Raw genomic sequence first — 101,857 nt, 5'->3', positions numbered from 1 at the left:
TCGGAATGGACACCGAGCTGATCCAGGTGCACATGCCACGGGCGAAGAACATGCCGGCGAGCGTGACTATGAAGGGCTGGATTTCGAAGTAATGAATGATGCAGCCCATCAGGAAACCCAGCGACGGGCCGATGAGCAGCGCGATGATCATGACCAGCGCGGGCGGCAGACCGCCGTGCAGCAGCCACGCCGACAGCATGGCGGTCATCGCCACCACCGACCCGACCGACAGGTCGATCCCGCCGGTGAGGATGACGAAGGTCATCCCGACCGCGACCACGAGAAGAAACCCGTTGTCGATGAAGACGTTGAAGACGACCTGCACGTTGGAGAACGCCCTGTACTGGGAGACCCCAATCGCATAGAGCACGAGCAGCAGCGCCAGCGTGGCGAGCACGGGCATGTGCTGGCGCGGCACCCGCCACTTGCGCAGACCATCGAGAATGCTCACATCCGCCGTGCTCATGCCGGCACCTCCACTTTCTGGTCCTGCCCGGAGGCGGTGGCCTGCGGCGGCGGCAGGGGAGCCGCGGGACGCCGGCGGGTGAACTTGGCCCGGAACGCCGGCGCCTGGATGAGGCAAACCGCGATCACCACGAGGGCCTTGAAAAGCAACGACGTTTGCGGCGTAATGTTCATCGCGTACACGGTCGTGGTCAGCGTCTGGATGATGAGCGCGCCCAGCACCGTGCCACTGAGGGAGAACCGGCCGCCCGAAAGCGCTGTGCCGCCGATGACCACGGCCAGGATCGCGTCGAGCTCGACCCAGAGGCCGACCGCGTTGCCGTTGGCGCTGGAGACGTCGGCGGTCAGCATGAAGCCCGCCAGACCCGCGCACACGCCGCAGATCACGTAGACGAGCAGGATGATGCGCCGCGACCTGATTCCGGCCAGCCGGCTGGCTTCGGCGTTGCCGCCGACCGCCTCGATGATGACACCCAGCGCTGTCCGGCGCGTCACCACCGACACGAGCGCCACCACCGCGATGGCGATGAAGATGGAAACGGGGAGGGTCAGCCAGTACCCGACGCCTATTGTCCGATATGGACTGCTGTTGATGGTGATGATCTGCCCTGAGGTGATCAGCTGGGCCAGGCCACGGCCGGCCACCATCAGAATCAGGGTGGCGATGATGGGCTGAATGCCGATGCCCGCCACCAGCATGCCGTTCCACGTCCCGGCCACCAGAGACAACCCGATGCCCAGCGCCAGCGCGACCAGCACCACGGAGAGCGCATTCTGGTCCGGCTGCTGGCTGATGTGCAGACACGCGATGGCCCCGCTGATGGACGCCACCGAGCCGACGGACAGGTCGATGCCACCCGTCGCGATCACCAGGGTCATCCCGACCGCGACCAGGATCAGAGGTGCGCTGAGCCGCACGATGTCGATGAGGCTGCCGTAGAGGTGCCCGTCCTTCATCTCCACGCCGAGGAAGCTCGGCCGGTAGAGGGCATTGACCGCCAGCAGACCGACCAGCACCACGACGGGCCAGAACAGCTGGTGCTTACTCGCCTGGCTCAGGCGGGAGGTAAGGGTATTCACGACGATGCTCCACTTGCTATGGCGGCCATGACGTGCTCGGCGTCCACGGAGTCGTCGTTGGCCAGCTCGGCGACGAGGTGCCTGTCCCGCATCACGGCGATCTTGTGGCTGAGCCGGAGCACCTCCTCCAGCTCGGCGGAGATGAACAGCACCGCCATCCCGCCGTCGGAGAGCTGCATGACCAGCCGCTGGATCTCCGTCTTCGCCCCGATGTCGATGCCGCGGGTGGGCTCATCGAGGATCAGCAGCCGCGGCTCGGTGATGAGCCATCGTGCCAGCAACACCTTCTGCTGATTACCGCCGCTGAGATTGCGTACCGGCATCTCCGGATCGCCGGGACGGATGTCCAGCGCGCTGATGTACTTGGCCACCAGCTCGTCCTGCCGGCGGCGGGGCACCGGTTTGGTCCAGCCGCGGGTGGCCTGCAACGCGAGGATGATGTTCTCCCTTACCGAAAGCTCTCCCACCAAGCCTTCGGTGCGCCTGTTCTCCGAGCAGAAGGCGATGCCCCGGTCGATGGCGTCCACCGGGTTGTGGATGGGCGCCGGATTGCCCTGCATCGTGAGCTGGCCCGAATCGGCCCGGTCGGCGCCGAACAGCAGCCGGGCCACCTCGGTGCGGCCCGAGCCGAGCAGCCCGGCCAGGCCGACCACCTCCCCCTGGTGAATGGTGAGGCTGAAGGGCGCCACCGAGCCTTTGCGCCCGATGCTGCTGGCCTCGATGACCGCCGTGCTGGCTTCGATCGCCGCCAGCGCGCGCTTGGGTTGGTCCTCCAGGCTTTCCAGCGCCTCGAGCTCCTTGCCGATCATCTTTTCCACCAGCGCCAGCTGCGGCAGCTCACTGGTCATGTACTCACCGACGAGCCGCCCGTTGCGCAAAACGGTGACCCGATCGGCGATCGCGTACACCTGGTCCAGGAAGTGGGTGACGAAGAGGATCGCGATCCCTTCTCCGCGCAGCTGGCGCATGATCCGGAACAGCTGTTCCACCTCGGTGGTGTCCAAACTGGACGTCGGCTCGTCGAGCACGAGCACCTGAGCCTTGATGTCGATGGCCCGCGCGATCGCGATCATCTGCTGTACCGCCAGCGAGCACGACCCCAGCGGGGCGGTGACGTCGACATCGAGCTCGAGGCGTTCCACCAGGTGCCGCGCAGCGCGGCGCATCCGGCGCCAGTCGATGAGACTGGCTATCCGCGGCTCACGGCCGATGAAGATGTTCTCCGCCACCGAAAGATTCGGCACCAGGTTCACCTCCTGGTAAACCGTGCTGATTCCGGCGGCGATGGCCTGCATCGGGGCGCCGAAGCGCACGGTCTGGCCGGCCAACCCGATCGTTCCGCTGTCGTGGGAGTACACCCCAGTAAGCACTTTGATCAAGGTCGACTTTCCGGCACCGTTCTCCCCCATCAAACCGTGCACCTCACCTGGAAACAGGCGAAGCCCAACATCGTTGAGCGCCTGCACCCCGGGGAACGACTTGCTGATCGCGGTCATTGTCAGGACCGGCTGGCTTTCCACCATCCCACTGGACCTTCCTGGATCGTCAAACACGGGGGCCGCCGCGGCGTCGAAACTCCCTCGAACGCCCAGCGGCCCCACTGTGTTTCAGTACTTGCGGGTGGGCAGCGCGGCCTTGGCCTGCTCCTGAGTGAACGTGCCCTCCTGGGTCTCGATGCGGGTGGGGATGGTCTCCCCCGCCTTGACCTTCTTGACCAGATCCATCAGCTGAGGCCCAAGCAGCGGACTGCATTCGGCGATGAAGTTGAACTTGCCATCGGCCAGGGCCTGCATGCCGTCCTTGACCGCGTCGATAGTGATGATAGTGATGTCCTTGCCGGGAACCTTGCCCGCGGCCGTGATCGCCTCGAGCGCACCCAGGCCCATGTCGTCATTGTGGGCGAAAAGGACGTCGATCTTCGGGTTGGCCTTGAGGAACTGCTCCATCACGGCCTTGCCGCCGGCGCGGGTGAAGTCACCGGTCTGCGACGCGATGACCTTCAGGTTCGGGTTGGCAGCGATCGCCGCGGCGAAGCCCTTCTTGCGGTCGTTGGCCGGAGCAGAGCCGGTCGTGCCCTGCAACTCCACGATGTTCACCGGTCCGGTCGCCGACTTGGTCTTCTCGACGAGCCACTCCCCCGAAAGCTTGCCTTCCTTGACGAAGTCAGAGCCGATGAAGGTCTTGTAAAGCGTCTTGTCGGCCGAGTCGACCGACCGGTCGGTGAGGATCACCGGAATCTTGGCGTCCTTGGCCTCCTTGAGCACGGTGTCCCAGCCCGACTCCACCACCGGCGAGAAGGCGATGACGTCGACCTTCTGCTGGATGAAGTTACGGATCGCCTTGATCTGGTTTTCCTGCTTCTGCTGCGCGTCATCGAACTTGAGCTCGAAGCCCGCCGCCGCAGCGGCTTCCTTGATGGAGTTGGTGTTCGCCGTGCGCCAGCCGCTCTCGGCCCCCACCTGGGAGAAGCCGAGGACTATCTTGCCGCTGCCGGTGCCGCCTTTGTCGCCCGTGTCGCTGTTGCCGCAGGCGGCCAGCCCGGTCGCAAGCAGGCTGGCGGACAGTACGGCGAAAATTCGCCGCCGTGTCATTGCTGTGCCCGTGGTGTGCATGCGATCTCCTTGTGAGGGTGTAAGCACTTACCGAAAAGCCTTGCGCCGCTTGGGCATTTCTGGCGACGCCGGGCTCATTGTGATGGTGCGGTTGGGGTGATCTGCGGTGAGAGGCTTGCTAACGCCCGCGGTCAGCTGCCGCCGGGCGGGATAGGGGTTTGGCCGTAAACGTTCTGGTACCGGTCGTAGAGCGCGTCGATGTCGGCCTGGTCCATCGGCGCCGGGTCGCCCAGCACGCGCGCCAGATGCGCGGTGCGGGCCACGTCTTCACACATCACGGCCGCCTTCACCGCGGCCCGCGCATCGCGGCCGATGGTGAAAACTCCATGGTTGCGCATCAGCACGGCCGGCGACCGATGCCCGGAAAGCGTTGCCACAATGCCCTTTCCGATGTCGTCGCCGCCGATGAGCGCGAACGGCCCCACCGGGATCTCGCCGCCGAACTCGTCGGCCTGTGCGGTGAGATGGCAGGCGATCGGCTCGCCGCGGGCCGCCCAGGCCGTCGCGTAGGTGCTGTGGGTGTGCACGACGCCGCCGACCTCAGGCATGGCCCGATAGACGTAGGCGTGTGCCGCGGTGTCGCTGGAGGGGGAAAACTCGCCGTCGACCACGATGCCGTGCAGATCGCACACGATCATGTTGTCGGCGTTGAGGTCGTCATAGCTCACGCCGCTCGGCTTGATCACCATCAGCGGCTGGCCGGGCACGCGCGCCGAGACGTTGCCGGACGTCCATGCCACCAGACCGTAGCGGGTGAGCTCGCCGTGCAGCGAGGCCACGGTCTGCCGAATCTGGGCGATGACGTCGCTCATGCCATGGCCGCCTCGAGCTGGGTGGCGTTGCGGATGGCCCGCAACCGCAGCAGCACCTCGTTGCCGCCTCGGCCGAAGTAGTCGTGCAACTGCTGGTATTCGGCGTAAAGCGCGTTATAGGCGGCAGCTCGCGTCGCATCGGGCAGGTAGACGCCGCGCTCGACTCTTCCCATCGCGGACGAGGCGGCGTGGATGTCCGGGTAGGCCCCGGCCGCGACGGCGGCATGGATCGCCGAGCCGAGAGCGGGTCCCTGCGCCGAGCCGATGAGGCTAAGCGGGCGGCCGGTCACGTCGGCATAGATCTGCATCAGCAGTTTGTTGCCGGTGAGCCCGCCCGCGACCACCAATTCCGTCACCGCGATGCCCGCGTTTTCAAAAGCTTCAACAATCATGCGGGTACCAAAAGCGGTCGACTCGAGCAATGCCCGGTAGATGTCCGCGGGCCTGGTGGCCAGGGTCATCCCGACGATGACGCCGCTGAGCTCGTGATTGACCAGCAGCGACCGGTTGCCGTTCCACCAGTCGAGCGCGACAAGCCCATGCCCGCCAACGGGTTGTTCGGCTGCTTGGCGCGAGAGTTCCTCGTGCGAACCCGCGCCGGGGGCGGCGTGGTCGACGAACCAGCCGAAGATGTCGCCGACGCCGCTCTGGCCGGCCTCATAGCCCCAGGCGCCGGGGCTCACGCCGCCGTCGACGACCCCGCACATGCCCGGCACCTCGGCGAGCTTGTCGCCGTTGAGGATGTGACAGGTGCTGGTGCCCATGATGAGGACCAGGCGGCCGGGCTCAAGCGCTTGCGCCGCGGCGGAGGTGACGTGGGCGTCGACGTTGGCCGCCGCCACCGCGATGCCCTCGGGCAACCCGGTCCACGACGCGGCCTGTGCGGTGAGCCTTCCGGCACACGCGCCCAGGTCGATCAGCGGACCATCTACTTTGGACACAAAGTCGGCGAAGGCGGGGTCGAGGGCGGCCAGATAGTCCGCCGAAGGATAACGGCCGTCCTGCCGGATCGCCTTGTAGCCCGCGGTGCACACGTTGCGCGTCTCGCTGCCGCACAGCTGCCACACAATCCAGTCGGCGGCTTCGATCCACCGCTGCGCGCGGTGGTAGATCTCGGGGTCTTCCTCCAGCAGCTGCCACGCCTTGGCGAAGGACCATTCGGAGGAAATCTTTCCGCCGTATCGCCCGATCCAGGGCTCGCCCCGCTCGTGGGCCGCCGCGTTGATGCGGTCGGCATGCCGTTGCGCGGCATGGTGTTTCCAGAGTTTGACATAGGCGTGGGGGCGCTGGGCGAAATCGGGCAGCTCGCACAGCGGCGTGCCGTCGGCCAGCGTGGGCAGCACGGTGCAGGCGGTGAAGTCGATGGCGATTCCGATGACCTGCTCCGGGCTGATCCCGGCGCTGCGCACCGCCGCCGGCACCGCCTCGCGCAGCACATCGCGATAGTCCTCCGGGTCCTGCAGCGCCCAGTCGGGTGGCAACGCGCGCCCGCTCGCGGCCAGCACGGAGTCCATGACGCCGTGCTTGTACTCGTGCACCGCGGTGCCCACCTCGGCGCCGTCGCCGACTCGAACCACGAGGGCTCGCCCCGACAGGGTGCCGTAGTCGACCCCCACGACGAACCTGTCCTGCGGTCCGGCCGATGCGCTCATCTCCACCTCCTACTGCTTGCGAGCACTAGTGTTAGCGCTCACATCCGGTGCCGTCAAGACACGCTACGGCAACATCTGCGTAACGCACCGGCCCGCAGACAGCTCCGAACGCGCTACACGCGTTGCAGGACAGCACCCATCCGGCTCCAGGTAACCAATCCGAAACAGGGGTTGACAAGCGCGATGTGTGCGCTAACACTTACGGCTACCTATCCGGACGGCGGGGCGCCTTAGCCCGGCGGGGGCCAGCCGCGGGCGGGGGTGTTCTTTCATGCGGTGAGAGCGGAACCCCCGCCCGCCCGGCCAGCCCGGACGATGTGAACGTTCACATGTCACCGGCGGCCTCGCCCGGTGCGGCCCGGCCGGGCGCGAGCCAGTAGCAGCACCGCAATCAGGGCGGCGCAGCCAAGTACCAGCGCGATGAGAATGGGCCAAAGCGCCCGCGTTTGCGGCGGCGGCAAGGCGATGGCCGTGGTGGGCGGCGGAGCGCAATCGACCGCCTGAGCCGGCGCCTTGGCAGCGACCATCAGCACCGTCTGGCAATAGCCGACACCGGGAGTGGCGATGTCGACGGTGACCTGCCAGCGCCCCGCTTGCAGGGTGACCGGCAGGGTCAGGGTCGCCAGATCGTGTGGCAGCGATCGCATGGCCGTCGGGCCGAGCACCTCACCGGTGTCGCTTCGGCCGGAGAACATGGCCAGCCCCGGCTCGGCGACCGGATGGCCGTCCTCCCACGCCAACCGCAGCCACACCGAACCCGCGCCATCGTGGTGCACGGTCGGCCTCACCTGCCGATGGGCTTGCGCGGCAGTGGCCGGAAACAACACGAACACCAACGCGGCGAGCGCGGCAACGTAACTACGCATCAACACCTCAGACCGGAGGGCAGGGCCGGGGGCCGCGAGCGGAAACCCGCGGCCCCCGGCGGAAGGTCAGCTGGTGACCTTGACTTCGAGCAGTCCGACCGAACCGGCGCCGCTGTTGAGCACGACGCGCAGGCGGGTGGTGGACAGACTGGTGAAGGTGACCCGGTTGTAGACGTTCAGCGCCACCGGGAAGCCGCTCGCACCGGGCACTGCCACGAAGGCGGTGCCGTTCCAGTACTGCAACGACCACGACGCGGGCAGCCGGACGCCGCCGTTGTCGTCGAAGAAGTACACGTCGGCGACCCTCACCTGCTGCGCGGTCGCCCAGGTGAGCTGCGCCCACTGCTGGCCGGTGTTGGGCCAGGTACCCCAGCGCCGGTTGACCGTGTCATTTGACGAAGGCGGATCGATGCCGTCGTTGATGGCCAGAACCGATTCCCAGGGCGAGGTGTAGGACGCGCTCGGCGTCGCCGTGAGGGCCAGGTTGTTCGACGGCGGCGGCGGAGTGGTGCCACCACCCCTGATGAGGAACAGGTTGTCTGCCACGTTGTAGTTCTGCGACAGGTAGCTGCCCGCGGGCGGGTTGGTGTGGTAGTAGTCGTCGTGGTTGCAGTCCAGCCTGTTGTCAAAAGACCTGTCCGGGCAGGAGAAGCGCAGCACCACGTTCGGGCCGTCCTTGTAACACATGACGTCGTACTCGTCGACGCAGTGCGCAGCGCCGGAAGCGTTGGGCGCGTTGTTGTTCACCGCACCCAGGGTGTGGCCGAGCTCGTGCGCCGCCACCCCCGCTGTCCAGCAGCCGTTGTCGGCACGGGCGTATTCCGGCCCGGTGTTGGAGCGGTTGGCGTCGGTCTTGCGGGTGTCGCCGGCGAAGCCGCCGATGCCGCAGAACACGTTGGCGTCCACGAACTCCATGTACTTGCGGTCGGTGCGCGTGTAGCCCGCGGCCTTGACCGCGTTGACCAGCGGCGCCCAGTCGTTGGCGTTGAGCGCCGAGTCGGCGATCTGGACGTCGCGTACGACCGGCCGGCAGGCCCCGTTCACGGTTTCGGTGACGTACCGGACGTGCCGTTCGCCGCCGGTGGCCCGAGCGCTTTCGTTGTAGATGACGTCGACCTGCTCGGCCAGCTGCCGGAATGTCTCCAGGAACTGGCTGTACCGGCTGGTGCTGCCGTGAATGTAGAGCACCTCGACGCGGCGGCCGGAGGTGCCGTCGCCTTCACAGACCGCCAGCGCGGAGATGCCAACGCCGGCAGCCAGTGGGGCGACGGGACTCTTGACGGACAGCCCGGCCGGAGCCGGATCCGGGCCGTGCGTGCACATCGCCGGGGTGGTCCCGGCGACTCGGAACAGGCCCGCACAGGGACCGGACCGGTCGGCGACCAGGCCGGTCCAGATCATGCCCGAGGCGGCGTCGTTGACCCGCCCCGAGGTGTCGTCGCTGGTACGGGCGGAGGCGGGAGCGGAGGCGGCGATGGTCAGCACGGCAACCGCGACGACCGGCCAGCGCCGTATTAGAGGGATGGACATATTCCTACCTTTCTGCGGAGCGCGCCCGGGTAGCGCGCACCGCGAGGGGGCTTTAGCGGGGCTACTGGCCGGTCGAGAAGAGGTTGGACACCTCGGCCGCGGTCAGCACCCGGCTGTAGAGGCGCAGCGAGTCCACCGCGCCGTCGAGATAGGGGTCGCCGCTGTACTGGGAGCGGCCCACCCAGTTCTGGTTGGTGGCACCGAGCGACCCGGGAGTGAGGGTCATCGCGGTGTTGCGGGCGGCCTCCGCGCCGTTGAGGTAAAGGATGCCGGTATTGGCGCCGATGGTCACGGCGACGTGGATCCAAGCGCCGGCCGTCAGCGCCGGGGCGTCGATCCGCTGCTCGCCACCCGCACCTGAACTGGTGATGGCGAAACGCGCCGTATTCGAGCCGGACCGCGGGACGAAGAACATGTTCGCGGTCGTCCCCGACCCGAAGTCGAACAGCCGAGCCCAGTTGGCCACGGTGTCCAGGCGCACCCAGACCGCGACCGAGCAGGCGCCCGCACCGGACAGGATCCCCGACGGAAGCGTCACGTACTGCGACGAGCCGCTCAGGTTGATGGCGTTGCCGCTACGGCCGGCCACCCACGACGCGGGCGAGGTGACGGTGGCCGTCTTGCCGTTGCCGGAGGCGTCGGAGACGGTGGTGCCCGACGTCTCGTTGAATTGGTAATGGGCCACCAGCGGCGGGAGTGAGGCCGCGATGTTCCAGTACACGCTGTAGCGCTGGCCGTGCATCTTGTAGAACGGCAGCAGGGTGACCTGACCGGTGGAGGCGGTCCCGGTGAACTGCAGCGGGGTCGACGTCGCCTGCAACGTGGCCGGGTTGAGCGTCGGCAGCCCGCTGAGGTTGTTGGTGCCGTAGGCGCCCGCCAGCAGGATGGGGCCGTATTTCACCGCCTGGGTGCTGGCACTGTCCGGAGTGGACTCCCGGGTCAGCGCCATCGGCAGCGAGATGTCGACCACATCGCCATTGGCCCAGGTGCGGTTGATAGCGGCGTAGCTGCCCGGCACGACACCGGACTGGGCCACGTTGTTCACCCGGATGGTCGCCCCCGACGCCCAGGAGGGAACCCGCACCCGCATGGTGAAGGTGGCCGTGCCGGTGATGGTCAGGCGGCTGGAGGAGGTCTCCGGGAAAGTGGTGTCCTGGCGGACGGTGACGCTCTTGTCCGCCCAGTTCAGCTGGGACGCGGCGAACAGGTTCACATAGAGGGTGTCGGTGCCGTAGAAGTAGATGCTGTCGTTCAGCTTGGTGTGGGTTTCCATGCCGGTGCCGTGGCAGCAGGTGAAGTTGTTGTAATCGTTGCTGTAGGTCTTGATGCCGCCGGAGCGCAGCGGGGTGTAGTAACTGTGGAACCCGTGCGACGAATTCGGGTCCTGCGCGCCGAGCAGGTGGTTGTAGAGGGCCTTCTCATAGAACTCCATGTAGGCGGCGCGGGTGGGGTCGGTGAAGAAGAGCTGCCGGCTCAGCTTGAGCATGTTGTAGGTGTTGCAGGATTCGGTGGTCGTGTCGGAGAGCTCGCTCGCGATGCGGTCGGGCGCATGGAAGTATTCGCCGTTGGAGTTGCCGCCGTTGGCGTAGATGTGGTGGCCCACCACGATGTCCCAGAAGTTGCGCGCGATGTCGCGATAGCGGGTGGTGCCGGTGGCGTGATATTCGCGAATCGCGCCGACGGCCTTCGGAATCTGGGTGTTGGCGTGGTAGTTGTTCAGCGCGTCGGTGTTGTTCGCGAGCGGGTCGAAGATCTCCGCGTGATCGAAGTATTGCGCCGTGGTCAGATGCGCCGCGTTTCCGGTCAGCTGGTAGAGATTTGTCAGCACCTCATTCATCCCACCGAATTCGGTGTCGAGCATGTTCTGCCGCTGGGTCTGGGTGAGGCGGTCGTTGCGGAACTTGACCCACCCGGCCATGGCTGTCAACACGGTCAGCGCTTGGGCATTGCCGGCCAGCAGATGCATGTCCAGCAACCCGGCCATGATCTTGTGCAGCGTGTAGTAGGGCGCCCACACGGATTGGCGTGCTTCAACACGGTCGATGAAGCTTTCCGGATATGCCGACAGATAACCGGTGTTGTACCCGGCGGTGGCCGCCCGCCCCTGACAGATAGCCAGTTGCGCCACCAAATAGTCACCCTTGGTTTTGAAGGCGGCGGTGCCCGTGCTCGCATAGGCCTGAGCCAACCCGGAAAGCACATGGCCCATCGAGTGACCGCGCAGCTCGGTGGTGGGCGATTCCCAGCCACCGCAGGCTGCCGCGCTTGAGGAGAGCCCGACGTTCAGGCGGAACGTGTGCAGAAGCCGGTCGGCATCGATGAAACTCAGATAACTTTGAATGCGACCCGCGTTGGCACTGAACGGCCCGGGTAGCAGGGTCACCGCCCCGAGCGGAAAAGCAAATACCGACACCCCGATGTCGGCTCGCGCGGCAAGCGCGGGCGCGGCCTCGATCAGGCTGCCGGTGACTGCGGCGGTGGCGCCGACGGCGCCTGCGCGCAGCAGGCTGCGGCGGGAAAGTGCGGACATCTCTTCGCCTTCCTCGTTCTAGCTAGGGCGGTGAGAGCGGCGTGTCCGGCTATTTCAATTTCACGATGTCTTACGAAAACCCTTTCGGCAAGGGTTGATTTGGCACAGCTGTGGGCCCGCCGAAAAGCGGGCCCACAGTCATCGAGGTCAGGAGGTAAAGGCCTTGACCTCAAGAAGGCCGACCGAACTCGTGCCGTTGCCGGTCATCAGCACCCGCAACCGGGTGCTACTGACCGAGGTGAAGGTAATGGTGTTGTAGGCGTTCTTTGTCAACGTGTAGGCACTCGCGCCGGGCACATCGACGTAGGCGCTTCCATTCCAGTACTGCAGCTTCCACGACGCGGGCATGTCGATTCCCTGGTCGTCGTCGAAGAAGTACACCTGAGCCCGGCTCAGCGATTGCGCCGAGGACCAGGTCAGGTCCACCCATTGCTGCCCGGTATTCGGCCAGCAGCCCCAGCGAGGGTTGACCGTGTCGTTGCTCGACGGTGGATCGATGCCGTCGTTGATGGCGGCCACGCTCTCCCATGCCGAGGTGAAGGACGCCGTGGGCACGGCGCTCAACGCGAGGTTGTCGGACGGCGGTGGCGGTGGTGGCTGCACCCCGCCCCGGTTGAACATCTTGATTTCGGTCAGGCCGGTCTTCGCGCCGGAGGCGTTGGTGGCCAGCACCCGCACCCGCTGCGCGCTGATCGCCGGGAAGGTGACCAGGTTGTAGTTGGCCCGTGGTGCGGCCGGGGTTTTGGCTTGGCTGGGCACGTTGGTCCACGTGCTGCCGTTGAGGTACTGAATGTTGTAGGACGACGGGGCCCGATAGGTACCACTCTGGGGTCTGCTGTCCTTGAAATACAACCGGACTTCGTTGACTGTCCGGGCCGTCCCGAAGTTGACCTCGTACCAGTCCTGGGCGTTGGGCGAACCACCCGCGCCCCAGAACGGTTCGTTGGTCGGGAAGCCGTCGGCCGCCCCGGCCACGCCGGCACCCGAGCCGCTGAACGAAGCCGACATCGTGGAGCCGGTGACGAGGTTGGTCAGCGATGCGGTCAGGTCGACGCCGGCCTTGGCCAGCATGTCCACCATGCGCGCACTTGACTGCACGACCTGCGTCGGGGCCTGCATGCTCGGCGCCGAGGTGCTGAAGGCCACCGTGCCGCTGGTGGTCACCGAGCCGGTGGCCGGATCCCACGTGAACGGCACCAGCGAGTTGACCGTCGCGACCCGGTTGCCGTTGATGAAAATCGAATATCCCTGAGGCACGCCCGGGTACCGGACGACGCCGTCGGCCGGGTCGTCCCAGATGATGCTCAGATCGGCGTTGCGGTAGCGAAGGTTGTTGACGGCGAAGTTGGGCCACGCGATGTTGATCGGCGAGAGTTCCACCTTGGCGTCGTTGCGCGGCCGCAGCCCCGCCACGTCCTCGATGACCGTCCAATTGCTACTGCCGAGGATGTTGTGGTGGATCCACGACCGGTAGGTGATCGAGGAGCCGTTCCAGTCGGCCCAGAACTCGTTGGCGTCAGGGTATTGCGTGTTGCCGTTGGGGTACTGCGCCCACGCGTTCCAGTAGAGCAGCTTCTTGTAGTCGGTGGCGTTCATCCACGCGTTGGGATAGTTGCGCAACACCGAGGAGTAGAGCCGGAACTGCACGGTGGAGTTGATGGTGGAGAAGTTGTTGGAGCCGGGGTTGCCGGCCGCGGCGGCTGCCGCCTTGTCCACCTGGTTCGCCGTGTAGAACGGGAAGATGGGATACTGCGCCGGAGCGTCGTAGAGCCGCAGCGCCTCCCGATATTGGGCCGTGTTGGGGATGGCCCCGACCGAGAACGGGTAGTAATTGTTGATTTCCTTCCAGGGCACCCATTCGTTGGTGGACTTGAGCCGGTGCTCGAAGAGCTGACGGTTCGGGTTCCACAGCACGCTGGTGATGGCGTTCTGGATCTGCGTGGCCAGGGTGCGCATCTCGTTGGCCTTGGCGGTGTTGCCGATGGCCTCGTAGGCCTGTGCCGCGGCCAGCGCCCCGGAGTACTGGTAGGCCGATTCGGCGCGGTCCATCCGGCCCGCCTTCCAGTGGAACGACACCGCGTCGGCGTCGTTACCGGTCAGCGCGCCCCAGTCGTACTCGATGAGCTTGTTGTTGTCGGTGTCGTAGAAGGCCAGCTGGCCCTTCACGTCCTGCTCGGCGTAGCGGGCCAGGTTGGCCGCGATGGCCGGCTGGCCGCCATGGATCTGGTAGCTCTTCCAAGCCGCCTCGGCGATGTACTGGGTGTAGCTGTTGGACCAGTTGTCCGGGTCACCGGGGTTGTCGAGGAACCGGCCGTTCTTGGACACCTGACCGACGCTCAGCCAGTTTCCATAGGCGTACATGGGATTGCGAAGATACTTTAGATCATCGATGTGCATCGGCTGGGTCAGCACGATGGCGTTGTTGTAGCCCAGTACCCCTTCGGTCGACTGCGGGAACTGGAACGTCTGTCCCGGGATGTCGCCGTCGAAGTTGTTGAAGCGCATCAACCACCAGCGGTAGTAGATGTTCTTCTTGATGGCCGGCTCGGGCACGTCGATGTAGGGCAGGTTCTGCGCCCACCAAAGGTTGTAGGCGCGCACGTGGGTGGCGAACGCGGTCGCGTTGCTGAACCCCTTGTACGCGTCGTACTCGGTCTGCGAGGCCGGGATCTCGTTGGTGATGAAGCCCATCACCACTTTGGCGGTCACCGTGGCCCCGGCGGCAACGGTCACCGACCGGTTGAGGCCGCCGCTGGTGGCGGTGAACCCATCGCCGCTCAGGCGCGGGAACAGGGTGGTCAGGTTGTTGAACGAGTTGACCTGCCCGGTGAGCTCATTGCCCGAACCCGAAGTGGCGTAGGGAGAGGTGGCCCGCAGCTGCAGGGTGGTGGACGCGCTGCCGTTGTTGGTGATGGACAGGTTCGCGACCGCCACGTTGTTGTCGGTGATGAACTTCGTTTGGTTGATGGTGATCGACCCGCTGGTGTGCACGCTGCGCCAGTGGCTGGGCGCCTGCCAGCGGGAGCCGACCTGCTCGGTGAAGGTGCCGGGGGTCACCGCGATGCTGAAAGCGTTGGCGTTGCTGATGCTTTCGAAGTAGGCGACCTGGCCGGCGAAGCCGAGCGTGCCGGGGGTGTGTGTCTTCATGAACACCGCCCGGCCCCGGGTCATCAGCCAGGTGCCGGCCGGATCGTTGCCGGGACGGGCGAGCAGCCGGTCCATCCAGAAATCGGTGCCGCCGCTTTCCGCGTCGTAGATGGATTGCATCATGTTGCCGGTGGTGAAGCCGACCGGCGCGGCAGGAATGGCGGGGCCACTGAAAGTGGGGAACCCGATGGTTTGCGCTGCCTGCGCCGACGAGCTCGCCACCACGGCGGGCAACGTGGCACATAGCAGCACACTGAGGCCAAAAGCTAGTCTTCTGCGCCAGAAGCGCGCAGGTGTGGGCATGAAAGCCACCTCCACATAGGACGGTTGTGGGCGCGGTGAGAGGTATGGGGTCCGGCCGCGCCGAGCGACGGGCGGCGCACGGCGCGACCGGAGTTTGGGTGTCAGGCCTGAATGGCCCTGCGGATGGTCTCTGGCATCCTTATGCACCTTTCCTCGGGGACTGTCGGTGTGGTGCGTGCGGTGAGAGAGTCTTGGGGGTGCTCAGCCCTTCAGCGCGCCGGAGGTGAAGCCGCGCACATAGCTGCGCTGCATGAAGGCGAACAGAATCAGGCAGGGCACGGCCATGAAGACCACGCCGGCCTCGAGGGCGGCGTAGTCGATCGAGCCGTGGCTGGCCGTGCGCATGTTGACCACGGCCAGCGTGGTGGTGAACGTGTCGGTGGAGTTGAGCAGGATCAGCGGCGCGAAGAATTCGCTCCACGAAGTCAGGAAGGCGAACAGGCCGACGGTCACCAGGCCGGGGCGCACCGCGGGCAGCATGATGCGGGTCAGCGTGGCGAAGCTGTTGCAGCCGTCCACCTGCGCCGATTCTTCGAGCTCGCGGGGCACGGCCTCGAAGGAGTTGCGCATCATGAAGATGGAGAACGGAAGCTGGAACATGATCAGCACTAGGCTCAGCCCGATCAGGCTGTCCTGCAGGCCCATCCAGCCGAGCAACACGTAGAGCGCGATGAGGATGGTGGCGTAGGGAACCATGAGGATGGCCAGCGTCACCAGGAACAGCAGGTCCCGTCCGGGGAAACGGAACCGGCCGAAGGCGTAGCCGCCGAGGGTGGCCACCAACAGCGTCCCGCCCACGGTGAGGGCGCTGACGGTGATGCTGTTGAACACGTGGTGCGGGCGGATGCCGTTGTCGGAGGTGAACAGGCGCCCATAGTTTTCCAGCCCGAAGCCGGTGCCGGTGCGCAGCGACGCCCAGCCGCTCCACAACAGGGGCGACAGGAACAGGATCGCCAGTGCGGTGCCGGTGATGCCATGGGTCCACCGGCTTGCCGCGGTTGCCCTGATCATGTGGATGCCCTTCCTAGGAACGCCGGCGCAGCACGCCAAGCTGGACGACGTTGAAAATCACGAGGATCGCGAGCAGCACCACCGAAATCGCCGCCGCGGAACCAAGGTCGAGGCGGATGAACGCCTCCCGGTAGATCACCATCACCAGCGAGGTGGTGCCGTTGTCCGGGCCACCGCGGGTGAGGATCCAGAACTGGTCGAAGGCCAACAGCGAGCCGGTGATCATCATGGTCAGCACCAACGCGATAGTCGGGCGCATCAGGGGCACGGTGATCCGGCGGAACGTCTGCCAGCGGGTGGCGCCGTCGATGCGCGCCGCCTCGTAGACCTCAAGCGGAATCGCCTGCAGGCCGGTAAGCAGGATCAGCATGGTGAATCCGGCGAAGCGCCACAGCACCAGCACCACCGCAGAGCCGAGCGCGGATTCCGGGCTACCGCTGGTCCACGACACGTACCCGTCGATGATTCCCAACGACCGCAACAGATCGCTGACCGGGCCGATCTCGTCGCTGAGCAGACCGAGGAACAGCAGTGACGCGCTGGCGAAGCCGACCGCCATCGGCATCAGGAAAGCCGTGCGCATGAACCCGACGGCAGGCCGTCGTTGTTGCACCAGCAGCGCCAGCCCGAACGCCACTACGAAAAGCAGGACCGTCATCAGCACCGTGTACTTGGCGGTGAACCACGCCGCCGAGCGGACGAGCTCGTTGTCGCTGATGCGGCTGTAGTTGTCCGGTGCGTTCAGGGTCGGCGGCCCGAGCAGCGGCCAGCGGTGCAACGACATCCAGCCCACCAGCACCAGCGGCGCGAGGAAGAACACGCCGACCATCACCGCGGTGGGGGCGGCGTAGGCTGCGCCGAGCATCGCGCGCCTGCGAGCTGCGCCGCGCCGGGCGGGCGGGCGCTCGCGCCTGCTCGCCGCCAGCGCCCGCGTGGTCACCGGCCTGGGATCGAGCGGGGTGAGCGTGGACATCAAGTCTCCGTTGGGTTTTGGTCCGGTGCGGCCGCCTTGGTCCAAGGCGGCCGCCCTGGGGAGGGTCAGCTTTGCTGGAGGGACTTGGTGATTGCGGTGTTGCCGTCGGCCAGCGCCTTGGCGGCGTCGCCGAACAGTGCCCCGCGAACGGTCTGCAGCCACGGGCTCTGCGGGTCGTTGAACGAAGCGTTGAAGTTCTTGGCGTAAGGCGTCTTGCCCTTGGCCACCAAGCTGTTGATGGTGACGATGCGCGGATCGGCCGACGAGTACTTGTTGGAAGCCAGGTCGGTGCGAATCGGCACGCCCTTGTTCTTGGCGATGACCTCGACCTGCGCCTCGTCGGACATGGTCCACTTGAGGAAGTCCCAGGCCTGCGCGGCCTTGGTGCTGGTGGCGCCGATACCGATGGAGTCGCCGCCGATGAAGGTGGAAGCGCCACCGCTCAAGCCGGTGATCGGTGCCACGCCCATCTTGACGCCCTTCTCCTCGATCAGGCCCAGCCAGACCGAAGGCCCGGGAGCGATGCCGATCTTGCCACTCTGCAGCGCGCCGAGCCAGGTCGGCCCGGCCTCGTCCTTCGAGGCGGGAGCGGCTACGCCCTCGTCATAGAGCGCACGGTAGAGGGCGAAGACGTCGGACATCTCCTTGGAGTTGATCTTTGCGTTCTGCCCCTTGGCGTCCAGCACGTCGCCACCCGCGGCCCACACCGACGGCCAGAAGGTGAACTCCACACAGCCGCCGCAGTTGCCGCCGAAGTAGGTGCCGTTGACGTCCCCGCCCAGCTTGTCGATGGCGCGGGCGTGGTCGGCGAACTCCTTCATCGTGGTCGGCGGCTTCTCCGGGTCCAGCCCGGCCTGCTTGTAGAGGTCTTTGTTGTAGAGCATGACCGACATGTCGACGGTGTGCGGGACGGCGTAGTTCTTGCCTTCCCAGGTGCCCGCGGTGACGTGGCCGGGCGAGACCTTGTCCTTCAGGCCGCTGGCCGTGAAGCGCTCGGTCAGGTCCGCCCACAGCCCTTGCGACGCGTACTGCGCCGCGAAGACCACGTCGGAGCCGAACAGATCGGGCAGCGCCTTCGCGCCGGCCGCGGAGGCCAGCTTCGCCGGGTACTCCTCGTTCGGGTAGGAGGTGACCGTCACCTTGTTTTTGTGCGAAGCGTTGTAAGCCTCCGCATAGGCTTTGGAGACCGATTCGGTCGCCGCGCGGGTCCACAGCGTGAGCGCCGCGCCGTCGTCAACACCGGCGGTGCCGGAGCCGGCCGGACCCGGGTCGTCGTTGCCGCAGGCCGCCACCGAGGCAGCCAGCAGCAGTGCGCTTACGCCGACCAGAGCCTTCAAACCTTTAGATATCAAAATTTCTCCTTCCATGGATGGTGCGTCAGACCCGGGTCATGCGGCGGGAAGCCAGACCCGCATCGTGGAGGGGCCGCCACGGGCCCAGCGGTGGTAAGGGATCAGCGGCACCGAAACGGGGTGACGCTGACCCGGAACCTTCTCTTTACTTGCGCCATAAGGCCATGACCGATCCGCCAGCTGTTCGGTATGCGCCGCAACAACGACGGTGTCGCTTTCGGTTGGCGCGATGGCGCTGTCGACACGCAGCCGGTCCAGATCGAGCGCGCCGCCTACTGACTCGGCGCACAGCACCAGCGGGCCGCGTTCGACGGCGACACAGCCGCGCACCGCGTCTATCCGCGGGTCGGGCTCGACAAAGCGCGGCGCCATCGGCAGCCGCACGGTAATCCGATCGCCGACGGCGAATTCGCGGCGCACCAGCACCTGATCGCGGCCGGCTTCCTGGGCGACGCCGTTGACTTCCACGCTTGCCCCGGCGGCCCAGCCCGGCACCCGCAACGCCAGGGTCCACACGCCACCCTCGGTCGCGGTCACTTCGACAGCGATATCACCATTTTCTGGGTACCCAGTCCGCGTGCGAACCCCTATCCGGCGGCCATCGGCCAGCGTCGTGTCGATTTCCGCATCGGCGAAATGGTGAATGCGCAGACCTTCCGCGTCCACCGAGGCGAAGTAGGTGGACAGGCTAGCCAGCAGCCGGGCGATGTTGGCCAGGCAGCAGGACACCTCGAACCACGGTGCGCGCGGGCCGCCGCCGAAGCCGAGCTGTTCCACATCGTCGGGCAGCACATCGGTGGTGGTGCGCTGGTGCAGCGTGTGCGCGTAGAAGAACGACTTGCCGTCATCGCCGATGGCCGTGGCCACCACGTTGTAGAGGATGCGCTCAATCAGATCGGCGTAGGACTCCCGCCCGGTGGCCAGCATCAGCCGCCACGCGACCATGATGGCGGCCACCCCGGCGCAGGTTTCCGAGTAGGCCCGGTCGGAGGGCAGGACGAAGTCGTCGCCGAAGGCCTCGTCCATATGGCGCGAACCCATGCCACCGGTGAGGTAGGTGCGCCGGGCGACGGTGCGGTCGAATTGCGCGGCCACGGTTTCCAGCAGGGCGTCGTCGCCGGTCTCCACCGCCACATCGATGGCGCCGGCCGCCAGATACAAAGCGCGCACCGCGTGCCCGCGCAGGACGTGAGCCTCGCGGACGGGGATGTCGTCGCTGAAGTACGACCAGCCGAAGGCGTGCGGTGGCAACGTTTTGCGGCCCCGGCGCGCGACGAACAACGCGGCCTGGTCCACGTAGCGCTGTTCTCCGGTCAGCCGTCCCAGCTCGACCAGAGCCGGCTCGATCTCGGGATGGCCGCACACCGCGTCACGCCCGTCGGCGCCGAACTCGCGGCACAGGTGGTCGGCCAGCCGCATCGCGATCGGCAACAGCTCGTCGCCACCGGTACGGCTGCGCGCCACCGCGGCCTGCAGGAAGTGCCCGGCGCAGTAGAGCTCGTGGCCCCACGCCAGGTCCTGGTAACGCGGACGCTGTCCAGGCCCCCCGAAGGCGGTGTGCAGGTAGCCGTCGGCCGACTGAGCACCAGCGATCATGGCGGCAAGCTCGGCAATCTCGTCGTCGCGGGCCCGGTCTGGGTGGCGGCCGGCTTCCCAGGACATCGCCTCGAGGAGTTTGTAAATCTCCGAATCGGAGAACTCCCGCCCCCGGCGATCGAGGCTGCCCTGGCCTGCTTCGGCGGTGAAGTTGCCAGTCCAGCCCAGCTTGTCCATCCACTCCCGGCCGTGCTCGAGGGTGGCCTCGCTGTTGACCTGCTGCCGCTGCGCCCAGAATCCCCCGGTGATCCGAGCCTCGTGCAGGCCCAGCGGTCGAAGGACCCCTCGCGACGGCACCACGGGCCGGCCTCCTGTGAGGTCGGCGGTTCGCGCCGTCACCGTCATGTCCGCCTCCAACAATTTCTCGTAACCGCGGCCATTTCCGCGTTGGAGTCACCCTGAATCCCGAAAACCTTTTCGGCAAGATGTGCGGCACATTAAATCTCGGAACGCACACGTGCTCTGGCTACTTCGTGCAGCCGGGCGTACGCTCCGTCACATTGTCGAAAACGTCGAAAGGCTTTCCGTGGGCAGGCAACGATCGACATCGGTGACTCTAACCGACGTGGCCCGGCTAGCCGGAGTGTCAGTGGCGACGGCCAGTAAAGCGCTCAACGCTCGTGGCGAGGTCGCACCGGACACCCGGCTGCGCGTGCTGCAGGCCGCAAACCAGCTTTCGTTCCAGCCCAACGTGCTGGCCCGTGGGCTCATCTCCGGCCGCACCCGCACCATCGGTCTGCTCACCGATGAGCTCGGTGGCCGGTTTGCCTTCCCGATCCTGCTCGGCGCGGAGAACGCGCTCGGCAACGAGCAGATGTCGGTGCTGCTGTGCGATGCCCGCGGCGATGCGATCCGCCGCCAGCACTACATCCGCACCCTGCTCGCCCGGCAGGTCGACGGGTTCATCATCGTGGGCGACAGCAACGACCTGCGGCCCTCCATCAGCCGGGACATCCCGGTTCCTGTTGTCTATGTCTATGGTCAGTCCACCGATCCCAACGATCTGTCGGTGCTCGCCGACGACGAGGGCGGGGCACGGCTGGCCACCGAGCATCTGGTCGGGCTGCGCCGCCGCCGCATCGCCCACATCACCGGCCCGCAAAGCTATCGCGCGGCCCGCGACCGCGTCACCGGGCTGCTCGCCGTGCTCGCCGAATCGGGCCTGAGCCTCGTCGGCGGAGAACCCCTTTACGGCGAGTGGTCGCAACGCTGGGGCCGGCACGCCGCACGGATGCTTGTCACCGCGCATCGCGACATCGACGCCATCTTCTGTGGCAACGACCAGATCGCGGCCGGGGCCGCCCAGGCCCTGCTGGAACACGGGCGGCGGGTACCCGACGACATCGCCATCGTCGGCTATGACAACTGGGAGGACATGGCCGCCGACTGCCGTCCTCCACTCACGACGGTCGACCTTGACCTGCAACGGCTCGGCAGCACAGCGGTCACCCATCTGTTCGCGGCCCTCGACGGCTCCCCCGCCAGTGGCGTCATCCGCCAGCCCTGCCGGCTCGTGGTCCGCGAGTCCACCGGCCTGCTGCCCGCGCACTAGGTCTGTTAGCGCTCACACCTCGGGCATTGACTTGAGCACGCCTGAGGTGTTACAAAAACTCACAGAAGTAAATGTGAACGTTAACATCGGGCTGCCTTGCCCGGTCCCAGACCCATGCCAGGTCTCAGGGATCACCGCCCGGGCTGTGATAGCACCTCAGTGTCCGGAGGAGCGATGCACGACCCAGCAAGCGCCGTTCTGCCCGCCATGAGCCTCGCCGCGCCCCCGGGCCACCAACGGCGAAGGCTCCGCTCACCGACGTCCGCATAGCTCCGCCGCTGAGCACCGTTTCGCCGGAAGCCTTGACCGCCGCGCAGTGGCGGTGCTTCACCGTGTGCTCGCCTCGATCCCACCCGCGCCGGCGCTGCGCCCGGCTGCCGTCGGCGCGGGTGCCAAAACCGCTTCCTGTCCGGAAAGGACGATGATGACCACCAGACGCGAATTGCTCGCCGGTCTGCTGTCGGCCGGCACCGCCGGCACCTTGGGTGGGCTCGCCCTCGGCGCCGCCGGGGGGCCCGCCGCCGCGGCCGGACCGTTCGGCGGCTACGTGATGGGCTACTTCACCGAATCGCCCAACCGCTTGGCCAACAACTACGGGCTGCACCTGGCCGTCAGCACCGATGCCCTCAACTGGGTCCCGCTCAACCAGAACAACCCTGTCGTCACCCCCACCGCGGGCACCGGCGGGCTGCGCGACCCGTTCATTCTGCGCAAGCAGAACGACCAGTTCGTGGTGGTGGCCACCGACCTCGCCGGGACCGACTTCACCCAGCCGAACCAATTCATCCACGTGTGGGATTCGGTGGACCTGCGCAGCTTCACCGGCTACCGGCGGGTGCGGATGCACACGATGAACACCCACACCTGGGCGCCCGAGGCGTTCTGGGACGCGGCCCGTGGCCAGTACGCCATCATCTACTCCGCGTTCAACGGCACCCGCGATGTGACGATGGTCAACTACACCACCGATTTCGTCACGGTCAGCGCCGCCCAGGTCTTCTTCGACCCGGGTTTCAACGTGCTGGACGCGACGATGCACCTGGGCGGCGGCACGAATTACCTCTACTACAAGAACCTCGTCAACGGCCGGCTCTACGGCGCGCGATCGAACACGCTCAACCCCGGCAGTTTCAACAGCGGCATCTACACCGCGGGTGTCGTCAACGGCGGCATCGAGGCGCCCATCGTCGTCAAAGCCTATGACCGCAACGAGTGGTGGCTGTGGGGCGACTCCTACGGCCCGGTCAACGGCGAGTTCTACACCTGGCGCAGCGGCAACCTCAACGCCGACTCGTGGAGCCTGCTGACCAAGGCCCAGTACACGCAGCCGCTGAACTCCAAGCACGCCACCATCGCCCCGATCACGGCCGCCGAACGCACCAACCTGCTCGCCCGCTGGGGCGTGCCCACCTGGAACCGGATCAAGTCCTTCAACCTCCCGGACCGTCTCATCCGCCATGCCAACAACGCCGGGCGCATCGACCCCTACCCGTTCGACCCCTACCCCGACTCGCAATGGCGGCTGCGCCCCGGGCTCGCCGCGGCTTCCGGGGTCTCGTTCGAGTCGGTCAACTTCCCCGGCCGGTACCTGCGCCACAGCAACTACGTGGTGGGCCTCGCCGTGAATGACGGCACCGCCCTGTTCGCCGCGGACGCCACCTTCTACGCGGTCCCCGGCCTGGCCGACGCCTCGCTGACCTCTTGGCGCTCACACAATTTCCCCGACCGGCATCTGCGTCACGCCAACTTCGTGCTGCGCATCGACCCCATCAACGCCGGCTCGCCCGCGGTGGACCGAGCCGACGCCACCTTCCAGATCAGCTACTGAACATCACCGCACCGCTGCGCGTCTCGATCTCACCAGGTGGGACTCATTATGGCTGCTAGGTGAGCTTGGTCATAATCTTGGACATCCGACTGGGTCAAGTGTCCAGGTCGGGACGAGAAGACGAGACGCGCAGATGGTGCGGATGGCGGCCGCGCAGCGGCGAGCGAGCCTGGTGCAGGCCGCGCTGCGCGTCATCGCCCGCGACGGCGTGGCCGCCGCCACCACGCGAGCCATCGTGGCCGAGGCGGACATGCCGCTGGCGAGCTTTCATTACGCGTTCCGCTCCCGCGATGAGCTGATCGCCGAGCTGATCCGATTCGTGGTGGAAAACGAGGCGCTCGCCGCCGCGGAGGCGCTGAGCATCGCGGGCGATCTGCGCACCACCATCCGCCATGGCCTCAAGGCTTTTCTCGACGTGGTCGCCAGCGATCCGCTGCGCGAGCAGGCGATGCTGGAACTGACCCAGTACGCGTTGCGCACCCCTGAGCTGAGCGGGTCGGCGCGGCTGCAATACGAGAGCTATTACCGCGCCGCGGCCGGCATCCTCGAGGCTGTCGCGCAACAGTTCGACCTCACCTGGAAAAAGCCCATCCCGCAGATGGCCCGGATCCTCATCACCCTCACCGACGGTCTCACCCTCGGCTGGCTCGTGGACCGCGACATGGCCGCCGCGGAAGGCGTCATCGACTTCGCCGCGGAAGCGCTGGCTTCATTGGCTCAGGAAGGGCCGTTATGACGGATATTGCACAAGTCCCGGCCGAAAAAGGCTTCGCCGATCCGACCCGGCGGGTCACCGGCGGATGGATAGCGCTCTTCGCGACCGCCTGGCTGGGCATCTGGATGGCCCAGCTGACCCCTGTTCAGCTGTTGCTGCCGATGCAGGTCGAGGCGCGCCTCGACGCGACCGCGTGGCAGGACAAGGTGATCGCCTTCGGCATCATCTCCGGCATCGCGGGCGTGTTCGCGCTCGTGGCCTACCCGCTCACCGGCGCCCTCTCCGACCGCACCACCGGCCGGTTCGGCCGAAGGCGGCCGTGGATCGCGGGCGGGACAGCGCTTTTCGCCGGCTCACTGGTCCTGCTGGGATACCAGCACGACATCGTGGGGATCGGGGTCTGGTGGACCGCCACGCTTGTCGGCTTCTGCGTGCTCACCGCGGCGCTGACCGCCACCATCTCCGACCAGGTTCCGGTCAACCAGCGCGGCTTCGTCTCCGGATGGATCTCGGCTCCCCAAGCGGTGGGCACGATTCTGGGCATCCTTCTGGTCACCGCTTTGGCTTTGGGGCAACTGGCCGGGTACCAGCTGATGGCTATTTTGTTGGTAGTGCTGGTGGTGCCGTTCGTCATCTGGATGCCCGACCAGCCGGTTTCGCAGGTGCACCCGCACACGGGATTCTGGATCAGCCCGCGGCAGTATCCCGACTTTGGCTGGACATTGCTCAGCCGGGTACTGGTCAACCTCGGCAACGCCTTCGGAACCACCCTGCTTTTCTACTTCCTCGAGGATCACCTCAAGGTGCGCGACGCCGAGGCGTCGATCCTTGAGCTGACGCTCATCTACATGTTCTTCGTCGTTCTCGCTTCGCTGTTTCTCGGCAAGCTCTCCGACCGCACCGGCCGGCGCAAGCCGTTCGTGTGGCTGGCCTCCGCGCTGCAGGGCATCGCCGCCCTGCTGCTCGCATTCTTTCCGCACTACCAGGTCGCGATGCTCGGCGCGGGCCTGCTCGGCCTGGGCTATGGCTGCTTCCTCTCGGTCGACCAGGCGCTCGCCACGCAGGTGCTGCCGGACCCGGCCACCCGCGGCAAGGACCTGGGTATCATGAATATCGCGACCGCGGTGCCGCAGGCGATCGCGCCGCTGCTGGGCGCGATGATCGTGGCCTACCTCGGCGGCTTCGGTTCGCTTTACGTGGTCGCGGGCGTCACCTCGCTCATCGGGGCGGCGGCCGTGCTGCCGATCAAACAGGTGAGATGAATGAAACTCCGGCACGACTCGCGCTACGACCCGATCGGCTATTGGTCCAGATTGGACTCGGCAACCTCACACCTGGACCCGGTCTTCGCCGTCCTGGACCTGGATGCCTTGTCCTACAACGCCTTCGACATGGTACGCCGGGCCGGTGGCAAACCGATCCGGATAGCCACCAAGTCGGTGCGGTGCCGGGCCGTGATCGAGGCGGCGCTGGCCGTGCCCGGATATCGCGGCGTGCTCGCCTATACCCTCGCTGAAGCCCTGTGGCTGGCCGAGACGCTCGACGATGTGGTGGTCGGCTATCCGAGCACCGACCGATCGGCGTATCGGAAGCTGGCCACCTCGGAACAGCTCGCGAAGCGGGTCACCGTGATGGTGGACTCCCCCGGGCAGCTCGACCTGATCGACGCCGCGGTCTCCCCGCACGAACGCGAACCGATCCGGGTCTGCATCGAGCTCGACTCGTCGTGGGCCTCGCGTCCGCTCGGCCACATCGGGGTGTGGCGCTCGCCCGTGCACACCCCTCAGCAGGCAAGGAATCTGGCTCGCACCATCGTGGGCAGGCCGGGCTTCCGGCTGGTCGGAGTCATGGGTTACGAGGCCCAGGTGGCCGGGCTCGGCAACGCGCCGGCCGGCAAACCGTTGCGCGGCATGCTGGTGCGCAGGATCCAGCAGGCGTCAATGGCCGAGCTGCGTGAGCGGCGGGCATTGGCGGTCAAGGCCGTCGCCGAGCTGGCCGAGCTGGAGTTCGTCAACGGCGGCGGCACCGGCAGCATCGAAGTCACGGCAGCCGACCGATCCGTGACCGAAATCGCCGCGGGCTCAGGGCTTTTCGGGCCGCATCTGTTCGACAACTACCGGCACTTCAAGCCCGCTCCGGCCGCGGCCTTCGCGCTGCCGGTCGTGCGCAGGCCCGCGCCGGACAGGGTGACGCTGCTCGGCGGCGGGTGGATCGCGTCGGGCCCGCCCGGGGCGGATCGGCTGCCACAGATCGTGTGGCCGCAGGGTTTGCGGATGGTTCCCCGGGAGATGGCGGGCGAGGTGCAGACCCCGGTGGTGGGCGCGGCCGCGCGGCAGCTGCGCATCGGCGACCGGGTCTGGGCCCGCCACACCAAGTCCGGGGAGCTGAGCGAGCACACCAACGAGCTGCACGTGGTGGACGGCGACGCGGTGGTTTCCTCGGTACCCACCTATCGGGGTGAAGGAAAGGCTTTTCTATGACACGGCAATGGCACAACTGGGCGCGCAGCGAGAATGTCACCCCGGTACGGGTGCAGCGGCCACGGTCTGCGGCCGAAGTCGCCGCCGTCCTGGCCGCCGCGCGACGCGACGGGCTGCGGGTCAAGGCGGTCGGCGCCGGGCACTCCTTCACCGGCATAGCGGTTGCCCCCGGCGTTCAGCTCGACCTGTCCGGCCTGTCCGGAGTGCTTGACGTGCAAGGAAATCAGGTCACGATCGGGGCCGGAACCCATCTGCACCAACTGCCCCGGCTGCTCGCCCCGCTCGGGCTGGCCATGGAGAACCTGGGCGACATCGACGCGCAGACCATCGCCGGCGCGACCTCCACCGGCACCCACGGCACGGGCGCGGCCTTCCGGGGTCTCGCCGCCCAGATCGCGGCCCTGACCCTGGTCACCGCGGACGGCTCGATCCTGCAGCTGACCGCCGATGACGAGCTTTTCCCGGCGGCACGGCTCGGGCTCGGCGCGCTCGGCGTGATAACCGACGTGACCCTGAGCTGTGTCCCCGCCTTCCGGCTGCACGCGGTGGAGCGGCCGGAGCCGTTCGAGGCGGTGCTCGAGTCCTATCTGGACAGATGCCTGACCACCGACCACTACGAGTTCTGGTGGTTCCCGCACACCAGGACCGCGTTGACCAAGACGAATACCCGGCTGCCCGCCCAGGCCCCGCGCCGGCCACTGGGAAAGGCGAAACGCTGGTTCGACGACTCGCTCATGGCCAACACGGTGTTCGCGGGCGTATGCAACGTCGGCAAGGCCATGCCGGCCGCGATCCCGTTTCTCAACCGCACCGCTTCCAAACTCACCGGCGATCGCGAGTTCACCGACGATTCCACCAAGGTGTTCACCACCCAGCGGCGGGTGCGCTTCCGCGAGATGGAATACGCGTTGCCGCGTGAGGCGGTCACCAGCGCGGTGCGTGACATCGAGCGGCTGATCGCCGCGAACGGATGGCGCATCTCCTTCCCGCTGGAGGTGCGGGCCGCCGCCCCGGACGACCTGTGGCTGTCCACGGCATATGGCCGCGAGACCGGGTACATCGCGGTGCACCGCTACTACAAGGAGAGCTACAACGAATACTTCCGCGGGGTGGAGGACATCTTCCGCGCCTACGAAGGCCGCCCGCATTGGGGCAAGATTCACCATTTGAACGCCGAACGCCTGCGCAAGCTTTACCCGCGCTTCGACGATTTCCTTGCGGTGCGCACCAAACTCGACCCGCAAGGCCTTTTCGGCAACGACTATCTCACTCGCGTGCTCGGCTGAGCCGGCCTCTCAGCGCAACAACAGCACGAGACCGGCCACCAGAGCCGCGCCCACGATCAGAGCGGCGATGGCGATCCTGCCCCCGCCGCGGTGGCGCATCGCCAGCGCCAGCGGCCCGATGGGCAGCATTTCGCGACCACCCAGTTCACGTCTGCGGGCGAGAAGCACCGCACGATAGGTACGGGCGCGGGCCAGCATGACGGTCGAGATGACGATGAGGGTCAGCCCGACCCCGGCGGCCACCAGCACATCAGCGGTGCTGCCACGGGCCAGCGCCACCGCGACCGTGCCGGCCGTGCTCAGCGTGCTGAAGCCGACCGCGAGCGCGGCGGCGACGAGCCGGTCGACGGCGAAAAGCGGTCGGCGGGCCAGCGCCCAGGCGGCGAACGCCGCCCAGGCCAGCCCGATCGCGATCAGAGCGGCGAAGGCGAGCCGGGTCCGGGCCGGCAGCGCGGCGGGCTCGGTCGCCCACAGCGCCGTCAGCATCGCCGCGCCGGCCAGCCCGGCCAGGCCTGCCACCGCGTACCCGGCCCGGCGCGGCAACGACAGCCCACGCAGGACCTGCTCCGGGGTGTGCCTGGGATGTTCGGTCATGACGGGTACCCCTTGTCGACGAGAATGTCGCGCAGCAACTGGCGAGCGCGAAACAGCCGGGACTTGACCGTGCCCGGCGGAACGTCAAGAACCCGGGCGCAATCTTCGAGCGTCAGGTCCTGAAGATAGAAAAGGATCAGCACCTCGCGTTCCCGGGCGGGCAGCCCGGCCAGGCCCTCGGCCAGCTGCGCGCGATCGAGCACGGCCGCCGCATGATCGCCAACGGCCGCCTCGGGTTCGGCTGCCTCCTCGGGGCGGTAACTTTCCTTGAGCCGGTCCAGCACCGATCGCCTCGCGATGGTGAACAGCCATGGCGCGAACCGGTCCGGCTGCTGCAGGCGGGGCAGCGCTTTCAGCGCGGCCGCCCACACCTCTTGGCTAACATCGTCGGCCAGGCTGGGAGAGCCCAGCATGCGCCGCACATAACGCCAGATGGGGTCGTGCCAGTGCCCCACCAGCTCGGCCAGCGACCGCCGGTCGCCGAGCTGTGCCTGGACCACCAGCAGCGCGTCGCGCCTGACCTGTTCCACATGTTGATAGTCCCCGCCGGGGCGCGGCAGGTTCACGGGCGGGCAAAGTTCAGTGCGCGAAGTCCCAGCGGCTCGCGCCGTGCGGCTCGGCCCCGGCCACGCCGACCGCGGTGTGCAGGGTGAGGCGGTAAAGGTGCCAGGGCGGGGGGCCCGCGCTGGGGGCGTTGTAGGCCGCCGTGAACGCGTCCCCTTCCACCGACGCCGGCCAGCCGCTGGTGCGGTAGACGGCTGCCACCCGCTCCAAAGTGGACGGATCGGTGACCCGGTGGGCGTCGCCCTCCAGCACCAGATCGAGGCCAGGCAGGCGTACCGCGACGCTGCAGGCGGGGTTGTGCGCCAGGTTGCGCGACTTGAGCGTGTCCGGCCCGCTGACGAAGTACAGCGCATCGTCCACCCACACCGCCCCCACGCCCGCGGAATGTGATCGTCCGTCGGGCCGCACGGTCGCGATGAAGTAGGTCAGGTCCTGCGCGGCGGTCTTCTCGTCGGCCAGGATGCCGTGCGGGCGGCTCCACGGCAGCTCCGCGTTTCCGTAACGGTCGAGGTTGTGGGTGGCGATCGGTTCAATCATGGTTCTCATCATGCCCGCATCGCATCACATCAAAACGCGTAAAACGCCTATCGATTCGCTATGTCCCCCATAGCATCTCATTAGGCTGGGCCGCCAGCCCGGAACGGAGACCGAGATGGCAAGCCGTTTTTTGGGGGTTGTCGCGCTGTCGATGTCGCTGGCGATCGCTTCGGCCTGTGCGGTGCCGCGAGCAACTGCGGTCGCGGCGGAAACTCCGCAGGCCGAAGAAATCGCCAAAATCGTCCGCGAGGCGATGAAGACCTACTCGCTGCGGGGCGTCATCGTCAAGGTGACCAAGGGCGCTGACGTGGTGACGAGCCAAGCCTTCGGTGAGTCGCTGGACGGCGTACCGGCCACGACCGAGATGCGATTCCGCAACGGCGCAGTCGTTTTCGCCTATCTGGGCACCTTGCTCATGCTCTTCGTCGAGGAGGGCAAGGCGAAGCTGGACGACACCATCGACCGCTGGCAGCCGGAGTTGCCGGAGGCCAAAGCGGTGACGTTGAAGATGCTGGCCAACCAGACCACCGGGTACCCCGACTTCGAGACCGATCCGAAGTGGGGTGACGCTTACGTACAGAATCCGTTCCAGTCATGGGGTTACGAAGAACGCCTCAAGTACGCTTTCTCACGCCCGCAACAGTTCCCGCCCGGGACCAACTGGAGCTATTCACACACCAACTTCATGATTCTCGGCCAGATCCTCTCCCAGATCGGCGGCCAGCCCCTGGACGTGCTGCTGCAGGAGAAGGTGCTCGGCCCGATGTTCCTGACCCACACCACCGCCTCGCAGACCGGCAGCATCGCCGATCCGGTGCTGCACGCTTTCGACTCGGAACGCCGGCAGGCGCTGGGCATCCCGCCCAGCACCCCGTTCTATGAGGAGTCGACGTTCTGGAACTCCGACTGGGGGACGCCGGTCGGCGCCAACCAGACCACCACCATCGACGACCTGGCCGCCACGGCCATCGCCGTGGGCACCGGCAAGCTCCTCACACCCGAGAGCTTCCACGCCATGACCGACCCGAACCTGCTGGGCTTTGGCCACAAGCAGGACAACTGCGCGCCCTCCTGCTTCACCCAGACCGAGATTTACAACTACGGTCTCGGTGTGGTCCGCACCGGCGACTGGATCTTGCAGAACCCGCTGCTCGGCGGCTATGCCGCGATCGAGGGTTACCTGCCCTCGGCGCAGGTCGGCATCTCGGTCGCGGTGACCTTCCTGCCGGGCGCCTTCGACTGCCAGGGCAACTACCCGAACGCAGGCGACCCTGTCTTCCGTGACATCGCCGCCTACATGACGCCCGACAGCGCTCCGCCGCAGGCGCCACCTTTCCAGAAGGCCACCTGCTGACGCTTTCCGCTAGACCCGCTGCGAGGCAAGGCGGCGCCGACCCTGCGCCAGCACCGCCCAAAGACCCAAAACCATTGCCACGATGAGGGTACCGAGACCAGCCAGGGTGATCGCATCCGGATGGATGACCGGCTGCCCGCGCAGCGCCTGCCACGTCGCGAGCAGAACCAAACCCGTGTAGCCGCAACCGAACACGGTCACCAGGGACACCCGCACACCCTCGTCGCGCAACGCGCCGTACCGGCGGGCGAGCAATCCCACGCCCATGGCGGCCAGCAACATCGCCTGCAAGCCATGCAGGCCAAGGAAATGCGGCGCGCGCAGGTCGCCGCCGATGGTGCTCCAATTGGTCAGCGGCATCCCCGGGCCTCCGTCGCGCACCGCCATGCTGTGCCCGCCCAGCAGCTCAATCTCGCGGCCGGTGGCGTCGACGGCCAGCTGGCCATCGGTGACGAACACCATCAGCACCCCGACCCCCATCCCGGCGAGCGCCAGGAACAGGCCCGCGTGAATGGCTCGGCTGACCGCGCGGTCGCGCAGGTGCTGAAAGCCGAGGATGGCCGCGATGGCGATGTTGGTCAGCATTATTCCTTGTACGCCAATGCCGAACATCACGGAGATGGTGTTGTCGAACGTTTCCGTCGACGAGTTGAAGTGGCTGAAGGTGCCGCGCGCGGCCTGCACGAACACGATGCTGACATCCATCAGGCCGCCCATGACGGCGAAGACCGTGCCGAGCCACCAGGTCCAGCGCTGACCCTTGTGCGGCAACGACAGCATCCACGCCAGCGTCACCGAATAGATCCCGAAGGACACCGCGAACTTGAACGGCTTCAGCCAGATCGGCACCCCGAGCAGGACGCGATCGTCGACGATGAGCCCGGTCACCGATACCACCGTGAGCACCGCCATGAATCCGGAAACCAGCATCAGCGGGCGATGCCAGCGCTGCAAAGCAATCATGAGTATCAACGATGGCCGATTGCCACGGCCGGCACATTGCCGCGCGCCCCCCAAGTCGGCGTAGGGCCAGCCCTACCAATCAGCCGTGCTTGGCGGTTCCGGAAGCACAACGTCCGCATTGGGTTCTATGGTGTTCGCATGACTGAAGTTCTACTGCTGCACCACGCCCAGGGCCTGACCGAGGGCATGGTTGCCTTCGCCGACCGGCTGCGCGAGGCCGGACACACCGTGCACACGCCGGACATGTACGACGGCAATACCTTCTCCACCCTCGACGATGGCATCGGCTACGCCCGCGAGGTCGGCTTCGGCGAGGTTCAGCAGCGGGGCGTGCGGGCCGCCGATTCCCTGCCCGCCGAGCTGGTCTACATCGGCGTCTCGCTGGGCGTGATGCCCGCGCAGCTGCTGGCCCAGACCCGGGCCGGGGCTCGGGGCGCGGTGCTGCTCGAGGCCTGCATACCGCCCTCCGAGTTCGGCGGGGCCTGGCCGGCCGGGGTGCCGGTCCAGGTACACGGCATGGACGCCGACCCGTTCTTCGCCAAGGAGGGTGACCTCGACGCCGCCCGCGCCCTGGTCAAGGAGACCGACAGCGCCGAGCTGTTCGTCTACCCCGGTGATCGGCACCTGTTCACCGACAGCTCACTGCCCAGCTACGACCCCGCCGCGGCCGCCCTCGTCACCGAACGCGTGCTCGACTTCTTGGCTCGCTGCTGACCAGCACCGGCATGGTGGCACAATCCGGCATATGGAATATGCCGAGGTGATCCGCCGTCGCCGGATGGTGCGCCACTACTCCGATCGTCCGGTTGCCCCCGAGGTCGTGGAAAGGGTGCTGGCCAGCGCGTTACGTGCGCCGTCGGCTGGATTTTCGCAGGGCTGGGCGTTTCTCGCGCTGACCGATCCCGCCGACCGGGCCAGGTTCTGGCCCTTTGTCCCGACCCGGGTGGCGCAGACCCCGACCATGCAGGACGCGCCGCTCGTGGTGGTTCCGCTGGCGCACAAGGCCACCTATCTGCAGCGGTACGCCGAGCCGGACAAGGGCTGGCAGGATCGGGCGGAGGCGCGCTGGCCGGTGCCTTACTGGTACATCGATACCGGCATGGCGGCGTTGATGATGCTGCTCACGGCCGTGGACGAGGGGCTCGGCGCGTGTTTCTTCGGCATCATGCCCAGGTCGGGCGAGGACTTCGACGCGCAGGTCGAGGTACCCGCGCACACGAACGCGTTCCGGGCCGAGTTCGGCATTCCGGATGAGTACGTGCCCATCGGTGGCATCACCGTCGGCTACCGCGCCGAAGACGTGGCGCCACAATCACCCTCGGTGGCCGACCGCCGCCGCGGTGTAGCCGACATTGTCCACAGAGGACAGTGGGGGGCAACACTGACGCCTCGGCGCCAATTACCGGTGAACTACCGGTGAGCGCCCTGGTTCCCATCGCAGGAGGTAAGGCACCGTAAGGCGGGTGGTGTCCGGCCGGCTGACGGGGGCGGTCGGCTGACTTTCGGCGAGCCTGGCCAGCGTTGGCCCAGGCTGGCTGGTTGCTGCGCGCTGCCGGGTTGACAGGCGGCTGTGCATTCACGACGCTGCATGGCGTGGCTGGGCGTGCTTTCGGTGAGCAGGTAAGGGGACACCGGCACCGGCTTGGCCTGACCCAGGAGGATTTGGCGGGCAAGGCCGGCATCGATCCCAAGACCGTCCGCAGCCTCGAAGCCGGGCGGGGTTCACCCCGGCCCGCCACGGTGCGCCGGCTGGCCGAAGCGCTCGGCTTGGAAGGGCAGGAACGGGAGCGGTTCTGCGCGTCAGCCGTCCGCCCGGCCGAGGCGGTCGCGCCCACTGTCCCAGCGCAATTGGCGCGCGACATAGCGGGCTTCGCCGGCCGTCGCCGCGAATTGGACCGGCTGGATCGCCTGCTCGACGGCGCTGAAAACCCGGCGGGAGGGGTCATCGTGTTGTCCGGGTCCGCCGGAGTCGGCAAGACAGCGTTGGCCCTGCATTGGGCGCATCGGGTGGCCGACCGGTTCCCGGATGGGCAGCTGTGCATCAACCTGCGCGGCTTCGATCCCAGCGCCCGGGCCATGACGCCCGACGAGGCCTTGCCGATCCTGCTGGACGGGCTCGGCGTGCCGGCCGAGAGCGCACCCGCCAGCCTCGACGCCCAGATCGGCCGCTACCGCAGTCAGCTGGCGGGAAGGCGGATGCTCATCGTGCTCGACGACGCCCGCGACGCCAAACAGGTGCGCCCGCTGCTGCCAGGAACCGCCAGCGTGCTGGTGGTGATCACCAGCCGCAATCAGCTTTCTGCGCTCGTGGCACGAGATGGCGCTCATCCGCTTGGCCTGCAGCTGCTTTCCCCGGCCGAGGCTGGGGAACTGGTGGCCCAGCGCCTAGGCGGCGACCGGGTCAGCGCCGAACCGGAAGCGGTGGAAGCGATTGTGGCCGCCTGTGCTCGGTTGCCGCTGGCACTGGTCATCGCCGCCGCCCGAGCCCAGCAGACCGGCTTCTCGCTGACCGCCATCGCCGAAGAACTGCGCGACAGCGGCCGCCGGCTCGACGCTCTGGACTCCGGGGACCGATCGGGCGGGATCCGGTCGGTCTTCTCGTGGTCGTACACCGCGTTGAGCCCGTCCGCGGCGCGGTTGTTCCGGCTGCTGGCCTTGCACCCGGGCGCGGACATCGCCACGCCCGCGGCGGCCAGCCTGGCCGGCCATCCCCCAACCCAGACCCGTCGGCTGCTGACCGAGCTGGCCGACGCCAACCTGGTCACCGAGCACGCCCCGGACCGGTACGCGATCCACGATCTGCTCCGCGACTACGCCACCGAGCTGGCCGGTCATCGGGATCCCGAGCCGGACCGCCGCGCGGCGACAGCACGGCTTCTGCTCCACTACCTGCACACCGCCCATCGCGCCGACCGCTTGCTCAATCCGCAGCGGGAGCCCAGCCGGCTTCCGCTGGACCCTCCTGCCCCCGACGTCATCGTCGAGCACCTTGCCGACGGGGAAAAGGCGATGCGCTGGTTCACCGCCGAGGAGCCGAATCTGGTTGCCGCCCAGCGGTATGCCGCCGACGCGGGCCTCGACAGCCACACCTGGCAGCTGGCCTGGTCCATCGACACCTATCTCATCCGGCGCGGCCATCGACACACGCTGGCCGGCACGTGGCAGGCGGCCCTGAGCGCCGCGCGCCGCCTGCGCGATCAGGCAGCCCAGGCGCAGGCCCACCGGGCCCTGGCCATCGCCCAGCTCGCCGTCAAGCAGTACCAGAAGGCCCGCCAGCACGCCGAAAAAGCTCTCGACCTCTTCGCCGCGATCGACGACCCCATCGGCGAGGCGCACGCTCGCCGCAACCTTGCCTATCTCCTTTGGCGCCAAGGCAACCCGGAAGAGGCGCTACGCCAGGCTCAGCGCGGCCTGGCCCTGTTCCGCGCCGCCGACCACCGGCCGGGGGTGGCCAATGAGCTGAACGGCGTCGGCTGGTACCACGCCGAACTCGGCCAATACGGCCAAGCCCTGCACTGCTGCCGGCAGGCCCTCCTCCTGCTCGAAGAGCTGGGTGACCGGGTTGGCATCGCCTACACGCTGGACAGCCTGGGCTACGTTCACCATCACCTCGGCCAGCACGCCCAGGCCATCGACTGCTATCAGCGAGCCATCGCGCTGCAGCGCCAGCTCGGAGACCGCCACGATCTGGCTGACACCCAGGCCCGCCTCGGCGACACCCACCACGCCATCGGCGACGACCAAGCCGCCCACGACGCATGGCAGGAGGCCTTGACCGTCTACGGCGAGCTGCAGCTGGCCGAGGCGCGCAGCGTGGAGGAGAAAATCCACGCGCTCAACCTGAAGCCAAGTCCTATTCCAGGCGCAGTTCGGTGACCTTCACGGTGGACCGGAGCACGATCAGGCTCAGCGAGGCGGCTGCGGCAATGCCGGCGATCGCGCCCACGCCGAGGGCTGTCTGTGCCCAGATCGGATCGCTCGGCGAGGGCAGCGTTTCCGCGGTGGCGATGGCTGTCTGCCCGACGAGGATCGCCAGGGCGACAGCCGGGACGGTCGGCAGGAGCGCCTGCCACAGCACGGCACGTGCCAGAACTGCGGTCGGTGCTCCGGCGGCGACCAGGCTTGCCAGCGCCCGGCGCCGGGTGAGCAGCCCTTCCACGATGGCAAACAGCAGCCCTGCCACTGCCACCAGCAGGGTCATAGCCAGCGCCAGTAAGCCGAACCGTTGCACGTCACCGTTGAGAGCCCGGCCGGTCATCCCGATCGACCGTCCATAGCTGATGCCTTCGATCGCCGTAGCCGCACCGCAGACGGCAACCAGCGCCACCGCCAGGCTTCGGCTGCCGTTCCACGGATCGGCGATGATCCAGCGCGCGGCCAGCTGCGGCGCGGCGGAACGCAAGTGGCGCAACGCTATCCGCGCGGCCAGCTGCCCGAGCGGGACCGCGCACAGGGAAACGCCCACGCCAAGCAGGATTACCGCGCTCCACGCGGAAAGCGGCAGCGTCACGTCTTTGTCACCGAAGTCGACGCGGCCGAGAATCCGGTGCAAGGCGAGCAGGCCGAAGCCGGCCGCGATGGCGGCAAGCGGCCACCAGCGCAGCCCGCGCACCCGTGGCAGGCGGGTCACGGCCAGCGGGGTGATGGTCAAGCGCCGCAACGCTATTGTCGTGAGCGCAGCCGCGAGGACCGGGATGCACACGGCCACCGCCGGAAAGACCCACACCGGTGGCAAAGCGTCGGAGGGCAGCGGCAACCGCAGCACAAGGCCGTTGCCCGGCCGCCAGCCGGGGAAGTCGTACGGGTCGGCATCCGGGTTGAACAGCACCGGCCCCGGTGCCAGCTGGCGGAGCGCGAAGTAGGCGCCGATGCCAACCAGCGCGCCAAGAACGCAGGCCACCGCGGTCTCCGCGACGGCGATCAGGCGCAGCTGACCCGGGGTGGCTCCGGCCAGCCGGATCGCCATCAGGCGGCGGTCGCGCGCCGGAGCACCCAGGCGGGCGCTCTGCGCCGCGAACACCAGCGCCGGCAGAGCCAGCACCAGGAGGAAGGCCGCGAACCAGGGCCGGGCAGCGGTGTCGTTGAGCAGCCCGCTGGTATAGCGGTGGTGCATCTCGATCGTGTAGCCACCGGGCAACGGGGTGATGATCTCAGTAGCCGGAAGCCAGTAAACCGTTGCGGCGGCGAGCATCGCGACCGTGCCCAGCGCGGCACCCAGCGCCGTGAACACGAGCCGGAACCGATCGGCGTGACGGCCTGCCCAGGCCAGTTTGACCAATGTGGACACGCTCATGCCGGCACCTCGGCCGCCAGCTGAGCGCCGTCGCGCAGCAGCACCTCACGGTCGGCGTAGGCGGCCACCTTCGCGTCGTGGGTCACCAGAACGACGGTCATATTCCGTTGCCGCGCATGGGAGGTCAGGACCTCCAGCACCTGCTCACCGGCCAGGCTGTCCAGCGCTCCGGTCGGCTCGTCGGCGAACAGCACCTCCGGCTCGGTCACCATCGCCCTGGCCAGGGCCACCCGCTGCGCCTGACCGCCGGACATCTCGGAAGGCAGCGCCGAGGCTACCTCGGCCACACCCAATCGCTGCAGCCATTCCAGGGATTTGGAATCAGCGATCCTTTTCTGGTACCCCCCAAGAAGCAATGGAAGACCGACGTTGTCCACCGCCGGGAGCTCGGCGACAAGCTGTCCGAATTGGAACAGCACGCCGAAAGAGGTGCGGCGCAACCGCGATCGTTGTTTCTCGCTCATCTCGCCGAGCGGCTGGCCGCGATAGCGCACCGCGCCGGAGTCGGGCACGATGATGCCGGCCAGGCAGTGCAGCAGCGTCGACTTGCCACAGCCGCTGGGGCCGCTCACCGCGACGATCTCCCCCGAGGCGATCGTCACCGATAGACCGCGCAGCGCCTGAGTCTTGCCGTAGGACCGCACCAGCCCCTCTGCCTGCAGCACAGGATCGTTCATCGCATTCCTCCCCCTTATGAACGCGCCACCTCGCGGTGCAGCGCATCGACACGGTCAAGCGTGGTCTGCATCCAGCGCACATCGGCGTCGAGATGCTGAATGGCATAGTCGGCGGCGGCCACGTCGGCGATGGACGCCTGTGGATCGCTGCGCTCCTTGGTCAGCTCACGCATCCGGTTCACGTGGGCACGGCGTTGCGCGGAAAGGTAGGCGCGCGCCGCCACGGCGTCGTCGGAGCCGAACAGGGCGACGATCACCTTGGTCAGCACGGTGCTCTGCACATGCGGCGCCGGCTCCTCGACCGCCGCCAGCCAGCCGGCCAGCTTCTCGCGCCCTTGCTCGGTGAGCACATAGGACATCCGCTCCGGACCCGCGCCCTTGTCCTGCCCGGCCTCATCGATCAGCCCGTCCCGGATCAGCCGGCCGATGGTGGCGTAGACCTGCCCGAACGCCAGCGGCCGGGCGCGCGGCAGCCGGTTATCGTGCTCCCGCTTCAGCTCGTAACCGTGGCGCGGCCCGCGGGCCAGCAGTCCGAGCAAGACGAAGGCGGTGGACACCGCCCAAGTATTCACTGAGCGAATAGCTTCGTCAACCTCTAACGATAGAGGTCGGTTTAGCACCCGCCGTCGGCGTACAGTGCCGACCCATGGGGAATCGCTATGTTTAAATATCGCTGGATCAGCCTGGCGACCGCGACCACCACGCTCGTGGCCGCCGGTTGGATCGCCACGGGCGCAACGGGTTACGCCGCCGCCGAGGAACCCCGCCACCAGAGCGGCATCGCCCTTGTCGGTCCGGCCGACCTGCATCCGGCCCGGCCCGCGGAGGCCGCGGCTGAGGCGTTCTCCGCGGCGTACCAGCTCGCGCTGGAGCACCCGCAGGAGTTCGGATACCCGTGGCTGGACCCGAAGACCGGCTCGGTCAGCGTGGCGGTTACCGGCTCGGCCGGATCGAGCATGGCCCGCCAGCTCGCGACCGCCGCGCCGGCAAAGGTGCGGCAGGTCAGCCGTTCCCTCGGTCAGCTGGAGCAGATCAAGGAGGAAGTCACCACCCTGCAAGATCTTAGGGTGCCAGACGCGGAGGCCATCTTCATGGCCGAGCCGGACGGGGAACACAACCGGATCACCATCACCGTCGACCGGCTCAGTGACAATCTGATGGCGGCGCTGGCGAAACGCTTTGGCACCGAAGCGATCGGGGTAAGAGTTCAGACCCAGCGGCCACGCGCCGGCACAGACTTCGGGCGCGACGCTGACGACTGGCCGTTCTGGGGCGGGGCACAGATCAGCACCCCCGTCGGCACCTGTACCTCCGGCTTCCCCTGGGTGTCGGGCTCGACCAGCTACATGATCACTGCTGGGCATTGCGTCAGGGACGGCGGCAACGTGCACACCCCGATCGCCTACGTCGGCACCGTGACCGCCACGACGCGGGAAAACTGGTCCGCGACAACGGGAACCACCCTGTTCCCCGGAGAGACCGGCTACCGCGGAGATGTGTCACTGGTGGAGGTCACCTCGGGCAAGACCAGCGGCTACAGCATCTATCGTGGCCCGGCCGGCTCGACGAGCAGCGGCACGGTCAAGGAGATGTGGAGCCGCTCGCCCGCATACGGAGACCAGTACTGCACCGGCGGGTACAGAACCGGTGAGCTGTGCGGCTGGTCGGTCAACGGCTACAACGCCAATATCAAGTACGACAAGGACGGCCCGAATGTCTGGGCGCGCAACATGATTGCAGGCGTCAAAGAGGGTCAATGCAATATCCCGGGCGACTCCGGCTCCCCGGTCTACACTGTCCGCGGCGACGGAGGCATCGCGGCCAAGGGAATCCACAGCGGCACCGCGGGCGGCGGTGGCGACAGCTGGGGCGGCGCCTTCGACCCTTGCTACGAATACTTCACCGACATCAGGGTGGCTTGGTTCTATTTCCCCGGAGGGCTGAGGCTTGGATGATGAGTAAACTGGCCGCCGCGCTGATGGTCTTGGCCATCAGCGCCGGCTGTTCGTCGGCGGCGGCCACGACGGTGCAAGTGGATAGCTATCGCCGCGGCGCGGACGACAAACACCTCACCGTGTCGGTGGTTATCGGCGAGCGCGACAGCATCGAGGGCACGACGACGACGGAGGACGCCAAGCAGGTCACCGTCGACGTGCGGGTGAAGCGAGCCGGCGGAACGGGAACAGATCTGGGTGTCGTCCATCAGCTGGAGGTCACCCTCACCGACCCGCTCGCGCAACGGCTCGTCGTCGACGGCACCGGACATACCGTGCCGCAGAAGCAATAACAGCCCATCCGGTCATCGCTGGAAATCCCAGCGCTGGCCGGGCGGCAGGCACACCACGTCAAGCCCGGGCGGCGCCATGGCGGCGGCGTCGGCAGCGGACCCGTGGCGCCGGAACACCAGCGACAGCACATCTGGCGTGGGCGTCGTGCACCGCCACCAGCGTCCGCGCGCCCAGGGCGACCGCGCCCGCCACCGCCTGCGCCGGTCCCATCACCAGGGGCGGCCCGATTATCGGCCGTAATCCGTTGGTGGGCAGGAAAGCCACGTCCACCGGTGCGCTTTCGGCCCTATACCGGTGCAGCAGGGTCACGTCCTCGATTTCGCCACCGAAGAAGACCCGGGTGTGCTCGCTGGTCAGCACGTAGGCGTTGTTGCGCCCGAGCAGGGTACGTCCCGCGGGAACCGCCTCCAGCGACAGCGTCGGGGTCAGCGCGCAGCGCTCGTGCCAGGCCAGGACGCGCACGTTTGAGTACCCGAGTCCTCGCGCCTGGCGGGCCATTCGCTGCCCGCTGACGTAGACCGGCGTGGCCCGATGCTGGATTTGGGCCAGCGCCCGCAGGTCCCAGTGGTTGGGTGCCGAGCTGGTCGCGATGATGGCGGTAAGCGGCGGCAGCTGATCGATCGGCAGGCCGAGCGGCTCGCCCCGGCGCAGGTACCAGCGTTGCGTGAACCACGGATCGGTCAGCACAGCCTGGCCGTGCAGCTCAAGCAGGACACAGGAGTTGGCGACCCGGGTCAGCGAAAAGTTGGGTTTGCTCATGGCACCCACCGTGCAGCTTAATGTGCACATGAAGTCAACCGGCGTCTCGACGATAGGCGAGCTGGCGCAGCAGTTCGGCCTGCCCACCCATGTGCTGCGGCATTGGGAGAGCATGGGCCTGCTGGAGCCGAGCCGCGACGGGATCGGCCAACGTCGCTACGGCGAAGCCGATGTCACCCGCGTTTGATCAATGTCCCCATGCCAAGGAGCAGATCGCCGCCCGGATACCACCACCGCGCAGCTAGCTTTCGCCTTTCAGCGACCAGTCGAGCACCTCCGGCATGTCCTGCAAGTGCTCCACCACATAGGCCGCGTGCCGATCCAGCTGGGCCTGGCACCACCGCTGGACTTCCGCGGCGCCACCGATGGTTCGGCGGGTGTTGTTGATGGCATCCATGACCAGGTGGTAACGCGACGCTCGGTTGCGCACCGTCATGTCGAACGGTGTCGTGGTCGTCCCCTCCTCGATGAAGCCCCGCACGTGGAAACGGTCGGCGTCGGGACGTCCGTGCACCAGCTGATGGATCGCCCCCGGGTACCCGTGGAAGGCGAAGACGACATCGACCGTGTCGGTGAACAGCTCCCGGAATTGTTCACTGGACATGCCATGCGGATGGTCCTTGGGCCGGGAAAGCGTCATCAGGTCCACGACGTTGACCACCCGCACCCGCAGACCGGGCAGCCGCTCGGCCAGAATCTGAGCCGCCGCAACGGTTTCCATGGTGACAATGTCACCGGCGCAGGCCAGCACGACGTCAGGGTCGCCGCCGCCCTCATCCGTTCCGGCCCAGCGCCAGATGCCAGCGCCACGCGCGCAATGCTCCACGGCCTGATCGATGGTGAGCCACTGCAGCTGCGGTTGTTTGTCGATGACAATCAGATTGAGGTACGACCGCGACCTGAAACAGTGGTCGGCCACCGAAAGCAAGCAGTTGGCGTCCGGCGGCAGGTAGATACGGGAGACACCGCCGCGCTGGGTGAGCACGGTCTGGATCAGCCCTGGGCCCTGATGCGAGAAACCGTTGTGGTCGTTGCGCCACGCCGTCGACGTCAGCAGGATGTTGAGGCTCGGCACGTCGGCACGCCAGGGCAGATGCCTTCCCTCGACCAGCCACTTGCCGTGCTGCACCGTCTGCGAGGCGCTCACCATGGCGAAAGCTTCGTAGGTGGCGAACATCCCGTGCCGGCCGGTGAGTGTGTATCCCTCCAGCCAGCCGTGGCAGCTGTGCTCGGAAAGCACCTCCATCACGCGTCCGTCTCGGGACAGCGCCACATCTTCTGGTACCACACGTTCCATAAAAGCCCGATCGGAAACCTCAAAAACCGCGCCGAGGCGATTGCTGTTCGTCTCGTCTGGGCAGAACAGCCGGAAGTTGTCCGGGTTGCGCGAATAGATGTCGCGCAACAGCTCGCCGAGACGGCGGGTGGACTCGGCCCGCGTCGATCCCGGTTGTGCCACCTGCACCGCGTAGCCGCGGAAGTCGGGCAGGTCGAGGTCCTTGGTGAGCAAGCCCCCGTTGGCATGTGGGCTCGCGCTCATGCGCAATTCGCCCCGCGGGTTGGCCTCGGTCACCAGCGCCGTAGGCGCCCCGGTGGAATCGAACAGCTCCTCGGGACGGTAAGAGCGCAGCCACTTCTCCAGCATCGCCAGATGGTCGGCGTTCTCGCGCACCCCGGACAGCGGCACCTGATGCGCCCGCCAGGTGCCCTCGACCGTTATCCCGTCGACGGTGTGCGGCCCGGTCCACCCCTTCGGCGTACGCAGGACAATCAATGGCCAACGCGGCCTTGCGCTGTCGCCTTTCCCGCTGCGGGCGGCCTGCTGAATGGCCCTAATTTCGGCCCAGGCCCGCGCCAGCGCGGCGGCGAAACGATAATGCATGCCGGGCAGGTCCGAGCCCTCGACCTCGACAACCTGGTAGCCGTGCCCCTCCAGCAGCTTGCGCACCTCGGCGGGATCCTTGCGCCCCAACACGGTCGGCCCGGCGATCTTCGCCCCGTTCAGATGCAGCACCGGCAACACTGCTCCGTCGCGGGCCGCATTGAGGAAGGAGATGCCCTTCCAGGAGCCCTCCAGCGCCCCGGTTTCGGCCTCGCCGTCGCCAACCACAGCCACCGCCAGCAGCTCCGGGTTGTCCATGACCGCACCAAACGCGTGCACCAGCACGTAACCCAGCTCGCCACCCTCATGGATAGACCCCGGAGTCGTCACCGAGGCGTGACTGGGAATGCCACCCGGGCTCGAAAACTGGCGGAACAACTTCAACAGCCCAGCTTCGGAGAGCGGCACCTGCGGATATAGCTCGCTGTAAGTACCCTCCAGGTAGCCCGCCGCAACCAGCGCGGGACCGCCGTGTCCCGGCCCCGCCAGGTAGATTGCCTGCTGGCCGGTATGCTGAATCAGCCGGGAAACGTGCGCGTAAATGAACGACAGCCCAGGGCTGGTTCCCCAATGCCCCAACAACCGCGGCTTGATGTGCCGCGGCGCGAGCGGCTCGCGCAGCAACGGGTTAGCCTGCAGATAGATCTGCCCGACCGTCAGATAGTTGTTGGCTCGCCACCAGGCATCGATCCGGCCCACCTCCTCCGCGCTGGGGTTGGCCAATGCCTCCGCGGCAAGACTCGGATCCGTTGTCCTGTAACGCTCGACGGTCGTCACCCGGTGCTCCTTCTCCCCTGTGCCGCATCCATCACGCTTGGCTGACGCGCGGGCCAGCGGTCCCTGCGCACACCAGGCACCGCTTCAATCACAGCCTTCAGGCTATCGATCCGCCGCGCTGCCCGGTGCGGTTTCCACAAACACGCTGCCGCACTCAAGAAGGCCTTGGCTAGCTCCACGTTTCGCCTTGTGCGCTCGCCCATGCATTCCGCACCGCGAGCAATGCGTCTTCAGGCCCGACGTTAAGCCGGGTCTGCCCTGCTAGTGCAGCTTCCCACTCGCGCACACCAGGCGTCAGTCTTCCATCCCACAAAAGACGCGATCGTCGGCACCTGGAGCAAAGCCGGTCGCGCATCCCGATAGCGCTGCTCCAGATGCCTTATTTCTACGGGCCACCTTGTGTAGTTCGCGCCATCAAGCAGCTGAATCTTGATCGCGATGCCCTCGGAGGTCTGGAGAACGGCTGGCTGGACGTCATCACGAGGGGAGAAGCCGGGATTCCAGGACACCCTGCCGTGGGTCCGCAGAAGTTGGCTGGCGATCGTCTTGGTCAGTCGGTCGGCCAATTCTCTCCTCGGTACCAGGGAGAGAAGGTCGATGTCCTCGCTGAGCCGCGCGTGCAACAGGTGAGTTCGGCTCAGCGCTGTTCCGCCGAAGAAGATTACGTCGCCGGCGAGTTGTGCGGCGATGGCGGCCAATACATGGGAGATCGCGTGATCTCGCCGGACCTGATCGTCCGAGACGCCAAATCGATCGGCTTCACGCGCCAGATCCTCCGCGGACAGCCCGAAGGAGGGCGCGGGCGAAGTTCGCTCATTCATCCAAATCCTCCATCTTGAGGACCCGATCCAAGGCTCGCTTCAGCCGTTGATGTGCTGCGATATCGCGGAGAATCTCCGGATCGCAACGAGGCAGCAGCGCCCGAATCGCCGACTCAGCCTCTTGTTGGAGACCTTCGGCGCCTGCGAGATGGGCAAGTTCAAGCACCGTCTGCTCCGGCGTGGTCACTAGACATCCACCCATATCTGTTTGGAGCATCTCGACGTGCATCGCATCTAGGTCGCGAACGAAGAAGCGGATTGTCGCCGCGCGGTCCGTCAACATTATCGACTCCCTTCGCCGCGGCGCGGCGACGCTGGCAACGGCAATGGCGCGCGGGACGCCGCGATGTAGCCGCGCGGCCGCCATTCCCATCAACGCATAGCCGCCAGCGCCGAATTCTGCAGCAGCGATCCCGGCCGCTGCCCCTTCAAGTGAAGGGAGCCAATTTCGGCCGACGCGGTCTTGCGGAACGATCGCGTAGAAGCCTGGTGCGAGCCGGTGGAGCAGCCCGCTTTCGGCCAGACGAGCAAGCTGGGACCGCGCGTGAGCATAGACAGTGATGTCCCGTGGGCGTACGGTGCGCAGCGGTGCCTGAGCCAGCTCAGGCGGTAGCCCGGCCTGCCTCGTAGCCATCGCAACTCCTTCGATTGTCATCATTCTTACGGCTATCGTACCCCTCGACAGTACGCTAGCCGTAATAATGATGACAATCAATCTGTCTGAGCGCTCCCGCCAGAGGCTTCTGGGGAAGACTGGACGGGATGATGTTCGGGCTTGTAGTTTGCAGTTGACCGTTACGCCGCCCAAGGAGGTGAGACCCATGAACTCTGTATCGATGTGGGTGCTCCCCCTTCCCGTCACGGTCGGGCGATTGACGTAGGTGTCGCCGGGAGCGCCTCGCCAACAAGGCATTCCCGAAAGGCAATACTCATGGACTCTCTGCAATTCACCACCGCGCCGGTCATGTTCGACGTGATCATTGCCGGGTGCGGGCCGACCGGCGCGATGCTGGCCGCCGAGCTGCGGCTGCACAATGTGCGGGTGCTCGTCCTGGAGCAGGAAACCGAGCCCGTGTCGTTCGTGCGCATAGTCGGTCTGCACATTCGCAGCATCGAGCTGATGGCCATGCGCGGCCTGTTGGAGCGCATCGCCGAACGCGCAAGACGGCGTCCCGCCGGTGGCTTCTTCGCCGCCATCAACAAACCCGTGCCCGAGGGCTTGGATTCCGCGCACGCCTACCTGCTGGGCATCCCGCAGCCGGTCATCGTGCATTTGCTCGAAGAACACGCGATCGAGCTGGGCGCGCAGGTGCGGCGCGGTTGCGCGGTGGCCGGTTTCGAACAGGACGACCAGGGCGTAACCATCGAACTGGCCGACGGGGAGAAACTGCGCTCGCGCTATCTCGTCGGCTGCGACGGCGCGCGCAGCAGTGTGCGCAAACTACTCGGCGTCGGCTTCCCCGGCGAGCCCTCACGGACCGAAACACTGATGGGCGAGATGAAAGTGGTTGCGCCGCCGGAGGAAATCGCCGCCAAGGTGGCCCAAATCAGCCAGACCCATCGGCCATTCTGGCTCAGGCCCTTCGGCGAGGGCGTCTACAGCGTCGTAGTCCCAGCCGCAGGCGTCACCGATCGCTCGGAACCGCCGACCCTCGAGGATTTCAAACAACAATTGCATTCCATCGCGGGTACCGATTTCGGCGTGCACTCCCCGCGCTGGCTCTCCCGCTTCGGGGACGCCACCCGGCTCGCCGAACACTATCGCGTCCAGCGGGTTCTGCTTGCCGGCGATGCCGCACACATCCATCCGCCGCTCGGCGGCCAGGGCCTCAACCTGGGCGTCCAGGACGCCTTCAACCTCGGCTGGAAACTGGCCGCACAGATCCACGGCTGGGCGCCAGAAACGCTGCTGGACACCTACCAGACCGAACGTCGTCCCGTCGCCGAGGACGTGCTCGACAACACCCGCGCCCAGATGCAACTGTCCTCCCCCGAACCCGGCCCGCAAGCCGTACGCAGACTCCTCACCGAGCTGATGGACTTCAATGAAGTGAACCGCCTTCTGATCGAAAAGATCACCGCGATCAACATCCGCTACGACTTCGGCGCCGGCCCCGACCTGCTCGGCCGCCGCCTACGCGACATCGACGTCAAACACGGCCACCTCTACGACCTGCTGCACCGTGGCCGCGGCCTCCTGCTGGACCGCACCGAACGCTTGAGCGTCGGCGGCTGGTCAGACCGGGTCGACTACCTCGCGGACCCCACAGCCGCACTGGACTTCCCATGTGTCCTGCTACGCCCCGACGGCCACGTGGCCTGGATCGGCAACGATCAGCAAGACCTAGACGACCACCTCGCCCGCTGGTTCGGCAACCCCACCAACTAACTCGGCCACCGATCGTCAGGATCCGGTCTGGACGGCAGATTGTTCCGTAGCTCGCCGGATCGCTGTCACGGCATAGAACATCGCGTAGACGCCGAACGGGAGAAGGGCGTGTGGCATGAGGACAGCGTCATCGGCGACCTGGAACCGCTCGTAGGCATTGAGAACTCCGAACGAGTTGTTGGTGAGCGCGTAGACGAACCACATCGGCGCGTGCTCACCGACAAACACGGATAGCTCGGGCGCGCCCGGCACGACACTCCCCACCCGGGGCCAGAACTCCACGACGATGGCCACGTCGAGCACCACTAGCCACGCGAGAAGGCCTCCGAGCACCCCACGAACACTGTGCCGCCGTTGCGCGGTCTTGGCTACCAGGAAAAGCAGCGCGACAAGGCCCGGTGCCCAGACAACCACACCGGCGAGTATCTCTTTGTAGTAGATCCCTTCGCCAGCCAGCGTGGGTACCAGCAGCAATGACACGATGACCGAGAGCCCAACAGCGACGGCGAGTGCGGCCGGCCCGGTCATGACACTGCGCGCGCCGAACCAGCGGCCGACCAGCCCAGCAAGCAGCGCGTTGACGATTATCAATCCTAATAGGGCGAGGCTGAGGTCCTCCCCGGTCAGGGACGGCAGCATCCACCCCAGCGCCAGGCCGACAAGCACGATGAGGCACAGCAGGCTTGCCGGACCAGCGAGCAGGAAGAACGCGGTGCCAGCCGTGCGCCAGGTGAACCCGATGGCGGGCGCCTGCGCGGGACGCGCGAAGGCAAGACCCACCGCATAGGACAACGCATGCAGTGAACCTCGTTGCGAAGCAAGGAAATCCAGCTCAGCCAGCCACTCGCGGCGCATCTGCGACTCGTCGGGCCAGCGCCGCGCGGCAGCGGTGACCAGTGCCCGGCTCAAGGCTCGTATCACGACGGCCACACCACTTTCGCCGTGGCGGGCGCCGCGGCGGTGCTCTGATGCAGCCCGGACAGCTGCCGGCCGTAGCGGGCTTCCTCCACATTGGAGGAGAGCACTCTCGCGGTCGGGATCGTCAGTCGCACGCGACCACTCTATCGCTCTTCGACATAGGGTCAACCCTCACCGAGCGCGGAGCGCCTCCTTGGCCACCCCGCCCTTCGGGCACCGTCTGCTATGTAGATATTTCTCTGTGGGGATACGACCGATCGAGGCCCGCTATCCATCCCTCAATCATCGGATGATCAACATCGTGCGCGAGCTGAACCGCGAGCCGAAACCCGTGTGGCTTGGTTGAGCCACACGGGTTTCCGGCGCCACCGATTACACCACCATCACCTGGAACCGGTCGTCGTGTAGGACACGGTTCCTGATGTAGAAATTGCCGAGATCGGTTCCGCCGCCGGTGTTCTGATCCAGCGGTATCCCGCAGACGCTGTACCCGAGCGAGTCACCGGCCCGCCGCGGGGTGAGCCAGCCGATCCCGCAGAAAAACGGTTCGGCGCCGTTGTTCCAGTTCAGGATCTGGAAGGTACGTCCGTACGGGTGGATTGGATTGGCCGCCCCCTCCTGGGTCGACGCGAACGGGTACTCGTCACAGCTCCAGCCGTTCGCGGGCGACTGCGGGCAGGCTCTGGCCCGGTTCGCGGCGTTCTGCGCTGAAATCTGGGTGCGGGTCAATATGGACGGTACCCCGAAGTTGATCGCCAGCTCGATGTGCCTGGCGTACTTGGGATAGCGGGTGCGGCCGATCTCGTGCAAGGGCCGTACCTGGCTGTATACGCAGCCGATCGAGAAGCGGATCCCGATCGCCTCGTCGCAGCGGTGGTCGGGCGCGCTGATCCGCAACGTGTTGGATACCGGGATAACCCAATCCGGGTTCCTGAACCAATAAGCCCAGGTCGACCACGCCCGCCAGACCGTGCCTTCCCCGTACGAGGTCGTGGAAAGCGTTGCCGAACCGCTACGAGACACGCCGGTGGCGATCGGGAACGCCGAGTTGAAGTTCATGCTCTCGAAATTGCAGTTCGCGGCGCACTCCGCCGTGGCAATGAGGTAGGTGTTGCCGACCGATCCCCACATGAGGGTGGGCGTGAGGGAGAAGCTGTGGGTCCACCGCGCGGAATTGCCGCTGGTCGAGGTCCCGGTGGTGATCGTGAAATACACCTGGCCGACCAGCACCTCGCGACCTTCGACCAAGGCGTAGACACTCAGCACGCCCGACACTCCGGAGATGCAAGCAGTGTGCCGGGTAAAGGCCCATTCGTTGACGCCGCAGAACTCCTGCACGCCGACCGCGTCGGGTGCCACGACGGCCGCATCGGGAGATGAGAGGGTCACACATGGGACCGTGGCAGTCTTGCCGGAGGCGAGCGCCATACGCCGGGCCTGCTGCAAGACCTGCTGACAATCCGGCTCCGGCTCTGCCTTGGTCGGAGCTGTTTGGAGGGGAATTTCTCGGAATGGAGCTGTTTGGCCGGGCACCGGTGGCGGCGCGGCAGCCATCGCCGGTACCGGTGTCGCGACGGGGACCAGACCCACCGCCGCAGCGAGCATGATTCTCATCAACATGTGCGCAAACTAGGTGCCCTATCTGGCCGCCGACTGGACGCCTTCTGGCCGCCGGCTGAATGCACCGGCTACTAAGTTCGCCTAGATCCTCGTACGCTACCAGCAGCCGCATGCTGGGCAGTGTTTGATCAGGCTCCTATGCAGTTCGATGTCAATCCGCTCATCCCCAATCGCATTGCATAATCACGCCATGCAGCGAGCAGCCGCAGCACATGCACTACTAGAGGACCTGCTGGCAGATTGGCAATGAAACGCTCGGCCACAACGCGACGCCGTGCGCTTTACATATATCTACTTGATTTGATGGCCGACAGCAACTTTTGTTTGCCTGCATGACAAACTTGCGCCATGACTGAGATCGACGGCTTTGATCCTGTTGGTCGCGAGGACATGTACTGACCCACCTGGCGCGTAAAGCCGACGGCGGCGGACGCCAGCTGCGCTGGGCGTGCACGGGGGTCGAGTCGCTTTTGCGGGTGCATTATGGAGCGATGGCTGATACGAATGATGCTGGGGCGATACCGCGCATTGGTACCCGGACATTGTCGCGGCGGGCGACGCCAGCCATGCCTGGCAGGCCGAGCTCGACCGGATCGGAGCACCACTTCACGCACGGCCACGGCAGAGCGTGAACTCTCATCGCACCGCAACCGTCGAAAGCGGCCAAGTGCACGCCGACCTTCTGTTGAGCCCGTGGAAGCGGCAGTTCTATCTCGCGCTGCTCGCTGACCGCTCGACTCTGCTGCAGGGGCATGCCGAAGACCTGGCGGCAGCGGCTGGCGCGGCACAGCTGTGGCTGTCCGGGGCGAGGCCGGGACAGGTCCCTGCGCCACAACCTGCTTGCCTTGTCGATCTCGCTGTTCCCCGCAGGTCATCGGACATCCAAACGGTGCGGCCGTCCATCTGAACCCTCCAGCAAACAGCCGACAGATATCTTCATTCCCGTAGTCGATCTGGCGATCTTCCGAGATCTGGGTGTCTTGGTAGTGCCGCCCGCCGGGCCGAAGGCTTAGGCGGTGCGTGCCGGTGCGGCTGGCCGCCCTTGGGCGGCCCTTGATCTCGTAGGGAAGTTTCGACACGGCGAATACGAGGTTTTGTTTACGAGGTTTTGATCATGACGGTCTGTGGCATGTTGTGGCCGGTAGGAGTCCTGATGTTACGCACGCGAGGCCGAGATTGTTGCGAGGCCCCGTTCGTGGTCGATTGGTTCACCTGGTTGCGGTGGTGTAGTTGGTGTTTCTTGTCCAGCTCTCCCTCTTTCCCTGTTCCCACAACGTTTTCCGTTCGCCACTTCGCCCGATGTTCCGGCATGCTTTGTGTATGAGCTGGAGCGGGAGCATGAAGGGTGGGTTGAAAGCTAAAGCGGGTAAGCGCCAGGGGTTGAAGGTTTCAGCCCGTCGAGGGTGACTGGCGCTGGTTGCCTCGGCGGGTGTGGATGGTGGCGGCGTTAGCCGCCTTTTTTGGCCTGTGTCGCGGTTCCGGTGGTGGCAACAGGTCGTTGGTTCGTGCAGGGCACGATCGAGGCGGGTAGGGGTGCGGCAACGCCTGCTGTGGCGGTGTTGGATTACTTCCAAGACACGCCATTGGGCGGTCCTCCGGCTAGAGTTGAGATCGAGATCAATCTCTTCTGCGATGGCGAAGTGTCTCGGCTCGCCTGCAGGTCCTAGCCTGATTCAGCAGGCTCGTTGCTGAGATGCCAGGAAAGATCGCGTTCGATCGGGTGGAAGAGCTTCCACCGGCGGGCGCGAGGTGATCCACAACGACCAAGCGGCGTATTGGACTGACGCCCCAAAGGTTGTACGCCAAATTGATCCGGCTCGCACGCCAGGCTCATGATCATTGTGGGCAGTAACTTTCAGCCATGTTCGTTGAATCGGTCATTGATGATGGTTGGCGCATTTGTGCAATGACCGCCCCGAACGCCTGCGCCCACGAGTCTGCCATCAACTGCGATCTGGTCATGAGCGCTCCGAGTGCGACTCCAACTCCCGAAAAAGTTGGGACACAGCAGTCTCTAAGACCAATTGGTCAGCAGCAAGTGACGATGCGCTTACAGATTGTTAGGAGGTCTCGAAGACGGGGTCAGAAAGACGCAGGTCAGCACTGACCCGCCGCAGAACGGCCTCCGAGTCAATCACCGCCGCAGTGAAGTTTTTCACAATGGGGTCAGAGATTTTTTTTAAGATCAGTGTGTAGTCCAGCATGGTTGGTAGCGCCAAGTAGGCGGCCAAGCCCGCGCTGAGCGCGCATCCAAACAGCCATCGCTGGCCAACCAATGTGGACGGGGACGCGTTCGCTTCGCAGACTGCGGCAAAGGCTGCCAGCACGCCCACGGCGAACGGTCGTATCCCCACGATCGCCATTGTGAACCATCTCGACGATCTCTGCCACTGAGGTCCTAAACGGAGAGGACGCCCGCCGAAGACCACTTTCCGCCAACGCAAAAGACTACTTCGACAACGAGGCCGAGGCACGCGCCTCCGTTTCCAGCATGCTCGAGCGCACCACCGGAGACGATTGGCGCGACCCTCACCCGCATTGTTGTCGACGCCGACCAGCGACGCAGCGCAGATGAGTAGGGATAGTCGCTGCCTTTCGGGCACCAGGGCCACCTGGAGCACAACCCGATTGATCGGCTCAGGGTCAAGTCGCGCCGCAAGCGGGTCGTCGACACTGTTGATCGGCGGGTGGTAGCGAACCCGGTTGAGGTTCGGGCGCTGTTAATAGCAGTCGCCTCGATCGGCGGAAGGATAATGGATCGCGGGCTTCGGCTGGTGGCGTTCTTCGCGTGTATGTACTTCGCCGGGATGCGTCCGCGCGAGGTGGCCTGGCTCCGCACGCATGACTGCCAGCTTCCGGAAAGTGGTTGGGGCCGTTTGACTCTGGAGGTCAACCGCACTGATGCGGGCAAGAAAGTGGACCGACTCTGGCGAGCGGCACGATACCCGTAGGCTCAAGCACCGGGCCGACAACGAGACCCGGTCGGTGCCGATCCCGCCCGAGCTGGTCCAGTTGCTCGTCTGGCACATCGCTACCTTCGGGTCTGCTCAGGACGGCAGGCTGTTCCGCAGCGAGGGCGGCGGCGTGATCGGCTCGACGACCTACAGCCGCGTTTGGGCCTCCGCACGCAACCTGGCGCTCTCCCCCGCTCAGATCTTGTCGGTCTTGGCGAAGCGTCCCTACGACCTTCGCCACGCGGCAGTGTCGTTGTGGCTCAACTCTGGGGTGCCCGCTACCGAGGTCGCCAGTCGGGCCGGGCAGTCGGTCGAGGTGCTGTTGCGGATCTACGCGAAGTGCATCGACGGCGACGAGGGGATCATGAACGCACGGATTGAAGCAGCACTCAGCTAGGTCGATTCAGTTATGCACACCGATGGATCTAGACAAGATGATTGAATACGGAGCTATGGCGCCGACATTCGGAGATGCGGAATTTGACAAGCTTGTTAGTGAAGCGCGCCAACAGACGGAGAACGCCGCTCATCGGAGGCAACAGGCGGACCTGGCTAGGAGGACAGCCCACGATCAAGCAAAGGCGCGGCAGCAGGCGCTCCTCGAACAGGCGGCTCGTGTTCTTGATCTGTGCAAAAAGGTCGCCAGCCGCGCTAGGGATCGTGAGCTGGATCCGGCACTGAAGCTGCGCGATTATCCGCCCCATGCAACGATTTTTGAACGACTTAGAGGGAAAACCGTCAACGCCTGGTCGATCTACGGGCCACGGATCACGCAGCAATATGACGGAGCGTCCCCCATAGGTGTCGACTCACAACCTGGGTTGGCGCTCGATACAGGCGGAACACTCCACGTTTACTACGGCGAAGGAAACAAGGCCTGGAGCAGTGTCGCGGTACGGTCGTCGTCTGACATTTTCCAACACTGGCACGAACCGGGTCACCTGGCAGCGACACTCGCAGGCTTCGTGTCGGCCCGTGGCCTGGATCGGTGATCACCCCACGCTTGCCGCCTGCCCAGAAGACCCGCACCAAGCCGGTCCCGGTACGATCGCCGGAAACCGGCTTTTGCCTTGTCGACCTGGGCAAACGGGGTCGAGATCATTCCACGCATATTCCACGACTGCCGACAACGGCCCTACTTTTGGTGGCATCTGGCTGCGTCTGACTGGAATCGACCCACATGCTTGTTACCTGGTGAGCGCACGTATGGGCTGGTTTTGAAAGTGGGGCGGGTGGGGATCGAACCCACGACCGGCGGATTATGAGTCCGCTGCTCTAACCGGCTGAGCTACCGCCCCGGCGCGCCTAGATTACCGGATCGTGCCGGTGGAGCGGCGGCTGGATTGCCGGTGCGAGTGAGTGGTGAGTGAGCCGGTTGAAGCGACCCTGGTGGCAGTAGCGTGGCGGCAGCGAAATGCTCCTCCCGATAGGAATGCCGGGCCAGCTCCATCCCAGGGGAGCTGGCCCGTGCAGCGGTCCGGGGGTTACCGGTAGAAGCGCTTGAGCTCGCCGGCCATGGTCTCCGGGTCGGGCTGGTGGAACTGGCCGGGGAGCGCGATGTGGGTGCCGTTCGGGACGGTTTGGGCGATCGCCTGGGTCGCGTTGCGGAGCCAGTCTGGGCTGGCGTTGCTTTCGATGGCCAGGGTGGGTGCGGTGATGGTGGCGAATTCGACCGGGATGTTGCCGTCGTTGGTGATGGTGGCGTCGTAGGCGAGGGTTGGCGCCATCGCTTCGAGGGCCGGCCACATCGGGGACTGGCGGGCTTGGTCGACCGCGGAGGCGGGCCCGCCGACCACCTTGGTCATGAACACCTCGACGGCGTCGCCGTTGCGGCCTTCGGAGCACAGGCGGGTGTACTCCTCCGCGTAGTTGACCATGCCCGGTTTGAAGGGCGGCTCGACCAGGGCGAGTTTGGTCAGGGGCAGGCCGGAGGCAGCCGCGTGCAGGATCAGGATCGCGCCCGAGGAGACGCCGAAGGCGTGGGCGGAGACGCCGACCGCGTCGACCACGGCGGCTAGGTCTTCGACCTCGCGGGCCACCGCGTAGGGGGACGTGTCTGTGCTGTCGCCGCGACCGCGGCGGTCGTAGTTGACGACGGTGAAGTCGTTCTTGAGGAAACCGGTCAGGTCTCCGGCGAATCCGCGGTCGCAGAAGGCGCCGCCGACGAGGACAACGACCGGTCCTGAACCGGTCTTCACATACGCGATCGTGGTGCCATCTTTCGAGGTCACGGTCTCAAAGTCGGTAGTCATATCAGTTAGACCATAGTCGCGTCGCGAACTCATCGGGCGGCAGATCGGCCAGCCCAAAGCTTCGTTACACATGACGTGTGCGACGCGGGCCGCCGGGGTAAGTAGTGCCAGTGACCTTGGCAGTGACGACGAACGTCAATGACCACAGCACACCCGGCTCGCCGGCCCGCAGAAGCGCTTACATAGATACGCTGCGGGCCGCCGCGATAGCCCGGGTTTTTCTGCACCACACCCTCTGGATTTCGTGGCTTGCTGTGCTGTTTCCGTCGATGTGGGTGATGTTCGCCCTGGCTGGGCTGCTTGCGGCGCGATCGCTTGATCGCGGCGGGGTGACCCGGACGGTGGGCTCGCGGCTGCGCCGGCTGTTGCCGCCGCTGTGGGGGCTGGCCCTGGTCGCGGTGCCGATCATGCTGGTTCAGGGTTGGCTGACAGATCCGCGCAGTCCACTCTATTGGCCCGAGCTGTTGCTCTGGGTGGTGCCGCTGGCGAACCCGCCGACCAGTTCGTGGGCGGGCGCTTTCGCGATGGCGCTGTGGTACCTGCGCGCCTATCTGTGGTTCATTCTGCTCTCGCCCCTGTTGTGGTGGCTGTTTCGCCGGTGGCCGATCCCGGTGCTACTCGCGCCGCTGGCGGGTGCTGCATTGATGCATTCCCATCTGGTACCCCAACCGACCGGGCGTATCGGCGATGTGGTCGGCACAACGGCGCTGTATGGAACGGCGTGGATGCTCGGCTTCGCCCGCTATTCAGGGATGCTGGAGAAGCTTTCCGCGCGCACGGTTGCCCTGATCGTGGCCGTGCTCGCGGTCGCCGCGGCGGTGTGGGGGGTGCTGGCCGCGCCGCCCGATGCGACTCCGTTCAATGTGCAGATGGCCGAGGCCTTGTGGGGGACGGCCGTGGTGCTGGTCCTGATGCGCATCAAGCCGAGCATGGAGTGGCTGGCCCGCTTCCCGAAGCTGTCGGCCATGATCTCGGCGCTCAACGCCCGGGCGGTTTCCATTTACATTTGGCATCTTCCGGTACTGCTCGTGGTTGGCGCGATCCTGGTCGCGCTGGGGATCGACCCGTTCACCATGGAAGGCCGGGCGGCGGCGCTGCCGATCGGGGCGGTGCTGCTCACGCTCACGGTTGCGGCCGTGGGCTGGATCGAGGATCTGGCGGCCAAGCGGAAACCGGCCATCGTGCCGCCTGTCTAAGATGATCCGCACCACCAGGGCCGGGCGTGAGGGGCATGTGCTGTGGATGTCGAACGGACAGATCTTCCGGGAATCGGGCTGCGCCACGAGTTCCGCACCAGTCGCGGCCAGAACGCGGCTGTCATCTCGCATCACACCGGCCGCCGCGACGTGGTGGTCTACCACCGCGATGACCCCGACACCGCGCTGGCCACGCTGACGTTGACCGCTGATGAAGCCAACGGGCTGGCCGAGTTGCTGGGCACGGCCCGGATCGTGGAGCGACTGGCCCGGCTGCAGAAGCAGGCCACCGGTTTGGTCACCTCGCAGACGCCGGTCTCCGAGGGGTCGCCCTTTGCCGGGCGGCTGCTCGGCGACACCCAGGCGCGCACGCGCACGGGCGCCTCGATCGTGGCGGTCATCCGGGGCAGCGAGGTCATCGCCTCCCCGCGACCGGACTTCCGGTTCGTGGCCGGCGACATAGTGGTGGCGGTGGGCACCGAGGAAGGCACGTCGGCGGTGGCCGACATCCTCGCTCGCGGCTGACCGGGCGCCGCGGCATGCATAGCGCCATGATCTTGATCGAGATCGGTGCCATCGTCTTCGGGCTGGGCATGCTCGGCGCGCTGTCGGTGCGGTGGAGCATCTCCCCGATTCCGCTCTACCTGCTGGCCGGGCTGGCCTTCGGGCACGGTGGGGTGCTGGAGCTGACCACGAGCGAGGAGTTCACCGCGACCGGGGCCGAGATCGGCGTCATCCTTCTCCTGTTCACCCTGGGCTTGGAGTACACGGCCGCCGAGTTGGTCAGCACCTTGCGCCACAACGCTTCCGCCGGCTTGGTCGACCTCATCATGAACGCGGCCCCGGGCGTGGTGGTGGCGCTGCTGCTGGGCTGGGGGCCGGTGGCGGCCGTGGCCATGGGTGGCATCACCTATGTGACCTCGTCCGGGATCACCGCCAAGGTCATGGCCGACCTGGGCTGGCTGGGCAACCGGGAAGTCCCGGTAGTGCTCTCGCTGCTGGTTTTCGAAGACCTCACCATGGCCATATATCTGCCCATCCTGACCGCTGTTCTGGCCGGAGCGGGGCTGCTGGCCGGATCGATCACCCTGGCGATCGCGGCCGCCACGATAACCGTCATCCTGACCATCGCGTTGCGGTTCGGTTCGCTGGTCGAGCGGCTGGTGGCTTCGCCCAGCGAGGAGGTGGTGCTGCTCAAGGTGCTCGGGCTGACCGTGCTGGTGGCCGGGGTCGCCCAATATCTTCAGGTGTCCGCGGCCGTGGGAGCCTTCTTGATGGGCATCGCCCTGTCCGGGCCGTTGGCACACACCGCAAGGCAGTTGCTCAGCCCGCTGCGCGACCTGTTCGCCGCCGTGTTCTTCGTCTTTTTCGGACTGCAGACGGATCCGGCTCTGCTCCCGCCGGTGGCTTGGGTCGCCGCTCTGCTGGCCGTGGTCGGGATTGGTACCAAGATGGCGACAGGTTGGTGGGCAGCCCGCCGTGCCGGAATCGGGATCACCGGACGGCTCCGCGCGGGCGCGGCACTGACCCCGCACGGCGAGTTCAACATCGTCATCGCCGGGCTGGCCGTGGCGGCCGGCGTCAACTCAGAGCTGGGGCCGCTGGCTGCCGCCTACGTGCTCATTCTCGCCGTGCTAGGACCGATCATCGCCAGAGGCGTTGAGCCGCTTGCCAAATACGTCAACGCCAGACGGCGGCGGGCGGAGGGCTTGAAGTCCACGGCTCCGTAAGTCTAGACTTACGGTTCGTGGGGACTTACGGAGACGCGCTGGGCCTGCTCGGCGATCCGACCCGCCGCGCGATCTTTGAGTTGCTCGCCCGGCGTGCCTATTCGGTCGGCGAGCTGGCGCAGCAACTGCCGGTCAGCCGGCCGGCGGTGTCACAGCATCTGCGCGTGCTCAAGGAGGGCGGCCTCGTGGTCGACCGGGCCGAGGGCACCCGCCGCGTCTATCAGCTCAATCCCCATGGGGTAGCGGCTTTACGGGCCTATCTGGATCAGGTGTGGGGCGATGCGCTCACCGCTTTTCAGAAGGCGGTCGAAGCCGACACGGATTTCGACGAGGAGCAGCGATGACAACCACAATCCCTTCCATCCAACGCAAAATCACCGTCGGCGCCCCAGCCGAACGAGCTTTTAAGATCTTCACCGAATCGCTGGCGACCTGGTGGCCGGCTGGTTATCACATCGGCCAAGCCGACTTCGCCGATGTCGTCATGCAGCCTCAGGTGGGTGGCCGCTGGTTCGAGGCCGGCACGGACGGCAGCGAATGCGACTGGGGTCGGGTCCTGGTCTGGGAGCCGCCGCACCGTCTCGTGGTCACCTGGCAGATCAACGGAAACTGGGAATTCGACGCCGATCCGGCGCGCGCCAGCGAGATCGAGGTCCGCTTCACCGAGCTGGAGCCGGGCCAGACCACGGTGGAGCTGGAACACCGCTACCTCGACCGGCTGGTCGCCGGCCAAGCCGCCTACGCGGCCGTCAGCGACGACTCCGGCTGGAACGGCATCCTCGCCCGCTTCGCCGAGACCGTCACCGACCAGTCCTAGCCCCCTGCGGGTGCGGCAGAGACGTATGTGCCGTGGACCCTCCCCCGCCCACCCGCGCTGCTCCACCAGGCCCTGCCCACTACTCCCGTGCCACCTGCATCTCTGCGTTAGGACTGCGAGGCAGAGATGCAGGTGCGGTAGACCCCCCAAGCCCGGCGCAGCAAACGACGTCTTCAGCGACCCGCAACAGCGGCGCGGCCCAGACGCCAACAACCCGCGCGGCAAAGCGACGGGCGACCATCCAGCCGCGACAGCGGCGCGCGGCCCGGACGCCAACAACCCGCGCGGCAAAGCGACGGGCGACCATCCAGGCGCGACAGCGGCGGGCGGGGCCGAGACGCCAACACCCAGCGACGGCAAGGCGGCCGGTGGGGATCTGGCCGTCAATGGAGGCGCAGCGGCAAAGGGAAGTCAGCTTGCGGTGGTGAGGGCGGTGGGGGCGGTGGGGGCGGTGGGGGTGGGGGCGCTGTCGGGCTCGGGTGGCATGGTGGGCAAGGTGCGCACGTCTCGGCTCAGCAGCATGACGAGGACCCCGGCCAGGTTGATCGCCGCCGCGATGAGCAGGGTGTTGCGGGCGCCCCAGGCCAGCGCGGCTGGACCGGCGAGGGTCTGGCCGAGCGGGATGGCGAGGAACGAGCCCAGCGCGTCGTAGGAGTAGACGCGGGCCAGCATCTCGCCGGGAATGTAGCGCTGCATCGTCGATTCCCAGGCGACGCCGAACTGCTCGTAGGCGATGCCAGCGATCAGCGCGGCCGGCATGAGAGCGGCCAGCGCGGGCTGGTAGGCCATGGCCACCACCAGCGGGATCTCGCCCAGCATGCAGATGACACCGAGCCGCAGCAAGCGGTTGACCCGCAGCCGGATGGCGATCACGGCGCCCAGCACCATGCCCGCGGTTTCGGCGGCGAGGACCAGACCCCAGGCCTGACGGCCGATCGTCTCGTCGGCGACGACCGGCCCTAGCACGCCCAAGGCGGCCGCGTGGGCGCAGTTGAGCAGGGTGAAGCCGAGCACGACCGTCCACAGCCAGGTGCGCGAGCTGAATTCCCGCCAGCCTTCGACCAGATCGCGCAGCGGATGGCGCGCCTGACGGGTCGGGGCCACCCGAGGCACGCGGATGAGCGAAAAAGCCAATGCGGCCAAGGCAAAGCTCGCGGCGTCCACGGCCAGGCCCCAGCCGGGGCCGAACGCGGCGACGAGAACGCCGCCCAGTGACGCCCCGAGAATCATCGCGGCGTTGATGCCCAGCCGGTTGAGCGCGTTGGCGGGCTGGATCAGCTCGGGCGGGATCGTTTGCGGCACAAGGGCTGCCGAGGCAGGCATGGAGAAGGCGGTAACCATCCCATTGATCGCGGACAGGCCCATCAGCAACGGCACGGTCGCGCTGCCATCGAGCACCACGAACGCGACTGCCCCCTGGGTGAAGGCGGCGGTCAAGGCCGAGGTCACCATGACCAGGTGGCGCGGAAGACGGTCGGCCACGACGCCGCCCACCAGCAGGAACGCCACATTGGTCAGCGATCGGGCGCCCACCACCAGGCCGAGATCGCGGGCGGAGCCGGTCAGATCCAGGACCGCGAAGGCGAGGGCGATCGGCGCCACGGCGTTGCCCAGCATGGTGATGAAACGGCCTGCTGTCAGGTACCGGAAAGCTGAAAAACGAAAGGGGGCAAGGTTATCGGATCGAGGTGTCATCGGCCTGGCTCCATCTCGAAAAGCGCGATGGTGGCGTTGACGCGAATGGTTCCCGGGCTGCGTGGCGGCTTCGCCGCACGATGCAGGGCGTCGGAGGCGTCGCTGATGCGGTTGCGGATTTGCGCCCACTGCTCGGGATCGACCCACAGCTCGGCATCGGTGAGGTGATTGGTGATGCGGCGGCGCATGAGCATGCCCCGGCGCTGAAGCTCGGAAGCCAAGGCGGCGTAGATAAGCCGATGGTCGCGGGTCGGCTTGGCGTCCGCGGGCGGCGGGACATCGGGACGCGCCAGATCGCGCTCAAGGTCGTAGCGGTATCGCTTGGCGATGCCACCGTGGATGCGTTCCTCCCCCGCCACCTCGATGATGTCGGCCGCGTGCAGGTGGCGAAGATGGTAGCTGGCGTTGGCGTGGGTCATCGCCAGCTCACGCGACACTTCGGCGGCCGTCATTTCGGCACCGGTCAATAGGGACAGGATCCGCAGCCGCATCGGGTGGGCCAGCGCCCTGAGCTGCACTCGGGCCTGCGCGGCCTGCCGCTCCGCATCTCCCAAAGACATGTTGGGGAGCTTAGAGCCCACCCGAACAACCGTCAAACAGTTATTGGGCAGCCTTGTTTAAACACCCCTCGTCAGACCACGATCAGAATCATTAATCACATAGCCACATGCAGAAAGATCATTGTGGCCTGTGTGTCGGATCAGCTGTAAGTGGTTGGGGTTTGCGATGTTGGAGGTATCTCTGCTCGGGCCAACCGAGGTTCGGGTATCGGGAGAAAGCATCACGCTGGCGCCACTGGAGCGAAACCTGCTCGCAGTGCTTGCGCTGTCGAAGGGAACCGTCATCTCTACCGAGAGGATCATCGACTGCCTATGGGGAGACCGTCATCCGGCCTCGCCCCGTTCGCGGGTGCAGGGCCTCATCTCCACGCTGCGCCGCAAGGTCGGCGAGGCCCTGATAACCCGCCACCCGGGCTATCAACTCGACGCGGCCGGCACCACCATCGACCTGGACGAGTGTGAAGACCTTGCCCGCCAAGGGCGTCTCGCCAAGTCCCCCGGCGAAACGGCTCAATACCTGCGAAAGGCGCTCAGCCTGTGGCGAGGCGAACCGCTCGACGGGGTCTCCGCACCCGGAATCGAGGTGGATCGAACCCGCCTGTGCGAGAAGCGGGTGGGCCTGCTCGAGGAGAGGTTCGAAGCCGAGCTGGAGGTTGGCAACCATGCCGAGATGGTCGGCGAACTGACCGCGACCGTGTCAGCGAACCCGTTGCGCGAGCGGCTCGCCGGGCAGCTCATGCTTGCCCTCTACCGCTGCAATCGGCAGGCCGATGCGCTTAAGGCCTATCAGGCCCTTCGGGAACGGCTCGCCGAGGAACTCGGCAGCGACCCGTGCGCGGATCTGCGCAACCTGCACGCCACCATCCTGCGTGGCGAGCTGGTCTATCAGCCGCAGGCCGATCCGGTCGCCGAGCTTCGGCCGGCCCAATTGCCCGCCAGCGTCGGGCATTTCACCGGGCGCGACAGCGAGCTGGCCACGCTCACCCGGATGATCAAACGGCAGTCCGATGAGCCGCGGGTGCTCCTGGTCTCCGGCCTCGGCGGGCTGGGCAAGACCGCGCTCGTGGTGCGCTGGGCGCATTCCATCGCCGACCTCTACCCGGACGGGCAAATCTTCCTCGATCTGCACGGCCGGGCGCCGGGGATGGCGATGCCGGCCGGAACCGCACTGGCCGTGGTGCTTGCCGCGCTTGGCGTGGCAAAGGGCGATATCCCGGTCACCGACGACGAGAGGGCGGCTCTTTACCGGACGCTCATAAGCAGCAAGCGGGTTCTCCTCGTCGCCGACGATGTCAGCTCGGTGAATCAGCTGCTGCCACTGGTACCCCCGACGACCGCAAGCCAGTTGGTGGCCACCAGCCGCCGAAGGCTGGTAGCGCTGGCGGCCCACCATGCGGTGCAGCCGCTGCGGATCGAGCCGCTGAGCGTAGAAGCGACCTACGATCTGCTGTCGCGGATAGCCGGCCCGGAGCGGTTGCGCGATCCCGCGGCCGGCCGGGTGGTGCACTGGTGCGGCGGATGGCCTTTGGAGATCAGGCTCACCGGCAGCAAGCTCGCGGCCCGACCCTGGCAGTCGCTGAACTCGTTCGCCGACGAGCTGGCCGAACAGCTCGACGATCCGGTGCTGGGCGATGACCCGCGCAGTGTGCACGCCGCGCTGGCCGGCGCCTACCAGTCGCTGAGCCCGGCCGCGGCGCACCTTTTCGGCCGGCTGGGCCGGTATCCCGTCTCGTCGCTGTGCCTGCAGACCACCGCGGCGGAGGCGGACATCTCGGTGCGCCGGATGCGGCAGCTTTTCGATGAGCTGACCACTGTGCATCTGGTCATCGAGGACGGGCCGGACCGCTATCGCTTTCACGACATAGTTCGCAGGTTTGCGCGCCGGTGCGCCGCGGAACTCGTCGATCGGGACGCCGTCGACGAGTGGATGCGCCAGCGCGTGGCGGATTCCTATCGGATCTGAAGCGACTTCGAAGTCATCGTTGCCACGATGACTTCCATGCTTAAGACCGACCTGGTTGATGAGCTCACGGAGGTTGCTGAGAAGCATCCGGGGCGTCTGGCAATTGTCCATAATGGACAGACGCTCAGCTACTCTCAGCTCAGCTCGCTCGCCCAGGCCGTAGCGCAGCGTCTCGGCCCGCTACCGGGGATGGTCGGGACCTACGCCACCCATTCACCGGGGACAGTTGTCGCGTTGTTCGGAATCTGGGCGGCCGGCGGGGCCTATTGCCCCATCGATCCCGCCTTTCCGGAGGAGCGCCAGCGCGCCATGCTGGCGGCCGCCGGGTGTAACAAAGTGCTTGCGTCACAAGAAGGTCTGGCCCTGCCGCCAGGCATCGAAGCAATTCAGCTCGCGGAAATTCAGGCGGATCCCGAGGCGGGACGGGTGATGTGGGCGGCCCCCAACTCACCGGCCTATTGCCTGTTCACCTCGGGATCCACCGGCGAGCCCAAACCCGTGATCACCTCGCGGCGCGCCATCGGCACGACCGTGCCGTCGCTGCGGGAACTGTTCGACATCGTCCCGGGCGATCGAGTGCTGCAATTCGCCTCGTTGAACTGGGACACCTGTTTCGAGGAGATCCTGCCCACGCTGACGGCCGGCGCGACGCTGGTCTTCCACAGCGAGGCGCATACCGGCTCGTTTCCCCGTTTCCTGCGCATGCTCGCCATCGAACAGATCACCGTGGTGAACCTGCCGACCGCGTTCTGGCATGAGCTGGTGCACTTTCTGACCGACGAGCAGGCCGAGCTTCCGCCGATGGTCCGGCTGGTGATCATCGGTGGGGAGGCGGTCAACCCGACTCGGCTGGCGGACTGGGCCAAGCTGCCCACCGCGTCGATCCGTTTGCTGAACACCTACGGCTGCACCGAAACCACCCTCATTACTCACGCCATCGATTTGCCGGGCCCCATTTTCCCGGTACCGATCGGGAGCCCACTGCCCCATGTCATGCAGCTGATCAGCGAAGAAAGCGAGCTGCTGATAGGCGGGCCTTCGCTGGCCGATGGCTATCTGGGGCGGCCCGACGCCACCGCCGCCCGCTTCGTGACCGTCCACTCCGGACGTTTCTTCCGCACCGGCGACCGCGTCAGCGTTGGCCCCGGCGGGGTGCTGCTGCATGACGGCCGGATAGATCACCAGGTGAAGATCCGTGGCATCCGGGTGGATCCGGCGGAGGTCGAAGCACAGATAGCGGCGCATCCCGGGGTCAGCGAGGTCGCCGTCACCGGGTACACCGTCGCCGACCACACCGCGCTGGTGGCCTACGTGGTGCCCAGGCCACACGCCCCGGCAAAGCTCGACATCGACATCATCGATTTCCTGCGCATCAGGGTGCCGGCCCACCTCATTCCCAGCCGCATCCGCATCGTGACCGAACTTGTCTACACCACGAGCGGAAAAGTCGACCGCCGTGGACTCAAGGAGGCCCATCCATGATGGTTGACGGCGTAACCGACATCTTCCGCAGGGTGCTGGAGACCGGCGAGGTCGGCACCGAGTCCGACTTCTTCGCCCTCGGCGGCGACTCGCTGCTGGCGACGCGGGTGCTCAGCGCGATCGCACGCAAGTACGGAGTGGAGCTGTCCTTCGACGACTTCGTGCTCGCGTCGACGCCGGGCACCCTGGCCAGACGGATAGCGAGCGCCACGCCATGAGGGTCATCGTGGTCGGGGCCGGCCTGGCCGGGTTGACCGCCGCCACCGACCTCGCCGCGGGCGGGGCGCAGGTGAGCGTGGTGGAGGCCCGCGATCGGGTGGGCGGCAGGACCCACGGCATCGAGGTGGCGCCCGGCAGCTGGGTGGACGCCGGGGCGGCTTATCTCGGCGAGCGGCACACCGAGCTCAACGCGCTGCTTGCCGAGCTGGGCCTGAAGACCACGCCCACCACGATGACCGGCGAGAGCCGTTTCGCGCTGGGGCACGGCGACCAGACCCGGCCGGGCCGCTTTCCGCCGCTGAGCGCGGTCGCACTGGGGGACATGTTCGAGCTGCTGGACGAACTGACCAGGACGATCCGGCTCGACGCGCCCTGGCTGACCCCGAACGCCTCCTATTTGGACTCCGTGACCGCGCTGGAATGGGCTCAGCGCAAGCTGACCCACCCCGACTCGCAGCTGTTCTTCCCGCTGTTCCTCGGCGAGATGATGGCCGCCGACCCGGCCGACGTATCGGTGCTGCACATGGCTTTCTACCTCAGTTCCGGCGGTGGCACCCGCTACCTCAACGCGTTTGAGGGCGGCGCCCAGCAGGACCGCGTCTACGGTGGCGCACACCAGATCTGCGAAGAACTGGCGGCCCGCCTCGGCGACCGGATCCGGCTCGGCGAGGCGGTGCGCGCGATCCGGCAGAACTCGGCCGAAGTGGTGGTGTGCACCGATTCCGGTGAGCTTCGCGGCGACGTGGCGGTGGTTGCCGTGCCACCGTTGCTGGCCCAGGCGATCGACTTCACCCCGGCTTTGCCGGTTCGGCGTGCTACTCAGTTCACCCGCGGCTGCGCGGTCAAGGTACATCTGGTCTATCCCGGGCCGCTGTGGCGCGCTCAGGGGCTCAGCGGCTGGTCGGTCAGCGCGCAGGGCCCATTGCTGTCCACAGTGGACGACTCCCCCGCCGACGGCAGTGTCGGCGTGCTGACCGGATTCGTCACCGGCCTGCAGGCGCACCGCTTCTCCGCGCTGAACACCCCAACCCAGCGCGGAGAAGCGGTGGCCCATGCCGCCCACCTGTTTCCCGATCTGCCCCCGCCGATCGGCTTCTATGTGACCGACTGGGTCCATGAGGAGTACAGCCACGGTTGCTATGCCGCGCTCTTCGGGCCGGGTGACTGGATACGGCACGGGCCACACCTGCGCACCCCGCACCAGCGCGTGCACTGGGCCGGCACAGAGACGAGCACCGAATTCTTCGGGCTCATGGAAGGCGCGGTTCGCTCGGGGCACCGGGTGGCTGCCGAAATCCTTACCCGCCACTATTCCCTTGGAGGGACAGCATGACCGACAGTCCCCTTGCTCCACTTGCGGTTAGGGAGCAATTCATGATCGAGCCCGACCTGGGCGCGGGCAACTTCCTTGAGTACGCGGTGAAAGCCAACCCCAACCGCACACTGCCCTTCCTCTACAGCCACAGCACCGACCATCGCGGCGAGGTCGTGCTGCGCGGGCACAGTCTGGTCGAGGTGGCCGCGCTGCGCGACCGCTACGCGAAGTGGTACTGGGCCAACGGGGTCAGGCCGGGCGAGCCGGTCGGCATCGTGGTCGCCGAGGGCATGGAACCACTGATCCACTTCCTCGCGCTCTCCGCGCTGGGCGCCATCCCCGCGATGATCAACGACGCCATGCGGCCGGATGTCCTGGTCCGCTACCTGAATTTCGTTGGCGTCGTGGGCGTGGTGGCCGACGACACCACCCGGATAGCGTCGGCCTACCGCGCCGACCCGCAGAACCGGCCGCGTTTCCTGGCCCTGTCCTACGAGGTGGCCGCCTTCGACGCGGAATCGGCGAGCCTGCCCGAGGTCTACCCGTACCGGCACGCCCCCGATGATGTGGTGGCCCTCATCCACTCGTCGGGCACTACCGGTACCCCGAAATCAACAATGCTCAGCCACAGATCCTTCTGGGACGGCAAGCAGCCGCGCATGGTGCGATTCCCGGCCGAGCCTTACGACAAGCTGATGTGCCTCATGCCGCACACGCACGCGGGCGGTTTGAGCTACTTCCTGACCGCCACCCTGCTGGGCCTGCCCATGGTGGCCATGGCCGACTGGCGGCGCAAGGTGGTCGAGCCGGTCATGGAGGCCTTCCAGCCCACCATGCTGGCTTCCTTCCCGCGCAGTTTCGTCGAGCTGGCCACCGGCGAGCTGCCGGTCAAGGGCGCGGCGAAGGTGCATTCGTGGTTCAACACCGGTGACTCGGCCCACTACGGCCACATCCGGCGGCTGGTGACCCTCGGCGAGCGCCCGGCCGGGCTGATCAAAGCGTGGCTGCTTCCCGAGGATCGCGCCGACGAAGCTGCGGTGCCCGGGTCCCAGTTCATCGACGGCCTCGGCTCGACCGAGATGGGGATGGCGCTGTTCGGCGGCATCACCACCCCGGAGACGCCCCGCAACGACCGCTGCGTAGGCAAGGCGCAGCAGGCCGTGGAGAAAGCGGCGGTGCTCGACGACGACGGCAACGAGGTGCCCGACGGCACGGTGGGCCTGCTCGCGGTGAAGACCCCCTCGCGCACCCCCGGCTACTGGAAGAACCCAAGACTGACAAGCAGTTTCGAGCTTGCCGGCTACTGGCTCACCGGTGACGTGGCGCGCCGCGACGCCGAGGGCAACTTCTACCATCTGGATAGGACGGTGGATGTCATCGACACCATGGCCGGGCCGGTCTACAGCCTGACCCTGGAAGAGGTGCTGCTGGCCGACTGCGCCGAGATCGTGCGCGACTGCTCGGTCGTCGGGGTGCCCGCGGCCGAGGGCGGCCAGCGCCCGATCGCCGTGGTGCAATTGCAGACCGGGGCCACCGACTGGACCAGCGAGGCGATTCTGGAGAAGGCCAACAAGGAGCTCTCCGCGGTGGGGCTGGCCACGCTGGGCGCGGTCAAGATCGCCGTCAAGCCGGAGGACTTCCCGCTCGGCCCGACCGGCAAGGTGCTCAAGCGTGAGCTGCGCACCAGGTACGCGACCCTGTTTGCCAACGGCGCATCGACGCGATGAACATCGACGCGGCTCGGCAGCCGTACCAATACGTCCGCCCGGTTCTGCACGAGCCGGACTGGCGGCGGCTGCCGGGCTGGCGCGAGGTCACCAAAGCGCAATGGCACGACCCGCAATGGCAGCGGGCTCATTGCGTGAAGAGCCCCAAGCAATTGCGCGCTGTAGTGGGCGACCTGCTCACCGAGCATTTCTTTGACGAGCTGGCGGCCGATCTGAGCGGATTCGCCACGATGTCGATGCTCATTCCGCCACAGATGCTCAACACCATGGCGCCGTTGACCTTTCTCGATGCGGACGGGTTCACCGAGGGATTCCTGGCCGATCCCGTCCGCCGCTACATGCTGCCGGTGCGCTCCGACCGCGATCCGCACTGGCCCAGCCATCCCCATTCGGCACGCGACTCGCTGCACGAGGCGCAGATGTGGGTGGTGGAGGGGCTCACCCACCGCTACCCGACCAAGGTGCTCGCCGAGCTGGTGACCACCTGCCCTCAATACTGCGGGCACTGCACCCGGATGGATCTGGTCGGCAACTCCACCGCCCAGGTCACCAAGGCCAAGCTGGTGCTCAAACCGAGCAGCCGCCAGGAGCTGATGCTGGACTATCTGAAGCGAACCCCCGGGGTGCGCGATGTGGTGGTCTCCGGCGGCGACGTCGCCAATGTGCCCTGGCCGCGGCTGGAGGCGTTCCTGCGCCAGCTGCTGGAGCTGGACTCGGTGCGCGACATCCGCTTGGCCACCAAGGCTTTGGTCGGCCTGCCCCAGCATTGGCTGCAGCCGGACATCCTCGACGGGCTGGCCGCGGTCGCCAAACTGGCCACGGCCCGCGGCGTCAACCTGGCCGTGCACACCCACGCCAATCACGCCCGGTCGGTCACACCGCTGGTGGCGCAGGCGGCCCGGGCTCTGCTGGGCGCCGGCGTGCGCGATGTGCGCAACCAGGGCGTGCTGATGCAAGGGGTCAACGCCACCCAGGCCGAGCTGCTCGACCTGTGCTTCGCCCTGCACTCTGAGGCCGGCATCCTGCCCTACTACTTCTACATGTGCGACATGATCCCCAACGCGGAACACTGGCGTCTTTCCGTCGCGCAGGCTCAGCAGCTTCAGGATTCCCTTATGGGGTACCTACCCGGCTACGCCACCCCGAGACTCGTCTGTGACGTGCCCTATCTGGGCAAGCGCTGGGTGCACCAGGTCACCGAATACGACCGCGAGCGTGGGATCTCCTACTGGACAGCCGATCGGCACACCTACTACGACCCGATATCCACCCTGCCCGAATCCGGCCGCCGCTGGTGGTCCGACTACGCAAGCCGCTGACCGCGGCGCTACCGGTCAGCTTTCGCGGGCAGCAACCGCCGCGCCTGGGCCTCGGTGATCAGCACGCTGTGGCCACGGAACTCCGCGATCACGGTGCCGTCCGGACGGCGAACGGTGACATCGTAGATGCCGTTGAGCCCGCTGCGGGTTCGCTCCACCGCCTCGGCCAGCAGGCTTTCGCCCGCGGCCACCGGCAGCAGGAAGGTCACCTCGGCGCTGCGCGCCAGCGCGACCGGGCCATGGGTGTTGCTGGCGAAGGCGAACGCGGCGTCGGCGAGGAGGAACAGAAATCCGCCATGGGCGATTCCATGCCCGTTGACCATGGTCGGCTGCACCGTCATGCCCACCCGCGCCCGGCCCGGACAGACCTCCTCCAAGGTGATCCCGAGCAGCTGGCAGGTGGGATCGCGCTGGTACAACGCCTGTGCGCGGGCTCGGCTCTGCTCCTCTTGCGCCTCCACCAGCCGAGCCTGGCATCCACGCCCACAAATCCACTCTGAATCCGGTGCGAATCCATAGTTGCCCGTCCCGCACCTACACCGGGGTGGGTTCTTGCGGGGAGCTGAGCGGCAAAATCTCGCTCAACGGCCGCGATGACCTTCTCGTCGGCTCCGTCAACTCACCGGCGACCTGGGTGCGGGTGACGGCCGGGCCCGATCGGCTGTCCGTTCCCGTCGTGGGTGGCTATTTTCTGGTCCCCCCACGCCTCACCGAGCGACGCGATGATGTCCTGACCTTCACGCTACTCAGCGCCGAGGGCGCGGCCCTGAGCAAGACAGCGTGCGCCAACAAGCCTGGTTGTTAACCAATACGGGCAAAACGACGGTGGTCAGCACATCGTCCATAGTGGATGAATGGTCCACCATCTTCCCCAATCCAGCGGGACCTGCGGCGAAATCAAACCACCTTTGCTGACCGCCGCACCCTTTTCAGTGTCGCGGCCGGCGAGAGTCAAACCGACCGCAACGGACTTTGACACCAATCAAACACGGCGTCACTATTTGCTCACCGCACGGCGGCACGCCGCGGCCGTGCGGTGAGTTTGTCTTGGTTCAGCTCTGCCGGCCGATCTGGTAACCCTGCCCGCGCAGGCGCCGCGCCCAGCTGTGCACCGTGTAAACAGGGACATCAAAGTGCTCAGCCAATCCGCTGACGGTTCCGACCTGCTGGTAGGCGTCCATAACCTCCTCGGCCGCAGGCATCCGGCGGTAGCTGCGCTCGCCACCGGACTTCACTTTGCCCGGACGCCGTCCGCGCCGTCCCGGCGCTTCCTTGACCGCCTTGCCGCTGCGCGCGCCGTTCAGCGGCTGCGTTGCCTGCCGACGGCCTCGGGTCTCGCTGGCCGCGACCACAGTCTGGTCACCTGCCGTGCGAGACAGCGGTTTGCTTTCGCCCAAGGCGTCAGATAGCCATTGCAGCGCCCGGCGCCGGCTCGCTTCATCGAGCGGTTGCAGCACCTGATATGCCGCTTCAAACGCGGCGAGCTCTGATAAACCCATGATTTCCGCCCTTCAGACTCTCATTCACGTTCATGTTAGCCACATGCGAACAGTATTGCTATCGCGGCCCCCACCCAAATACTGAATGCGAGGGCAGGACTTATCTTCGTGACACTCGGGCGGTAGTGCACAGATCATTGGGATCGGAGAGAGTCGGCGATGCCGCCACGGGTCGCTGATCGCCATAGGCAGCATCGCCGACAGGGCTTTACATACGCTCTACGTGCGTTAGCCCTCCCCCATAGTGTTCGTCCCCCTCCTACAAGAGTCATCGCCCCACGCGTGCCACCGCGGATCCGATGCCGCACTGTCGGCCAACCGACCGGCGTGTGCAGACATTGCTCTTGCAATGCCAATAAGACGACTATATGTGTGGGACAACCGGGGCTAGGTCGACTCACTCACTGCAGTCAATGGGACGAAAGGCTCAGCCACCGCCCAGGAATTGACGGATTCTTCAGCTCCCGCGCTAGCCCGCGTCGTCGCCGAGGTATGGCCCGTCCCAATTCCAAGCAAGACCGACATACTCATTCTCGAGGTCGAAGAAATCCCAGAAGTACAAACCCGACGGGCTTCTCGCCAATAGCTGATCAGGCCCCGGATCGATCTCCGCCCATGGCGACAGCCTTGACGAGCGGAACCACCACACTCGGCTAGGCAACTCCGGCGAGGAGAACTTGACCCGCACGGCGCGTCGAGCCGTCTCCGGCCCGGAGCTGTAGCGGACCATCGGCACCGAAGGAACATCGCTGTTCACTTTGACGTTGAGGGATATCGTCTGCGGTGCGGTATCCTGCGGCCGCGCGGGGGCATCCAGCTCCAGCAAAATGTATTCTTCCCCGGTCAAATCGTGCGCCGTGCGGGCCAATTGGCAGCCGACACCGGCGGTGATCGACAAAGCGTTCAATGTCGGGTCGGAGTAATAGATGCGGCGGCTGATGAAGTAAGGAACATCGCGGTCTTTGGCCCTGATTTTGTAGATGACATCCTGCTCGCGAATGATCCTCTTCTGATCCACAAAGTAATATGCCTCACTGTCCTCGACCCGATAGCTCCCTCGGATCAGATCTGGTGGCGACTCGGCCGTGATAGGCTCCGGATCGGTCAGCCCCATAGGATTCTGTCGATCCTTGCGCCGAGTGCTCGTGGTGCGCCGGGCCGCCTCGTAGGCGCCGATTATCCGGACCCGATCACCACCAATGCGCGCGTAGGTTTCCACCAGCTCCATGGACGGCATGACGTGACCGTTCTCCACATTGGAGATGTGCCCAGAGCTGTATCCTCCGATGTCTCTCATGGTGCGGGCCGCCGCCTCGCGCACCCGGCGAAGCTCACGACCGAGTTCGGCGTGAGCCGGGCTGATCGGCGCTCGCCGCGGGGCATGCTTTTTCATCAGTGTCCTTCTTGCTTGTCGACACCAGGTGCTTGCTTGCTAAAAGTTGTTCTCTCGGCAAACAGAGATCCCCGGTGTTGTCCTCCATCTATGGCTGGACGTCGATGAAGGAGGTCACCGTGAATGCGTTCATTGAATCCATCGAAGCCTACGACTTGCTTGGGAATGACGGAACCCCCGTTGATCCCGGCAACCCGAATCGGCCGCATTCACGCAACATCTTGTCCGAGGGCGGAAGGGAAAGCCCGGCCGCCGCCAACCCCGCCCAGCAGCAGTGATGCACCCCGGGCACGAGCGGCAGGGAGACGATGCTGGCTGGAGCTGAACACAAAACAAGGTTGTCTATCTAAACGGTCGTTGCTGTGGCACCGGATTCCGGCCCGGCCGTCGATACCAGTTTGCATTGTCCTAAATAGACATACAGCATGGTGTTTGCGCGATCCGGATCCGAGCAGGCCTACGCTAGGGATATGAGCGTAAGGCGTCCGGTGCCGTTGCAGCTGCTTGCCCAGCTGCGCCGGGCGCGCGATCACGTCGACCGGCACTACCGCGACCCGCTCGACCTCGACGAGCTGGCCCGGGTCGCCGGGGTGTCGAAGTATCACTTCGCGCGCAGTTTCGAAGCCACCTATGGGGAGACCCCGATCCGCTACCTGACCCGGCGCCGCATTGAACGGGCTCAGGATCTGCTGCGGGCGGCGAACCTCACCATCACCGAGATCTGCATGACGGTCGGCTTCTCCAGCCTGGGTTCGTTCTCCTCTCGTTTCACCCAGCTCGTCGGCGAGACGCCCACCGCCTACCGCGACCGCTGGGCTGCCACCGGCGGCCCGCACGTGCCCGGCTGCTGGCTGTTCATGCGCGGCGTGCTCGATCCGGGCGGCACCGGCAGATCGCGCAATCTGAAAGAAGCCCCGGGCAGGCGGAGCGGATTACGGTAATCCTCATGATCACGAACGTTTCCCTAGTCACCGTCTACTGTCTGGACCAGTCCAAGGCCCGCGACTTCTACGTCGAGGTCCTCGGCTTCGAAGCGGGCACTGACGTCACCATGGGCGAGGACTTCCGCTGGGTGACCGTAAAGCACCCGAGCCAGCCCGAGCTGGAAGTGACCTTGATGACCCCCGGCCCGCCGCTCGAGCCGGACATGGCCGACATGATCCGCCGGCAGCTGGAGAAGGGTCAAATGGGCGGCCTGGGCCTGTCCGTCGACGACTGCCACAAGACCTTCGAAGAACTCAGCGCCAAGGGCGTGACCTTCATCCAGGAGCCGGCTGACCGGCCCTACGGGATCGAGGCCGTCATGCGCGACAACTCCGGCAACTGGCTCGTGCTCGTCGAGCCCAAGGGGTAGCCCTAAAAGAGACATCTCGCATCAGACGATGCGAGATGTCTCGTGGCTCCCCAGCGCACCCAGAAAATCGAAGATCCCACGATTCCCCGCCCCTTCGGATGAGCAAGAGTTAACGATCTTGAAATGGACTGGACGGCCGCGGTTGGGGCAGCTTCTTTAGTGGAGTACGAGCGTCCCAGGCAGGATGACAAGGTGCTGATCGTGCGCGCCACCAAGAAGTTGCTGGATCGGGTCGGCGGCCCCGACCTCACCGATGACACCCTGCCCAGCACGCTGCTTGGGCAGTGGTACGCCACCTCGTTCACATGGCGTCCTCAGGTCGTCTTGCTGGTAAACGAGCTGACGCTACTGCCAGTGCTGATGCCCTTGGCACCGGCGTCCAACCTGTCCTCCAGGATCGGTGCGCAGATCACCACCGTGTTAGCCGCCCACGGGGCAACGGATCACCTCGTCGAGTCCGAAGCGGCGCAGATGAGCGAGTGCCGCTTTGGCAAGACCGCCAGCCGAAGCATGCTCGGGATCATGAACGAGTTCACCTTCCTGGCCGACTCATGGCGCGGCCCCGAGCTCGATCTGATCTCCCTCTCCCTGCGGCTAGCCGCGACACCATGCGGTCCCCTTTACCGCCGCAGCGTCAGCCCGGACCGGGAGTTGGTCGCGTACATAGCGTCAGTTGGAAGCTGAAAGCGCATCAATCCGGCCTTTTCGACGACGGTGCAGGAACGAACCAGGCCTCGCGTCCGAACGGGCAGGACCCCGCACCGCACATCGGGTAGCATGACATTCACCCTCGGTGATCTCTATCGTCCGTTGTGGAGTCCCTTCAATGCCCCAGGTGCCACGCACTCTCGACCCGACGCTGTCCGCTTGCGACAGGTTCGGCGCAGTGCTCCGGCATTGGCGGCAACTGCGCCAGCTTTCTCAAGCTCAGTTGGCCACGGTCCTTCCCGTCACGCCTGATCAAATCGCCAAGTACGAGAAGGCAGTTCGCTGGCCCAGCCAGAAGGCCGTCGAGCGCATCGATGAGCATCTTGAAGCGGGTGGAGAACTCATCACGCTGTGGACGGAGGGCGAAGCCGAGCGGGAGATCGCGCGAAACAGCAAAGCCCCGGTCGATGGGGCCTATGTCGACCACTGGACGCAGATGCTGTCTGCTCTCGCCGCGGCCGGCAACGCTGTCGGCGGCAGACGCTTTCTGGACATCGTCACTACCGAGATCGCTGTCATCTCACGCTTCGGTGCTGCGGCTACGGGTCAGGTGGCAGCTGGATTTCTGAGTACCCAGGCGAGATGGCTCGAGTTCGGAAGCTGGATTGCCGACAACCAAGGTGATCGTTTAAATGCGACGGTCATGCTCAAGCGGGCTGGTGGGCTTGCCGAGCGGGCACGCGACACCGTGTTCGGCGCATACGTGTTGATGCGCCGCGCTCAGCGGGCTTACGAGGAAGATCAGCCTCGGGTGTGTCTTGATCTAGTTGAGAGTGTTGCGTCGACGAACCAACCGCCTCGGATCCGAGCACTACTCGCGACGCGTGCTGCACAGGCTCATGCAGCTCTGGGCGACGGGCCTGCAATGCGGCGCTCATTGAAACGCGCATTCCTCGATGCCTGCCGCGATTCGACACCGGACAAGATCGATCTCGAACTCGCGTCCCACAGCACGCCGAGCTACGTGCTCGCCCACGAGGGGATCTGTCTGCTGACGCTCGGCGAACCCAACGGCGCGGTCGGCGTGCTGGAAACCGTTCTGCAGGATTGGCCAGCCTCCCATCGTTTAGACGAAGGGCTCGTCAGGGCTCACCTGGCATTCGCACAGGCGACGACCGGAGCGCTTGATGAAGGCGTCGACCAGGCTCGGCGCGCGCTCGCTCTCGGGCTGGAAACCGGTTCGGAGCGGACTCTGCGGATTCTGCGTAGGGTGATGAACGAGAGACTGGACGGAGCAGCCGGCCATCGGGAGCTGGTCATCCAGTGGGCGGCCGCAGCCCAGGGAGGAAGCTAAAGCCATGGAGATCCTGTCGAAGGCGACCGCCGCAGACATCGCTGGCGCTAAATCCCAGGTGGCAGTCTTGCCGATCGGCAGCTTCGAGCAGCACGGCGACGTCCTCCCACTGGCAACCGACACTCTCATCGCGTGCGGCATCGCCGAAGCGCTGACCAGGGAATACGGCTTGTTCCTGCTTCCGCCGATCACAGTGTCCTGCTCGCATGAACACGCGGCATGGCCTGGGACGGTGAGCATCAGCTCGGCAACGCTTCACCGCGTGGTGAACGATATCGTCGACTCCTTGCGACGGTCTGGGGTAAGCAAGCTAGTCCTGGTCAATGCCCACGGCGGTAACTACGTGCTGGCCAATATAGTTCAGGAACTCTCGGTAGACGGTCCCAACCTCGCGCTCTTCCCCGGACGCGACGACTGGAACAAGGCACGAGCGGACGCTGGACTGGAAACCAGCGCTCATGAGGACATGCACGCAGGGGAGATCGAAACTTCCATGCTGCTGCATCTGTTACCGGAAGTCGTTGGCCCGACCCAAAACGCGGACCACGACGGATCGGACCGACGACAGCATCTGCTTACCCTAGGCATGCGCAGCTACACGACCTCGGGCATCATCGGCAAGCCGTCGTTGGGCGACGCGACCAAGGGAAAGATGGTGCTGGAGAGCCTGACCCAATCATTCGCGGACTACCTTCGGGTTCTCGCGGCCTGACCGACCCCAATGCATACAAGTTGGTTGTATGCATTGACCGACGCCGGGGCGGCCTCGATGGATCGAGCATGGTGGGAGGCGGATCTGACCAGACCCGCCTGAGACTCTCTCATGATCTTCCTGGGCCGAAGATCCCGCGCCCTCGGCAAACCCGTTTCCGCCGTCGATATCCAGCCTGAAAAGATAGGTACGTCGTTAGTGTTCACCAGGATGATTGGTATCAGCCGTGCCCGACTCTGACCTTCGCGTTCGCTTTGCTCCATCGCCGACGGGCATGTTCCACGTCGGCAACGCCCGTTCTCTGCTGCTGAACTGGGTGCTTGCGCGACAGAGCGGCGGAACGCTGGTCCTTCGCATCGAGGACACCGACGCCGCGCGGTCCCGTCCGGAGTGGACCGAGGGGATCGTCCGCGCGATGGCCTGGCTCGGCGTAGGGCCGGCCGAGTACGAAGGTCCACTGCTCCAGTCGGCCTACCTCGCGGAGCAGATGAAAGCGGCGCAGCAGCTGTTCGACGCTGGCCGCGCCTATTACTGCGACTGCACTCGCGAGCAGGTCCAGGCCCGGACAAGCAACGCGTACACCGGCTATGACGGGCATTGTCGCGCCAGAGCGCTCGCGGCTGGCGACGGGCGCGCGTTGCGTTTCCGTACCCCGGACGAGGGTGTCACGGTGGTCAAGGATTTGGTACGTGGCGAGCCAGCCTTCGAGAACAAGCTGATTGAGGACTTCGTCATCACGCGTGGCGACGGCTCGCCGGTGTTCCTGCTCGCCAACGTGGTGGACGACATCACGATGAAGATCACGCACGTTATCCGGGCTGAGGAGCACCTTCCCAACACTCCCAAGCAGCAGCTGCTGTGGGAGGCGCTCGGTCACAGGCCGCCAGTGTGGGCGCACACACCGATCCTGGTCAACGAGAAGCGGCAGAAGCTGTCCAAGCGCCGTGACAAGGTCGCCCTGGAGATGTACCGCGACGACGGCATCCTGCCCGAGGCAATGCGTAACTACCTCATGCTCCTCGGCTGGGCACCCTCAGGCGACAGAGAGATCGTTCCCTGGTCGGTGATCGTGGACGAGTTCCGCCTTGAGGACGTCAACTCAGCCCCCGCCTTCTTCGATATCAAGAAGCTTCTCGCCTTCAACGGCGAGTACATCCGGGCGATGCCCATCTCGGACTTCATCGTGGCGTGCCAGCCCTGGCTCGTTGGGCCGTTCACGCCGGCCGAGGAGCTGGTGGAGACCGGGTTCGGTATTGCGCCTCCGCCGTGGGAGCCAGCCGCATACGATCCGGCCGCGTTCGCGGCGGTTGCTGAACTCGCGCAGACACGAATCGCGACGTTGTCGGAGATCGTGTCCTATGTAGATTTCCTCTTTCTGGATACCCCAGCCATTGATGAGGCGGCTTGGGCGAAGGCTGCCGCGAGTAGCGGTGTCCTGCCTGACGTGATCGCGGGCTTCGAGACGCTTCCTGAGTGGTCGGCGGACGGTCTCAAAGAGATGCTGATGGCGGTCGGCGAGCGGCACGACCTCAAGCTGGGCAAAGCGCAAGCTCCGGTCCGCGTTGCCGTGACCGGCCGGGCAGTTGGGTTGCCGTTGTTCGAGTCTTTGGGGGTGCTAGGCCGTGAGCGCAGCCTGGCTCGGCTTCGCGCGGCAGCAAACACCCAATAGGACACTGCCAACCTAGTCACTTATATGTGATCGCGCTTGTGCTCCGGAGTCGCCCCACTACCGTCCTGGGCTAGCAGGCGGCACCGCCGGATATTGTTCCAGCCCGAAGGGAACCGCCAGCGAGCCGAAATCGGTGCCTAGCAGCCGGTCAGCGAACTCGAAGACCTTTGGCGCGACCGGACCCGCATAGGGTTTCGACGGCAGGTAGTCCCGTCGAAGGCAGGCAGTCAACGTCCAACCTCGCAGCGAGGGTTCCAAACGGATCTGTCCATGTGCCAGATCCGGATCGGCGGCGACAAGTTCGGAGCCTGCCCACCGCACGGCCACATTGCTGGCTGTGTTGGCGCGGTTTGCCGCGCCATAGATTGTCACCGAGTCGCCGGAGAAAGCACTTTCGGCGAGGCCGCCCAACCACTCGACATCATGGAGATTGCATCCCTCGCGAGCGACCACATTGGCTGCCTGGATCTGAACACGGATTGGGGCCGCAGCAGCCTCCATCGCCGAGGTGAGGCGCGTGTTGAGGTCGGTGGGTAGGAAGCCGTCGGCCGACATGAGGCCGTCGACACTGAACGCGCCGCGGTAGCCGAGGCGTGCCGATAGGCCGCTGCCGATCTCGTAGGTCAGGCGTCGTAGGTTCTGGTCGTCAGCAAGACCGCCAACCGCTCCGCAACATAGGAACGTGCCCGACTGTGGGCGCGGAAGCGTCACGACTTCCATTGGAGGAAAGGCGACGACGACGTTGGTGAAGACTATCCCGTGCAACCGGGTCGGTACTCCCGGAACCAGCTGCATGACCTTGAGCCGATGGTGGCGGCTGACTGTGAGATCGGGAATCCTATCGCCCTGCCACCACCACATTCCCTCCGCGCCACTGGTGGGCGCGGCGCCAGCGCGCTGCACCGCGCAGACCGCGCCGTCTCCGGCGTCAACCATCGCACCAAGCGCGGCCACATCATGACCGCCGTCCGCCAGGACTGACCGAGGATACGGCATGCCGAGCTGTGCCCAGATGGCATCGACGACGCCTTTGTCCTCGCACAGCCGCCACATTGGACGCCGGCGGCCGAGCCTTCGGCGGCTGCCAGCCGCTGGCGGATCCAGCGGGTCCGGAGTGATGAGCGCAGCCAGTCGTTGCGGATCGAACCTGTCGGCAATGTCAGACAGCGGCCCTGTGCCATTGAGCCCGGCTATCGACTCATGGTGGAAGGCCAGCCGCCCACTCTCCTTACGCCGCACCGTATCCGATCGTTCAAGTGCCATCGTGTCGAGATCTATAGCCCTGCAGAGGTTTTGGCCGATCGCATCTTCCCATGCGGCTGCGTCATCGTGACGTCCACAGACGACGATCAGGCGGTTGTCGTTCAGTAGACCTCTGAGCTGATCGACAGGGTTCAGGTTACGCGCCGTGGCCATCGCCTATCCTTTCGCTCGAAAATCAGATTCGCCGCGCTCTCATGGATGAGGTCATAGACGCCGATTCCAAGGTGGCGGTGAATCTGGTGCCGTGCGCGATCGGGACGCTTGTCGTCGAACTCGATGATGATCAGACGGCACGTCGTCGTGGTGTGATCGATGGAGTCCCACACATCCAGCTCGGTGCCCTCGACGTCGATGCTCAACAGGTCTACGGTTTGGAGTCCAAGGGGACCCAGGAGGTCGGCGAGCCGGAAGCAGTCGACGGCGATAACTTCAACCTCCGGCCCCCGTTGCGTCAGCCCTGACCACGACTTGTGAGTGTGCAGTCCGAACTGCTGACGCCCCGGCGATCTGGCGACAGCGCACATGCGGACAGCACATCGACGCTTCTGTAAAGCGTGGGCATTACGCGGGTCTGCCTCCACCGCCAACCCGCTCCAACCGAGGTTCTCGAAGTACAGGCTATTGCTGCCGTGGACGCCATCCCCGGCACCTACATCGACGAAGGTTCCCTGAGCTGGTATCGCCAAGTTCTCGGCGAGCCAGCGGTCTTCGCCCCACTGCGCGTAGAAGGGCGGAAGCTGCGTGTACGGCTTCATGGCTCTACCACCCAACACGGGATGCCGTGTAGCCCAGAACGAGCAGGCGCCTTGGCCTTCCGCTGAGGTTGGGGCCGCTCGCGTGCACCAGCGCCGAATCCCATACCAAGACCGAGCCGACGGGAGCGGTCAGGACCACTCCATCCTCATCAGGGGCGTCCTCGTCCGCAACCACCGGCCCTTGCCGCGAAGTGTGAGACATCGCGACCGACCGTCGGTGTGTTCCGGGCCAGACCTTCAGTGCGCCGGACTCGGCCGTGCAGTCGTCCAGGCACACCGCCACGGTGATGACCCGTTCGAAACCTCGCGCCTGGAAGTAGGCGGCGTCGGTGTGCTTGCGCACCTCCTCACCAAGCAAAGGGAGGTCAACCCAGTCCACATCGGACATTAGCCGCTGTTTGTACATAAACTTGTCTTCCATGAGGTACGGGGTGTTGTCCAGCAGCTCACCGAGCGTGGCGCGAGCCCAGAAGCCATGCGCCAACGCGGCGGCGGCTGGCGCCAGATTGACCACGGGCTTGATCTTCAACAGGTACGCGGCGCCGTCGTCGAGCCGCCACCAGGTGACTCGCGGGTCGGGCGTCTTTCCGGCGGCCATCTGCTCGATGAGTTTGTCACGTATGTCATCGGCCTCGTGCCGGATGTTCTCGATAACTGTGGGAGCGAACGGCGGGGCGAACACGGCGTAGCCAAGTTCGTCGAATCCCTGATTCATGAAGGGCAACCTCCCTTCGTAGCGATCGGCACGACGAAGTCAGCCGTAGGCTTGGTCCACGATGGCGGAATCTTGTTGGCCGCCAGGGTGTACGGCCATGTCCTCACTTCAGCGAAGTGGCGCTCCAAGATCTGGCGACGGACCTCGCTCAATTCTGGGCCGCTTGAAAAGAAGCTGAACCGGCCGCCGGGACGCAGGCATCGCTTCGCCACTGTCTCCACGAACACGGCAAAGTCGCTATCGGCGTGACCGTCCGGTGGCCAGGTGTCATACATAATGGCGTCGAGACTGTCCGCAGGAAAGGACGTCAACTGCCAAGGCTCAGCAATCAGCCGAACATGTGCGGGGTAACGATTGAGGACACGGTAGCGAGTGATGTTGGCGACCTGCGGATGGGGCTCCACCGCGATGTAGCTGCCCACGCCAAGTCCTGCCAGCTGTTCGGCGAAGACACCCAGGCCGAGACCGACCTCTAACACATCTGGCTTGTGGACACCGTCGACGAGTAGCTCTGCATGGAGGCGCATGAGCTCGGCCTCAGCAAAGAACATGACGTACTGCGCGCCGAGCACCAACCCTTCGGGCGTGACTGCGGCGTTGAGCGACCGAAGTCCTTCGACATGGCGCCGGTGAACCTCGTCGAGCACTTCTACTGCCCGCCTTCCCGGAACCGGCCGATCAGGTCGGTGTCCAAGAATCGCTGCGCAAACTGGCCAGCTGTAGCCATCGTCGTTCGGATACAGTCCTCCACCGCACTCGCCGCGTCACCGTTGGCGCGCCGATCAAGCGACACGAGCACATACGCCGGGTCATCCAGCGGGGCACCGTTGCGCGCGGCGACGGTAACCTCCGCGAACACGCCAGTGCGGCGCATAATCTCCGAGGCGGCGTCGGCGGTGAGGCTGGAGTAGATCTTTCCTGCGTGATGCAGCGGGTTCTTGCCCGATGGCGCCTCGCAACTCGACGGACGCAGCGGCTCAATCACGCCGCTGAAGCGGTTACCTCGTCCGACCGCCCCGCAGTCTCCTTTGCCAAGCGAGGTGCCAAACGGCGCCAGGTAGCCATGTCCCGGTACGTCCTTGGTGTTGAGGTGCAAGTCCCACACCGTGACCTGGTGCCCGCGTTGGTCTGCCGCGAGCAGGTCTTGTACGAGCACGGACATAGCATCTCTGACCTCGACGAGCGCGGTCTGGTAGTGGGCGAACGAACCGGTTGCCTCTGGATGGAACGGAATGCATGCGGTGATGTCCAGCTCCGATCCGTCGCGTACCACCATGACCTTCACATCGGTGCCGATGCTCGGGAAGGTAGCCCGGAACCCTTCCCCGGTCACCGCGCTTTCCAACCGCATCGCGAGTGTTCCAGCCAGGCCTGGCCGGCTCGCACCAACGCAGATGACGGTGTCATTGGCGACCGATTCGCGTTTCAACACATGAGCGAGGCCGGCGAGTGTTTTGGGGCGGTAGAACTGGGGGTCGTGGTCGACTGCTACACCGCTGGAGTTGTTCACGTGGAGCCTCATATGTTCCAGAACCCGCTCATCCCCCAGCGCTGCGGGCAGAACGGCCGAGACGGCGTCAGCGAATAGGTCGTACACGGGAACCTCTGTCATGCCTACCTGCGCGGTTACCTTGCCGAACAGATAGCAGTCGACAGGCTTCAGGATCTCGAATCCGCCGAACGTCACCTCCGATGCGGCGCCGACGAGATTGACCTTGTCGACCCAATGGTTCGGTATGGTGCCAATATTGTTCTGGCACCATCGGATGTAGCGATGGGAGAAAGCGTCGGCCACCAAGTCGGCGAGGCTGTCGGGATGACCGATTCCCTTGCGCTCAGCTACGTCGAACACCGCTCGATCTGGGTCGATGGCAGCCTGCTTCACTACGATCTTCATGGTCAGTCCTCATCGTCGAGATCAGCGACGCTGTGCGCCGGTGGATTCACCAGGTACGAAAGGCATTGCGACAGAACAAGAATCCGCTTCGCCGGGCAGGGCTCGAAAATGGTCGCGGCGTTGAACGAGCCGTCATAGAGGTTGCCGTAGCTCGTTGGCACCGAGGCGCAGCGCCGGACATCTCCAGTCACGGTGACTTTGAACGAAGTCACGCCCGCGGTGCACGCCTGCCCGCGGAACGACATCATCCCGTCCAGGTACGGGCGGTTGAACACGTAGTCGGAACTGTTGAGGATGAGTTCCTTCTCCGCGTCGGTGTAGCCCTCCGGATACCGACGGCGTTCGTACACGCCCTTAAACACTTTGGCACGCACGTCGTCCACGCCAAGCGCCTTGAGTTCCTCGATATCGCTTGCGAGCCGAGCCAGAAGCGGCGGCCACAGGACATACAGCGCAACGACATCGAACCCTTGGCTACGCAAGGCGAGGTAATTGCGGGCATAGAACTTCAGCTCATGTCCGAGCCTCGCCCGTTCCGGCATGTGGATTGCCGCCACGATCTTCGCAACGCGATCAGGCGGGATCCGAGCCGCGAAATCCACGACATCGTCCGAAGAAAGATTGCTGTTGATGCTGATGTAGTTGGTCCGCGTCAACCCAACGCAGAGCTCCACGAAGCCAGGGAACATGAACGGCTCACCGCCGGACATGTGGATCAAGCTGGTCTTGCCTATCTCCTCGAACCGCCGAACAACCAGATCTGCCGACGGTTCGTCGAGGTTTTTGCGGTTCAGCACCATACGGATCTGGGGATGGCAGTACTCGCAGAAGAAGTTGCACCTGTTGGTGAGGTGCCAGTCGAACTCCAGCTCCCAAGGTGCGGCGGCATGCGTCATGGCCGACGTACGCATATGGACCTCCCTGCCGCCCGCAGGCGGCGAACGCGGCTGTTCCGGAAAGCCATTGACCTATGCCGCAGGGCCTTGCCAACAGGGGTCGCGTGCATACAAGGCCCCTGTATGCATGTGGCCCTCGGGGTGATTAAAGATCAACTTTGCTGACCCGGCCCCGAGCGTGTGACGCAGCTCAAAGGCATCTCCCGGAGCTTCGCGCTCACCGAAACCACCCGGGCGCGAGGCCAGCGGCGGAACCCGTGGGGCCGATCATCGCCGAACTGGTCGAAATGCGAGAAGAGGTCGAAAACTTCATCGCCAATGGCGCACATGGTGCCCCAGGAGGCGCCCTTCCGTGCACCGGTCCACGAGATTCAGGTCACCGGGCTTCACAAGATCAAACCATCTTCCGGGCCTAATAGACAACGGAACCCCAGGCTTAGCGCCTGGGGTTCGCATCGTGACCCAATGGCTCCCCCACTTGGACTCGAACCAAGAACCTGCCGGTTAACAGCCGGCTGCTCTGCCAATTGAGCTACAGGGGAATGGCCTGGACCAGATTACAGGACGCATTCCGGGGGCAGCAAACGGGTACCGGTGAGTCCGACACGGTGTTTATCTCGGCCTGCAGCGGGCAGGATAGGACGCAATAGTAGAGGTGACCCATTGGAGAGCACGATGCGCAAGTTGCTGTGGTTCGGCGCGGGTGTGGCGGTCGGCTATTTCGTCGGTACCAGAGGCGGGCAGAAGGCCTACGACGATCTGGTCGTCGCAGCGCAAAAGATCATGGACCACCCCACCGTGCAAGAGGTGGCGGGAGTGCTCCAGGAGCAGGCTGTGCGCCTCGTGGACGAGGGCAAGCGCAAACTCGCCTCCTCCTGAGCAGTCATTGCTCTAAAGGACCGACCGGCCCAGCCCCGGCATGGGCCGGTCGTCTGTGTCGCTGAGGCCGAGGATGGCCAGCTCCTCGTAGGCCTCCTCCAGCGCGGCGGAGGTCTCGGCCTCGATGTGGTCGCACAGCGGATGAGGGCCGCCCAGCACCGCGGAGAGCAGGGCCTGTCCGCCCGGCCCGGGGAGGCGCACCTTCACCACGTTCATATTGGCCCGGCGCAGCTTGAGCAATGCCTGGGCGGGGGTCTCCGAGTGCGCGGTCAGGCGCGCCGGGTCAAGGCACGCGCCCACTCTGGTGCGGTCGACTGTGCTGAGCAACCGAACGGTGTCGTCCATCGTCACCAGCAGCGTGCCGTCCTGCTGGGCGCAACCCACGCGGATGAAGCTGCCGGTGTGCCAGGCGATCTCGGTCAGCCCGGAGCTGAGGTCTTCCAGCTCGCGGGCCGCGCTCTCCCACGGCTCCTCACCGAGCTTGGGAACGGTGGTGCACACCGAGCCGTGGGTGGTGTCCTCAGGCAGCAGGTCGGCCAGGATGTAAGCCAGGTCCAGCAGATAGGTCCACCACGCCCGCCAGCTGTTGTGCACGAAGCCGGCGCTGAGGGTGACCACTTCCAGGCCCCGCGAGGCGAGCCCGACCTGGACGCGCCTTCGCATCCCGATCGACCCGGCCAGGGTCGAGGCGAAGGCCGGGCTCAGGGTGAGGCTCAGACAGGCGACGCCGGCCGGGTGGGACGAGATCAGGTCGAGGAGCTGACGCAGGTCGGTGGCGGGCTCGCTGGCGAGGGTTCCGGCCAGATGCACGGTCTGCCCATCGGGGTGTCGCAAACGCATCGGCCACCTCCACCCGAGGGGATCACGAAAGTAATGTCCGAGAAAGTACCGCCACAGTCCACATCAGACAAATCGAGCATATCAAATGAGTTGATGAGCATGATCAAATTCATGCACTCATTCATGTCCGAGCAGGTCGTGAACAAGACAACTAAGTGAGCACTGTGCAATGTGGAGTGATCGACTCCGCCCGGTCAGGCGGTGAGGACTTTGGCCAGGCGGCGGCCGGCAATGGATAGGCCCACCGCGGCCATGACGACGAGATAGGCGACATTGCCGAGCATGCTGATGCTCAGGACGCCCGTGGACAGGCCTCGCACCAGCTCAACAGCGTGGTAGAGCGGCGTGATCCAGATCAGGATCTCCACGCCGAGCGGGTAATTCTGCACCGGTGAAAAGGTGCCGGAGAACAGGAACATGGCGAACTGGCCGGTGAAGACCAGGTCGAAATCCTGCCAGCCCCGGATCACCGTGGACAGCGCCATGCCGACCGAGCCGAAGGCGAGGCCGACGAGCATGGTGGCGGGGAAGGCCGCCAGCGCCCAGATCGGGGTGGTCAAGCCCATCAGGATCATGACGACGAGGAAGCAGGCCGTGTAGAGCGAGCCGCGCAGCATGGCCCAGGTGAGCTCGCCGAGCGCGATCTCCATCGGGCGGATGGGGGTGGCCAGCATGGCGTCGAAGGTCTTGACGTACTTGAACTTGAAGAAGAAGTTGAACGTCGTCTCGGCCAGCGCTCCGGTCATGGCCGAGACGGCCAGCATCGCGGGGGCGACGAAGGCCGCGTAGGACATCGTCTTGCCGTCGACGTTGAGGTCGCCGATGAGCGCGCCCACCCCGACCCCGATGGAGAACAGGTAGAGGATCGGCTCGAAGAAACCGGAGAAGAGCACGAGCCAGTACGACGGGCCGGATCGCAGCGCACCCACATTGCGGTTGATGACGGCCCCGACCCGGGTCGGGGACAACGCATAGGAGCTGATCATCGGCCTTAGTCCTTGAGTCGCTTCGAGTAGGCCGCGTTGGCCCACCAGAGCCCGAGCGCGGCGAAGGTGAGCAGATAGCCGACATGAACCCAGATGGGCCAGGGTGTTGCAACGCCCAGCATCGCCGAGCGGCAGAGCACGACCCCGTGCCACAGCGGCGACGCGTAGGCCAGCAGCCGGCCGAACAGCGGGAGCTGGTCGACCGGGAAGAAGACCCCCGCGAAGAGCGTCGACGGGATCACGACGAACCGGAACAGCAGCGAGAAGTAGGAGTCGTTCTCCAGCCCGGCCGAGAAGGCGCTGATCGGCGCGGCGGTGGAGAGCGCGAGCAGAGCGCAGATCAGCGGGGTCACCACCACCCACGGTGAGTGGACAGCGCCGAACAGGGCGCTGATCGCCAGGAAGATGACGGCCGCCACGAAGACGCGGATCTGGATGTAGAGCTGCCAGCCGACGATCATGTCGATGATGCGCAGCGGGGTCGCCCGCATGGCGTGGTAGGCCCGGCTCCACTTGAAGTCGCCCAGCACCGGGAAGGTGGACTCGCCGATCGCGGTCTGGAAAGCGCCCGACGCGAGCACTCCGGGAACGATGTAGGACAGGTAGCTCCAGCCGTCGACGGTGCCGACGTAACCGCCCACGCCGATGCCGATGCTCAGCACGAACATGATGGGCAGGATGAACGAGGAGAAGACCGAGCCCTGCCAGACCCGCTTGTAAACGGTGAGATGACGGCCCAGCACGGCAAGCGGGCCACCGCCGCCCGGCCTCGGGGCCGCGACGACAGTCGGGGTGGAGGTGAGGGTGGACATGGCTAGTCCACCAACGTGCGGCCGGTGAGGATGAGGAACACATCCTCCAATGTGGAGCGTCGCACCAGCACGCTGGACGGGGCAAAGCCGCGCCGATGGACCTCGCTGATCGCGCTGTCGCCATCGCTGGTGTAGAGCAGCAGGCGGTCGGGAAGCGGGTCGAGCCGATCGCCGATGCCGGCCAGCTTCTCCACATATGCCGTGGGAGTCTCGTCGCCGAAGCGCAGCTCGACCACCTCGCGCGTGGAATAGGTGTCGATCAGGTGCCGGGGCGAGCCCTCAGCGACGATCTTGCCGCCGTCCATCACCACGAGCCGGTCGCACAGCTGCTCGGCCTCGTCCATGTAGTGGGTGGTCAGCACCAGCGTCGTGCCGCCCTGCTTGAGCCGGAACAGCCGCTCCCACAACAGGTGACGGGCCTGCGGGTCGAGGCCGGTGGTGGGCTCGTCGAGCAACACCAGATCGGGCTCGTTGACCATGGCGCGGGCAATGGTCAGGCGGCGCTTCATGCCGCCGGACAGCGGCTCGACCTTGCTGCCTGCCTTCTCGGTCAGCTGGACGAACTCCAGCAGCTCGGTGGCGCGGCGGCGGCCCTCGGCGCGCGGGATGCCGAAATAGCGGGCGTAGGTGGTCAGGTTCTCGAAGACGGTCAGGTCGGGATCGAGGTTGTCGAGCTGCGGGCAGACCCCGAGCCGGGCCCGGATTTTCGGCCCATCCTTGACCGGGTCCATGCCCAGGATCCGAAGCTCACCCGCGGTCGGCGTGGAGACACAGCCGATCATGCGCATGGTGGACGACTTGCCGGCACCGTTAGGCCCCAGAAACCCGAAGGCCTCCCCCGGAGCGACCTCCAACTCGATGCCATCGACAGCGGTAAAATCCCCGAACTTTTTGACCAGCCCACGGGCGCGAATAAGAGGTTCCTGCGTCACGCGGCGACCCTACTCGTCAGGTGCGACAACTCTCCAATAGGTTTCCTTGAAGATGTCGTCCGTGGCGGCAACGACCCGCGGATCGTCCCTGTCCGTTCCGGTGTCGTAGCGCGCGATCCAGGACAGGCCGTCCACCCCGGGGGCACGCCGTGCCGCGATCCACACCCCACCACCGCCGGGCAGGCCGTGGTGTGACGGATTTTTGACCGAACTGGTGACCCGCAACCGGATCTGATGCGGCAGATGCTCGGGATCGACCAGCTCGATGCGCACGGGCGGGTTGTCCTCGATGACCGCATACCCTTCGCGCTGCGCCACCACCGAAGACGTGATCACCGTGAGCTCGGAACCGTCCCACTTCGCCTTGGAGACTTCATTCCACGGGGTACCGGTTCCAGCCACCCAAAGCCGAAGGTTGGTGGCGATCACGGCAGAGCCGGCCTGGGTCAGCGCCCAGGCGAGCACCCTTTCGTTCTCGGCGAAGGCGGGCCGGTGGGCCGCGGGCAGCAAACGTCGCTTGAACAGGCGTCCCAGCATCACAATCCTCCGGCCGCCTGCTCTTTGAGCGCCCTCGCGTGCTGTTCCAGGGAGAGCAGATCGGAGAAGCGGCGGTGGTACTCCTCTTTGTCGCTGACCGGGTTGATCCGCTGCAGCTTGGACTTGACTTCGTCGATGCGCTGCTTGAGCCCGGCCAGTTGCAGCCGAGCCAGCACGATGTTGAGGTAACCCGAGTCGGGCTCCCCGTCGACGCGGACCGGATCGACCGCGAGCTCCATGACGAGCATCTGCACGGCCAGATCGGGGCAGGCGTCGCGGATGGTGTTGATCCATCCGGCCCCACTCACCCCGGCCACCGCCCCGCCGACCTCGGCGATCGCGGCCCGGACCGCCTGGTGCGCGGGGTCGCTGTAGAAGGTCTGGTCGACCGCGTCGAAGACCGGCCCGGCCAGCACCGGGGACTGCACGGCGAGCTTGAGCGCCTCCCGCTCCACCAGCAGCCGCGGGTTGCTCACGATCGGCTGGGCGCGCTGCTGGGGCGCCGCGGGGGCGCCGGCCGCCGACTGGACCGCCCGGCGCACCTCTTCCACCTCAAGGCCCAGGTCTCCGGCGAGGCGCTGCGAGTACCCAGAAAGAAGTGATTTGTCCTTGATCTTCGCCACCATCGGCGCGGTGGCCCGCAGCGCCCCGACCCGCCCCTCCACGGTGTCCAGGTCGAAGCGGGAAAGCGTTGAGCGCAAAGCGAAGGCGATCAGAGGCTCGCGCGAGGCGACGAGATCGCGCACCGCCAGATCGCCCTTGGCCAGCCGCAGCTCGCACGGATCCATGTTGTCCGGGCTGACCGCGATGAAGGTCTGGCCGACGAAGCGCTGGTCGTCGGCGAAGGCCCGCAGTGCGGCCTTCTGCCCGGCCGCGTCCCCGTCGAAGGTGAAGATGATCTCCCCGCCGTAGGTGTCGGTATCGAGCAGCAGCCGCCGCAGCACGGCGATGTGATCGTTGCCGAACGCCGTCCCGCAGGTGGCCACCGCGCTGGTCACGCCGGCCAGATGGCAGGCCATCACGTCGGTGTAGCCCTCGACGATGACCGCCCGGCCCTGCTTGGCGATGTCCCGCTTGGCCATGTCGACGCCGTAGAGCACGTGCGACTTCTTGTACAGCGGGCTTTCTGGCGTGTTGAGGTATTTCGGCCCGTCGTCGTCATCGAAGATCTTCCGGGCGCCGAAGCCGATCACGTCGCCGCTCACATCGCGGATGGGCCACAGCAGGCGGCGCCGGAACCGGTCGATGAGGCTGCCCGAGCGCGACGGGCGGGCCAGGCCGGCCGTTTCCATCTCGCTGGTGCTGTAACCGAGCTGGCGCAGGTGCTTGACGAGCAGGTCCCACTCGGGCGGGGCGAAGCCGCAGCCGTAGCGCTGGGCCGCTTCGCGATCGAAACCGCGCTGGGCAAGGAACTCGCGCGCGAGGCGCGCCGCGGGCGTCAGCAGCTGCTCGGCATAGAAGGCCGCTGCTGCTTTATGGGCGTCGACCAGGCGCTGACGCTGTCCGGTGGGCCGGGTCGGGGCCGAGCTGCCCTCGACGCGGCGCAGCACGATGCCCGCGCGATCGGCGAGCCGCTCCACCGCCTCGATGAACGAGAGATGATCGATCTTTTGCACGAAGTTGATGACGTCGCCGCCCGCCCCGCAGCCGTGGCAGAAGTACACGTTGCGGGCCTGGGCGATGGTGAACGAGGGAGTCTTCTCGTCGTGGAAGGGACACAGCCCCTTCAGGTTGCCGCCACCGGCCGACTTGAGGGTGACCTGCTCGGAGGCGACATCAACGATCGAGCTGCGCTCGCGCACGAGCGCGATGTCCTCGTCGCGGACGCGTCCACCACCTGCCATGCCTACATCCTGGCATGCTCGCCGGGCCCTATCACCTAGGGACCTGTCGGCCCGGCAGCGCGAGATGCCGCTCGCTACCGCGGCAGCAGGCGGCGATGCCAGGCGATCGCGGCCGGGTCGGTCAGCGAGGCAACCTGGTCGATGACGACGCGCAGCCGGGCCGCGTCATCGGACGCGTCCTTCCAAAGTGGAGCGAAGACCTGGTCCAGCGCCGAGGGCGCCCGCTCACAGAGCACCTCGACCAGATCGGTGAGGATCTGGCGCTGCTCGGCGTACCAAGGCTCGGTGCCCCGCCGCCGCATCACGTAACGCAGCGCGATTCCCTTCAGCAGAGCGCAATACGCCCTTTCCGCGGTCGGCACGACGAGGTCGGCGTCGTAGCGGCGCAAGGGCGCGTCGCCGAAGGCCTCCCGCGTGCTGTTGACCGCCGCCGCCACAAACCTTCCGGTCATCGTGCTCGTGAAGTGCTTGAGCGCGATCTGCGCCCGGAACGAGCCGTCGTAGGCGGCGAGCTGGGCGAAAGTCGGGTCGGCCAGCAGTTGCTCCAAAGAGGACTCGAGCGCGAAGACCGGCGACGAGGAATACGCCTGTGCCACATCGGCGCAGAGCGCACGCCTTTCCTCGGTGTCGTTCAGCAGCGGGCTCAGATCGATGAAGCCGGAGAAGAAACCGTCCTCGACGTCGTGTACGGAGTAGGCCACGTCATCGGCCCAGTCCATGACCTGTGCCTCCAGGCAGCGGCTGTCGGCCGGGCGACCCTGGCGGATCCATTCGAAGACCGGCATGTCGTCGGCGTAGACACCGAACTTGCGCCGCCCCAGCACCCGGGGCCACGGGTATTTGCAGGTGGCGTCGAGCGAGGCGCGGGTCAGGTTCAGCCCGGCACCCTCCACCTTGGCCTCGAGCCGGGTCAGCACCCGCAGGGTTTGCGCGTTGCCCTCGAACCCGCCGCACTTTTCGGCGGCGTCGTTGAGCGCGTCTTCCCCGTTGTGGCCGAAGGGCGGATGGCCCAGATCGTGGGCCAGGCCCGCCACGTCGACCACGTCCGGGTCACAGCCCAGGCGCGCGCCCATCTCGCGGGCGATCTGCGCCACCTCCAAGGAGTGGGTCAGCCTGGTACGCAAAAAGTCATCCGTGCCAGCGGTGTGCACCTGGGTCTTGGCGGCAAGACGGCGGAACCCGGCCGAGTGCAGAACCCTTGCCCGGTCGCGCTCGAACGAACTGCGCCAAGAGTTCTTGTCGGGCTCGGGGGCAAACCGATCGGTGTCGACCATCTTACTGACGTTACTACCGCTCGGGCGCGAGCACGCAGAACTCGTTGCCTTCTGGATCAGCGAGCACCACCCAGCCGGGTTTGGCGGGGGCGGCCACCACGTGGCGCGCCCCCATGTCCATCAGCTTTTCGACGTCCGCCGCAAGATCGTCGCTGTCAAGCTCTAGATGCAGCCGGTTCTTCCCGTTCTTTTCCGAAGACGTCTGCACAAAGCGAAGCCCGGGCAGGACCACCACATCGGGTCTCTCGTAGATCACCCGCACCCCGAGCACCTCGGCCCACCATCGGGCGAGCCGAGCCGGATCGATGGCGGCCACCACTGTGCCATGCCAACGCAATCCCATCGATAGAGACTATTCGTCAGATGTTCCGTCCGCCAGAACAACGGCACGTCCCGCCTCTAGACGCGCAATGGGAACACGGAACGGAGAACAGGACACATAGTCCAACCCGGACGTATGGAAGAAGTGCACCGATTCCGGGTCGCCGCCGTGCTCGCCACACACCCCGATCTTCAAGTCCGGCTTGACCGCACGGCCCTCGTCGACAGCCAGGCGCACCAGGCGGCCGATGCCGTCCCGGTCGAGGGTCTCGAAAGGAGACACCCCGAAGATGCCCAGCTCAAGGTAGCGGGCGAAGAACGTGCCTTCGACGTCGTCGCGCGAGAAACCCCAACCCATCTGGGTCAGATCGTTGGTGCCGAACGAGAAGAAGTCGGCCGCGTGAGCGATCTGGCCCGCGGTGAGCGCGGCCCGTGGCACCTCGATCATCGTGCCCACCGGCAGATGGTGCTCCAGGCCCTCGTCGACCATGATCGCGGTCGCCGCCGACCGCACCGCTTCCAGCTCTTGGACAGCGCCGACCAACGGCACCATGATCTCCGGCTGCGACCCCGGAACCTCAAGGTAGGCCTGGACAATCGCGCGGACCTGCATCTCGAACAGGCCGGGGATCACCAGCCCCAGGCGCACCCCGCGCAGGCCCAGCATCGGGTTCTGCTCATGCATCCGGCGCACCGCGCCGAGCAGCTCCTTGTCGTGCTCGTCGCCCTCGCCCGTGGCCACCTTCACCGCCAGTTCCTCAAGCGGTGGCAGGAACTCGTGCAGCGGCGGGTCGATCAGCCGGATGGTGACCGGCAACCCCTGCATGGCTCGGAAGATATCGGCGAAATCTTTGCGCTGCAACGGAAGCAGCGCGTCGAGCGCGGCTCGCTGCTCGGTGGCCGAGGTGGCCAGCACCAGGCGCTCGATCAGCGGACGGCGGTCGCCGAGGAACATGTGCTCGGTGCGGGTCAGGCCGACGCCCTGCGCGCCGAACCGGCGTGCCCTGGCGGCGTCCTCACCCGTGTCGGCGTTGGTGCGTACCTTGAGCCGGCGGACCCCGTCGGCGTGACGCATCAGCTTGTCCACCGCGGTCACCAGCGGGTCGGCTTCGGCATCGATGGTGCCGTCGAAGTATTGGACCACAGGCGAAGCCGACACCGGGATCTCGCCCAGATAGACCTTGCCCGTCGTGCCGTCGATGGAGATGACATCGCCTTCGCGCACGGTGGTCTCGCCGACGACGAAACTGTCCTCTCCCACCACGATGGAATCCGCGCCACAGACACACGTCTTGCCCATGCCGCGGGCCACCACCGCCGCGTGTGAGGTCTTGCCCCCGCGGCTGGTGAGAATGCCTTGGGACGCAATCATTCCGGGCAGATCGTCCGGGTTGGTCTCCCGGCGTACCAGGATCACCGGCTGTTTGGCCGCAACCGCGGCCGCCGAGGTGAACACGACCTTGCCGACGGCCGCGCCGGGCGAAGCGCCCACCCCGCTCGCCAGCGGCTCGGGACGCTCCGAGTCATCGAACCTGGGGAACATCAGCTGAGCCAGCCGCCCCCCGCTCACCCGGCGCAGCGCCTCATCCATATCGATGATGCCCTCTTCGACAAGGTGACAGGCGATGGTGAAGGCCGCCGCCGCGGTGCGCTTGCCGACCCGGGTCTGCAGCATCCACAGCTTGCCGCGCTCGACGGTGAACTCGATGTCGCACAGGTCGCGGTAGTTGGATTCCAGCGTGGACATGATGGTTTTGAGCTCTGCGAAACACTGCGCCGGCATCTTGTCCAGCTGCACGGTGTTGCGGATGCCGGCCACCACGTCCTCACCCTGGGCGTTGGCCAGGTAGTCGCCGTAGATGCCGCGATGACCGGTGGACGGGTCGCGGGTGAAGGCGACCCCGGTGCCGGAATCGGCGCTCAGGTTGCCGAAGACCATGGCCACGATGCTCACCGCGGTGCCCAGGTCGGCCGGAATGCGTTCCTGACGGCGGTAGATGATGGCCCGCTCGGTGTTCCACGAGTCGAAGACGGCCGCCGTGGCCATGTCCAGCTGCTCGCGCGGGTCCTGCGGGAAGTCGCGCCCGGTGTGCTCCCGGAAGATTTCTTTGTACCGGGTCACCAGCTCGCGAGGATCGGCCTTGTCGTCATGGGGAAAGCTCGGCACACCGCACACGGTCTTGCCGAACATCTGGATCAGGCGCCGGTAGGAATCCCACGCGAAGCGCTCGTTGCCACTGGTGGCGGCGAGCCCCACCACCGAGGCGTCGGTCAGCCCGACGTTGAGCACTGTCTCCATCATGCCGGGCATGGAGAACTTGCCTCCGGAACGCACCGACACCAGCAACGGGTTGGCCGGGTCACCCAGCTTTCGCCCCATCGAGCGCTCCAGTGCGCTCAGGTGCTCATCGACCTCTGCCTCCAGTGAAACCGGCGGCTTACCGTCGCGCAGGTAAACTCGGCACGCCTCGGTCGAGATGATGAAGCCCGGCGGCACGGGAAGCCCGAGCCGGACCATCTCGCAAAGGTTCGCGCCTTTGCCACCGAGGAGATCCTTCAGGCCCTTGTGGCCCTCGGAGAAGTCGTACACATACTTCGTCATCGAAGCACCTCCGAAAGTCAGTCTTTCGCGGGACGCTAAACGTTCGCTCAGGTATCGCGGGAGCAGTCGTGAGTTTTGGCACACTAATTGGCACCTGCGGTGTTCGTACCGTTTTCCGGGAGCGTTTCCATGCACACATTCGTGCTCGGCCAGACCAGGTTGACCACGCTCAGCTTTCTCCCTTCGATCCGGCTGCATCTCGCTGATGAGGTGATACCCGTGTGGGAGAGATCGGAACGTGACGCTCCTCCCTTCTGGGCCTTCGCGTGGGCAGGCGGTCAGGCGCTGGCGCGCTATCTGCTCGATCATCCCGAGCTGGTGAGCGGCCGCAGCGTGCTCGACCTCGCCTCCGGCTCGGGGCTGGTGGCCATCGCGGCCGCGCAGTGCGGCGCCGCTTCCGTGCTCGCCACCGAGATCGACCCCTACGCGATCGAGGCCATCAAGCTCAACGCGGCGGCCAACGGCGTGACCGTCCAGACCCATCTGGGCGACGTCCTCGACGACGAGCCGCCCGCGGCGCAGGTCGTGCTGGCCGGGGACGTGTTTTACAGCCGGGAAATGGCCGCTGCCGTGCTCGCTTTCCTTCGCCGCTGCAGCTCAGAGCTGGTGCTCGTGGGCGATCCGCGCCGCGCCTATGCGCCGTCGGAGGGCTTCGAACGCATCGCCGACTACGAAGTGCCGGTCAACCGGGACATCGAGGACCTCGATGTCAAACAAGCTCATGTGCTGCGGGCTGTTCCACCCGCGGCCGGATGACGGGCGCCGGCGCGAGGCGGTAGCGGTCCCGCGCCCAGCGGGACACCCGGCGGCCCAGCTTCTGCGCGGGCAGCTCCACGAACGTGTACAGAAGATGGCTTATCCCGAGCGTGATGGCCAGCCACATCAGCATCGTGAGCGGGCGCGCGCCCGGGACGGTGACGGGCAGCGGCGGCACCGCCACCATGATCGCCCAATGGCTCAGGTAGACCGAATAGCTGATGCGCCCGAGCCACTGCAGCGTCTCGGGCCACCGCACTCGATCACGCAACGCGTAAGCGATCATGAAGAGCGCGATCGCCGTCCATACGGCGACCGATTCGGTCCACCACGTGCCGCCCAGCCAGGTGCCGGCCCCTTCACCCCAGGCCACGTAATAGCGGTAGAAGGCGATGGTGTCGCAGATGGCCACCACCGGCACGGTCAGCCAGGCGACCCAGACCGGGATCTGCCCGCTGGAAGCCCGGAAGATCACCGTCCCGGTGAACATCAGCGACAGGAAGATCACGGCCTGGTACAGCGGCCATGACCGGTTGAGGAAGAGCATCACCGCGACGAAGCCGACGAGGCCCGCATAGAGGGCCATCTTGCGGTTGACAGCGAATATGGCGGCGATTCCGGCGACCATCCCGGCGATCACCAGCACCCGGACCGGGTTACCCACGTGGTTGGGGTCGCTGGCGGCCTGCGGGGTCAGCGCCGAATCGGTGAGGAAGGTGTCCGCGGCGAACAGCGCGAAGGCACCGAGGAACAGCGCGATGCCCGCTGAGGCCTTGCGGAACTTGGTGACGAACAGAACCGAGGTCAGCGCGTAGAAGCAGATCTCGAAGGGCAGGGTCCAGGCCGGTGAGAGCAGATGCGGCGCCCCGATGAAGTTGGTCAGCAGCGTCGCGTTGCCGATCAGCACCACCCACGGGTACTTGAAGATCCAATCGGGCAGGCTGAACAGACCGAGCGACCAGAGCACAGCCACCGTGCCCGACAGCAGCCAGAACAGCGGTACCAGCCGGAAGAAACGCCCGATCCAGAACTCGACCAGCGAGCCGCGCCTTTCCAGCGAGGCGGGAATGATGAAGCCGCTGACGATGAAGAAGAGCATCACGCCGAAGCTGCCGAAGTTGAGCAGGCTGTGCGAGACCCACCAGAATTGCGGCGAGCCCAGTGCCATGTTTCCCAGGTGATAAAGGGCGACGAGCAATGCCGCGATTCCCCGCAGAACATCGAGAAATCCCAGTCTGTTAACCATGCTGGGATGCGGCGATGCCGCTGCGGGTTGGGAGATCATGGAGCCTTTTCCGCCGGGAGTTATGGGTCAAGGCGAGTCAGGCTATCAGCTTTCCGGACGAGGTATGAAAGATGACATTGCCTTGGCCTGCCAAGGCTGGGTAGCGTGGGGTGTCGTGAACCACCCCATGACCCTGCGTGATCTTATCGCCACAAATATCCGCAGACTTCGATCCGGAACCAGCGTCCAGCACGAAGATGTGGCCCGTGCCGCTACGCACTTCGGTCTGGAGTGGACGGCAGCCTGGGTGTCAGCAGTGGAGCGGGGGCAGAAAGCGCTCACCGCCGAGCAGCTGATAGCCCTGCCACTGGTGCTCACCACGGCGCTGCAACACCGGGTCAGCCTCTCCGACCTCCTGCTCGGCGAAGGCTCGCTGCACCTGGGCAAGCCGATCCCCGGCACCACGCTGAGCACCTACTACCTTCGCGAAATCATCACCGCGAGCCCGTTCCGGCGATCCTTCCTCGACTTTGACAAGGCCGAGCTGGAAGCGCAGATGCTGGCGGCGGAGCAGAGCGCAGCCGCGGCCGCGGCCGAGAAGATGCGGGAGATCACCCGCGCCAACCTCGGCGACGTGGACATCCGGGCGCTCAAACGGGCCGAGGAGGGCGCGACCGCCCACGAGTCGAAGCTGGCCAAGAAACTCGAAGTGCCCGAGATCGTGGTGATCGCGGCGGCCGCCAGCCTGTGGGGACGTTCGCTCACCGAGGAACGCGACGCGCTGCTGCAGCCCGACGAAGGGATCCCGGCGCCCAAACCAGCCGTGATCATGCGCAAGCTGACCAACCTCATCCAGGACAAGCTGGAGGAGGCGGCGGCGCAGGCCCAGGCGGCCGAAGCGGAGAAGCCACTGCGCGAGCTGGCCAACTCCAACAGCATGACCGCCGCCTATCCGGTGATCGCCAGTGCGAACACGCCGGGACGCGTCGAGCCGGAGGACGAGTTCGACTCCGAATTCGGTGACGACTTCGACGACGAGCTGGCCATCGAGTCGCCGAGCACAGATTTCCTCGACGACGAAACCGAGACCGAAAACGCCGACGACGCCGTCAGTTCTCTGACCACGCGTTGAAAAGGGTGGCCACGGCCAGCCCTGCCTGCCGCAAAGTGAGCGCCCGGACCTCGACCTGCTCGATGGTCTGGGCGGCCACCTCGCCCCGCCCGTGCGGCGCCACCGAGGTCTTGCCGCTGAACTTGCCGCGGTAGAAGCCGGAAACCGCGTCGGCGCGATCCCATTGCTGGAACACCGCCACCGCCTCGTCGAACGTGGCGTCGTCGGGCAGTGTGCCCAGCCGATGGAAGAAGGGTGCCAGCCAGGCCACATCGAGCGGCTTGGCGGTCGAGGGCATCAGAATGAGCGGCGCGAGCGGCAGCATCACGTAGGCCAGCGCGGGCAGATCATTTGCCTGCGCCAGCGCGGTCACGGTCAGCCTGGTCAGCTGCTGATATCCCTTGCCGGCAAAGGCCCCCGGCCGCACCGGCGGGAACCCGCCCTGATTCAGCGCGCCCCACTCCACCAGCATGGCGAAGGGCACCGGCTGCGAGTAGGGATCGGCGGCTGCGCCCGGCGAAGAGGCGCCCAGGTAGCCGATGAGAGCCTTGCCCAGCCGCGTCGACAGCAGCGGAGTGACCTCGGGAGCGCGGCGCACCAAGGTTTCCGCGATGTCCGCTTGGGCCACCACCTGATAGGGCAGCAGGCAGCGATCCGTGAGCAGCTCAGCCTCTCCGATCTTCTCCCAGGTCACCCCCTCGTCGGCGGACTGGACGAAGACCGAGCCGTCGCGGCGCACCCGCAGCGGGCAAATCGAGGCGTCGCGCCGCACCCCCCGCCCGAACAGCCAGGTGATGTCGCCACCGGCGGACTCGTCGGCCGCCTTGTCCCACAACCGGGTCAGCCATTGCCTTACCAGGGCGTGGTGCTGCCAGAACAGGTCGCCCTCGTCGAGCACGGACACCGGCGCGTGCAGCCGGGTCTGTTCGCCGTGCAGATGCACCAGGTTGACCGGACCGACCCCGATGCGGCCCCAGGTCCACGGCACGAAGCGGGGCAGCCGCGGATCCAGGTCCTGCCAGCCCACCAGCGGCGAGGTGAGCACGAGCGACTGCAGCACGCCGCTTTGATAGACCGAGCCGGGCCGGTACACGGTGTCGCCCGCGCTCAGATCGCTGGTTTCGGTGCGGGTCAACGAGTGGATCACCGGCCGGGCCACGCCGAGGTCGGCCGTGGCAGCCCGGTTGTAGGCCAGCAGCGGAGAGCGGCCGGACCAGATCGAGGCCCAGTTGCCGATGCGCCCGCTGCGCATCGGCTGCAGCCACTCGTGATGCCGGACCGCGTCGAGTAACCGTCCTACTTGGACATTCGAGTCGCCCGGATTCACCCCGGCGTAGTAACGCTCCTTGGTGGCCAGCCGCTCGATGATCTCAGGCGAGAACAGGCCCGCGTCCTCCAGGAACAGGGCCACGTCGGTCATGCCGCCCCTCCCAGCTCGTCATCGATGTCGGCCAGCCAGCCCGCGACGCGCGACACCGCCGACAGCGGCACCACCAGGTCGTCGAGCAGTCCCAGGCGCTGCGCGAGCGCGATGGCGTAACCGTTGATCCCCGGGTCGGCGCCGAAACGGGCCAGCTCCTCCAGGATCGCCAGGGTGGGCGTCGGCCCGAGCTCCTGGGTGGCCGCCTTGATATGGCGAGCCCTGGGATCCTCGTTGGCGAAGGCCGGGATCCGTTTCGCCCGGAGGTACTCCTCGACCCGGGCGGGCTCGCCGATCTCGTCCACCATCGCCAGGAACCGCTCGGTGGGGCCCTTGGTCAGGCCGTCGAGGGCGCCGACCGCGGAGCTGATCGCCGAATACACGTCCGCCTGGGTCTTGGCCACCACCCGCGCAGTGAAAGCCGCCGCGCCGGCGCCGCTCTCGGCCTGGGTGATCAACAGCAGATCGGTCAGGTGCGCCCTGCGCTCGTCGTGCTCCAGGCCGAGCATGGCCAACAGGTTTCTTGAATAACCAAATCCTGTGTCGGGTACCGGCAAAGGCAGCCCCAAGCGGAATGCGTGGTGTGTCGCGATGATGACCGGCAGCCGGGCGAAAAGCCGTTCCCGTGCGTCGATGCGCTCAGCGCGATCGGCCTTCTGCTCCTGCACCGCGCCCAGCGCGCAGATCGCGGTGCGAAGCACCGTCATCGGCCGCGCGTGGCGCAGGATCCGGATCAACTCGATCACTTGCAGTGGCAACGTTCTGGCTTTGGCCAGCCGCGTGCGGAAGGCGATCAGCTCGGAACGTTTGGGGATGTGCTTGTAGAGCAACAGATACGCCGCCTCCTCAAAGGTGGCGTCACCGGCCAGGACAAGGTCCGGGATCGTCGTCTCCGCAGTCATCGCGGTGCCTCCCAACGCACTGAACGGCTGGCCGGGGGCAAGGGCGGCCAGCCGGTCTCAAGCAAGTTAGACAAGGATCTCTGGACAACGGGTGGACGCAGGCTCGCGAAAGCGGCCCGCGACCTGGTGGTCGCGGGCCGCTGGGGAAGCGGGGAATCAGCAGGAGCTGGAGGCGAGGACGCCGTTGCGCACAGCTTCCTCGTTGTCCTTGCAGAACTGCGTGTAGGTCTCGGAGAACTTGGAGTGGCCGTCTTTGTTGATGGCCACGAAGTAGTACCACTTGCCCTCGGTCGGGCTGGCCGCGGCTTCCAGCGCCAGTTTGCCCGGATTGTTGATGGGGGTGGGCACCAGACCGTTGGCGTTGCGGTTGTACGGGTTGGCCGGGTCGGTCAGCTCTTTTTGGGTGAAGTCCTTGGAGGCCTTGGGCGGCAGTCCCTTGAGCTCGAGCGAGTAGTTGACCGTCACGTCGAACTGGAGGCATGCACAGCTCTGCTCGGGTTTGCGCAGGTACACCTTGTTATAGGCGACCCGCGCCACTTTGCCCAGATCGTCTTTGTTACCCGCTTCGGCCTGAGCCAGCGAGGCGACGATCAAACCCTGATACGGCGAAACCTTGGCGTTGCTGGCGAACTTCTCCACGAAGCCGATCTGCTTGGCGACGTCCATGAACCGCTTGACCATGACCTCGAGCACGGCCTTGGCGGTCGCCTTGGGCGGGAACTCGTAGGTGTCGGGGAAGAGGAAGCCCTCGATGGAACGCGTCGTGCTGGTCTTGCCGTCCTTACGCACGAACCAGCTCTCCGGCACGCCAAGCGCCACCGGGTCGGCCGCGGCGGCCTTGAAGTCGGCCTCCGGCAGCTTGAGCTTCTCCGCCAGCAGCTTGTAGATCTTGAAGGTGCTCAAGCCCTCGGGAATGGTGATTCCCGCTTTGACGCGGCTCTCCGGTTTGAGCAGCAGGGCCATCGCGGCGGCCGCGCTCATCTCCTTGCGCAGCTTGTAGGTGCCCGGCTGGATCCTGTCCGCGTCGTCGCGATTGCGGTCGCAGGCCTCGACGAAGGCCTTCGCGCTCTTGATGACGCCGGCGTCGAAGAGCACCTTGGCCATCTGCGTGCCGCTGGCGCCATTCTTGATCTCGATGGTGACCTCGCCCTGACCCTCGCCTTCGAAGTCGGGGGTGGTCAGCATTTCGGCCACCTTCGAATAGCCGAAGTATCCGCCGCCGCCGCAGATCAGCAGGACGACAGCCATGGCTATCAGGAAGCCCTTGCCCTTCTTCTTCTTTTTCTTCTTTTTCTTGCTTCCGCTACGGGTCTGGGTGGGAGTGTTGCCGCCGCCGTAGACATGTCCGTTCGGGTCTTGCTGATAACCCGGGTCGTAGCCCTGGTCGTATTCGGGTCCGTAGGGCTGGTCGTAGCCGGGATATCCGGGCTGGCCACCGTAGTTGGGGTCGTATCCGGTGCCATAACCCTGTCCGTAGCCCTGCCCATAACCCGGCTCGTAGGCGGGCTGCTGACCCCATCCGGGCTGGTTTGGCGGCGGGTAACCGTAATGTGGGTTTTGCGGCGCGCCGTTCGGATACCCCCAACCCGGTTGCTGTGGTTGGCTGTTCCATTGCTGCACTGGCACACCAGCCTCTCGCCGGCGACGGCGATGCCGATTACGATCATCGTCTTCGTAGGCGAAGTCGAGGTCGTTCATCATCATCTATGGCCCTCCGGCAGGTCGCACGTTTCGCTAGAGCCTAGGTGGTGGCCTGGGCAGCCTCAACCTCAGGCGGCTCTTCAGAACCCTCAATTCGGCTTTTTTCCCTGCGATGAGCTGGGCATTCCGTTCCAATCAGTTGTTCGCGATCACCGGCTTGGCGAAGATACATCCACCGATTGGCTGTTGCATGGGGTGGCACAAGCACTACCGACCGCTGTCGCGGCTCGCTAAGACTTGGTTTCGACCGCCCCGCGGATCGCGGCCAGCTCCTTCACCAGATCGCCGGCCTCGTGGTTGTACCACAGGACGATGACCATATAGTTCTTCACTGCCCAGCCGCACAGCCCAGACGGCATGTCCAGAAGCTGCACGTCACCGCAGCGCGCCTCGCCGCCCAGGTCGCCCTGAACCGGCATCTCGGTCACCAGCAAGGGCTGGCCCTGGATGTCGCGCGCGGTCTGATTGAGGCTGCGCTCCAGGTCGACCGAAGCGGTGCTGAAGTCGACCCCCACCAGGTAAATCTTGTCCTTCTTGGCGTCCGGGGTGCCGTAGTAGGCGACGAACACCGAGCTCGCGGTGGGAGTGCCGGCCTTGACCGCGGCTACGGCGTCGGCGACAAGCTTGGTGTGGGTGGAATCGGTGATTTTCGCGCGGCTGCCAAGCTTCTGCGGCGCGCTGATTCCGGTCACCTGCGGGGCCTTCGACTGGGTCACCGGCATGGGCGGAATCCCTTGGGCGCTCGGGCCGGAACTGGCCGGGGCCTCAGGCGGAGTCGTCGCCGTGCACGCGGCGGTGATGGCGGCCAGCGCCACCACCGCCACCAGGAACAGACGTCGTCCAGGTCGGCTTGTGTTCATGCTCTCCCCCGCTAAAGAAATTTGGCCAAAGGACAGCAGTCTTACCGAGCGTCACCGGCAACCGCAATGGCCGGACGGCCACAACCGCCCCGCCTATGCCCTGACCTCGACCTCGTCCCGGATAGCCGGTAGCTCCGCCACCAACTCGGTGACCGTGTGCTCGTACCACGCTACGAAGACCATGTGATGCGGGAGCTGCCAGCCGCAGAGGGCCTCCCCGGAATCCGGCAGCTTTACCATGCCGC

General features: G+C 66.1%; 94 protein-coding genes and 2 tRNA genes (1 of these 96 running past the window's edge). 38 read left to right on the top strand and 58 right to left on the bottom strand.

Going from position 1 to position 101,857, the window contains the following annotated elements:
* The 14 genes from Rhe02_RS06885 to Rhe02_RS06820 form a co-directional block, all read right to left on the bottom strand.
* Positions 1-466, bottom strand: a 466-nt coding sequence (locus tag Rhe02_RS06885; protein ID WP_444544522.1) for an ABC transporter permease subunit, incomplete at its 3' end; no start/stop codon positions are given.
* Entirely contained in the window at positions 463-1,545 is a 1,083-nt protein-coding gene (locus Rhe02_RS06880) for an ABC transporter permease (RefSeq protein ID WP_203907224.1), read from the bottom strand. The genes Rhe02_RS06880 and Rhe02_RS06885, both read right to left, overlap by 4 nt.
* On the bottom strand, positions 1,542-3,068 hold the full coding sequence (locus Rhe02_RS06875; RefSeq protein ID WP_203907223.1) for a sugar ABC transporter ATP-binding protein: 1,527 nt from the start codon (positions 3,066-3,068) through the stop codon (positions 1,542-1,544). The genes Rhe02_RS06880 and Rhe02_RS06875 overlap by 4 nt, the downstream gene beginning before the upstream one ends.
* 84 nt (positions 3,069-3,152) lie before the next feature.
* The gene (locus tag Rhe02_RS06870) at positions 3,153-4,157 is read right to left on the bottom strand and encodes an ABC transporter substrate-binding protein (RefSeq protein ID WP_239123474.1); all 1,005 of its coding nucleotides are present in this window, start codon (positions 4,155-4,157) and stop codon (positions 3,153-3,155) included.
* A gap of 131 nt (positions 4,158-4,288) precedes the next feature.
* Complete coding sequence (locus tag Rhe02_RS06865; RefSeq protein ID WP_203907222.1) at positions 4,289-4,969, bottom strand: L-ribulose-5-phosphate 4-epimerase; 681 nt, start codon at positions 4,967-4,969, stop codon at positions 4,289-4,291.
* Positions 4,966-6,621, bottom strand: a complete 1,656-nt coding sequence (araB, locus tag Rhe02_RS06860) for a ribulokinase (protein WP_203907221.1) — start codon at positions 6,619-6,621, stop codon at positions 4,966-4,968. Before araB ends, Rhe02_RS06865 begins: the two co-directional genes overlap by 4 nt.
* 332 nt (positions 6,622-6,953) lie before the next feature.
* The gene (locus Rhe02_RS06855; RefSeq protein WP_203907220.1) at positions 6,954-7,487 is read right to left on the bottom strand and encodes a hypothetical protein; all 534 of its coding nucleotides are present in this window, start codon (positions 7,485-7,487) and stop codon (positions 6,954-6,956) included.
* A 66-nt stretch (positions 7,488-7,553) separates the two neighbouring features.
* On the bottom strand, positions 7,554-9,017 hold the full coding sequence (locus tag Rhe02_RS49680) for a hypothetical protein (protein WP_239123472.1): 1,464 nt from the start codon (positions 9,015-9,017) through the stop codon (positions 7,554-7,556).
* 61 nt (positions 9,018-9,078) lie between these two features.
* Positions 9,079-11,547, bottom strand: a complete 2,469-nt coding sequence (locus tag Rhe02_RS06845; RefSeq protein WP_203907219.1) for a glycoside hydrolase family 127 protein — start codon at positions 11,545-11,547, stop codon at positions 9,079-9,081.
* 147 nt (positions 11,548-11,694) lie between these two features.
* Complete coding sequence (locus Rhe02_RS06840; RefSeq protein WP_203907218.1) at positions 11,695-14,997, bottom strand: discoidin domain-containing protein; 3,303 nt, start codon at positions 14,995-14,997, stop codon at positions 11,695-11,697.
* 201 nt (positions 14,998-15,198) lie between these two features.
* Positions 15,199-16,008: a carbohydrate ABC transporter permease gene (locus tag Rhe02_RS06835; protein ID WP_203907217.1), complete on the bottom strand. Its 810-nt coding sequence runs from the start codon at positions 16,006-16,008 to the stop codon at positions 15,199-15,201.
* Positions 16,009-16,021: 13 nt separating this feature from the next.
* Positions 16,022-16,981 (bottom strand): carbohydrate ABC transporter permease, encoded by a 960-nt coding sequence (locus Rhe02_RS06830; protein WP_203907216.1) that lies wholly within the window; start codon positions 16,979-16,981, stop codon positions 16,022-16,024.
* Positions 16,982-17,046: 65 nt separating this feature from the next.
* Positions 17,047-18,333 carry an ABC transporter substrate-binding protein gene (locus tag Rhe02_RS06825; protein ID WP_203907215.1) on the bottom strand — a complete coding sequence of 429 codons (1,287 nt, stop codon included), beginning with the start codon at positions 18,331-18,333 and terminating at the stop codon, positions 17,047-17,049.
* Between the two features lie 36 nt (positions 18,334-18,369).
* Positions 18,370-20,274, bottom strand: coding sequence for a glycoside hydrolase family 127 protein (locus tag Rhe02_RS06820; protein WP_203907214.1), 1,905 nt, complete (start codon positions 20,272-20,274; stop codon positions 18,370-18,372).
* Between the two features lie 181 nt (positions 20,275-20,455).
* On the opposite strand from Rhe02_RS06820, the gene Rhe02_RS06815 reads away from it, so the two are divergent.
* The 6 genes from Rhe02_RS06815 to Rhe02_RS06790 all read left to right on the top strand — a co-directional run bounded on the left by Rhe02_RS06815 (position 20,456) and on the right by Rhe02_RS06790 (position 27,790).
* The gene (locus tag Rhe02_RS06815; protein WP_203907213.1) at positions 20,456-21,481 is read left to right on the top strand and encodes a LacI family DNA-binding transcriptional regulator; all 1,026 of its coding nucleotides are present in this window, start codon (positions 20,456-20,458) and stop codon (positions 21,479-21,481) included.
* Between the two features lie 322 nt (positions 21,482-21,803).
* The gene (locus tag Rhe02_RS06810) at positions 21,804-23,309 is read left to right on the top strand and encodes a glycoside hydrolase family 43 protein (RefSeq protein ID WP_239123470.1); all 1,506 of its coding nucleotides are present in this window, start codon (positions 21,804-21,806) and stop codon (positions 23,307-23,309) included.
* A 133-nt stretch (positions 23,310-23,442) separates the two neighbouring features.
* Entirely contained in the window at positions 23,443-24,045 is a 603-nt protein-coding gene (locus Rhe02_RS06805; protein WP_203907212.1) for a TetR/AcrR family transcriptional regulator, read from the top strand.
* Positions 24,042-25,286, top strand: a complete 1,245-nt coding sequence (locus Rhe02_RS06800; protein WP_203907211.1) for an MFS transporter — start codon at positions 24,042-24,044, stop codon at positions 25,284-25,286. The genes Rhe02_RS06805 and Rhe02_RS06800 overlap by 4 nt, the downstream gene beginning before the upstream one ends.
* Positions 25,287-26,504 (top strand): amino acid deaminase/aldolase, encoded by a 1,218-nt coding sequence (locus tag Rhe02_RS06795; RefSeq protein ID WP_203907210.1) that lies wholly within the window; start codon positions 25,287-25,289, stop codon positions 26,502-26,504.
* Complete coding sequence (locus Rhe02_RS06790) at positions 26,501-27,790, top strand: D-arabinono-1,4-lactone oxidase (protein ID WP_203907209.1); 1,290 nt, start codon at positions 26,501-26,503, stop codon at positions 27,788-27,790. The genes Rhe02_RS06795 and Rhe02_RS06790 overlap by 4 nt, the downstream gene beginning before the upstream one ends.
* Positions 27,791-27,799: 9 nt before the next feature.
* Here Rhe02_RS06790 and Rhe02_RS06785 read toward each other — a convergent pair whose 3' ends face one another.
* Genes Rhe02_RS06785 through Rhe02_RS06775 form a run of 3 tightly spaced genes read right to left on the bottom strand, consistent with a single transcriptional unit; the run spans position 27,800 to position 29,485 of the window.
* A complete protein-coding gene (locus tag Rhe02_RS06785; RefSeq protein ID WP_203907208.1) occupies positions 27,800-28,384 on the bottom strand; it encodes a hypothetical protein in 585 nt (194 codons plus the stop codon).
* Positions 28,381-28,914 (bottom strand): RNA polymerase sigma factor, encoded by a 534-nt coding sequence (locus Rhe02_RS06780; RefSeq protein WP_203907207.1) that lies wholly within the window; start codon positions 28,912-28,914, stop codon positions 28,381-28,383. Before Rhe02_RS06780 ends, Rhe02_RS06785 begins: the two co-directional genes overlap by 4 nt.
* Before the next feature lie 49 nt (positions 28,915-28,963).
* Positions 28,964-29,485 (bottom strand): pyridoxamine 5'-phosphate oxidase family protein, encoded by a 522-nt coding sequence (locus Rhe02_RS06775; protein WP_203907206.1) that lies wholly within the window; start codon positions 29,483-29,485, stop codon positions 28,964-28,966.
* A 115-nt stretch (positions 29,486-29,600) separates the two neighbouring features.
* Here Rhe02_RS06775 and Rhe02_RS06770 point away from each other — a divergent pair, with 115 nt between their 5' ends.
* A complete protein-coding gene (locus Rhe02_RS06770) occupies positions 29,601-30,839 on the top strand; it encodes a serine hydrolase domain-containing protein (protein ID WP_203907205.1) in 1,239 nt (412 codons plus the stop codon).
* Positions 30,840-30,848: 9 nt separating this feature from the next.
* Here Rhe02_RS06770 and Rhe02_RS06765 read toward each other — a convergent pair whose 3' ends face one another.
* Positions 30,849-31,802 carry a hypothetical protein gene (locus Rhe02_RS06765; RefSeq protein WP_239123469.1) on the bottom strand — a complete coding sequence of 318 codons (954 nt, stop codon included), beginning with the start codon at positions 31,800-31,802 and terminating at the stop codon, positions 30,849-30,851.
* Between the two features lie 138 nt (positions 31,803-31,940).
* Between Rhe02_RS06765 and Rhe02_RS06760 the strand changes: the two genes are divergently transcribed.
* From Rhe02_RS06760 to Rhe02_RS06750, 3 genes are all read left to right on the top strand, one after another.
* Positions 31,941-32,516, top strand: coding sequence for a dienelactone hydrolase family protein (locus tag Rhe02_RS06760; RefSeq protein WP_203907204.1), 576 nt, complete (start codon positions 31,941-31,943; stop codon positions 32,514-32,516).
* Positions 32,517-32,547: 31 nt separating this feature from the next.
* On the top strand, positions 32,548-33,222 hold the full coding sequence (locus Rhe02_RS06755) for a nitroreductase family protein (protein ID WP_203907203.1): 675 nt from the start codon (positions 32,548-32,550) through the stop codon (positions 33,220-33,222).
* 173 nt (positions 33,223-33,395) lie between these two features.
* A complete protein-coding gene (locus tag Rhe02_RS06750) occupies positions 33,396-35,678 on the top strand; it encodes an ATP-binding protein (protein WP_203907202.1) in 2,283 nt (760 codons plus the stop codon).
* Here Rhe02_RS06750 and Rhe02_RS06745 read toward each other — a convergent pair.
* Genes Rhe02_RS06745 through Rhe02_RS06735 form a run of 3 tightly spaced genes read right to left on the bottom strand, consistent with a single transcriptional unit; the run spans position 35,656 to position 38,329 of the window.
* Positions 35,656-37,095, bottom strand: coding sequence for an FtsX-like permease family protein (locus Rhe02_RS06745; RefSeq protein WP_203907201.1), 1,440 nt, complete (start codon positions 37,093-37,095; stop codon positions 35,656-35,658). The genes Rhe02_RS06750 and Rhe02_RS06745 overlap by 23 nt on opposite strands.
* Complete coding sequence (locus Rhe02_RS06740) at positions 37,092-37,772, bottom strand: ABC transporter ATP-binding protein (protein ID WP_203907200.1); 681 nt, start codon at positions 37,770-37,772, stop codon at positions 37,092-37,094. The genes Rhe02_RS06745 and Rhe02_RS06740 overlap by 4 nt, the downstream gene beginning before the upstream one ends.
* Positions 37,773-37,786: 14 nt before the next feature.
* Positions 37,787-38,329 carry a PadR family transcriptional regulator gene (locus Rhe02_RS06735; RefSeq protein ID WP_203907199.1) on the bottom strand — a complete coding sequence of 181 codons (543 nt, stop codon included), beginning with the start codon at positions 38,327-38,329 and terminating at the stop codon, positions 37,787-37,789.
* 102 nt (positions 38,330-38,431) lie between these two features.
* Between Rhe02_RS06735 and Rhe02_RS06730 the strand changes: the two genes are divergently transcribed.
* Both Rhe02_RS06730 and Rhe02_RS06725 read left to right on the top strand, forming a co-directional pair.
* Complete coding sequence (locus tag Rhe02_RS06730) at positions 38,432-39,727, top strand: trypsin-like serine protease (RefSeq protein WP_203907198.1); 1,296 nt, start codon at positions 38,432-38,434, stop codon at positions 39,725-39,727.
* Positions 39,727-40,059: a hypothetical protein gene (locus Rhe02_RS06725; protein WP_203907197.1), complete on the top strand. Its 333-nt coding sequence runs from the start codon at positions 39,727-39,729 to the stop codon at positions 40,057-40,059. The genes Rhe02_RS06730 and Rhe02_RS06725 overlap by 1 nt, the downstream gene beginning before the upstream one ends.
* Before the next feature lie 58 nt (positions 40,060-40,117).
* On the opposite strand, the gene Rhe02_RS06720 is transcribed toward Rhe02_RS06725, so the two are convergent.
* Positions 40,118-40,819, bottom strand: a complete 702-nt coding sequence (locus Rhe02_RS06720) for an MBL fold metallo-hydrolase (RefSeq protein WP_203907196.1) — start codon at positions 40,817-40,819, stop codon at positions 40,118-40,120.
* A 28-nt stretch (positions 40,820-40,847) separates the two neighbouring features.
* On the opposite strand from Rhe02_RS06720, the gene Rhe02_RS06715 reads away from it, so the two are divergent.
* Complete coding sequence (locus tag Rhe02_RS06715) at positions 40,848-41,006, top strand: MerR family transcriptional regulator (protein WP_203907195.1); 159 nt, start codon at positions 40,848-40,850, stop codon at positions 41,004-41,006.
* Between the two features lie 54 nt (positions 41,007-41,060).
* On the opposite strand, the gene Rhe02_RS06710 is transcribed toward Rhe02_RS06715, so the two are convergent.
* The 3 genes from Rhe02_RS06710 to Rhe02_RS06700 all read right to left on the bottom strand — a co-directional run bounded on the left by Rhe02_RS06710 (position 41,061) and on the right by Rhe02_RS06700 (position 44,933).
* Entirely contained in the window at positions 41,061-43,478 is a 2,418-nt protein-coding gene (locus Rhe02_RS06710; protein WP_373320602.1) for a phosphoketolase family protein, read from the bottom strand.
* A 242-nt stretch (positions 43,479-43,720) separates the two neighbouring features.
* Entirely contained in the window at positions 43,721-44,299 is a 579-nt protein-coding gene (locus Rhe02_RS50860) for a nucleotidyl transferase AbiEii/AbiGii toxin family protein (RefSeq protein WP_203907194.1), read from the bottom strand.
* Positions 44,292-44,933 (bottom strand): type IV toxin-antitoxin system AbiEi family antitoxin domain-containing protein, encoded by a 642-nt coding sequence (locus tag Rhe02_RS06700; protein ID WP_203907193.1) that lies wholly within the window; start codon positions 44,931-44,933, stop codon positions 44,292-44,294. The genes Rhe02_RS50860 and Rhe02_RS06700 overlap by 8 nt, the downstream gene beginning before the upstream one ends.
* Positions 44,934-45,263: 330 nt before the next feature.
* Between Rhe02_RS06700 and rox the strand changes: the two genes are divergently transcribed.
* Entirely contained in the window at positions 45,264-46,688 is a 1,425-nt protein-coding gene (rox, locus tag Rhe02_RS06695; protein ID WP_203907240.1) for a rifampin monooxygenase, read from the top strand.
* 15 nt (positions 46,689-46,703) lie between these two features.
* Here the strand turns inward: rox and Rhe02_RS06690 are convergent, their stop codons facing one another.
* The 4 genes from Rhe02_RS06690 to Rhe02_RS06680 form a co-directional block, all read right to left on the bottom strand.
* Positions 46,704-47,609, bottom strand: a complete 906-nt coding sequence (locus Rhe02_RS06690) for a hypothetical protein (RefSeq protein ID WP_203907192.1) — start codon at positions 47,607-47,609, stop codon at positions 46,704-46,706.
* Positions 47,606-47,740, bottom strand: a complete 135-nt coding sequence (locus Rhe02_RS50485; protein WP_275412597.1) for a hypothetical protein — start codon at positions 47,738-47,740, stop codon at positions 47,606-47,608. The genes Rhe02_RS06690 and Rhe02_RS50485 overlap by 4 nt, the downstream gene beginning before the upstream one ends.
* Positions 47,741-47,978: 238 nt before the next feature.
* On the bottom strand, positions 47,979-49,226 hold the full coding sequence (locus Rhe02_RS06685; protein WP_203907191.1) for a NucA/NucB deoxyribonuclease domain-containing protein: 1,248 nt from the start codon (positions 49,224-49,226) through the stop codon (positions 47,979-47,981).
* 2,060 nt (positions 49,227-51,286) lie between these two features.
* Entirely contained in the window at positions 51,287-51,589 is a 303-nt protein-coding gene (locus tag Rhe02_RS06680) for a hypothetical protein (RefSeq protein WP_203907190.1), read from the bottom strand.
* Positions 51,590-52,127: 538 nt separating this feature from the next.
* On the opposite strand from Rhe02_RS06680, the gene Rhe02_RS49670 reads away from it, so the two are divergent.
* A complete protein-coding gene (locus Rhe02_RS49670; RefSeq protein WP_239123467.1) occupies positions 52,128-52,577 on the top strand; it encodes a site-specific integrase in 450 nt (149 codons plus the stop codon).
* Positions 52,578-52,599: 22 nt separating this feature from the next.
* Complete coding sequence (locus tag Rhe02_RS06670) at positions 52,600-53,172, top strand: hypothetical protein (RefSeq protein WP_203907189.1); 573 nt, start codon at positions 52,600-52,602, stop codon at positions 53,170-53,172.
* 232 nt (positions 53,173-53,404) lie between these two features.
* Here Rhe02_RS06670 and Rhe02_RS06665 read toward each other — a convergent pair.
* Both Rhe02_RS06665 and Rhe02_RS06660 read right to left on the bottom strand, forming a co-directional pair.
* A tRNA-Ile gene (locus Rhe02_RS06665) sits at positions 53,405-53,478 on the bottom strand.
* A 186-nt stretch (positions 53,479-53,664) separates the two neighbouring features.
* Entirely contained in the window at positions 53,665-54,432 is a 768-nt protein-coding gene (locus Rhe02_RS06660) for an alpha/beta fold hydrolase (RefSeq protein ID WP_203907188.1), read from the bottom strand.
* A 110-nt stretch (positions 54,433-54,542) separates the two neighbouring features.
* Here Rhe02_RS06660 and Rhe02_RS06655 point away from each other — a divergent pair, with 110 nt between their 5' ends.
* From Rhe02_RS06655 to Rhe02_RS06635, 5 genes are read left to right on the top strand one after another with little or no spacing between them, the layout of a single operon-like run.
* Positions 54,543-55,628: an acyltransferase family protein gene (locus Rhe02_RS06655; protein WP_203907187.1), complete on the top strand. Its 1,086-nt coding sequence runs from the start codon at positions 54,543-54,545 to the stop codon at positions 55,626-55,628.
* A 42-nt stretch (positions 55,629-55,670) separates the two neighbouring features.
* The gene (locus Rhe02_RS06650) at positions 55,671-56,153 is read left to right on the top strand and encodes a cation:proton antiporter regulatory subunit (RefSeq protein WP_203907186.1); all 483 of its coding nucleotides are present in this window, start codon (positions 55,671-55,673) and stop codon (positions 56,151-56,153) included.
* 14 nt (positions 56,154-56,167) lie between these two features.
* Positions 56,168-57,358, top strand: a complete 1,191-nt coding sequence (locus Rhe02_RS06645) for a cation:proton antiporter (protein WP_203907185.1) — start codon at positions 56,168-56,170, stop codon at positions 57,356-57,358.
* Between the two features lie 17 nt (positions 57,359-57,375).
* Positions 57,376-57,702, top strand: a complete 327-nt coding sequence (locus Rhe02_RS06640; protein WP_203907184.1) for an ArsR/SmtB family transcription factor — start codon at positions 57,376-57,378, stop codon at positions 57,700-57,702.
* A complete protein-coding gene (locus Rhe02_RS06635) occupies positions 57,699-58,175 on the top strand; it encodes an SRPBCC family protein (protein WP_203907183.1) in 477 nt (158 codons plus the stop codon). The genes Rhe02_RS06640 and Rhe02_RS06635 overlap by 4 nt, the downstream gene beginning before the upstream one ends.
* Positions 58,176-58,586: 411 nt before the next feature.
* Here Rhe02_RS06635 and Rhe02_RS06630 read toward each other — a convergent pair whose 3' ends face one another.
* Entirely contained in the window at positions 58,587-59,870 is a 1,284-nt protein-coding gene (locus Rhe02_RS06630; protein WP_203907182.1) for an MFS transporter, read from the bottom strand.
* Positions 59,867-60,430, bottom strand: coding sequence for an ArsR/SmtB family transcription factor (locus Rhe02_RS06625; RefSeq protein WP_203907181.1), 564 nt, complete (start codon positions 60,428-60,430; stop codon positions 59,867-59,869). Before Rhe02_RS06625 ends, Rhe02_RS06630 begins: the two co-directional genes overlap by 4 nt.
* Before the next feature lie 166 nt (positions 60,431-60,596).
* Here Rhe02_RS06625 and Rhe02_RS06620 point away from each other — a divergent pair, with 166 nt between their 5' ends.
* The 6 genes from Rhe02_RS06620 to Rhe02_RS06595 are packed head-to-tail and all read left to right on the top strand — an operon-like array spanning position 60,597 to position 68,455.
* Entirely contained in the window at positions 60,597-62,393 is a 1,797-nt protein-coding gene (locus tag Rhe02_RS06620; protein WP_203907180.1) for an AfsR/SARP family transcriptional regulator, read from the top strand.
* A 27-nt stretch (positions 62,394-62,420) separates the two neighbouring features.
* Positions 62,421-63,875: an amino acid adenylation domain-containing protein gene (locus Rhe02_RS06615; protein ID WP_203907179.1), complete on the top strand. Its 1,455-nt coding sequence runs from the start codon at positions 62,421-62,423 to the stop codon at positions 63,873-63,875.
* Complete coding sequence (locus Rhe02_RS06610; protein ID WP_203907178.1) at positions 63,872-64,093, top strand: acyl carrier protein; 222 nt, start codon at positions 63,872-63,874, stop codon at positions 64,091-64,093. The genes Rhe02_RS06615 and Rhe02_RS06610 overlap by 4 nt, the downstream gene beginning before the upstream one ends.
* Entirely contained in the window at positions 64,090-65,427 is a 1,338-nt protein-coding gene (locus Rhe02_RS06605; RefSeq protein WP_203907177.1) for a flavin monoamine oxidase family protein, read from the top strand. Before Rhe02_RS06610 ends, Rhe02_RS06605 begins: the two co-directional genes overlap by 4 nt.
* Positions 65,428-65,468: 41 nt before the next feature.
* Complete coding sequence (locus tag Rhe02_RS06600) at positions 65,469-67,136, top strand: class I adenylate-forming enzyme family protein (RefSeq protein WP_203907176.1); 1,668 nt, start codon at positions 65,469-65,471, stop codon at positions 67,134-67,136.
* Positions 67,133-68,455 (top strand): KamA family radical SAM protein, encoded by a 1,323-nt coding sequence (locus Rhe02_RS06595; protein ID WP_203907175.1) that lies wholly within the window; start codon positions 67,133-67,135, stop codon positions 68,453-68,455. The genes Rhe02_RS06600 and Rhe02_RS06595 overlap by 4 nt, the downstream gene beginning before the upstream one ends.
* A gap of 8 nt (positions 68,456-68,463) precedes the next feature.
* On the opposite strand, the gene paaI is transcribed toward Rhe02_RS06595, so the two are convergent.
* A complete protein-coding gene (paaI, locus tag Rhe02_RS06590) occupies positions 68,464-68,916 on the bottom strand; it encodes a hydroxyphenylacetyl-CoA thioesterase PaaI (protein WP_275412596.1) in 453 nt (150 codons plus the stop codon).
* Positions 68,917-68,960: 44 nt separating this feature from the next.
* Between paaI and Rhe02_RS06585 the strand changes: the two genes are divergently transcribed.
* Positions 68,961-69,260: a hypothetical protein gene (locus Rhe02_RS06585; RefSeq protein WP_203907174.1), complete on the top strand. Its 300-nt coding sequence runs from the start codon at positions 68,961-68,963 to the stop codon at positions 69,258-69,260.
* A 247-nt stretch (positions 69,261-69,507) separates the two neighbouring features.
* Here the strand turns inward: Rhe02_RS06585 and Rhe02_RS06580 are convergent, their stop codons facing one another.
* Entirely contained in the window at positions 69,508-69,954 is a 447-nt protein-coding gene (locus Rhe02_RS06580) for a hypothetical protein (RefSeq protein WP_203907173.1), read from the bottom strand.
* Positions 69,955-70,423: 469 nt separating this feature from the next.
* Positions 70,424-71,275, bottom strand: coding sequence for a helix-turn-helix domain-containing protein (locus tag Rhe02_RS06575; RefSeq protein WP_203907172.1), 852 nt, complete (start codon positions 71,273-71,275; stop codon positions 70,424-70,426).
* A 176-nt stretch (positions 71,276-71,451) separates the two neighbouring features.
* Between Rhe02_RS06575 and Rhe02_RS06570 the strand changes: the two genes are divergently transcribed.
* From Rhe02_RS06570 to gltX, 7 genes are all read left to right on the top strand, one after another.
* On the top strand, positions 71,452-71,625 hold the full coding sequence (locus Rhe02_RS06570) for a hypothetical protein (RefSeq protein ID WP_203907171.1): 174 nt from the start codon (positions 71,452-71,454) through the stop codon (positions 71,623-71,625).
* A 192-nt stretch (positions 71,626-71,817) separates the two neighbouring features.
* Positions 71,818-72,288, top strand: a complete 471-nt coding sequence (locus Rhe02_RS06565) for a helix-turn-helix transcriptional regulator (protein WP_203907170.1) — start codon at positions 71,818-71,820, stop codon at positions 72,286-72,288.
* A 5-nt stretch (positions 72,289-72,293) separates the two neighbouring features.
* Positions 72,294-72,701, top strand: coding sequence for a VOC family protein (locus Rhe02_RS06560; RefSeq protein ID WP_203907169.1), 408 nt, complete (start codon positions 72,294-72,296; stop codon positions 72,699-72,701).
* A gap of 192 nt (positions 72,702-72,893) precedes the next feature.
* Positions 72,894-73,385, top strand: coding sequence for a DUF6933 domain-containing protein (locus Rhe02_RS06555; RefSeq protein ID WP_203907168.1), 492 nt, complete (start codon positions 72,894-72,896; stop codon positions 73,383-73,385).
* 151 nt (positions 73,386-73,536) lie between these two features.
* Positions 73,537-74,703 (top strand): helix-turn-helix domain-containing protein, encoded by a 1,167-nt coding sequence (locus Rhe02_RS06550; protein ID WP_203907167.1) that lies wholly within the window; start codon positions 73,537-73,539, stop codon positions 74,701-74,703.
* A 4-nt stretch (positions 74,704-74,707) separates the two neighbouring features.
* Positions 74,708-75,415 (top strand): creatininase family protein, encoded by a 708-nt coding sequence (locus tag Rhe02_RS06545; protein WP_203907166.1) that lies wholly within the window; start codon positions 74,708-74,710, stop codon positions 75,413-75,415.
* A gap of 226 nt (positions 75,416-75,641) precedes the next feature.
* The gene (gene gltX, locus Rhe02_RS06540) at positions 75,642-77,084 is read left to right on the top strand and encodes a glutamate--tRNA ligase (protein ID WP_203907165.1); all 1,443 of its coding nucleotides are present in this window, start codon (positions 75,642-75,644) and stop codon (positions 77,082-77,084) included.
* A gap of 57 nt (positions 77,085-77,141) precedes the next feature.
* Here gltX and Rhe02_RS06535 read toward each other — a convergent pair whose 3' ends face one another.
* The 7 genes from Rhe02_RS06535 to Rhe02_RS06505 form a co-directional block, all read right to left on the bottom strand.
* The gene (locus tag Rhe02_RS06535; protein WP_203907164.1) at positions 77,142-78,323 is read right to left on the bottom strand and encodes a hypothetical protein; all 1,182 of its coding nucleotides are present in this window, start codon (positions 78,321-78,323) and stop codon (positions 77,142-77,144) included.
* 155 nt (positions 78,324-78,478) lie between these two features.
* Positions 78,479-79,102 (bottom strand): FkbM family methyltransferase, encoded by a 624-nt coding sequence (locus Rhe02_RS06530; protein ID WP_203907163.1) that lies wholly within the window; start codon positions 79,100-79,102, stop codon positions 78,479-78,481.
* Between the two features lie 4 nt (positions 79,103-79,106).
* Entirely contained in the window at positions 79,107-79,817 is a 711-nt protein-coding gene (locus Rhe02_RS06525; protein WP_203907162.1) for a phytanoyl-CoA dioxygenase family protein, read from the bottom strand.
* Positions 79,814-80,464: a class I SAM-dependent methyltransferase gene (locus tag Rhe02_RS06520; RefSeq protein WP_239123466.1), complete on the bottom strand. Its 651-nt coding sequence runs from the start codon at positions 80,462-80,464 to the stop codon at positions 79,814-79,816. The genes Rhe02_RS06525 and Rhe02_RS06520 overlap by 4 nt, the downstream gene beginning before the upstream one ends.
* 2 nt (positions 80,465-80,466) lie before the next feature.
* The gene (locus Rhe02_RS06515) at positions 80,467-81,714 is read right to left on the bottom strand and encodes a methionine adenosyltransferase (RefSeq protein WP_203907161.1); all 1,248 of its coding nucleotides are present in this window, start codon (positions 81,712-81,714) and stop codon (positions 80,467-80,469) included.
* 2 nt (positions 81,715-81,716) lie between these two features.
* Positions 81,717-82,625 (bottom strand): radical SAM protein, encoded by a 909-nt coding sequence (locus Rhe02_RS06510; RefSeq protein WP_239123465.1) that lies wholly within the window; start codon positions 82,623-82,625, stop codon positions 81,717-81,719.
* Positions 82,626-83,076: 451 nt separating this feature from the next.
* Positions 83,077-83,152, bottom strand: a tRNA-Asn gene (locus tag Rhe02_RS06505).
* Positions 83,153-83,285: 133 nt separating this feature from the next.
* Between Rhe02_RS06505 and Rhe02_RS06500 the strand changes: the two genes are divergently transcribed.
* Positions 83,286-83,489 carry a hypothetical protein gene (locus Rhe02_RS06500; RefSeq protein WP_203907160.1) on the top strand — a complete coding sequence of 68 codons (204 nt, stop codon included), beginning with the start codon at positions 83,286-83,288 and terminating at the stop codon, positions 83,487-83,489.
* 12 nt (positions 83,490-83,501) lie between these two features.
* Here Rhe02_RS06500 and Rhe02_RS06495 read toward each other — a convergent pair whose 3' ends face one another.
* From Rhe02_RS06495 to ppdK, 9 genes are all read right to left on the bottom strand, one after another.
* Positions 83,502-84,329 carry an IolE/MocC family protein gene (locus Rhe02_RS06495; protein ID WP_203907159.1) on the bottom strand — a complete coding sequence of 276 codons (828 nt, stop codon included), beginning with the start codon at positions 84,327-84,329 and terminating at the stop codon, positions 83,502-83,504.
* A gap of 194 nt (positions 84,330-84,523) precedes the next feature.
* A complete protein-coding gene (locus tag Rhe02_RS06490; RefSeq protein WP_203907158.1) occupies positions 84,524-85,315 on the bottom strand; it encodes an ABC transporter permease in 792 nt (263 codons plus the stop codon).
* 5 nt (positions 85,316-85,320) lie between these two features.
* The gene (locus Rhe02_RS06485; RefSeq protein WP_203907157.1) at positions 85,321-86,127 is read right to left on the bottom strand and encodes an ABC transporter permease; all 807 of its coding nucleotides are present in this window, start codon (positions 86,125-86,127) and stop codon (positions 85,321-85,323) included.
* A gap of 2 nt (positions 86,128-86,129) precedes the next feature.
* On the bottom strand, positions 86,130-87,059 hold the full coding sequence (locus Rhe02_RS06480; RefSeq protein WP_203907156.1) for an ABC transporter ATP-binding protein: 930 nt from the start codon (positions 87,057-87,059) through the stop codon (positions 86,130-86,132).
* Between the two features lie 9 nt (positions 87,060-87,068).
* Positions 87,069-87,596, bottom strand: a complete 528-nt coding sequence (locus tag Rhe02_RS06475; protein WP_239123459.1) for a hypothetical protein — start codon at positions 87,594-87,596, stop codon at positions 87,069-87,071.
* Positions 87,596-89,440, bottom strand: coding sequence for a DNA primase (gene dnaG / locus Rhe02_RS06470; protein ID WP_203907155.1), 1,845 nt, complete (start codon positions 89,438-89,440; stop codon positions 87,596-87,598). The genes Rhe02_RS06475 and dnaG overlap by 1 nt, the downstream gene beginning before the upstream one ends.
* A gap of 74 nt (positions 89,441-89,514) precedes the next feature.
* Complete coding sequence (locus Rhe02_RS06465; RefSeq protein ID WP_203907154.1) at positions 89,515-90,714, bottom strand: deoxyguanosinetriphosphate triphosphohydrolase; 1,200 nt, start codon at positions 90,712-90,714, stop codon at positions 89,515-89,517.
* A gap of 13 nt (positions 90,715-90,727) precedes the next feature.
* Entirely contained in the window at positions 90,728-91,057 is a 330-nt protein-coding gene (locus Rhe02_RS06460) for a VOC family protein (protein ID WP_203907153.1), read from the bottom strand.
* 9 nt (positions 91,058-91,066) lie between these two features.
* Complete coding sequence (gene ppdK / locus Rhe02_RS06455; protein ID WP_203907152.1) at positions 91,067-93,637, bottom strand: pyruvate, phosphate dikinase; 2,571 nt, start codon at positions 93,635-93,637, stop codon at positions 91,067-91,069.
* A 129-nt stretch (positions 93,638-93,766) separates the two neighbouring features.
* On the opposite strand from ppdK, the gene Rhe02_RS06450 reads away from it, so the two are divergent.
* Complete coding sequence (locus tag Rhe02_RS06450; RefSeq protein ID WP_203907151.1) at positions 93,767-94,393, top strand: class I SAM-dependent methyltransferase; 627 nt, start codon at positions 93,767-93,769, stop codon at positions 94,391-94,393.
* Here the strand turns inward: Rhe02_RS06450 and Rhe02_RS06445 are convergent.
* Positions 94,347-95,639: an acyltransferase family protein gene (locus Rhe02_RS06445; protein WP_203907150.1), complete on the bottom strand. Its 1,293-nt coding sequence runs from the start codon at positions 95,637-95,639 to the stop codon at positions 94,347-94,349. The genes Rhe02_RS06450 and Rhe02_RS06445 overlap by 47 nt on opposite strands.
* 154 nt (positions 95,640-95,793) lie before the next feature.
* Here Rhe02_RS06445 and Rhe02_RS06440 point away from each other — a divergent pair, with 154 nt between their 5' ends.
* Positions 95,794-96,750, top strand: coding sequence for a hypothetical protein (locus tag Rhe02_RS06440; protein WP_203907149.1), 957 nt, complete (start codon positions 95,794-95,796; stop codon positions 96,748-96,750).
* Here the strand turns inward: Rhe02_RS06440 and Rhe02_RS06435 are convergent.
* From Rhe02_RS06435 to Rhe02_RS06415, 5 genes are all read right to left on the bottom strand, one after another.
* Positions 96,728-98,149 (bottom strand): DUF6025 family protein, encoded by a 1,422-nt coding sequence (locus Rhe02_RS06435; RefSeq protein ID WP_203907148.1) that lies wholly within the window; start codon positions 98,147-98,149, stop codon positions 96,728-96,730. The two genes, Rhe02_RS06440 and Rhe02_RS06435, sit on opposite strands and share 23 nt — an antisense overlap.
* Complete coding sequence (locus Rhe02_RS06430; RefSeq protein WP_203907147.1) at positions 98,146-99,051, bottom strand: citrate/2-methylcitrate synthase; 906 nt, start codon at positions 99,049-99,051, stop codon at positions 98,146-98,148. Before Rhe02_RS06430 ends, Rhe02_RS06435 begins: the two co-directional genes overlap by 4 nt.
* A 156-nt stretch (positions 99,052-99,207) precedes the next feature.
* A complete protein-coding gene (gene mltG / locus Rhe02_RS06425; protein ID WP_203907146.1) occupies positions 99,208-100,755 on the bottom strand; it encodes an endolytic transglycosylase MltG in 1,548 nt (515 codons plus the stop codon).
* Between the two features lie 227 nt (positions 100,756-100,982).
* A complete protein-coding gene (locus tag Rhe02_RS06420; RefSeq protein ID WP_203907145.1) occupies positions 100,983-101,612 on the bottom strand; it encodes a hypothetical protein in 630 nt (209 codons plus the stop codon).
* Between the two features lie 93 nt (positions 101,613-101,705).
* Positions 101,706-101,857: the end of a hypothetical protein gene (locus Rhe02_RS06415; protein WP_203907144.1), read on the bottom strand. 412 nt of this gene lie beyond the right edge of the window; the window shows 152 of its 564 coding nt (coding positions 413-564); its start codon lies beyond the right edge, outside the window; the stop codon is at positions 101,706-101,708.

This window comes from Rhizocola hellebori, assembly GCF_016862955.1.
Lineage (GTDB): Bacteria > Actinomycetota > Actinomycetes > Mycobacteriales > Micromonosporaceae > Rhizocola > Rhizocola hellebori.
Note: the sequence above shows the minus strand (reverse complement) of the source record. Positions and strands in the feature narration are given on the sequence as shown.

Bases quoted from the DNA above. Each gene is read 5' to 3' on its own strand.
- dnaG (WP_203907155.1), bottom strand. From the start codon at position 89,440: ATGGCAGGTGGTGGACGCGTCCGCGACGAGGACATCGCGCTCGTGCGC.
- Rhe02_RS06625 (WP_203907181.1), bottom strand. From the start codon at position 60,430: ATGTCTTTGGGAGATGCGGAGCGGCAGGCCGCGCAGGCCCGAGTGCAG.
- Rhe02_RS06715 (WP_203907195.1), top strand. From the start codon at position 40,848: ATGAAGTCAACCGGCGTCTCGACGATAGGCGAGCTGGCGCAGCAGTTC.
- Rhe02_RS06670 (WP_203907189.1), top strand. From the start codon at position 52,600: ATGGATCTAGACAAGATGATTGAATACGGAGCTATGGCGCCGACATTC.
- Rhe02_RS06875 (WP_203907223.1), bottom strand. From the start codon at position 3,068: ATGGTGGAAAGCCAGCCGGTCCTGACAATGACCGCGATCAGCAAGTCG.
- Rhe02_RS06830 (WP_203907216.1), bottom strand. From the start codon at position 16,981: ATGTCCACGCTCACCCCGCTCGATCCCAGGCCGGTGACCACGCGGGCG.
- Rhe02_RS06740 (WP_203907200.1), bottom strand. From the start codon at position 37,772: ATGAACGATCCTGTGCTGCAGGCAGAGGGGCTGGTGCGGTCCTACGGC.
- Rhe02_RS06800 (WP_203907211.1), top strand. From the start codon at position 24,042: ATGACGGATATTGCACAAGTCCCGGCCGAAAAAGGCTTCGCCGATCCG.
- Rhe02_RS06870 (WP_239123474.1), bottom strand. From the start codon at position 4,157: ATGCACACCACGGGCACAGCAATGACACGGCGGCGAATTTTCGCCGTA.
- Rhe02_RS06490 (WP_203907158.1), bottom strand. From the start codon at position 85,315: ATGATCAGCTCCTATGCGTTGTCCCCGACCCGGGTCGGGGCCGTCATC.
- Rhe02_RS06685 (WP_203907191.1), bottom strand. From the start codon at position 49,226: ATGTTGATGAGAATCATGCTCGCTGCGGCGGTGGGTCTGGTCCCCGTC.
- Rhe02_RS06465 (WP_203907154.1), bottom strand. From the start codon at position 90,714: ATGGTCGACACCGATCGGTTTGCCCCCGAGCCCGACAAGAACTCTTGG.
- Rhe02_RS06615 (WP_203907179.1), top strand. From the start codon at position 62,421: ATGACTTCCATGCTTAAGACCGACCTGGTTGATGAGCTCACGGAGGTT.
- Rhe02_RS06545 (WP_203907166.1), top strand. From the start codon at position 74,708: ATGGAGATCCTGTCGAAGGCGACCGCCGCAGACATCGCTGGCGCTAAA.
- Rhe02_RS06620 (WP_203907180.1), top strand. From the start codon at position 60,597: ATGTTGGAGGTATCTCTGCTCGGGCCAACCGAGGTTCGGGTATCGGGA.
- Rhe02_RS06510 (WP_239123465.1), bottom strand. From the start codon at position 82,625: ATGCGTACGTCGGCCATGACGCATGCCGCCGCACCTTGGGAGCTGGAG.
- Rhe02_RS06450 (WP_203907151.1), top strand. From the start codon at position 93,767: ATGCACACATTCGTGCTCGGCCAGACCAGGTTGACCACGCTCAGCTTT.
- Rhe02_RS06515 (WP_203907161.1), bottom strand. From the start codon at position 81,714: ATGAAGATCGTAGTGAAGCAGGCTGCCATCGACCCAGATCGAGCGGTG.
- Rhe02_RS06500 (WP_203907160.1), top strand. From the start codon at position 83,286: ATGCGCAAGTTGCTGTGGTTCGGCGCGGGTGTGGCGGTCGGCTATTTC.
- Rhe02_RS06420 (WP_203907145.1), bottom strand. From the start codon at position 101,612: ATGAACACAAGCCGACCTGGACGACGTCTGTTCCTGGTGGCGGTGGTG.
- Rhe02_RS06700 (WP_203907193.1), bottom strand. From the start codon at position 44,933: ATGGCTACGAGGCAGGCCGGGCTACCGCCTGAGCTGGCTCAGGCACCG.
- Rhe02_RS06720 (WP_203907196.1), bottom strand. From the start codon at position 40,819: ATGAGCAAACCCAACTTTTCGCTGACCCGGGTCGCCAACTCCTGTGTC.
- Rhe02_RS06565 (WP_203907170.1), top strand. From the start codon at position 71,818: ATGAGCGTAAGGCGTCCGGTGCCGTTGCAGCTGCTTGCCCAGCTGCGC.
- Rhe02_RS06765 (WP_239123469.1), bottom strand. From the start codon at position 31,802: ATGATTGCTTTGCAGCGCTGGCATCGCCCGCTGATGCTGGTTTCCGGA.
- Rhe02_RS06760 (WP_203907204.1), top strand. From the start codon at position 31,941: ATGACTGAAGTTCTACTGCTGCACCACGCCCAGGGCCTGACCGAGGGC.
- Rhe02_RS06865 (WP_203907222.1), bottom strand. From the start codon at position 4,969: ATGAGCGACGTCATCGCCCAGATTCGGCAGACCGTGGCCTCGCTGCAC.
- Rhe02_RS49680 (WP_239123472.1), bottom strand. From the start codon at position 9,017: ATGTCCATCCCTCTAATACGGCGCTGGCCGGTCGTCGCGGTTGCCGTG.
- Rhe02_RS06845 (WP_203907219.1), bottom strand. From the start codon at position 11,547: ATGTCCGCACTTTCCCGCCGCAGCCTGCTGCGCGCAGGCGCCGTCGGC.
- Rhe02_RS06805 (WP_203907212.1), top strand. From the start codon at position 23,443: ATGGTGCGGATGGCGGCCGCGCAGCGGCGAGCGAGCCTGGTGCAGGCC.
- Rhe02_RS06680 (WP_203907190.1), bottom strand. From the start codon at position 51,589: ATGGCGATCGTGGGGATACGACCGTTCGCCGTGGGCGTGCTGGCAGCC.
- Rhe02_RS06635 (WP_203907183.1), top strand. From the start codon at position 57,699: ATGACAACCACAATCCCTTCCATCCAACGCAAAATCACCGTCGGCGCC.
- Rhe02_RS06595 (WP_203907175.1), top strand. From the start codon at position 67,133: ATGAACATCGACGCGGCTCGGCAGCCGTACCAATACGTCCGCCCGGTT.
- Rhe02_RS06460 (WP_203907153.1), bottom strand. From the start codon at position 91,057: ATGGGATTGCGTTGGCATGGCACAGTGGTGGCCGCCATCGATCCGGCT.
- Rhe02_RS06430 (WP_203907147.1), bottom strand. From the start codon at position 99,051: ATGACTGCGGAGACGACGATCCCGGACCTTGTCCTGGCCGGTGACGCC.
- Rhe02_RS06855 (WP_203907220.1), bottom strand. From the start codon at position 7,487: ATGCGTAGTTACGTTGCCGCGCTCGCCGCGTTGGTGTTCGTGTTGTTT.
- Rhe02_RS06475 (WP_239123459.1), bottom strand. From the start codon at position 87,596: ATGCTGGGACGCCTGTTCAAGCGACGTTTGCTGCCCGCGGCCCACCGG.
- Rhe02_RS06755 (WP_203907203.1), top strand. From the start codon at position 32,548: ATGGAATATGCCGAGGTGATCCGCCGTCGCCGGATGGTGCGCCACTAC.
- Rhe02_RS06630 (WP_203907182.1), bottom strand. From the start codon at position 59,870: ATGACACCTCGATCCGATAACCTTGCCCCCTTTCGTTTTTCAGCTTTC.
- Rhe02_RS50860 (WP_203907194.1), bottom strand. From the start codon at position 44,299: ATGAATGAGCGAACTTCGCCCGCGCCCTCCTTCGGGCTGTCCGCGGAG.
- Rhe02_RS06570 (WP_203907171.1), top strand. From the start codon at position 71,452: ATGAAGGAGGTCACCGTGAATGCGTTCATTGAATCCATCGAAGCCTAC.
- Rhe02_RS06770 (WP_203907205.1), top strand. From the start codon at position 29,601: ATGGCAAGCCGTTTTTTGGGGGTTGTCGCGCTGTCGATGTCGCTGGCG.
- Rhe02_RS06730 (WP_203907198.1), top strand. From the start codon at position 38,432: ATGTTTAAATATCGCTGGATCAGCCTGGCGACCGCGACCACCACGCTC.
- Rhe02_RS06745 (WP_203907201.1), bottom strand. From the start codon at position 37,095: ATGAGCGTGTCCACATTGGTCAAACTGGCCTGGGCAGGCCGTCACGCC.
- Rhe02_RS49670 (WP_239123467.1), top strand. From the start codon at position 52,128: ATGCGGGCAAGAAAGTGGACCGACTCTGGCGAGCGGCACGATACCCGT.
- Rhe02_RS06495 (WP_203907159.1), bottom strand. From the start codon at position 84,329: ATGCGTTTGCGACACCCCGATGGGCAGACCGTGCATCTGGCCGGAACC.
- Rhe02_RS06580 (WP_203907173.1), bottom strand. From the start codon at position 69,954: ATGGGTTTATCAGAGCTCGCCGCGTTTGAAGCGGCATATCAGGTGCTG.
- Rhe02_RS06560 (WP_203907169.1), top strand. From the start codon at position 72,294: ATGATCACGAACGTTTCCCTAGTCACCGTCTACTGTCTGGACCAGTCC.
- Rhe02_RS06445 (WP_203907150.1), bottom strand. From the start codon at position 95,639: ATGGTTAACAGACTGGGATTTCTCGATGTTCTGCGGGGAATCGCGGCA.
- rox (WP_203907240.1), top strand. From the start codon at position 45,264: ATGTTCGACGTGATCATTGCCGGGTGCGGGCCGACCGGCGCGATGCTG.
- Rhe02_RS06610 (WP_203907178.1), top strand. From the start codon at position 63,872: ATGATGGTTGACGGCGTAACCGACATCTTCCGCAGGGTGCTGGAGACC.
- Rhe02_RS06600 (WP_203907176.1), top strand. From the start codon at position 65,469: ATGATCGAGCCCGACCTGGGCGCGGGCAACTTCCTTGAGTACGCGGTG.
- Rhe02_RS06605 (WP_203907177.1), top strand. From the start codon at position 64,090: ATGAGGGTCATCGTGGTCGGGGCCGGCCTGGCCGGGTTGACCGCCGCC.
- Rhe02_RS06645 (WP_203907185.1), top strand. From the start codon at position 56,168: ATGCATAGCGCCATGATCTTGATCGAGATCGGTGCCATCGTCTTCGGG.
- Rhe02_RS06725 (WP_203907197.1), top strand. From the start codon at position 39,727: ATGAGTAAACTGGCCGCCGCGCTGATGGTCTTGGCCATCAGCGCCGGC.
- Rhe02_RS06485 (WP_203907157.1), bottom strand. From the start codon at position 86,127: ATGTCCACCCTCACCTCCACCCCGACTGTCGTCGCGGCCCCGAGGCCG.
- Rhe02_RS06835 (WP_203907217.1), bottom strand. From the start codon at position 16,008: ATGATCAGGGCAACCGCGGCAAGCCGGTGGACCCATGGCATCACCGGC.
- Rhe02_RS06790 (WP_203907209.1), top strand. From the start codon at position 26,501: ATGACACGGCAATGGCACAACTGGGCGCGCAGCGAGAATGTCACCCCG.
- Rhe02_RS06435 (WP_203907148.1), bottom strand. From the start codon at position 98,149: ATGACCGACGTGGCCCTGTTCCTGGAGGACGCGGGCCTGTTCTCGCCT.
- mltG (WP_203907146.1), bottom strand. From the start codon at position 100,755: ATGATGATGAACGACCTCGACTTCGCCTACGAAGACGATGATCGTAAT.
- ppdK (WP_203907152.1), bottom strand. From the start codon at position 93,637: ATGACGAAGTATGTGTACGACTTCTCCGAGGGCCACAAGGGCCTGAAG.
- Rhe02_RS06660 (WP_203907188.1), bottom strand. From the start codon at position 54,432: ATGACTACCGACTTTGAGACCGTGACCTCGAAAGATGGCACCACGATC.
- araB (WP_203907221.1), bottom strand. From the start codon at position 6,621: ATGAGCGCATCGGCCGGACCGCAGGACAGGTTCGTCGTGGGGGTCGAC.
- Rhe02_RS06525 (WP_203907162.1), bottom strand. From the start codon at position 79,817: ATGAATCAGGGATTCGACGAACTTGGCTACGCCGTGTTCGCCCCGCCG.
- Rhe02_RS06820 (WP_203907214.1), bottom strand. From the start codon at position 20,274: ATGACGGTGACGGCGCGAACCGCCGACCTCACAGGAGGCCGGCCCGTG.
- Rhe02_RS06775 (WP_203907206.1), bottom strand. From the start codon at position 29,485: ATGATTGAACCGATCGCCACCCACAACCTCGACCGTTACGGAAACGCG.
- Rhe02_RS06530 (WP_203907163.1), bottom strand. From the start codon at position 79,102: ATGAAGCCGTACACGCAGCTTCCGCCCTTCTACGCGCAGTGGGGCGAA.
- Rhe02_RS06840 (WP_203907218.1), bottom strand. From the start codon at position 14,997: ATGCCCACACCTGCGCGCTTCTGGCGCAGAAGACTAGCTTTTGGCCTC.
- Rhe02_RS06795 (WP_203907210.1), top strand. From the start codon at position 25,287: ATGAAACTCCGGCACGACTCGCGCTACGACCCGATCGGCTATTGGTCC.
- Rhe02_RS06785 (WP_203907208.1), bottom strand. From the start codon at position 28,384: ATGACCGAACATCCCAGGCACACCCCGGAGCAGGTCCTGCGTGGGCTG.